At 71.1% G+C, this 115,343-nt stretch carries 76 protein-coding genes and 1 pseudogene (2 of these 77 only partly in view); 44 read left to right on the top strand and 33 right to left on the bottom strand.

What is annotated here, in order from left to right; translation table 11 throughout:
- On the top strand, positions 1 to 927 hold the 3' portion of the coding sequence (locus tag WMF24_RS44625; protein WP_437733583.1) for an ABC transporter substrate-binding protein. 339 nt of this gene lie to the left of the window's left edge; 927 of the gene's 1,266 nt are visible here — the last part of the coding sequence; its start codon lies beyond the left edge, outside the window; the stop codon is at positions 925 to 927.
- A 71-nt stretch (positions 928 to 998) separates the two neighbouring features.
- A complete protein-coding gene (locus tag WMF24_RS44620; RefSeq protein WP_437733582.1) occupies positions 999 to 2,129 on the top strand; it encodes a substrate-binding domain-containing protein in 1,131 nt (376 codons plus the stop codon).
- A gap of 195 nt (positions 2,130 to 2,324) precedes the next feature.
- Here the strand turns inward: WMF24_RS44620 and WMF24_RS44615 are convergent, their stop codons facing one another.
- The 3 genes from WMF24_RS44615 to WMF24_RS44605 form a co-directional block, all read right to left on the bottom strand.
- The gene (locus WMF24_RS44615) at positions 2,325 to 4,862 is read right to left on the bottom strand and encodes a catalase (protein WP_437733581.1); all 2,538 of its coding nucleotides are present in this window, start codon (positions 4,860 to 4,862) and stop codon (positions 2,325 to 2,327) included.
- Positions 4,863 to 5,120: 258 nt separating this feature from the next.
- Entirely contained in the window at positions 5,121 to 6,791 is a 1,671-nt protein-coding gene (locus WMF24_RS44610) for a hypothetical protein (protein ID WP_437733580.1), read from the bottom strand.
- 18 nt (positions 6,792 to 6,809) lie between these two features.
- Positions 6,810 to 7,841 carry a DUF2169 family type VI secretion system accessory protein gene (locus WMF24_RS44605; protein WP_437733579.1) on the bottom strand — a complete coding sequence of 344 codons (1,032 nt, stop codon included), beginning with the start codon at positions 7,839 to 7,841 and terminating at the stop codon, positions 6,810 to 6,812.
- Positions 7,842 to 8,037: 196 nt separating this feature from the next.
- Here WMF24_RS44605 and WMF24_RS44600 point away from each other — a divergent pair, with 196 nt between their 5' ends.
- Genes WMF24_RS44600 through WMF24_RS44565 form a run of 8 tightly spaced genes read left to right on the top strand, consistent with a single transcriptional unit; the run spans position 8,038 to position 23,628 of the window.
- Entirely contained in the window at positions 8,038 to 10,224 is a 2,187-nt protein-coding gene (locus tag WMF24_RS44600) for a type VI secretion system Vgr family protein (protein WP_437733578.1), read from the top strand.
- Positions 10,221 to 12,395: a type VI secretion system Vgr family protein gene (locus tag WMF24_RS44595; protein WP_437733577.1), complete on the top strand. Its 2,175-nt coding sequence runs from the start codon at positions 10,221 to 10,223 to the stop codon at positions 12,393 to 12,395. The genes WMF24_RS44600 and WMF24_RS44595 overlap by 4 nt, the downstream gene beginning before the upstream one ends.
- Before the next feature lie 8 nt (positions 12,396 to 12,403).
- Entirely contained in the window at positions 12,404 to 12,877 is a 474-nt protein-coding gene (locus WMF24_RS44590; RefSeq protein WP_437733576.1) for a hypothetical protein, read from the top strand.
- A 31-nt stretch (positions 12,878 to 12,908) separates the two neighbouring features.
- Positions 12,909 to 15,461 (top strand): type VI secretion system Vgr family protein, encoded by a 2,553-nt coding sequence (locus WMF24_RS44585; RefSeq protein ID WP_437733575.1) that lies wholly within the window; start codon positions 12,909 to 12,911, stop codon positions 15,459 to 15,461.
- The gene (locus tag WMF24_RS44580; protein ID WP_437733574.1) at positions 15,458 to 16,477 is read left to right on the top strand and encodes a hypothetical protein; all 1,020 of its coding nucleotides are present in this window, start codon (positions 15,458 to 15,460) and stop codon (positions 16,475 to 16,477) included. The genes WMF24_RS44585 and WMF24_RS44580 overlap by 4 nt, the downstream gene beginning before the upstream one ends.
- Positions 16,474 to 18,000 carry a hypothetical protein gene (locus tag WMF24_RS44575; RefSeq protein WP_437733573.1) on the top strand — a complete coding sequence of 509 codons (1,527 nt, stop codon included), beginning with the start codon at positions 16,474 to 16,476 and terminating at the stop codon, positions 17,998 to 18,000. The genes WMF24_RS44580 and WMF24_RS44575 overlap by 4 nt, the downstream gene beginning before the upstream one ends.
- Positions 17,997 to 19,178, top strand: a complete 1,182-nt coding sequence (locus tag WMF24_RS44570; RefSeq protein ID WP_437733572.1) for a hypothetical protein — start codon at positions 17,997 to 17,999, stop codon at positions 19,176 to 19,178. The genes WMF24_RS44575 and WMF24_RS44570 overlap by 4 nt, the downstream gene beginning before the upstream one ends.
- Positions 19,179 to 19,194: 16 nt before the next feature.
- Complete coding sequence (locus WMF24_RS44565) at positions 19,195 to 23,628, top strand: DUF6531 domain-containing protein (RefSeq protein ID WP_437733571.1); 4,434 nt, start codon at positions 19,195 to 19,197, stop codon at positions 23,626 to 23,628.
- A gap of 102 nt (positions 23,629 to 23,730) precedes the next feature.
- Here WMF24_RS44565 and WMF24_RS44560 read toward each other — a convergent pair whose 3' ends face one another.
- Positions 23,731 to 24,156: an STAS/SEC14 domain-containing protein gene (locus WMF24_RS44560; protein WP_437733570.1), complete on the bottom strand. Its 426-nt coding sequence runs from the start codon at positions 24,154 to 24,156 to the stop codon at positions 23,731 to 23,733.
- Between the two features lie 333 nt (positions 24,157 to 24,489).
- Between WMF24_RS44560 and WMF24_RS44555 the strand changes: the two genes are divergently transcribed.
- The 5 genes from WMF24_RS44555 to WMF24_RS44535 all read left to right on the top strand — a co-directional run bounded on the left by WMF24_RS44555 (position 24,490) and on the right by WMF24_RS44535 (position 32,676).
- On the top strand, positions 24,490 to 25,326 hold the full coding sequence (locus tag WMF24_RS44555) for a DUF1206 domain-containing protein (RefSeq protein WP_437733569.1): 837 nt from the start codon (positions 24,490 to 24,492) through the stop codon (positions 25,324 to 25,326).
- An 84-nt stretch (positions 25,327 to 25,410) separates the two neighbouring features.
- Positions 25,411 to 26,847: a hypothetical protein gene (locus WMF24_RS44550; RefSeq protein WP_437733568.1), complete on the top strand. Its 1,437-nt coding sequence runs from the start codon at positions 25,411 to 25,413 to the stop codon at positions 26,845 to 26,847.
- A gap of 184 nt (positions 26,848 to 27,031) precedes the next feature.
- Positions 27,032 to 28,480 carry a Vps62-related protein gene (locus WMF24_RS44545; RefSeq protein ID WP_437733567.1) on the top strand — a complete coding sequence of 483 codons (1,449 nt, stop codon included), beginning with the start codon at positions 27,032 to 27,034 and terminating at the stop codon, positions 28,478 to 28,480.
- A 138-nt stretch (positions 28,481 to 28,618) separates the two neighbouring features.
- The gene (locus WMF24_RS44540) at positions 28,619 to 29,452 is read left to right on the top strand and encodes an alpha/beta fold hydrolase (RefSeq protein ID WP_437733566.1); all 834 of its coding nucleotides are present in this window, start codon (positions 28,619 to 28,621) and stop codon (positions 29,450 to 29,452) included.
- Between the two features lie 149 nt (positions 29,453 to 29,601).
- Complete coding sequence (locus WMF24_RS44535; RefSeq protein WP_437733565.1) at positions 29,602 to 32,676, top strand: PEP/pyruvate-binding domain-containing protein; 3,075 nt, start codon at positions 29,602 to 29,604, stop codon at positions 32,674 to 32,676.
- A 26-nt stretch (positions 32,677 to 32,702) separates the two neighbouring features.
- On the opposite strand, the gene WMF24_RS44530 is transcribed toward WMF24_RS44535, so the two are convergent.
- Entirely contained in the window at positions 32,703 to 33,551 is an 849-nt protein-coding gene (locus tag WMF24_RS44530) for an SDR family NAD(P)-dependent oxidoreductase (RefSeq protein WP_437733564.1), read from the bottom strand.
- A 403-nt stretch (positions 33,552 to 33,954) separates the two neighbouring features.
- On the opposite strand from WMF24_RS44530, the gene WMF24_RS44525 reads away from it, so the two are divergent.
- Positions 33,955 to 34,566: an acyl-CoA-like ligand-binding transcription factor gene (locus WMF24_RS44525; protein ID WP_437733563.1), complete on the top strand. Its 612-nt coding sequence runs from the start codon at positions 33,955 to 33,957 to the stop codon at positions 34,564 to 34,566.
- A 21-nt stretch (positions 34,567 to 34,587) separates the two neighbouring features.
- Here the strand turns inward: WMF24_RS44525 and WMF24_RS44520 are convergent, their stop codons facing one another.
- Positions 34,588 to 35,490 carry a LysR family transcriptional regulator gene (locus WMF24_RS44520; RefSeq protein ID WP_437733562.1) on the bottom strand — a complete coding sequence of 301 codons (903 nt, stop codon included), beginning with the start codon at positions 35,488 to 35,490 and terminating at the stop codon, positions 34,588 to 34,590.
- Positions 35,491 to 35,657: 167 nt separating this feature from the next.
- Between WMF24_RS44520 and WMF24_RS44515 the strand changes: the two genes are divergently transcribed.
- Complete coding sequence (locus WMF24_RS44515; protein WP_437733561.1) at positions 35,658 to 36,434, top strand: NAD(P)H-dependent oxidoreductase; 777 nt, start codon at positions 35,658 to 35,660, stop codon at positions 36,432 to 36,434.
- 117 nt (positions 36,435 to 36,551) lie between these two features.
- On the opposite strand, the gene WMF24_RS44510 is transcribed toward WMF24_RS44515, so the two are convergent.
- Positions 36,552 to 37,505: a cupin domain-containing protein gene (locus WMF24_RS44510; RefSeq protein WP_437733560.1), complete on the bottom strand. Its 954-nt coding sequence runs from the start codon at positions 37,503 to 37,505 to the stop codon at positions 36,552 to 36,554.
- Between the two features lie 16 nt (positions 37,506 to 37,521).
- On the opposite strand from WMF24_RS44510, the gene WMF24_RS44505 reads away from it, so the two are divergent.
- Complete coding sequence (locus WMF24_RS44505) at positions 37,522 to 38,112, top strand: DUF4267 domain-containing protein (protein ID WP_437733559.1); 591 nt, start codon at positions 37,522 to 37,524, stop codon at positions 38,110 to 38,112.
- A 551-nt stretch (positions 38,113 to 38,663) separates the two neighbouring features.
- Complete coding sequence (locus WMF24_RS44500; RefSeq protein WP_437733558.1) at positions 38,664 to 39,893, top strand: DNRLRE domain-containing protein; 1,230 nt, start codon at positions 38,664 to 38,666, stop codon at positions 39,891 to 39,893.
- 84 nt (positions 39,894 to 39,977) lie between these two features.
- Here WMF24_RS44500 and WMF24_RS44495 read toward each other — a convergent pair whose 3' ends face one another.
- The 4 genes from WMF24_RS44495 to WMF24_RS44480 all read right to left on the bottom strand — a co-directional run bounded on the left by WMF24_RS44495 (position 39,978) and on the right by WMF24_RS44480 (position 44,234).
- Positions 39,978 to 40,505, bottom strand: coding sequence for a hypothetical protein (locus WMF24_RS44495; protein WP_437733557.1), 528 nt, complete (start codon positions 40,503 to 40,505; stop codon positions 39,978 to 39,980).
- A gap of 77 nt (positions 40,506 to 40,582) precedes the next feature.
- Positions 40,583 to 41,233 (bottom strand): TlpA family protein disulfide reductase, encoded by a 651-nt coding sequence (locus tag WMF24_RS44490; RefSeq protein WP_437733556.1) that lies wholly within the window; start codon positions 41,231 to 41,233, stop codon positions 40,583 to 40,585.
- Between the two features lie 85 nt (positions 41,234 to 41,318).
- Entirely contained in the window at positions 41,319 to 42,950 is a 1,632-nt protein-coding gene (locus WMF24_RS44485) for a glycoside hydrolase family 30 protein (protein ID WP_437733555.1), read from the bottom strand.
- A 261-nt stretch (positions 42,951 to 43,211) separates the two neighbouring features.
- Complete coding sequence (locus WMF24_RS44480) at positions 43,212 to 44,234, bottom strand: Kelch repeat-containing protein (RefSeq protein ID WP_437733554.1); 1,023 nt, start codon at positions 44,232 to 44,234, stop codon at positions 43,212 to 43,214.
- 287 nt (positions 44,235 to 44,521) lie between these two features.
- On the opposite strand from WMF24_RS44480, the gene WMF24_RS44475 reads away from it, so the two are divergent.
- Both WMF24_RS44475 and WMF24_RS44470 read left to right on the top strand, forming a co-directional pair.
- Positions 44,522 to 45,502 (top strand): cupin domain-containing protein, encoded by a 981-nt coding sequence (locus WMF24_RS44475; protein ID WP_437733553.1) that lies wholly within the window; start codon positions 44,522 to 44,524, stop codon positions 45,500 to 45,502.
- A gap of 380 nt (positions 45,503 to 45,882) precedes the next feature.
- Positions 45,883 to 51,585 carry a sensor histidine kinase gene (locus WMF24_RS44470; protein ID WP_437733552.1) on the top strand — a complete coding sequence of 1,901 codons (5,703 nt, stop codon included), beginning with the start codon at positions 45,883 to 45,885 and terminating at the stop codon, positions 51,583 to 51,585.
- Between the two features lie 63 nt (positions 51,586 to 51,648).
- Here WMF24_RS44470 and WMF24_RS44465 read toward each other — a convergent pair whose 3' ends face one another.
- Positions 51,649 to 52,419: an SDR family NAD(P)-dependent oxidoreductase gene (locus tag WMF24_RS44465; RefSeq protein ID WP_437733551.1), complete on the bottom strand. Its 771-nt coding sequence runs from the start codon at positions 52,417 to 52,419 to the stop codon at positions 51,649 to 51,651.
- A gap of 118 nt (positions 52,420 to 52,537) precedes the next feature.
- Between WMF24_RS44465 and WMF24_RS44460 the strand changes: the two genes are divergently transcribed.
- Positions 52,538 to 53,215, top strand: a complete 678-nt coding sequence (locus WMF24_RS44460) for a TetR/AcrR family transcriptional regulator (RefSeq protein ID WP_437733550.1) — start codon at positions 52,538 to 52,540, stop codon at positions 53,213 to 53,215.
- On the opposite strand, the gene WMF24_RS44455 is transcribed toward WMF24_RS44460, so the two are convergent.
- The gene (locus WMF24_RS44455) at positions 53,212 to 53,787 is read right to left on the bottom strand and encodes a hypothetical protein (RefSeq protein ID WP_437733549.1); all 576 of its coding nucleotides are present in this window, start codon (positions 53,785 to 53,787) and stop codon (positions 53,212 to 53,214) included. The two genes, WMF24_RS44460 and WMF24_RS44455, sit on opposite strands and share 4 nt — an antisense overlap.
- 35 nt (positions 53,788 to 53,822) lie before the next feature.
- Positions 53,823 to 54,671, bottom strand: a complete 849-nt coding sequence (locus WMF24_RS44450) for an SDR family oxidoreductase (protein WP_437733548.1) — start codon at positions 54,669 to 54,671, stop codon at positions 53,823 to 53,825.
- Between the two features lie 249 nt (positions 54,672 to 54,920).
- Between WMF24_RS44450 and WMF24_RS44445 the strand changes: the two genes are divergently transcribed.
- Together WMF24_RS44445 and WMF24_RS44440 are read left to right on the top strand one after the other, a co-directional pair.
- Positions 54,921 to 55,523: a TetR/AcrR family transcriptional regulator gene (locus WMF24_RS44445; RefSeq protein WP_437733547.1), complete on the top strand. Its 603-nt coding sequence runs from the start codon at positions 54,921 to 54,923 to the stop codon at positions 55,521 to 55,523.
- A 175-nt stretch (positions 55,524 to 55,698) separates the two neighbouring features.
- Complete coding sequence (locus tag WMF24_RS44440; protein ID WP_437733546.1) at positions 55,699 to 56,733, top strand: NADP-dependent oxidoreductase; 1,035 nt, start codon at positions 55,699 to 55,701, stop codon at positions 56,731 to 56,733.
- 131 nt (positions 56,734 to 56,864) lie between these two features.
- Here the strand turns inward: WMF24_RS44440 and WMF24_RS44435 are convergent, their stop codons facing one another.
- The gene (locus tag WMF24_RS44435) at positions 56,865 to 59,135 is read right to left on the bottom strand and encodes a substrate-binding domain-containing protein (RefSeq protein WP_437733545.1); all 2,271 of its coding nucleotides are present in this window, start codon (positions 59,133 to 59,135) and stop codon (positions 56,865 to 56,867) included.
- Between the two features lie 706 nt (positions 59,136 to 59,841).
- Between WMF24_RS44435 and WMF24_RS44430 the strand changes: the two genes are divergently transcribed.
- Positions 59,842 to 60,795: a trypsin-like serine protease gene (locus WMF24_RS44430; protein WP_437733544.1), complete on the top strand. Its 954-nt coding sequence runs from the start codon at positions 59,842 to 59,844 to the stop codon at positions 60,793 to 60,795.
- A gap of 459 nt (positions 60,796 to 61,254) precedes the next feature.
- On the opposite strand, the gene WMF24_RS44425 is transcribed toward WMF24_RS44430, so the two are convergent.
- The gene (locus WMF24_RS44425; RefSeq protein WP_437733543.1) at positions 61,255 to 61,968 is read right to left on the bottom strand and encodes a glutathione S-transferase family protein; all 714 of its coding nucleotides are present in this window, start codon (positions 61,966 to 61,968) and stop codon (positions 61,255 to 61,257) included.
- 606 nt (positions 61,969 to 62,574) lie between these two features.
- On the opposite strand from WMF24_RS44425, the gene WMF24_RS44420 reads away from it, so the two are divergent.
- Entirely contained in the window at positions 62,575 to 64,476 is a 1,902-nt protein-coding gene (locus WMF24_RS44420) for a S8 family serine peptidase (RefSeq protein ID WP_437733542.1), read from the top strand.
- A gap of 92 nt (positions 64,477 to 64,568) precedes the next feature.
- Here WMF24_RS44420 and WMF24_RS44415 read toward each other — a convergent pair whose 3' ends face one another.
- Positions 64,569 to 65,435, bottom strand: coding sequence for a hypothetical protein (locus tag WMF24_RS44415; protein ID WP_437733541.1), 867 nt, complete (start codon positions 65,433 to 65,435; stop codon positions 64,569 to 64,571).
- A gap of 758 nt (positions 65,436 to 66,193) precedes the next feature.
- On the opposite strand from WMF24_RS44415, the gene WMF24_RS44410 reads away from it, so the two are divergent.
- Entirely contained in the window at positions 66,194 to 71,104 is a 4,911-nt protein-coding gene (locus WMF24_RS44410; protein WP_437733540.1) for an AAA family ATPase, read from the top strand.
- A gap of 28 nt (positions 71,105 to 71,132) precedes the next feature.
- On the opposite strand, the gene WMF24_RS44405 is transcribed toward WMF24_RS44410, so the two are convergent.
- Complete coding sequence (locus WMF24_RS44405) at positions 71,133 to 72,500, bottom strand: DUF1552 domain-containing protein (RefSeq protein ID WP_437733539.1); 1,368 nt, start codon at positions 72,498 to 72,500, stop codon at positions 71,133 to 71,135.
- On the bottom strand, positions 72,497 to 74,257 hold the full coding sequence (locus WMF24_RS44400; RefSeq protein ID WP_437733538.1) for a DUF1592 domain-containing protein: 1,761 nt from the start codon (positions 74,255 to 74,257) through the stop codon (positions 72,497 to 72,499). Before WMF24_RS44400 ends, WMF24_RS44405 begins: the two co-directional genes overlap by 4 nt.
- Before the next feature lie 595 nt (positions 74,258 to 74,852).
- Here WMF24_RS44400 and WMF24_RS44395 point away from each other — a divergent pair.
- Positions 74,853 to 76,139, top strand: a pseudogene (locus WMF24_RS44395) (RICIN domain-containing protein); the annotation flags it as partial.
- Positions 76,140 to 76,262: 123 nt separating this feature from the next.
- Here the strand turns inward: WMF24_RS44395 and WMF24_RS44390 are convergent.
- Both WMF24_RS44390 and WMF24_RS44385 read right to left on the bottom strand, forming a co-directional pair.
- Positions 76,263 to 77,732 (bottom strand): hypothetical protein, encoded by a 1,470-nt coding sequence (locus tag WMF24_RS44390; RefSeq protein WP_437733537.1) that lies wholly within the window; start codon positions 77,730 to 77,732, stop codon positions 76,263 to 76,265.
- Between the two features lie 281 nt (positions 77,733 to 78,013).
- Positions 78,014 to 79,066 carry a LysR family transcriptional regulator gene (locus tag WMF24_RS44385; protein ID WP_437733536.1) on the bottom strand — a complete coding sequence of 351 codons (1,053 nt, stop codon included), beginning with the start codon at positions 79,064 to 79,066 and terminating at the stop codon, positions 78,014 to 78,016.
- Between WMF24_RS44385 and WMF24_RS44380 the strand changes: the two genes are divergently transcribed.
- Positions 79,039 to 80,286, top strand: a complete 1,248-nt coding sequence (locus WMF24_RS44380) for an MFS transporter (protein ID WP_437733535.1) — start codon at positions 79,039 to 79,041, stop codon at positions 80,284 to 80,286. The two genes, WMF24_RS44385 and WMF24_RS44380, sit on opposite strands and share 28 nt — an antisense overlap.
- A 763-nt stretch (positions 80,287 to 81,049) precedes the next feature.
- On the top strand, positions 81,050 to 82,510 hold the full coding sequence (locus tag WMF24_RS44375) for a hypothetical protein (RefSeq protein ID WP_437733534.1): 1,461 nt from the start codon (positions 81,050 to 81,052) through the stop codon (positions 82,508 to 82,510).
- A 71-nt stretch (positions 82,511 to 82,581) separates the two neighbouring features.
- On the opposite strand, the gene WMF24_RS44370 is transcribed toward WMF24_RS44375, so the two are convergent.
- Together WMF24_RS44370 and WMF24_RS44365 are read right to left on the bottom strand one after the other, a co-directional pair.
- Positions 82,582 to 83,937: a sigma 54-interacting transcriptional regulator gene (locus tag WMF24_RS44370; protein ID WP_437733533.1), complete on the bottom strand. Its 1,356-nt coding sequence runs from the start codon at positions 83,935 to 83,937 to the stop codon at positions 82,582 to 82,584.
- A gap of 58 nt (positions 83,938 to 83,995) precedes the next feature.
- On the bottom strand, positions 83,996 to 84,754 hold the full coding sequence (locus WMF24_RS44365) for a hypothetical protein (RefSeq protein ID WP_437733532.1): 759 nt from the start codon (positions 84,752 to 84,754) through the stop codon (positions 83,996 to 83,998).
- 715 nt (positions 84,755 to 85,469) lie between these two features.
- On the opposite strand from WMF24_RS44365, the gene WMF24_RS44360 reads away from it, so the two are divergent.
- On the top strand, positions 85,470 to 87,011 hold the full coding sequence (locus WMF24_RS44360; protein WP_437733531.1) for a serine/threonine-protein kinase: 1,542 nt from the start codon (positions 85,470 to 85,472) through the stop codon (positions 87,009 to 87,011).
- Positions 87,012 to 87,741: 730 nt separating this feature from the next.
- Here the strand turns inward: WMF24_RS44360 and WMF24_RS44355 are convergent.
- Together WMF24_RS44355 and WMF24_RS44350 are read right to left on the bottom strand one after the other, a co-directional pair.
- Positions 87,742 to 89,424, bottom strand: coding sequence for a DEAD/DEAH box helicase (locus WMF24_RS44355; RefSeq protein ID WP_437733530.1), 1,683 nt, complete (start codon positions 89,422 to 89,424; stop codon positions 87,742 to 87,744).
- 72 nt (positions 89,425 to 89,496) lie between these two features.
- The gene (locus WMF24_RS44350) at positions 89,497 to 90,702 is read right to left on the bottom strand and encodes an FAD-dependent monooxygenase (RefSeq protein ID WP_437733529.1); all 1,206 of its coding nucleotides are present in this window, start codon (positions 90,700 to 90,702) and stop codon (positions 89,497 to 89,499) included.
- 574 nt (positions 90,703 to 91,276) lie between these two features.
- On the opposite strand from WMF24_RS44350, the gene WMF24_RS44345 reads away from it, so the two are divergent.
- A complete protein-coding gene (locus WMF24_RS44345) occupies positions 91,277 to 93,688 on the top strand; it encodes a cellulose binding domain-containing protein (RefSeq protein ID WP_437733528.1) in 2,412 nt (803 codons plus the stop codon).
- A gap of 232 nt (positions 93,689 to 93,920) precedes the next feature.
- Here the strand turns inward: WMF24_RS44345 and WMF24_RS44340 are convergent, their stop codons facing one another.
- Complete coding sequence (locus WMF24_RS44340; RefSeq protein WP_437733527.1) at positions 93,921 to 94,643, bottom strand: hypothetical protein; 723 nt, start codon at positions 94,641 to 94,643, stop codon at positions 93,921 to 93,923.
- A gap of 1,401 nt (positions 94,644 to 96,044) precedes the next feature.
- Here WMF24_RS44340 and WMF24_RS44335 point away from each other — a divergent pair.
- The 5 genes from WMF24_RS44335 (at position 96,045) to WMF24_RS44315 (ending at position 101,313) form a co-directional block, all read left to right on the top strand.
- Positions 96,045 to 97,163: a hypothetical protein gene (locus tag WMF24_RS44335; RefSeq protein WP_437733526.1), complete on the top strand. Its 1,119-nt coding sequence runs from the start codon at positions 96,045 to 96,047 to the stop codon at positions 97,161 to 97,163.
- A gap of 234 nt (positions 97,164 to 97,397) precedes the next feature.
- Positions 97,398 to 97,814, top strand: a complete 417-nt coding sequence (locus WMF24_RS44330; RefSeq protein ID WP_437733525.1) for a peptidase inhibitor family I36 protein — start codon at positions 97,398 to 97,400, stop codon at positions 97,812 to 97,814.
- A 322-nt stretch (positions 97,815 to 98,136) separates the two neighbouring features.
- Positions 98,137 to 98,847, top strand: coding sequence for a hypothetical protein (locus WMF24_RS44325; RefSeq protein ID WP_437733524.1), 711 nt, complete (start codon positions 98,137 to 98,139; stop codon positions 98,845 to 98,847).
- A gap of 263 nt (positions 98,848 to 99,110) precedes the next feature.
- Positions 99,111 to 99,944: a class I SAM-dependent methyltransferase gene (locus WMF24_RS44320; protein ID WP_437733523.1), complete on the top strand. Its 834-nt coding sequence runs from the start codon at positions 99,111 to 99,113 to the stop codon at positions 99,942 to 99,944.
- A 169-nt stretch (positions 99,945 to 100,113) separates the two neighbouring features.
- Positions 100,114 to 101,313 carry a glycosyltransferase gene (locus WMF24_RS44315; protein ID WP_437733522.1) on the top strand — a complete coding sequence of 400 codons (1,200 nt, stop codon included), beginning with the start codon at positions 100,114 to 100,116 and terminating at the stop codon, positions 101,311 to 101,313.
- 66 nt (positions 101,314 to 101,379) lie between these two features.
- Here WMF24_RS44315 and WMF24_RS44310 read toward each other — a convergent pair whose 3' ends face one another.
- The gene (locus WMF24_RS44310; protein ID WP_437733521.1) at positions 101,380 to 101,775 is read right to left on the bottom strand and encodes a winged helix-turn-helix transcriptional regulator; all 396 of its coding nucleotides are present in this window, start codon (positions 101,773 to 101,775) and stop codon (positions 101,380 to 101,382) included.
- A 91-nt stretch (positions 101,776 to 101,866) separates the two neighbouring features.
- Between WMF24_RS44310 and WMF24_RS44305 the strand changes: the two genes are divergently transcribed.
- Positions 101,867 to 102,670 (top strand): SDR family oxidoreductase, encoded by an 804-nt coding sequence (locus tag WMF24_RS44305; protein WP_437738929.1) that lies wholly within the window; start codon positions 101,867 to 101,869, stop codon positions 102,668 to 102,670.
- Positions 102,671 to 102,847: 177 nt separating this feature from the next.
- Here the strand turns inward: WMF24_RS44305 and WMF24_RS44300 are convergent, their stop codons facing one another.
- The 3 genes from WMF24_RS44300 to WMF24_RS44290 all read right to left on the bottom strand — a co-directional run bounded on the left by WMF24_RS44300 (position 102,848) and on the right by WMF24_RS44290 (position 107,494).
- Positions 102,848 to 103,978, bottom strand: a complete 1,131-nt coding sequence (locus WMF24_RS44300; RefSeq protein ID WP_437733520.1) for a sugar ABC transporter substrate-binding protein — start codon at positions 103,976 to 103,978, stop codon at positions 102,848 to 102,850.
- A gap of 274 nt (positions 103,979 to 104,252) precedes the next feature.
- Positions 104,253 to 106,880, bottom strand: a complete 2,628-nt coding sequence (locus WMF24_RS44295) for a transglutaminase-like domain-containing protein (protein ID WP_437733519.1) — start codon at positions 106,878 to 106,880, stop codon at positions 104,253 to 104,255.
- Positions 106,881 to 107,335: 455 nt separating this feature from the next.
- Positions 107,336 to 107,494, bottom strand: coding sequence for a hypothetical protein (locus WMF24_RS44290; protein WP_437733518.1), 159 nt, complete (start codon positions 107,492 to 107,494; stop codon positions 107,336 to 107,338).
- A 254-nt stretch (positions 107,495 to 107,748) separates the two neighbouring features.
- Here WMF24_RS44290 and WMF24_RS44285 point away from each other — a divergent pair, with 254 nt between their 5' ends.
- The 6 genes from WMF24_RS44285 to WMF24_RS44260 all read left to right on the top strand — a co-directional run bounded on the left by WMF24_RS44285 (position 107,749) and on the right by WMF24_RS44260 (position 113,738).
- Positions 107,749 to 107,904 carry a hypothetical protein gene (locus tag WMF24_RS44285; RefSeq protein WP_437733517.1) on the top strand — a complete coding sequence of 52 codons (156 nt, stop codon included), beginning with the start codon at positions 107,749 to 107,751 and terminating at the stop codon, positions 107,902 to 107,904.
- A gap of 50 nt (positions 107,905 to 107,954) precedes the next feature.
- Complete coding sequence (locus WMF24_RS44280; protein ID WP_437733516.1) at positions 107,955 to 109,262, top strand: sensor histidine kinase; 1,308 nt, start codon at positions 107,955 to 107,957, stop codon at positions 109,260 to 109,262.
- A 401-nt stretch (positions 109,263 to 109,663) separates the two neighbouring features.
- Positions 109,664 to 110,845 carry a cellulase family glycosylhydrolase gene (locus WMF24_RS44275; protein ID WP_437733515.1) on the top strand — a complete coding sequence of 394 codons (1,182 nt, stop codon included), beginning with the start codon at positions 109,664 to 109,666 and terminating at the stop codon, positions 110,843 to 110,845.
- A 320-nt stretch (positions 110,846 to 111,165) separates the two neighbouring features.
- Positions 111,166 to 112,305, top strand: a complete 1,140-nt coding sequence (locus tag WMF24_RS44270) for a PAS domain-containing protein (protein WP_437733514.1) — start codon at positions 111,166 to 111,168, stop codon at positions 112,303 to 112,305.
- 43 nt (positions 112,306 to 112,348) lie between these two features.
- Positions 112,349 to 112,861 (top strand): VOC family protein, encoded by a 513-nt coding sequence (locus WMF24_RS44265; protein WP_437733513.1) that lies wholly within the window; start codon positions 112,349 to 112,351, stop codon positions 112,859 to 112,861.
- 67 nt (positions 112,862 to 112,928) lie between these two features.
- On the top strand, positions 112,929 to 113,738 hold the full coding sequence (locus WMF24_RS44260; protein WP_437733512.1) for an AAC(3) family N-acetyltransferase: 810 nt from the start codon (positions 112,929 to 112,931) through the stop codon (positions 113,736 to 113,738).
- Between the two features lie 68 nt (positions 113,739 to 113,806).
- Here WMF24_RS44260 and WMF24_RS44255 read toward each other — a convergent pair whose 3' ends face one another.
- The 3 genes from WMF24_RS44255 to WMF24_RS44245 all read right to left on the bottom strand — a co-directional run.
- On the bottom strand, positions 113,807 to 114,205 hold the full coding sequence (locus WMF24_RS44255) for a hypothetical protein (RefSeq protein ID WP_437733511.1): 399 nt from the start codon (positions 114,203 to 114,205) through the stop codon (positions 113,807 to 113,809).
- A gap of 63 nt (positions 114,206 to 114,268) precedes the next feature.
- The gene (locus tag WMF24_RS44250; protein ID WP_437733510.1) at positions 114,269 to 115,015 is read right to left on the bottom strand and encodes a class I SAM-dependent methyltransferase; all 747 of its coding nucleotides are present in this window, start codon (positions 115,013 to 115,015) and stop codon (positions 114,269 to 114,271) included.
- Between the two features lie 67 nt (positions 115,016 to 115,082).
- Positions 115,083 to 115,343: the 3' portion of a GNAT family N-acetyltransferase gene (locus tag WMF24_RS44245; protein ID WP_437733509.1), read on the bottom strand. It continues 216 nt past the right edge of the window; 261 of the gene's 477 nt are visible here — the last part of the coding sequence; its start codon lies off the right edge, out of view — the gene reads right to left on this strand; its stop codon occupies positions 115,083 to 115,085.

The raw sequence follows: 115,343 nt of genomic DNA, 5'->3' as shown, positions 1-115,343 counted from the left end.
TTGCCGGGATATGCCGCTCCCACCGTCGCGCGGAGCGAGGCGAGGGGGGGCTGGATGCGGCTCGCCCCCTCGCCGTTCGAGGTCGGCTGCGCGCTGGCGCACATCGCCGCTCGCGAGCGCATCGACAGCGTGAACAGCCTCGCCGCGCGGGACGACTACAACGCCAGCGTCAGCAACGAGCTCGCGACCCACTTCGCGGCGCTCGGGGGCAGGATCCTCCCCTCGGTCATGTTCACGCCGGGCCAGCAGACCTACACGGCCAAGATCGACGATGCCTTCGAGGCGGGCGCCGGCCGCACGCTCCTGGCCGCCTACCCCGCCGCCGGCTCGACCATCGTGACCGAATGGACCGTCTCCGGGCGCCCGGGCACCTGGCTCCTCGGGCCGGCGCTGCGCACCGAGGTGCTCCTCGCCAACATCCCCACAGGCACCCTCGACGGATACGTCGGCGTCTCGCCCTCGCTCAGCCTGCCGAGCGAGTGCCCTGCCATGACCGAATCCGGAGAGGCGGGCGGCTGCACGGCCGGAAACGGCGCTGCCTTCATCGATCGCTTCTCCCGCCGCTGGGGCGGCGAGGCGCCGCTCCCCGCGGCGCACTTCTACTACGACGGCGTCGTCCTCATCGCGATGGGCCTCGTGTACGCTCAGGCCACGACCGGGGAGATCCCGTCGTCCGGGCGCGCGCTGCTGAGCGTCCTTCGCGACCTCAACAGCCCCGACCGCGAGGCGACCTCGTGGCGGGACCTGAAAACGATGATGAGCAGGCTCCGCGAGGGGATCCCTCTCCGGTACGTCGGGGCGGCCGCCGAGTACGAGTTCGATGAGTACGGGGCGAGCAAGCATCAACTCATGCAGGCGTGGACGATCGACGGTGACGCCTTCGTCGATCTCGCCCCCGTACCCGTCGCGTGCAAGGCGTCCAGGTGATCTCGCTGCGAGCTCGGTTCTGATTCGATGGCTCCGCGCGCGAAGACGCAGCGCGGACGAGGAGGGGAATCATGAAGAGGATGAGACGATGCTGGGTGGCGGCCTTGGGGCTCACGCTGATGACGGCGGCATGCGGGACGAGCGACGACCCGACGGAGGGTGAGGACGCCACGCCTATCAAGCGAGCGCCGGCTCCAGTGAGCGAGTTCACCCCGATGGAGCTCGAGGCGACGGTCGATCACCTCGTCGCCGAGATCAACGAGGGCTCTATCGAGCCGATGCCGATGGCGATCCTGCTGAAGACCCTTTACAGGTTCTTTGCGCCGATCGCCACGGGGGCCAACCGCGCCATGGGTGAGCTCGGCGTCACGGGGAACGTGGTCGGGCCGCTCGAGCAGGCGGACGATCAGCAGAGGAAGATGGAGCTCCAGAACCAGCAGATCGAGCAAACGGTGGCGGAGGGCGCCGAGGGGATCGGCATCTCGCCGTTCGGCGACGCCAACGTGGCCGCCATCGACGAGGCCGTCGCGAAGGGGGTCCACGTGGTGACGATCGACACCGACCTCGCGACGTCGAAGCGCTCGATCTACGTCGGGACCATCAACACGTCGGCCGGAGAGACGGCAGGAAAGACCACGCTCGCGATGCTGCCCCCGGGGCCGGGCACGGTGGTGATCCACGGCAGCCTCGACCCGACGTGGATCGACGGAAAGGCCAGAACGGAGGCGGCCCAGCGCGTGCTCGAGGACGCCGGTTACACGACCCTGGTGAGCCCAGTCATCTGGGGAAACGACGGCGAGGCCGATGACGTCGCATCGATGGCAGACAAGATCGCGACCGCGGACCCGCCCGTCGTGGGGTTGCTCGGGCTGTTCGCCGCCGCGTACCGGTGCGCGATGGCCGCGGAGGCCGCGGACAGGACGGATCTCCCCGTCGTCGCCTTCGATTTCGATCCGAAGACCGTCGACTACATGCGCCAGGGGCGCGTGAAGGCCACCCACGTCCAGCGGCAGTACTACGAGGGTTACCTCGTGCCCTACATCCTCTATGGCATCAAGACCATCGGCCTCGACGCGACCAGGAAGATCCTCGCCCCGCAGATGGTCGACGAGCACCGGTTCAACCTCGGCCTCGACGTCGTCCCGGGGGACAAGGCCGACGACTACATCGACTTCCTCGACTCGATCGGCGCGAATCAGTAGCGGTGGCGCGGCTCGTCGAGGAGCCCGCGCGGCGAGCGCGGGCTCTGGGCGAAGCAGCGCCCCGCGGCCACGGCGCGTCGCGCGCAGCACGCGCCGCACGCGACGCGCGCGCCGGGGGCGGCCATCGCAGGGGCGTGCCCGGCGACAGGCGCGGGGCGGGCGCCCCCGGCGCGCCGCCCCGCCGGCGGGGCGGGCTCAGACGGCCGGCGGCTCGGTCTGGCGCTGCCACGCGCGGTGCATGGCGATCGCCTTGATGAACGCCGGGGCCGCCGCGGCCACCTCGTCGTCCGGCAGGACGAGGAGGCCCGGGTCGTCGCCCCCGCCGGCCGCGGCGGCCGCGGCGGCCGTCACGCCCGCGGCCACCGCGAGCGAGGCGGCCGACGCCGGCACGAGCAGGGGCTTGCAGTGGCGGTACTGGAGCTGGACGAACTCGACCGCGAGCCCGTCGCGCGCCAGCGCCGCCGCGCCGGCGCCGGGCGGCAGCACCGCCGCGTCGAACAGGACGCTCGGGGCGGCCTCGACCGTCACCTCGACCGGCAGCTCGTCGCCCTCGGCGGTGCGCACGACGCCGAGGCGCTGGCCGACGTAGCGGGGCACCGCGCCCGCCAGCAGCAGCGCGTCGTAGAGGGCGCTCGCCCCCGCGCCGGCCACCCCGTCGGCGACGAGGATCGCGACGCGGCGGCCGAGGATGCGGCCGTCGCCGGGCCGGGCGAGCAGCGACAGGGCCGGGGACACGGCGACCTCGGGGGCCTTGACGGGCGGCACCACCATCGAGAGCGGCTCGGGGAGCGGCGTGCCGAGGTCGGCCGCGACGCGCGCGGCGAGCCCCTCGTCGACGTTCCGCAGCATCGCGACCATGCGCTCGCGGATGGCCTGCGTCTGCACGCGCGTCAGCTCGAAGCGGAAGGCGCGCGCGATGTGCTCGCGCTCGATGGGCGTCTGGCTCGCCCAGAAGAGGCGCGCCTGCGTGTAGTGGTCGGCGAACTTCTCGGGCTTCGCGCGCAGCTTCGTCGGCTCGGTCGAGGCCTGCTGCGCCAGGAGCCGCTCGGCGACCGAGGCGAAGCCGCGCGCGCCGGCCTGGAAGGGGCAGCCGCCGGCGAGCGAGTTGGGCTCGTAGTTCACCCGGCCGCGGTTGATCGTCTGGCGGTGGAACCCGTCGCGCTGGTTGTTGTGCACCTGGACGACCGGCGCGTTGATCGGGATCTCGTGGAAGTTCGGCCCGCCGAGGCGCAAGAGCTGCGTGTCGAGGTAAGAGAAGTTGCGCCCCTGCAGCAGCGGGTCGTTCGTGAAGTCGATGCCGGGGACGATATGCTGCGTGCAGAACGCGACCTGCTCGGTCTCGGCGAAGAAGTTGTCGGGGTTGCGGTTCAGGACGAGCCGGCCGACGGTGCGCAGGGGCGCGAGCTCCTCCGGCACGATCTTCGTCGCGTCGAGGACATCGAAGCTCCACGCCTCGGCCTCGGCCTCGGTGAACGTCTGGATCTGCAACAGGTACTCGGGGAACGCGCCGCCCTCGATGGCCTCCCAGAGGTCGCGGCGGTGGAAGTCGGGGTCGGCGCCCGCGATCTTCACCGCCTCGTCCCAGTCGAGCGAGTGCGTGCCGAGCACGGGCGTCCAGTGGAACTTCACGAGCGTCGCCTCGCCGGCCGAGTTGACGAGCCGGAAGGTGTGCACGCCGAAGCCCTGCATCGTGCGGTAGCTGCGGGGGATCGCCCTGTCGCTCATCTGCCACATGACCATGTGAATCGACTCGGGCATGAGCGAGATGAAGTCCCAGAAGGTGTCGTGCGCGCTCGAGGCCTGCGGCATCTGGTGGTGCGGCTCGGGCTTCACGGCGTGAACGACGTCGGGGAACTTCATCGGATCCTGGATGAAGAAGACAGGAATGTTGTTGCCGACGAGGTCCCAGTTGCCCTCGTCGGTGTAGAACTTCACGGCGAAGCCGCGGACGTCGCGCACCGTGTCGGCGCTGCCGCGCTCGCCGGCGACGGTCGAGAAGCGCACGAACACCGGCGTCCGCTTGCCGACCTTCGCGAAGGGCGCGGCCTTGGTGAGCGAGGTGATGTCCTCGGTGCACTCGAAGTAGCCGTGCGCGCCCGAGCCGCGCGCGTGCACGACGCGCTCGGGGATGCGCTCGTGGTCGAAGTGCGTGATCTTCTCGCGAAGGATGAAGTCCTCGAGCAGCGTCGGGCCGCGCAGCCCCGCGCGCAGCGAGTTCTGGTTGTCGCCGACGGGCACGCCCTGGTTCGTCGTCAGCGCCCGGCCGAGCGAGTCAGCCCGGTGCTTTTGCAGCGGCCCCTGATTCAGGTTCTCGCCCGGAGCCGCCTTGTCGCCGTTCTTCTCGGACTCGTTGCTCTCCGTGATCGTGCTCGCGGTTGCGTCCAGGTTCTCTGGCTTCGCTGTGGCACCTTGCGGCGGCTGTGGCACTTTGCCGCGCAGCGCGTACTCGGCGGGTTTGTTCACGTTCTCGGGGATGGCGGCGACGAGCGCCTCGGTGGCGTCGAACTTCGCGTCGAGGCGGTCGGCGGCCGCGAGGTTGCGCACCCCGGCGTCGTCGCTGCTCGTCCCGCTGCCGAGCGCGGTCGCCGCGCGCTCGATGAGGCTGCGCTTCGGCCGCGCGGCCCGCGGCTTCGCCGACGGGCCGCCCATCGATTGCTTCGCGCTGCCCGCGCCCTTTTCGTTCGGCGCCGGGTCCTTGGACGATGACTTCGCGGGGTCTTTGCGATCGGTCATGAGATGGCCTCCGGGGGAGAGCCGGGCCATTCAGCAAGGAGCGCACCAACACCAGAGATTCAGGCAGCTCCCCGGGGACGTGCGCGCGTCCGGACACCCTGTCACGGCGCCTCGGTCGGCCCGCCGCGGCCGCGCATGCCGCCGGCCGCGGCGACGGCCGGGCGGACGCCTCGCGTGACGAGCAGGGCGGACAGTCGAACGACATGGCCGCTCATCGCGGCTGACCCGCTGCGCGGCAGCTGCCCGAGACACGGGATGTCAGCGCGGCCCTGCGTACCGGGCCGCGTACGCCTCGCATGCCCGCTCCCACGCGAGCCGCACGGTCGGCTCCTCGGCCATTCGCTCCTGCCAGTGCGCGTCCAGATTCGCCCGTTGCTCGGGGGTGATCCCATGACGGCGGAGGATCTCGCTCCCCTGCTCCGGGAACCAGCGGAGCTCCACGCAGAGCTGGGCATACCGCTCGAGCGAAAGCGACGGCGTGCCGCTCCCGAGCGCGGCTTTCGCTGCGAGCGGAGCGAATGGCAACGCCGGTCCAGACGGGCCGGAGGACCCGAGCTCCGTCTCATGGAGGCTCTGGAAATGCCTCATGCCCTTCGGGATCACGAGGCCGGACGGGACCTCCGGGGCCGGGGCCGCGCCCGCCGCAGGCTCGCGCGCGAACGGCAGGGGCGTCCCGCCGGGCTCGCCGCGCAGCGGTGCGGTCATCCCGAGCGGCTTCTCAACCGGCTCCGCGCGCGGCCCCTGCGTCGCCTCCGCGTGCTGCTTCGCGCTCTCGAACGCCACCTCCGGCGGCACAGACGGCGCCGACTCGAACGGCAACGCCGGGCCCGACGGCCCGGGGGGCCCGAGCTCCGTCTCGCGGACGCTCTGGAAATGCCTCATGCCCTTCGGGATCACGAAGCCGGACGGGACCTCCGGGGCCGGGGCCGCGCCCGCCGCGGGCTCGCGCGCGGGGGCCGCGCCCGCCACGGGCTCGCGCGCGAACGGCAGGGGCGTCCCGCCGGGCTCGCCGCGCAGCGGCGCCGTGGTCTCGAGCGGCTTCGCCACTGGCTCCGCGCGCGGTCCCTGCGTCGCCTCCGCATGCCGCTTCGCGCTCTCGAACGTCACCTCCGGCGTCACCGACGGCGCCGACTCGAACGGCAATGCCGGCCCCGACGGCCCGGGAGACCCGAGCTCCGTCTCGCGGACGCTCTGGAAATGCCTCATGCCGTCCGGAATCTCGAACATCTCGAGCGCCGCGGGCGCCGTAGACGCCGCAGGGGCCATCGCGGCGCGCGGCGCCAGCGGAGGCGCCGGCCCGTCCAGCGTTCCCGCCGGCGGTGCATCGCTGTCCGGCGTGGGCAGGGGCGTCCAGAGCGAGGGGCGGGGCGCCGGGCTGTCCCCCCTCCCGCTCGCCGGCCTGCCGGACGGTCGCGCCTCGGCGGGCGGCACCATGCCGGGATCCACCGCGATCTCCGGACAGGAGCCCAGCGGCTCTCTTGCGATGACGAGCGCCTGCTCCCGCAATCCGGCGTCCGAGGCGATGCGCTCCGCCCAGCGGATCTGCAAGCGCGCGATGTCGCTGAAGCGCACGCCGCGCGCGTCGAGGAAGGCGAGGTGGTCGTCGGAGGACGACCAGGCGCGCAGGAAACCCAGCCAGGCCCGGAGATCCTCGTCGATGGGCCGGATTCGCCGGGAGAATCGAGCGCGCGCTTCGGAGAGCAACGCGTCGTACCGGCCGAGGAGAGCCTGATCCCCTGCGGCGCTCTCCGCCAGCCGTGCGGCCCACGCAGGCTCCGCATCGCTCCAGGACGCCGGGGGGACGCGCTCGCGGAGGAGCGCTGCGTCCAGCGAAGACCCCTCCGAGAGGGCCGCGTGCACCGCGGCGTAGCGCGCCAGGCTCACCCCCCCTTGAACCTCTCCGTCTCCAGCCCTCTCGTCGACAAGCATCGTCGTCCTGCCCTCGCGTCACCCGCCGTCGAGGTCCACCCTGAGCTCGCGTAGCACCTCGATGCCGCGGCCGATCGGGAACGCATGCCGGCCCGCGATCTCGAACCGACGCTCGGCCGGCTCGAGGACGAGCGTGTCGATCTCCGGGCGGACACTCACCTTGCGCCCGCTATCAAAGCGAGCATGGATGACGACCGGGAGCGCGGGCAGCTCGAAGCGGAAGAGCCCATCGGGCGACATCCCGAGCACCGCGACCGGATCCGAGGCCCGCAGCGGCTCGTCCAGGATCAGCGCCGGGTGCGCGACATTGTGGTGCCTCACGTCGAAATCCGGCGGCATGAGCGGCATTCGCTCTGCCTTCCAGCGCTCATCGAAGGTGCCCGCGCGCTCGCGCCTCGGCGACCAGTGGGCGGCAATCGGCCCGTATCCGGCGGGCGCCCGGCGATCGGGCGGCCCGTCGACGGGGTAAGCCGGATGCTCAATCTGCGGCGCGAGTCGATCGACGAGATCGTGAGGGTGGTGCGCGACGCCCGTGCCGCTCGGGTTCCGCGGGTCGATGAGCTTCAGGTCGTCGGTCCTCCCGCCATAGGCCCTCTCGTAGACGAGCGGAGCGCGCTCGAACGGCGCCGCCGGACCGATCGCGACCTGACCGAGCCACGCATAGTAGAACCGCGGGCCGTGGACGCGCAGCGGCGCCGAGGTCCCGCGGACCTTGATCGCCACGTCCATCGCCACGACGGGCCGAGGGGAGATCGCCTCGCCCACGGCCACGACATCGGCTCCATGCTTGCGCGGGCACAGGTCCGACGCATACCGGAGGCTGCTCCACGGATCCCCCTCGTCGCGCGGGACATCGCTCATCCGGACAGGCCGTGGCTCCACCGGCACAACCCTGCGGCGCTCCACCCCGAACGTGCCCTTGACGATCACGGCGACCACGGGCCGCCCGGAGGCCTCGACCAGCGGACACGCGACGACCGCAAACGGTGTCGCGTTGGCCACGGCCCCGCTGGCTGCCGCCGCCGTGATGGCGGCCGCATCAACTCCCATGTCGCCCAGCCTGGGCCGAGCTCGCGCCGAGATCCTGCGCAAAACGACGAAAACGTGCGTTCGCGCCACGCCAGGAACCGTGCGGCGAGCCATACGAGCCGACACAAGGAGACACAGGGCAAAGAGCTGTTGCCTGCACGATGAGCATCATGGTACCAGGCATGGCTTATGTCCCGCAACTGCCGAGAGTAGGAACATGTTCGAGATCGAGCTCGAGATCGCGAACAAGGTCGTTGAGTCGTGCCATGTACTCCGCGTCACCGGCACGGAAGCAATGAACGAGCTCCCTCGCTGGGAGGTGGAGATCCTCACAGCCGAGGGGCTCGACCTCGGAGCCGCGGCCGGATCTCGGGCGCGGCTCTCGCTCCGGGACGAGCTCGAGGGGGCGACGCGCCATATCGAGCTGCTCGTCTCCGAGATCAGCGATGAGGGGCGCGAGCGGGCCTTCCGTCGGTACACGCTCGTGCTCGCTCCGGCCCTGTGGCAGCTCACCCTCCAGGGCGGTTACCGCCTCTTCCTCGACAAGGCCGCTCACGAGATCGTCGCCGAGGTGCTGCGCGACGCGGGCGTATCCGCCGAGCGGCTCGACCTGCGGCTCGCGGGCGATTACGCGCGGCGGCGGCAGTGCGTCCAGTACGGCGAGCGAGCGTGGTCGTTCATCGAGCGGCTCCTCGCGGACGAGGGGATTACGTACTGGTTCGACACGGCGGGCGACCACGAGGTCCTCGTCCTCGGGGACACGCCGGAGGCGCACGACGGGATCGCAGCGCCAGTGACCGTTCCCTACCAGGACGCGAGCGGCATGGTCCGGCGGCGCTCGATCGACGAGCTCGCGCTGATCGCGGAGATCACCCCATCTTCGGTGCTGGTCCGCGACTTCGACGTCCAGAACCCCGACGTCTACATCGAAGGCGCCGCCGGCGGGGGCGCGCTCTCCTATTTCGAGTATCCCGCCTTCGTGCCCACCCGCGCCGCGGCGAAGCGCCGGGCAGAGGTGCGCCTCGAGCAGCTCCGGCGCTTCGCCGTGCGCGCGCTCGCGGCGAGCGACTGCACGCGCACGCGGCCGGGGCGCCGGCTGCGCGTCGAGGGGTGCATGGATGACGAGATGAACCGCGAGTACCTCGTCGTCCGGGTGGAGCACGTATACCAGCGGCCCGCGCCGCACGGCGCGCCAGCAGCGCCTTATCGCAACCGGCTGCTCCTCGTCCCCGCCGGCGAGATGCCCTTCCGGCCGGCCATCCCCACCCAGGCGCCGAGGGTCGAGGGCATCGAGAGCGCGGTGACCACCGGGCCAACCGGTGAGGAGATCCACGTGGACGAGCTCGGCCGCGTCAAGCTCCGGTTCCTCTGGGATCCATCCGGCGTCGTGGACGACCGGTCGTCGGCCTGGGTGCGGTGCCTGCAATGGCCGCTCGGCGGCGCCATGCTCCTGCCGCGCGTCGGATGGGAGGTCCCGGTCGGCTACCTGGATGGCAATCCGGACGTCCCCTTCGTCCTCGGCCGTCATTACAATGCGACGGCCGTCGTGCCGTATCCGCTCCCCGGGCGCGCGGCGACCACATCCCTCCAGTCCGCGGCGTCGCCCGGTGGCGGCAGCACGAACGAGATCCGCATGAGCGACGACGCTGGCCAGGAGGAGCTGTTCCTCCACGCCGCGAGGGATCAGAGCGTCTCCGTGGGAGGCCCGTCGAGGACCGAAGTCGGCGCGGATCTCACGCAGGACGTCGGCGCCTCGCTCGCCCACGTCGTCCTCGGCGCGCAGGCGCACGCGGTCGGAGGCTCGCAGTCGGTGAACGTGGGCACGACCTTCGCCACGGCCGCGAAGGGCGCGGTGTCGCTCTCCGTCGGCGGGGCCGAGCTCCTGAGCGCCGGCGGGAATCGCACCGTCGCGGCGAGCGGGGAGTACACGGAGGTCGTCGGGGCCGCGTACGCGCTCCAGTGCAATCAGGCGAACATGCAGGTCGATGGCGCGTTCGTCCAGGCGAGCGGCGGCTCATCGACGCTCGCGGCGACGCTCGGCGTGACGGAGAGCGTCGCCGGCGCGCGCGTCGAGTCCGTGGGCGGCGCCTATACCGTCGTGGCAGGCGGCAGGTTCGCGGACACGGCGTACGGGGCCAAGCGGATCCAGGCGGGCGGCGCCGCGGTGGAGTCGGCCGGCGGCGCGGCCGCGCTCTCCGCGGCGGTCGGGAAGATCGCTGCGGGGAGCGCGACGCTCCGCGCCGGCGGCGAGTTCGCCATCACCGGGGCGGACATCACCATCGAGGCGGCCTCGCTGAGCGCGGGGACGCTCGAGATCCGCGGCGGAGCGCTCCGCGCGACGCGCGGTACGACCAGGGTGGACGGACTCGTGGTCAAGCACCTCAACGGGACGAAGATCACATGAAGGAAGCCGCGGAGATGGCGCTCGCGCAGGTCTTCCAGGTGTCGGTCGAGGGCCTTACCGAGGCGCTCCGCGTCGCGCGGCTCCTCGGGCGGGAGCGCCTCAATGCCCCTTTCTCCTTCGAGATCACCTGCGCTCTCTCGGATCCATCGAGCGAGACCGACCCGCTCTCGCTCATCACCGCCCCTGCCCGCCTCACGTGGCACGGGCATTCCGGGCGCGAGCGCTCGGTCGACGCGGTGGTCGACGCGGCGGAGGTCCAGCCTGGCCTGTGGGTGCTCACGCTCGTGCCCCGCGCGGCGGCGTGCATGGACGCCGTGGATCATCGCGTCTTCGTGGACCTCGACGCGACCGCGATCGCCCGGGCGCTGCTCGAGGAGCACGGGATCGCGCTCGACCTCCGCGTCGGCCGCGCGCCCCCAAAACGCGGCCAGTGCATCCAGCAGTTCGAGGGAGATCTCGAGTTCATGACGCGCCTCCTCGCCGAGGAGGGGATCACGTGGTTCCTGGATCCGGCAGGGGACACCTGCATCCTGACGGACGGCATCGCCGGCCACCCCGAGGTCGAGGGCGGCCCGCTGCCGGTCCGGGAAGAGGCAGGCATGGAAGCGGGGGAGTCGGTGTACCGCGTGCGGCTGGTCGAGCGGGTCGCGATCGAGGAGGTCGCCCTGCGCGATTACAACTTCGAGAAGCCGATGCTCGATCAGGGCGTCTCGGCGGGCGCAGGCGCGCGGCGGGTCTACGACTACCCCGGAGGCTACCTCGACCCGGCGACGGGGCAGCGCGCCGCGGAGCTGCGGCTGGAAGAGGCGCGCGCTTGCCGGCGGGTCCTCCACGGCGAGACGAACGCCCGCGGCCTCTTCGCAGGCGCGGTGCTCACCTTGAAGGGGGGCGAGCGGGAGGACCTCGACGGGCGCTGGCTGCTCGTCGAGGTGGTTCACGAGGGGCACGAGCGCGAGGCCAACGAGCGGCCATATGCCGCCCGGTTCACCGCCATCCCCGCCGACATCGCCTATCGCCCCGAGCGCTCTCGCGCGCCGCGGCTCGGCGGCGTGCAGACGGCGGTCGTCGCCGGGCCCCGCGGGGCCGAGCTCCACACGGAAGAGCACGGCCGTGTCCGCGTGAAGCACAGGTGGGACCGGCGGGCGCCCGACGACGGCACGAGCTCGGCGTGGACGCGCGTTGGCCAGCCGGCCACCTCCGGCGCCCTCTTCCTCCCCCGCGTTGGCTGGGAGGTCCTCGTGGGGTTCTCCGGCAAGGACGGCGACGCCCCCGTCGTGCTCGGGCGGCTCTACAACCGCGCGGCCCCTCCGCCCGCGGCGCTGCCGAGGGAGAAGGTCGTGAGCGCGCTCGGGACGCTGACGACGCCGGGCGGCGGCGGCCGGAACCGCATCGCCACCGACGACACCGCCGGCAACGAGGGGATGATGTTCGAGGCCTCGAGCGACTTCAACGAGCGTACCGAGAACGACAAGGTCACCGCCGTGAAGGCCGATGACACCTGGGCTGTCGGCGGCGCTCGCAAGCTCATCGTCGGGCACGTCTTCGAGCAGAGCGTGACCGGCGCGCAGCGCTACAGCGTCGGCGGGTCGCGCACGGTCGAGGCCGGCGCGCAGATCAGCCTCAGCGCCGCCTCCGAGTCCATCGCGATCGCCGCCTTGCGCGGCGTCCGGACGGGCGGCGATCACACGACCGCGTGCGCCACGTTCACACGCATCGTGGGCGGCGGCGAGGCGCAGGCGGCGATCGAGCACCAGCAGCGGGTCGTGAAGGGCGGATCCCTCGTCGTGAACGGGGGCGGCTGGTCGAGCGCGTCGGCGTCGAACGCCTCCGTCGACGTGGGCGGCGTGTCCACGCTCCAGATCGCCGGCGCGAAGAGCGTCGCGTGCGCCGAGTACACGCTCACGGCCAAGGGCCTCCTCTCGGAGACGTACCCGTCGCGCAAGGTGACCGCGGGCGGCGCGATCACCGAGACGTTCACCGCCGCGGGCTCCTACACCGTCGGGGGTGACGCGACGATCGAGGGGGCGGACGTCTCGATCGAGAGCTCGGGCACGCTCACCCTGAAGGCGGGCGGCGTGGTCGTGAAGATGAGCCCGGGGAAGATCGTGATCTCCGGGCGATTCAAGGGCGATGTCGGCAGCGTCGAGAGCGGGACGCAGAAGCACCAGTGAGGTTCGGCATGGCGAAGAAGAAGGTCTCGTCACTCCCCCGCTCGCGCGTGGCCGATCGGGAGCCGGCGCTCGGGCCCGGGATTCATGGAGCGTCCATCGAGCTCGCGCTTGCGGGCTCGTACCGGATCCGGACCACCTCCGGCGCGCGCTGCGCCGCCGTCCTCGGCGACGGCGTCGACCCGGCGCTCGCGGACGATTGCCTGCGGACCGGTCGGCTCGTCATCGTGGCGGACGGTCCGCGCGGCCCGGCGATCATGGGCGCGCTGCAGACCTCGTTGCCCATCGCGCGAGACGCCGATGGCGTCGTGTCCGTGAACGCGAAAGAGCTGCGCGTGCGGCTCGATCGCGCGGCCTCGATCGAGGTCGGCGCCGCGTCGATCACCGCCGACGCGGCCGGCGTGGTGCGGATCGAGGGCGACCGGATGGTGCTCGACATGGGCGCGCTGGTCCGCGTCCTGTCCGCCAGGGTGGAGCTGCCGTGATGCAGGGGCAGCGCGCATCCGGGGGCCCGCCGTGGCCGTAGCCGTCCGGCTCGCCGAAGGGGTCCCCGCGGTGGAGTGCCGCGCCTTCTCGGGCGAGGAGCGCCTCGGCGAGCCCTCGCGCTTCGAGGTCGTCGTCGCCTCGTCCGAGCCGATCGCCGCCGCGGCAGTGCTCGGTCGCCCGTGCTCGGTGACCCTCGACACGCACCACGGCGCGCGCACGCTCCTCGGCGTCGTCACGCGGTGGACGGCGGTCGCCACCTCGCGACAGGACGCGCCGCGCGAGTACCGCTTCGCGATCGGTTCGCGCCTCGCCTTGCTGGAGCACCGCCGCCGCTCCCGGATCTTCCAGCGCCTCTCGGTGCCCGCCATCGTGCAGAAGGTGCTGGGGGAAGGGGGGTACGGTTCGAGCGGCGTCGTCCTGGTGCTCTCGGAAGAGCACGCGCCGCGCGACCATGTTGTCCAGTATGACGAGACGGACGCCACGTTCGTGCGGCGGATGTGCGAGGAAGAGGGCCTTTATTTCCGCTTTCCCTGCGAGGCGGGCGACGCGGACGAGACCATCGAGATCGCCGATCGCTCGCCCGGCGCGCCGCCGGCGCTCCCGGAGGCGCTCCCCCTCATCGACGAGGCCTCGCTGCTGGGTCACGGACCGGCCCTGACGAGGTACCGCGCCCTCCGCCGCCGCCGCCCCGGCAAGATCACCTTGCGCGGTTACGACCCCGAGCGCCCGGGCGCCTTGCTCGAGGTCTCGCGCAGCGAGGGCACGGATCTCGAGCAGCGCAGCGAGGTCTACGAGATCGCCGCGCGCCCTGCCGAGGCGGGCGATCCCTCGAAGGCGCGCCTGCGCCTGGAGACCCTGCGCGCCGAGGCGCTCCGGTGCTCCTTCCAGTCGACGGCCCTCGCGCTCGCGCCGGGGCTCCTGTTCTCCATCGACGTGTCCGCCGGCCACGTCGGCGCGCCCCCGCCTGGCCGCGAGCACCTCGTCGTCGCCGTCACGCACGACTGGAGCGCATCGATGGATGTGCACCGCGTCGAGGTGGAGTCGATCCCGCGCGAGGTCCCTTTCCGGCTCGCGCAGCGCACCGCGCGCCCCCGGATCCACGGCGCCCAGTCCGCCATCGTCACGGGCGCCCCAGGGGCCGAGATCCACCCCGACGATCTCGGCAGGATCTTCGCCCGTTTCCACTGGGATCTCGAGGGCTCCGGCGACGCCGCGAGCAGCCTGCCGATCCGCACGCTGCAGCCGAACACGCCGGGCTCGATGATCCTGCCGCGCGTCGGGTGGGAGGTCTTCGTCCTCTTCGAGGACGGCGATCCGGCGCGGCCTTACGTGATCGGGCGGTCCTACAACGCCAAGAGCCCACCTCCCTTTCCGCTGCCGGCCAACAAGACCATGACCGTCCTCGCGAGCGACAGCTCGCCCGGCGCCGGAGGCCGCAACCTCATCTCGTTCGATGACGCGGCGGGGCGGGAGCACCTCGCTCTCCAGGCGACGTTCGGAAAGACGACCACCGCACGCGCCAGCATGGTCGTGCAGACGGTCAACGACGAGCGATACAGCGTCGCGGGGAGCCAGTCGCGCGAGGTCGCAGCGGACGAGGTGGTCTCGGTCAAGCAGGCGCTCTTCGACGCGGTGGGCTCCCAGTCCGGGTCGGTCGGAGGCCAGCACAAGGTGACCGCCGCGGGGGATCTCGGCGTGGCGGTGGGGAGCGAGTCGGTGCTGGTCGGAGGCGCCCTGATGGAGCAGGTGGGCGATCCGGTGAAGGGCGCGCTCCAGCTGGCCGCGGCGGCCGCGCTGCACGGGGTCGGCTCGAAGGGGACGGCGGGGATGATCGCGGCCTCGGCGCTGGGGATCGCGAAGGCCGCGGCGGAGGGCGCCATGCAGCGTGACGGGGGCGGATGGGAGGGCGCGGCGCAGGCCGGGAAGATGGCCGCTGCCGGCGCGCTCCTCGGGCTCCTCCCTGGGGGCGACGCGATCATGGCCAGCGTTGCTGGGGCCAAGGCGCCTCCTCCGTGGGATCCGGACGCGCCGGATCCGGGCGCCGCTCAGGGCGGCGGGGGCGCTGGCGGCGGGAGCAGCGACGCGAGCGCCCCCGCCGGGCCCGGCCCTGGGCACCGCAACGTGGTGGTGAGCGGCACTGCGTTCGTCGGGATCGGGGGCTCGTCGCTGATCGCGAGCGCGGGCTCGATCGGGTGGAAGACGCTCGGCGCGAGCGCCCACGCGACGGGCGGGAGCCGGACGATCAAGGCGGCCGCCGTGACGCAGACCGCCGCGGGCGCCTCCGTCGAGTCGATCGGCGGCGGCGCGCGCATCGTGGCCTCCGGGGGGATCGGGCGCGGCGCCGCCGCCGCCGCGAGCCTGGAGGTCTCGGGCGCGCTCGTCGCCGAGGGCGCCTCCTACGCCATCAAGGCGCCGAAGATATCGATCCGGGTCGGCGGCGCGCTGTCGATGTCGGGCGCGCACGTCACCCTCAGCGTACCTGGCGCCACCCTCGCGGCGTCTCCGGCTGGGCTCCTGATCAAGGCATCGACGATCGAGATCGACGGGCTCGTCACGCAGTCGGGGAGCCTGTCGCACCGATGAAGCTCGCCGTCGTCGGTCTGGGGCTGGTCTCGCCGGCGGGGATCACGTCCTCGGAGCACGTCTTCTACCTGCGCGCGCGCGTGCCGCCGCCTCAGGCATCTCCGTTCCTGCTCGCCGGCGGCCAGCGGCTCAGCGTCGGCTTCTGTCCGTGGATCGGCGCCCGCGAGCGAGCCGCCGCGCGCGTCGCGCGGCTGGCGCTCGCCGCGATGCACGAGGCGACCCGACCTCTCCACGGCGCGCCGGGGCTCGATCGGATCGCGCTCGTCCTTGTCGCGGCGATCCCGCGGCCCGGGCTGTCCAGGGACGATGTCCGCGAGGTCGAGGCGGCGCTCGCCGCGCGGCTGGGCGGCCCCGATCCGTTGCGGTTCCCCGGCGAGGCCGGTTGCTTCGCCGGCCTGCGCGCTGCCGAGGAGCTCCTCGCCGGAGGTCGGGCGCGCGCGGTCGTGATCGTGGCCGCGGACTCGCTGATCTCGATCGAGCGCTTGCGTCACTGGGTTTCCCACCCGCCGAGCCCGTGGGACGCGGAGGTCCCGCGGCCCTCGGAGGGCGCCGCGGCCCTGGTCGTCACGGCCCCGGACGCCGCGCGCTCCGCCCGGCTGCCGCTCCTCGGGACCGTGCACGGCGCCGCGACCGTCCAGGGGAGCTCGACGGACGCGGACGACGCGATCGTCGATGGTGTCGCGATGACGCAGGCGCTCCGCGGCCTGCCGCGCATCGGCCGGGTGGGCGCGGTCTTTGGCCAGCTCCAGGTGGGCTCGCTCCGCCAGACGGAATGGCTCCTTGCCCTCGCGCGGAGCAGCGAGCGCTTCGAGCCCGAGCACGACGTGAGCTGTCCCGAGATGGACGTCGGCGTGGTCGGCGCGGCGGCCGGCGCGTTCAATCTGGCCTATGGGCTGGCGACGCTCCGGCACGGAGCGACCGAGTCGCCCGCCGCGGCCGGCGCGCCGCTGCTCGCCTGGGCGATCTCCCCCGACGGCACGCGCGGGGTCGCCATGGCGACGGGAGGCTGCGCATGACACCGGTGCTCAAGGCGGCGCGGGGCCGGCCGCTCGCGCACGCGCTGCCCGGGGTCGAGCTCTCGCCCCCTCCCGCCGTCCGCGGAGGAGGCGCGCTCCTGCCGGGAGAGCTCGGCGGCGATCCGCCGCCCGCAGCCGGGGCGGCCGCGGTCGCGGAGGTCGGCCCTGGGCTCGCGGTGCCCGAGGAGCACATCGCGCTGGGCGCGCCCGAGGACGATCCGCGAGCGAGGTTCGACGCGACGGGCGAGCTGCCGGTGCGGCTCGCCGACACGGGAGGCGAGCCCTTGCCGATGGCGCGCTTCCACGCCGCGATCGTCGACTCGTGTGCCGAGATGATCGCGATGCTGGCCCGCCATCGCTGCCAGCGGCCCGCGCTCCACCGTCCCTCGATCGAGGCGCGGATCCTGATCCAGACCGAGGCGATCCTCGCGACCGGCGCAGGCTGCGTCACCGAGGTGGAGCGCTGGTGGACGCGCGCGCTGGAGGGGTCTGATCCGTGGAAGAGCTGGGTGCCGGCCTTCGTGCTGGGCTCGATCGAGGGCCCGGCGCCGCTCCGGGCGCTGGCGCATGGGATCGAGCGGCTCCCGGGCGACGCGCTCTGGGATGCCCTCGCGATCGCCGAGGCGCTCGCGGTGGCGCCTCACCCGGATCTGGCGCAGCTCGGATCCTCGCTGCTCGCCTCGCGCCACCCGGTCGCCCGCGCTGTCGGCGTCGACGTCTGCTCCCGCCGCGGCGGGCTCTCCCGGGAGGATCTGGCGCGCTGGCTGCAGCACGGTGAGGCCCCCGTCGCCCTGGCGGCGATCCGGGCCATCGATCGATGTGAGCCGCGCGAGGCGCGCGAGGTCGTCCCGCCCTCGCTGGTGCCGCTCTTGCGCGCGCGGCTGCGCGACCCGAGCCCTGCCGTGGCGTGGGGCGCGGCGCGGGCGCTCGCGGTCGCGGGGTACCGCGATCCTCACGAAGAGGTCTGCGCTCGCGACGACCTCGTCGCGATCCTCGGCGCCCGTGCGCTCGAGCTCTTCGTCCTCGCGGGCCGCGCCGAGGATCTCCGGAGGATGGAGGGCATCCTCTCGCGCGCTCCGGTCACGCCGGAGGCGCTCTCCGCCATCGGTCGATTCGGCCACGCGGGGGCGTGGGCGTTCTTGACGCACTTCCTCGCGGACGAGGATCTCGCGGACGCCGCGGCCAGCGCGCTCGCGACGCTCTTCGGCCCCGCGGTCCCCGCGCCGGATCGGAAGCGGGCCCTCGCCTGGAAGAGCGCCATCGGGGCGGCGCGCCTGGACCCGACGCTTCGCTATCGGCTCGGCGAGCCGTGGCGGCTGGAGGCGGTCGCGGCGGAGCTCTCGAGCGGCCTCCTCGACCGGGACGAGGCGCAGCGGCGGGCGGATGAGATCGCCGCGCGCGCCGGGCTCGGGCGGTCGATCGAGCTGGCGCTGTGGACGCCGGAACCGGAGGACCAGATCGCGGCGCTCACGGCCGCCTGCTCGCAGGCGTCACGGGGGTGTCCGGCAGGAGGGTGGACATGAGCGAGGAGAGCGCGCCGCAGCAGGTCGCAGACGAGAAGTGGGCCTGGTCGGTCCTCGTGTGGCTGGGCTACGCGGCCCCGCGCGCGAGCACGGCCGAGGACAAGGAGCAGATCGCCCGGTACGACGAGGCGCTCGCCGGCTGGATCCGGGGTTATCCCGGCCGCCTGGAGCGGCACATCCGGTCGCTCGCCGAGGATCTGGAGCGGGCGGCGGGGAGCGGAGCGCGCTTCCCTGCGGAGACGGCCGCGGTGCTCGATCTCCAGGACGAGCACATCCCGCGGACGTTCGAGGTGATCCGGCCGGACGCGATCTTCAAGCTCAGCTCCGTGTACCACTGGCGGTACCACCCGGACCGATTCCCCTGGCTCCCGGTCACGCTCGGAAGGCGGCTTTGCACCGAGATCGCCACGACGACCGGGGAGCTCCCGCCCGACCTGGATATCACGCCCGAGGTGCGCAACTGGATGACCGCGCGCATTCAACGCCGGAGGACGTCGCGCGATGTCGACGGAGAGCCGGATATCCTCCCGCGCGATCTGGAGGGGATGACACCGGAGCACATCGAGGCCGCGCTCGCGGCGTACTTCCAGGTCCCTGTCGAGCTGCTCGTCGGCAAGCTGCGGCCGGAGCGGTACTCCGCCAGCGGGTTCCTGAGCGCGGAAGATCGGCTCGGGCAGGTCATCTGGGAGGACGCGAGGAAGCTGCGCGAGCTCGGCGTCGACCGGCATGCGCTGGCCGATCGGGTCGACGAGGCGCTTCGACAGTGCCAGGAGGCGGACGAGCGCGCGGATGACGAGTTCCGGGCGTGGCAAAGGACCTATCTCGAGGGCAAGAGCTTCGAGGAGGCCGAAGCCGCAAAGCGAACGGACGAGTACAGGGCAGAAGCCAGACGGCGCGCGCTCACGCCCAGGCTGGTCACGCTGGACGACCCCGCGACCCGGCTGGAGGCAACGCTGAAATTGTATCTCGGTGAGCAGGAGGATCCGTTCTTCTCGATTGGGCGGCGCGGGTTCAACGGGGATCTCGTCCTCCGTAACCCCGACCTCGAGAAGGAACCCACGATCACGGTGAGCCTGCTCACGATCCGCCTGATCCGGTACGTGTGCTTCTTCGAGGGCAACGTCCGTTACCGGGTCGATCCCGAGCGGCTCGCTCGCGTCCTCGGGATGATCCGCTGAAAGCCGGAGGCGAGCCATGGCGACGACAAGCAGCGACAAGGAGATCGCGACGACGGGCAGCGGCCACGTGATGCCGGGGCCCACGCCGGCGGTGAGCCATGGCCCTGCGCTCACGCCCGCGGGCGCCCCCGTCCCCACGCCGTACGTTTACATGGCGCGCTCGGCGACGGCCGAGGGGACGGAGTCCTGCACCACGATCAGCGACAAGCCGTTGCTCACGCTCCGCAGCCACATGAAGATCGATGAGCCCGGCAACATGCCGAGCAAGTCGACGGGCGGCGACGTGGTCACGTTCGCCACCTGCGGCCGGGCGACCATGTTCACGGCGTCGAGCGCTTTCTTCGCCGGCGAGTTGAACGTATGTCGCACGCTCGACAAGGGGTACATGAACACGGCGACAGCCGACGGGAAGGTCGCCCAGTGCCTCGGCACCTTGTTCCATGGCGTCGACGTGAGCGCCTCGGGGGCGGATCCCGAGACGTTCAGCGCCAAGAACCGCTATGTCATCGACCCGGTCTCGGTCGCCTCGGGCGAGGTATGCGATGACGACGTGGATGCCGTCCTGGAGGGGCGGATCCGGGTCGTGTGGCGGAGGCTCTACGCTTCCGGCAGGAACCGGGAGAGGACCCCGCTCGGCCGAGGCGGGTGGACGCACAGCTTTCACCAGTGGATCGAGCTGGCCGACGACCACCTGCTCCTGCGCGACGCGGGCGGGCGGAGCGTCCGCTTGCCCCCCGTGCCCGAGAAGGGCTCATCGTTCCACCGCGGGAAGCGGCTCACCGTCACGAGAAAGGCCAGGACGATCGAGGTCTTCGAGATCGACGCGCGGCTGACGCGGGTCTTCCGGTCCGACGGGGATTCCGGAAGGGCGATGCTCCAGGCCCTGCGCGATCCCTCTGGCAACGTGGTCGAGCTTGTCTACGAGGGCGGTCGGCTCGTGAAGATCGTGGGCACCTCGGGCCGGGAGCTCCGCCTCGCGCACGACGGCGAGGGCAGGATCGTCCGGCTCGATGTCTGGGCCGCCGGGGCGCCGCGGCGGACCGTGAGCTACGCCTACTCGGAGCACGGCGACCTCGAGCGCTACACGGACGCGCTGGGGCACACGACCCGCTACGACTACGACGGCCACCACCGGCTCGTCGCAAAGACGCTCCCCACCGGGCTCGGCTTTCATTACGAGTACGACGCGTCGGGCCGGTGCGTCCGCGGTCACGGCGACGGCGGCATCCACGCCGCCGATCTCGCCTATGACACGAGCAAGGGCGAGACGACGGTGACCGGCAACCCCGCGCCTCGAGTGTTCCAGTGGGACGCGCGGGGGGCGGTGACCTTGCAGCGGACCAGCGATGGCGCCGTGGTCCAGAGGACCGAGTACGACGACGATCTCCTGGTCGTGGCCGAGGAGAACGCCGCGGGCGAGCGCCATCGGTATGAGCACGACGCGCGCGGCAACCTGGTCGCCCACACCGACGCCGGGGGCCGGATCACCCGGCGCGAGTTCCGCGACGACCGCATGGTGAAGCGCATCCTGCCCGACGGCCGCGTCACCGAGTTTGCCTACGACGACCGCGGAGCGCTCATCGAGGTCACGTATCCTTCGGGGCTCACCCTCTCGCTCGATCACGACGGCCGCGGGCGGATCTCGGCGCTCCGCGATCCCGACGGACTGCACGTCTCCTTCGAGTATGACGAGCAGGACAACCTCGTTGTCGAATCGGGCGCCACGGGCGATCGGACGCGGTACACGTACGACGCGCTCGGGAGCCTCACGTCGATCACCGACGCGCTCGGGCGGACGACGCGCATCTCCTACGACGCCGGGGGGCGCGTGACCGCCATCCAGCGGCCCGACGGCTCGACGGTGCGCCGGGAATACGACCCGCTGGGCCGGCTGGTCCGCGAGACCGATCCTGCCGGCGCGGTCTTCACCAGCGAGCACGGCGGGACGCACTCCCTGCGCAGGACGGTCGGCCCCGACGGGCAGGTCTGGGAAGCCGAGTACGACACGCTGGAGCGGGTCCGCGCGATCCGCAATCCCCGCCGCGAGGTCTGGGAGTACCGCTACGATCGCGCCGGGCGCGTCATCGAGCAGAGGACGTTCGACGGGCGCATCCTGCGCTACCGCTGGTCGAGGTCCGATCACCTCGCGCGGATCGAGCACATGGATGGCACGTACCGCGCGTTCGAGACCGACGCGCACGGCGCGCTCCGGATCGAGCGCTCGCCGCACGGCGCGCTGACGTTCGAGACCTCCGGCAGCAAGCTCGTGGGCACCGTCGACGAGGCGACGGGAAAGACGGTCGTCGAGTCCGAGTTCGACGCGCTGGGCAGGCTGGTCGCCGAGACCCAGGACGGGCTCACGATCCACTATGGTTACGACGAGCGGAACCGGCGCGCCGTGCGCGTGCTGCCCACCGGAGAGACGACGCGGTACCGCTACGACGGCGCGGGGGCGCTGATCGCGGTGGAGCACGAAGGCCGGATCGTCAGCATCGTGCGCGATGTGCTCGGCAACGAGGTGCGCCGGCATCTCCACACGAGCGGGGTCGACATCCTGACGTCGACCGACGTGATGGACCGGATCGCGCGGCAGCGGGTGCTCGCGCCCGCGAGGGCGCCCGGGGCGCCGCGGGCCACGCTCCTCGATCGCGCCTTCCGCTATGACGTGCGCGGTTATCTCCAGACGGTCGACGACTCCCTGCGCGGGACGACACGGTACGAGCATGACGTCTCCGGCCGGCTGGTGGAGGCGAGGCGGGGCGAGCGGCGGGAGATCATCGATTACGACGCCGCCGGCTCGGTGGTGGGGATGCGCGCAGAGCCCGAGCAGGGGATCCCCTGGGCGATGAGGCCGGGGAATGTCCTGATCCGCGCCGGCGATGTGGAGTACGAGCACGACGAGGGCCGGCGGCGGGTGCGGCAGCGCCGGGGAGGGGCGGTGACCGAGCTGCTCTGGGACTGCCGTGATCGGCTCCGCGAGGTCCGGCTCCCGGGCGGGACGAGGGTACTTTACACCTACGATGCTCACGGGCGACGGGTGCGCAAGGAGATCCTCCCGCCGCCCGCGGATCCGCCCGCCGCGCCGCGCGTCGTGCGCTATCTCTGGGACGGGCTCGCGCTGGCCGCCGAGATCGACTCGGAGCGAGGAACGAGGGTGTTCGTGCACGTGCCGGGCTCGCTCGCGCCCCTGCTGCATCAGGAGCAGGGCGAGGTGTTCGCGTACATCAACGATCACCTGGGCGCGCCGCGGGAGCTCGTCGACGAGCGGGGCGAGATCGCCTGGGCGGGCGTGTGCTCGGCCTGGGGCGCGGAGGTCGCCCGCGTCACGCCTTCCGGGCGGGCGCGCCCGCCGGAGACGCCTTTCCGGCTCCTCGGCCATTACCACGACGAGGAGACGGGCTTCTCTCATACCTTGTATCGTTACTTCGATCCCACCACGGCGCGCTGGCTCAGCCCGGATCCCCTCGGCCTGCCTGGCGGCGCGAACCCCGCCGCGTTCAATGGAAGCCCCGTCGTCCACGTCGATGCGCTGGGGCTCCAGTGCGTGCTCGGCAACCCTGCGTGGGATGTGGCCCTCTCGCGGGCCATGGCCGAGAGGGTTCCCGAGCCGGGTTATTACGACGTCATCGTCCACGGCACGCCCCACTTTGTCGCGTCGCCCTTGGTCCGCGTGGACTTCGAGCGTGCGAAGGGCGGCGAGGTAATCATCCTGGGCGCAGAGAGGTTGGCGGCGGTGATCAAGCGGCTGCCGGACTACAAGGGGCAGAAGATCCGGCTCATCTCGTGCTCGACCGGAGCAGCGGACGACGGCGTCGCCGCGGACCTCGCGAAGCTGCTGAACACCGAGGTGCAGGCGCCCCGCCGCGACATCGATGCGGTGGAGGTGAACGACGGATCGTGGCTCTTCCGCACGTTCGATCCCACCGGTCCCCGCGATCCCTGGCCTCCCAAGCCAGCCATGGTGGTGACTCCTCCGGCCACGGTGACGCCGGGGGCGGTGGATGGGGGACCGCCGGTGGTGACGCCGCGTGGGACCGAGCCCGTGCCCCCTGCGATGGTCACGCCTCGCCCCGCGGAGGGGTTCCCTGTGACGCCGCCGGGGACCGAGCCGGTGCCCCCTGCGATGGTCACGCCTCGCCCCGCGGAGGGGCTCCCTGTGACGCCGCCGGGGACCGAGCCCGTGCCCCCTGCGATGGTCACGCCTCGCCCCGCAGAGGGGTTCCCTGTGACGCCGCCGGGGACCGAGCCGGTGCCCCCTGCGATGGTCACGCCTCGCCCCGCAGAGGGGCTCCCTGTGACGCCGCCGGGGACCGAGCCCCAGCGGCCGGCGATGGTCACGCCTCGCCCCGCAGAGGGGTTCCCTGTGACGCCGCCCGGGACCGAGCCCCAGCGGCCGGCGATGGTCACGTCGCCTCCGCGCGGCTGGCCCGACATACCGCCGGTGCGTTGATCCGATTCCCCTGTCCCCCTTCCCGCTCTCGTGCGCCCCGTCGAGCCCGCCCCGCCGCAGCAGACCGGCGCCGGGGAGGGCGCGCGCGCCCCGGGAGCCGCGTCACGCGACCGGCGGCTGCCTGGCCCGGATCACCTCTCGCTGAGCGAGGAGCCACGCGTGCGCCTCCGCTTCCGTGGCGAAGAACTCGAAAGGATAGGATCGTGACGTGAGCAGACTCAGGCTCCTCGCGCTGAGCATCGCGACGACGCGCAGGGTAAAGCTCGCTCCGACGATCGCGACAGCGTCGTGGCGCGCCGCGAGCGTTCCGCTCGCCATCAGCTTGCGCACGTCGTGCGGAATGGCCTTGATGCGGCTCACGTCGGTGAGCACCAGGACCTCGCGGCCGCTCTCCGCGATGCGCCGGGACGCTGCGGCGATGGAGCGCGCGATCTCCTCCGAGAGCTCTCCGTCCACCGTCACATGAAGGATTCCATCTGGCTCCTCGCGGAGCTCGAGGACACCGTGCCTGCGATCCGGGTCGTGCATTGCGGGCAGCATAGCCGCCCTGCACCGCACAGCGACAGGAGCGCCCCGGACCGCGGCAGCGCGGCGCGCCCTCACGACGGAGCCCGCAGCCGGCAGTCCGTCCCTGTCCTCTCGACACGCCCCTCTGGATCGCGATGAACACGCCCCGCCCTCCGCGACGCCCGGCGGTGAGGCAGCCTGGCGCCGAGGCGTGGCGGCGCGCCCCACGCCGCAGCGCGCGCGCAGCGTCGCGCCCCCGCGCGCCGCACCGCCCGCGCCGCACCGCGCGCCCGTGCGCCGCGCTCGCTCGGTGGCACGCCCGCTGCAGCACGCGCCGCTCAGGAGACTGAAACCATGGCAATTCCGGCACAGAGAGAAATGTTCACCCAGCCTGAAAACAACGGCTGGGTGCGCACCCTGGCCAGGTTTGGTTTTGCGGCCAAAGGCCTCGTGTACGTGCTGATCGGCGCCCTGTCGCTCCAGGCTGCCTTCAGCGGCGGCGGAGATACGGCCGGCGGGCGCGAGGCGGTCGGGGTGCTCGGCGACCAGCCGTTCGGGCAGGCGCTGCTGATCTTCGTGGGGATCGGGCTGCTCGGGTATGCGCTGTGGCGAGAGGTCCTCGCCATCAAGGACCCGGGCCACGTCGGGCGCGACGCCAAGGGCACGGCCGAGCGCGTGGGCTGGGCCGTGAGCGGCGTCATCTCGGCGGGCCTCGCGCTCACGGCCTTCCAGATGGCGCTCGGCCAGGGCAGCGGCGCGGGCGACGGATCGCGCACGTGGGTCGGCAAGGTGCTGGAGCAGCCGTTCGGGGGCGTGCTCGTCGGCGCCGCGGGCCTCGCGGTGATCGCCGTCGCCGTCCATCAGTTCCGCAAGGCGATGAGATCCCGCTTCGCGCGGGACCTCAGCACGCAGGACATGAGCCCTCCCGAGCGCACCTGGGTGTTCCGCATGGCCCGCGTCGGGCTCGTCTCCCGCGGCGTCGTCTTCAGCATCATCGGCGCGGCGCTGGTCCAGGCCGCGCTCGCCCACGATCCGGGCCAGTCCAAGGGCGTCCGCGAGGCGCTCTCGACGGTCGCCACATCGCCCTTCGGGACGGCGCTGCTCGTGCTCGTCGCCGCCGGCCTGTGCGCGTACGGCGTCTACATGTTCTTCTGCACGAAGTACTCGAAGCTGGCGCACCCCGCGGCGTAGCGCCGCCGGGGCGCGCCCCGAAGCGGCTCCGCGGCGCTCCCCGTGGCTTGTGGCGCCGCCGCGGCGCGGGCATGGACGCCGCGCATGCCCCTCCGAGAGCTCCTCCCCACCCTCCTCCTCGGCGCCGGCATCGCGCTCGGCGCCGGGGCCGCGGCGTGCGCCGCGCGCCCCGGCTCGACGGGCGCGAGCGCGCCGGGCGCCGCCGCGGCGCCGGCGCAGGCGACCGCCTCCGCGGCAGCGCCGGCGCGCGCGGCGGCGGGCGATCCGGCTGCGCCCGGGGCCGCCGCCCCCGACGCGCCGCCCGCGTCGGCCGGGCAGCTCGCGCACCTCCCGCCGGGCGCCGCGCTCTACGTCTCGCTGCGCCCCGGCGATCTCGACGGGGTCGTCCGGTCTGTGCCCGAGCTCGCCGAGGTCCTCGCCGATATCAACCGCGCGCTCGGCAACCAGGGTCCGCCGGACGTGTCGCTCGCGAAGCTCGGCGTCGATCCGCGCAGGCCGCTCCTCGGCGCCATGGTGCCCGCGCCCGAGAAGAGCGCGCGCGCTGTCGTCGAGGCCATCGTCAACGGGGCCTCGGGCGACGCGCTCGAGAAGGTCGCTCGCGGGCACGCGCAGGACGCGGCGCGGCTGCGGCTCCTCGTCCCGCTCGCGCGCGGGGCGGACCCGCGGCGCGCCTTCGGGCCCGTGATCGGCGCGCTCACGGGCGGCGCCCCGCTGGACGTGTGCCCCGGCGCCGCGCGCTGCGCCGGCTTCGGCGCCCGCGCGCCGCTCGGCGTGGCGCAGGGCGGGCTCGCCGCCGTCGCGGTCCACGCGCACGGCGCGGACCTCCGGCTCGACATCGTGCTGCCGCTCTTCGTGTCCGGCGACGATCCGGCCGCCCTGAAGGAGCTCGTCGCGTTCAGCGGAGCGCTCGGGGGCCCCGAGGGCCGGTGCTCCAGGTTCGACGCGAGCGCCGCTGTGTCGGTGTGCATCGATCCCGACCGGATGGGCGAGCTCGGCGCGACGGACGGCTACGGCAAGATCACAAGAGCGCTCTCTCGCCACGTCGCCCCGGAGGTGATGCCGGCGCTCGCTGCCCAGGGCCTCGCCGAGGTCCGGCAGAACCTCTGGCTCGCGGCGCCGGCGCGCAGGCTCGCCGGCGACGGCACCCTCGGGGTCGTCGTGGAGGGCAAGCGGAGCCGCCTCGTCGGGTCGTGGGCCCTGACGGACGCCTCGCGCGCCGGCGTCGAGAGGGCGTTCGCCGCGGAGCGGTGCGCCGTCGGCGACGCGACGACAAGGGAGCTCTTGCCCGCGCTGCGCGCGGCGTTCGGCGACCCGGGGAAGGGCTTCGACGACCCGAAGAAGGCCGTCACCGCGTTCAGGGAGGCCGGCTGGTCTGCCTACGTGATCGCCGCCGCCGGCACCTGGCCGAACCTGCTCGGCGCGATCGCGAGCGCGCAGGGCCCCGGGGCCGACCCCGCTTACCAGGTGTGCGCCCGCCACGACGACGGGCGGCTCGTCCTCGAGGCCGAGATCCGCAGATAAACGCGCGCGGGCGGCCGCGCGGCAGGTCGCGGCGACGCGCGCCCCCGCCGGCCCCGGACCTCCGGTGGCCACGAACGTACCATACCCTGTCCGACGTCGGTCATTCCCTCACCGGATCGCCAGGCTACTTTGATCGCGGTTCCACTCGCCGCGTCGCGCGAGCCAATCCGCAGGAGGAGCGTTCATGAGCGATCCGCAGGTCACCCTGTTCTCCGACTCCGACTATCGAGGCCGCCAGAGCACGCTGAGCATCGGCCGGTACGCGACCGGCTTCGGGATCAGCAACGACGCCCTCAGCTCCATCAAGATCCCGGCCGGGCTCAAGGTCACGCTCTGCGAGCACGGCAACTTCGAGGGCCGCCGGTGTACCCTTGTCCGCGACACACCCAACCTCAAGGGCGTCAACGACAAGACATCGTCGATCCTCGTCGAGCGCCTCACGACCCCGACCGTCATCGTCTACAGCGACTCCGACTTCGCGGGCTGGAGCGCCGAGATCCCTGTCGGCGCCCACCCCTCCGTTCCCGCGGGCAACGATCTCGTCTCGTCGGTCATCGTCCCCGCGGGCCACCGCGTCACGCTGTACAAGGACGGCCCCTTCAAGGGCGACACGCTCGAGCTCACCGGGGACGCCGCGAACCTCGGCGGCTTCAACGACAGGGCCAGCTCCATCATCGTCGATCGCCTCGCGGATCGCGCCCCGACGCTGGACGAGCTCGACGCGATCATCCAGAAGGTCGGGCCGCGCATCTACTTCCACCCCGACGACGAGTACGGACCGAGCTCCGTCGAGTGGTTCCTGAAGCGCGCGACGCTGCACCAGAACGACGGCTCGGTCCGCGATGCCGGCGACAGGCCGCTCCCCGCCGGCGGCGGCGACGACGGCGTCTACTGGCTCGAGTGCAGCCGCAGCGCCCGCAGCGGCGATCTCGGCAGCGCGGTCGCCTACGTCAACGCCAGGTACCAGAGCTCCTGGCTCGACCTTCAGTTCTGGATCTTCTACCCCTACAACGGCGCCGGCAGCGCCAGGGTCAGCGTCACCGAGTTCAGCGGCACGATCGCCCTCGATCCCATGGGCCAGCACGGCGGCGACTGGGAGCACGTCACCTGCCGCGTCGATCCCGTCACCGGCGAGCTGCGCGCCATGTACCTGGCCCAGCACAGCGGCGGCGAGTGGGTGCCCCTCGGCGAGATCCCGATGGAGAACGGCCGGCCCGTGGCCTTCTCGTCGAGGCACGGCCACGCCTCCTACCGGGGCGAGGGAGACAACCTGTCGAGCAGCGCCAGCTATCGAGAGTTCGGCTACACCGTGTACGAGCTCGGGCTCGTCAACAGCACGAGGAAGGGCGGGAGGTTCCTCGACTGCAACGCCAGGTACGAGCTCCTGCGCGCGGACTTCCTGGCCAACCCGGTCGCCGCTCCCGACTGGACGCAGTACTGCCGCCGCTGGGGTCCGCGCATCACGTACCGATCGAGCGATCTCAAGGGATCCATCAGGTCGTCCCTGGGCGGCATCCCCTACGCGGACAGGGCCGTCGACTGGATCTACGGGGCGATCCCGGACGAGGCAAAGGAAGAGAACGGCCCCACCGGACCGTGGATGAAGGGGGCCTGGACGAACAACGAAGGTTGACCCCGCCTGAAACGAGCAGAATTTCGAACCGCCAAGGCGCCAAAGGACGCCAGGACATCATCTTCTTCTTGGCGTCCTCGGCGCCTTGGCGGTTGATTCCTCGCTCGCTCAGCGTGATCGGTGTTCTAGAGTGCGCCCATGCGATGCAAGGTGAAAGACCTCGAGATCGAGGTCGAGGTGATCGGCTCCGGGACGCCCATCCTGATGCTCCACGGCTGGGGGCCCGATCACCGGCTGATGAAGGGGTGCATGGAGCCGGTGTTCCGGTCGGCGCCGGGGCGCTGGCGGCGCGTCTACTTCGACCTGCCGGGGATGGGGCGGACCCCGGGGCGACCGTGGATCGACGGGTCGGACGGCATGCTGGAGGTGGTGCTCGGGCTCGTCGATCAGGTGCTCCCCGGCGAGCGGTTCCTTGTCGCCGGCGAGTCGTACGGCGGCTACCTGGCCCGCGGCGTGGTCCACGAGCGGCCGCAGAGCGTCGCTGGCCTGCTGCTCGTGTGCCCGGTGGCCGTGGAGGAGACGCGGGAGGCCAACGCGCCCCCGCTGCGGGTGCTGGAGCGCGACGAGGCGTTCCTCGCGACCCTGTCCGACGACGACCGGCGCGCGTTCGCGTCGATCCACGTGCGCCAGGTGCCCGCCGTCTGGGAGCGGTTCCGGGACGAGATCCTCCCCGGCCTCCGCGCGGCGGACACGGCCTTCCTGGAGCGGAACCTCGGCCCGAAGGTCACCTTCAGCTTCGCTGTCGACGCGCTGGAGCCGCCGTTCCCCGGCCCGACCCTGATGCTGGCGGGGCGCCAGGACAGCGTCGTCGGTTACCGCGATCTCTGGGGCATCCTCGAGGCGTACCCGCGGGCGTCGTTCGTGCTGCTCGACCGGGCCGGCCACAACCTGCAGACCGAGCAGCCGGCCCTGTTCGAGGCCGCCGTGACAGAGTGGCTGGAGCGGGTGGCCGGGACCAGGGCGCACCCCTGAGCGACGGCCCCTGACGGCGACAGCGCGGGCGCTGGCACAGCCCGGCGCACGCGCGGCACACCGCCGAGATAATTCGTTGAATTTGCTGCCATTTATGCGCCAGACAAGGCGCCCGCTCGCGTGGCATGCGGCATGCTGACCGAGCCGGCATGAAGGCAATTCCATCCCGCGCGCTCCGATCGCAGCGCTCGCTCCAGGCGCGCGTGGGAGCGGGCCTGTTGTCGCTCGCCCTCGGCGCCGGCTGCTCGGACGCGCCGCTCGACCCGCCGCCGCAGCCTCCGCCGCCGCAGCCCGAGTGCGCCTTCGCGGTCCCGGCGGCCGGCGTGCCCGCGCCGGGCGGCGATCTCCGCATCAACGAGGTGATGACCGGCAACGACGGCGCCTGGGTCGACGAGGTCGGCGAGACCGACGATTTCGTCGAGCTGATCAACATGGGCCAGCGCCCGATCCACCTCGGGCAATACTACGTTGGCGAGAAGGTCGGCGAGGCGACGCGGCTTCCCGATCTGACGCTCGGGCCGGGTCGGACCGCGCTCCTCTGGGCAGACGACACACCCGAGCAAGGCCCGCTGCACCTGCCGTTCAAGCTCTCGAGCTCGGGCGCACGGGTCCTTCTCTGGTCGTCGTCGTGCGAGCTCGTCGACAGGGTCGATGTGCCGGAGCTGCCGCGCTCCGAGAGCTACGCGCGCCTGCCCGACGGCACGGGGGCGCCGTCGATCTGCCGCTACGCGACGCCCGAGCGGCTGAACGGCGAGACCTGCGATCCGCCGGAGCCGCCGACCATCGACGACAGCATCCAGTTCGCGCCGTTCGCGTGGCCCGAGCCCTTCCCGCCCATCGCCGGGCCGCTCGTCATCTCCGAGCTCGGGCTGCGTCCGGCGGGGTTCGTCGAGGTGCTGAACGCGAGCGACGAGCCCGTTGCGCTCGACGCCTTCGCGCTGCGCCTCTCGGCGCTCTCGCCCGGGCAGGCGATGCCCGACGCCGAGGCGGGCACGCTGCTCGCGTGGCCGGAGCCGTCCGCCACGCTCGGGCCCGGAGAGCGCGTGAGCGTCCCGGTGAGCGAGAGCGACACGACAGCGCTCGAGGCCTCGCCCGAATTCGAGGGCGTCGTGACGCTGTGGCAGGCGGACCGGCCGGCGCCGAGCGATCGGGTCGACTTCATGGCGTGGCCGGAGGGCGCGTCGCTCGCGCGCGTGCCCGACGCCTCCGGGGCGCCGCGCTTCTGCGAGGCGCCGAGCCCCGGCGCAACCAACGACGGCTGCGTCGAGCTCCCGGGGCGCGCGCTCCCGAGCGGACGCGCGCGCCGGCTGGAGACGGACGGCGACTTCGTGGAGCTGGCCAGAGGGGGCACCGAGGTCGGCGAGGCCGGCGTCAAGTTCGTCGTCGACATGGCCGCGAACGACACAGTGCACCTCCTGAGCACGCGCGCGTGGGCGCTCCACTACACCTTCATCCGCGAGAAGATAGAGGGGCTGCCGCACCTCGATCGCTGCGACCCCGAGCAGGACGCGGAGTTCAACGTCGGATGGCAGCTGTTCAGCCAGGCCGAGTACTTCCGCGTCGAGGGCCGCCGCTACCTCCTGGGCACGCTGGTGGAGCACGCCAACGGGACGAAGACGGTCGAGTTCTCCCCCGGCGACCTGGCCATCGGCGACCAGATGCGGCGCGCGTTCTTCGCCGCGATGAAGGTGGTGCCCGACCCGCAGGCGTGGGCGATCCGCCCCACCGCGGCGCGCCAGGTCGTCGAGCTGCGCAACGTCGAGGGGACCGTGCCCATCGTCGGGCCGAACGCACCCTTCAGGGGGCTCACCTACCAGCCGCTCAACCCGGCAGAGGGCTTCGGCACCCTGACGTTCGTCCCGGCGCGCGAGCTGGAGACGGCCGAGCTCGGACCGAACGTGATCGTGGTGACCGACGACGTGCCGAACGAGACGGCGTTCGTCGGCGGCCTCATCACCGAGGCCTTCCAGACGCCGCTGGCGCACGTGAACGTGCTCGCGCGCGGCCGGGGGACGCCGAACATGGCCCTGCGCGGGGCGCGGGATCACGAGCGCCTGAAGGGCCTGTTCGGCAAGCTCGTGCGGCTCGAGGTGCGCGCCTCGGATTTCGAACTCCGCGAGGCCACCGCGGCGGAAGCCGACGCGTACTGGGAGGCGCGCAAGCCGACCGGCGAGCGGCTGGCGCCGGCGCTCGACCTCTCCGTGCGCGGGATCGTCCCGCTCGACGCCGCGAGCTACGCGCAGAGCGACAGCATCGGCTCGAAGGCGGCGGGCATGGCCGAGCTGTACCGCGTGACCGGCGTGGGGCCGTATTGCCCGCCCGACGCGGTGCCGCTGTTCGTGCCGCCCGCGGCGTTCGCCATCCCGTTCTCGCACTACATGGATCACTTCCAGGGGAGCGGCGCGGCGGAGCTCCTGGCCGAGCTCGAGCGAGACCCCGAGTTCCGCGCCGACCCGCGCGCGCACGCCGAGGGGCTCGCGCAGGTGCGCGATCTCATGATGAAACACCCTGTGGATCCCGAGATCCTCGGCGCGGTCACCGGCGCCATCGGGGGGCGCTTCGGCGGCGAGCGCGTGCGCCTGCGCAGCAGCAGCAACACGGAGGATCTGGCCACCTTCAACGGCGCCGGGCTCCACACGTCGACGAGCGGCGACCTCGACGCCACGTCGAGCTCCATCGAGGACGCGCTGCGCACGGTGTGGTCGAGCCTCTGGAACACGCGCGCTTACGACGAGCGGGAGTTCGGCCACGTCGACCAGGCGCGCGCGGCCATGGCCGTGCTCGTGCACCAGGCGTGGCAGTCGGAGCGCGCGCAGGGCGTGGCCATCAGCCGCAACGCGCTCGACGCGGTCCGCGACAGCCAGTATTACATCAACGCGCAGATCGGGGAGGCGTCGGTCACCAACCCGGCGCCCGGCGTGACGAGCGACGAGATCGTGTACACGCCGGCGCCGCGCACGATCAAGGCGGACTACCACGGCCGATCGAGCCTGTCGCGCGGGCGCGACGTGCTGTCGTTCCCGGAGGTCCAGCGGATCGGCTGCGTGCTCGAGGCCGTCCACCGGCACTACCGGCCGCTCGTCGACCCGAAGGGCGAGAACCGGCTGTACGCGATGCAGATCGAGTGGAAGCTGATCGGCCCGGAGCGCCGGCTGCTCGTGAAGCAGGCGCGGCCCTACAGCTTCGGCGCGCTCGAGGCGCCGGGCGATTGCCGCGAGTTCTGATCGACAGACACCCGCCGGCGAGGGCGTCAGCGGGCGGCGAACTCCGCCTCGTGGATGGCTCGCACCTTCTCCAGCACCCTGGGGCCGTGCTCCCGGAACGGGAGATCCCTCGCGCGGTCTTTTCGCAGGTAGACGCCCGAGAGATCCCGGCTCGCGCCGAACGCCGCCTCGTATAGCCGCGAGGCGCCCTGGCTCGGGGGTGGGAAGAAGAAACGCATCAGCGGCTCCACGTAGAACGGCAGCCCCGACCGCTTCCCCTTCCTCAGCGTGTTGTTGGGCCCGGGATCCACGCTCCGGATCTTGATCCCGTCCCGCTCGAGCAGCGGCGCCACCTCGCGCGTCCAGAGGGAGAGCGCGAGCTTGGACGTCGCGTACGGGCCGAAGAGCTGCTTGAACGACGCCGGGCGCTCCAGGGCGTCGGGGTCGAAGCGCCTGGTCATGTCGAACGCGTTGGAGGAGGTGTTCACGACCGTCTTCAAGGTCCCCTTCCGCAGCAGCTCGCGGAGCTCCATCGCGATGACGTACGGCACAACCGCCTGGAGCTCGAAGTGCAGCTCGCGGCCTTGCTTCGAGAAGGTCAGCTCCGGGACGCTGCCGCCGGCGTTGTTGAACAGCACGTCGATCTTCTGCTCGCTCGCCTTGATCGCGTCGAGCGCGCGCCAAAGGCTCTCGAAATCGGACAGGTCCGCCCTGTGGACACGGAGCCTCCGGCGCTCGAGGCTCCCCCGGATCAGCGGATCGTCCTCGGGGAACGTCGAGCGGTTCAGCGCGACGACCTGAAAGCCCTCCGACAGCAGACGACGCGTGAGCTCGAGGCCGATACCGTGGCTCGAGCCCGTGATGAGTGCGACCTTGTCGTGTTCCGTTGTGTTCATCGTGACTCCTGTGAGGGCCGCCTCCACACGCGTCCTGCGGGGGGAGAACGACAGTGGGCGCGCCGATCGCACGAGCCGATCGGCGCGCGTGCCGAGACGTCAGCGTCCGTCGCCGAGCGGCCGAGAAGCGGCCTTCCGGCGATGCGCCCGCGCGCGAGACCCCCTGTGCGCAAAGGCCCGTGTGCGCAAGGGCCCGTGTGCGCAGAGGCCCAGTGACGCGAGGACCGCACGCGACGGCCGCGCCGAGGACGACGCCGAGGGATGGATTCGTACCGTGACGGCGCCGTCCCTCGCCCGAGATCGCTCGGAACCGGCGTGGCGCCGCGACAGGAGGAAGAATGTGCTACTGAGTAGCATTTGTCAAGGAGGGGCACCCGGATCCCGCGCGTGGTAGCCTCGCCGCATGACGGAAGGTCAGGCTCCGGGGCTGCGAGAGCGCAAGAAGGAGCGGACGCGCGCGCAGATCATCGAGACCGCGATCGATCTCTTCCTGAAGAACGGCTACGACCAGACGACGCTCGACGAGGTGCTCGGGGCGGTCGAGATCTCGCGGAGGACGTTCTTCCGCTACTTCGAGTCGAAGGAAGACCTCCTCATCGCCTGGATGGACCAGCTCATCGAGGTGGCGCGCGAGGCGGTCCGCGCGCGCCCGCCCGGCGAGCCGCCGCTCGTGGCGCTGCGCAACGCGGTCCGGGATACGCTCGGCCGCCTCTTCGAGGGGGACCTGCCGCGGTTCGTCGCGGTCCAGCAGTTCGTCGCGAAGACACCGGCGGTCCGCGCGCGGCAGGGCGAGCGGCTCGGCCACTGCGCCGAGGCCATCTGCGAGCCGCTGGCCGCGCGGATGGGCCTGGATCCGCAGCGCGAGCTGGCGCCGCGGGTGCTGGCCAGCTGCTCTGTCGCCATCATGCAGTGCGCGATCGAGGCGTGGATCGCCCGCGGCGCGACGGACGATCTGCTCGAGCTCGTGGACGAGGGCTTCCGGGCGCTCGCGCGCGAGCAAGAGCGCCTGCGGTAGGGCGAGCCTTCCGCCTTCGCCTCAGACGTCCTTCGCCATCGAGCGCACCCGGTCGCGGAGCCAGGTGAGCGCCGGGTGCCTGGCTGTCCTGTGGTGCCACACCATCGCGATGGCGAAGCCCGGCACGGGGACGGGCGGCGCAAGGAGCTGGAGCCGGCCCTCGCGACCGCGCGCCACGCGCTCGGGGACGAGCGCGGCCAGGTCCGAGCGCGCCACGATCTCCGGCACCATCAGGAACGAGGGGACGGACAGGACAACGCGCCGCTCGCGCCCGAGCGCGGCGAGCGCCGCGTCGGTCGCGCCCGTGAAGCCGCCGCCGCGCGGGCTCACCACCACGTGGTCGAGCGCGCAGAGCTGGTCGAGGCTGAGGGAGCGCGAGACCCGCGGGTGCTTGCGCCGGACGATGACGACGTAGCGCTCCTCGAGCAGCTTCCTGCTGTGCAGGTGCTCGGGCGCGATGTCCGGCGTCATGAAGGCGAGGTCCACCTCGCCGCGCTCCGCCTGGGCCGCGAGCTGGGCGCTGTCGAGGGCCCGCCACGCGAGCCGCACGCCCGGCGCCTCGCGCCGGAGCTGAAAGGCGAGCGGCATCAGCAGCGCGTACTGCACATAGTCGGACGCGGCGACAGCGACCGTCAGCTCGGCGGTCGCGGGGTCGAACGCGGCGCCCGTGGCAATCGCGGCGCGCACGCCCTCCAGCGCCTCGTGCAGCGGCGCTTGCAGCTCCAGCGCGCGCCGCGTCGGCGTCATGCCGCGCTGCGCGGGGAGCAGCAGCGGGTCGCCGAGGAGCTCGCGAAGCCGCTGGAGCTGGGCCGACAGCGCCGGCTGGCTGAGGTTCAGGCGCCTGGCCGCCCTCGTCACGTTGCGCTCCGCGAGCAGCACGTCGAGCGCGACGAGGAGGTTCAGGTCGAGGCGGCTGGTATCCACCCAGGTGATAGCAGCACAGAAGAACTGCGACTTCAACGATGCCAGGGAGAGACGTAGCTTTCGACGCATCCACACCGCACGCGCCCCGGTCATCCCCGGTCCTCCGCGGGCACGTCCGGCGGTCCACAGAACGAGGAGACGGACTCGTCTCCTGGAAAGGACATGCCATGAACATCCTCATCGTCTTTGCGCACCCCGAGCCGCGCTCGTTGAACGGCGCGCTCCGCGACCGGATGGTCGCGACGCTCACCGCCGCCGGGCACGACGTGCTCGTCTCCGACCTGTACGCGCAGGGGTGGAAGGCGACGCTCGACGGCGCCGACTTCCCGGCCGAGCCCGAAGGCGCGCGCCTCCAGCTCACCGACGCCTCGCACCGCGCGTTCGCGAGCGGCGCGCAGACACCGGACGTGGCCGAGGAGCAGCGGCGCCTCCTCTGGGCTCATGCCGTCATCCTCCAGTTCCCGCTCTGGTGGTTCTCCATGCCGGCGATCCTGAAGGGATGGGTCGAGCGCGTCTTCGCGCACGGCTTCGCCTACGGCGTCGGCGAGCACTCGGACCGGCGCTGGGGCGACCGCTACGGCGAGGGCGTCTTCGCCGGCAAGCGCGCCATGCTCGTGCTCACCGCCGGCGGCTGGGTCGAGCACTACGCGGAGCGCGGCATCAACGGGCCGATGGATGATCTCTTGTTCCCGATCCAGCACGGCATCCTCTTCTATCCCGGCTTCTCCGTGCTGGAGCCGTTCGTCGTCTACAGGGCCGAGCGGATGAACGAGGAGCGCTTCCGGGCCATCACGACCGACCTCGACCGGCGCCTCGAGCGGCTGTTCGTCGAAGAGCCGATCCCCTACCGGCGGCAGAACCACGGCGACTACGAGATCCCGTCGATGCGGCTGAAGGAAGGGCTCGGGGCAGGAAAGCAGGGCCTCAGGCTGCACCGGGCCTGAGCCGCGGTGGACGGGCCGGGTGGACACCCGAGCCGCCTTCCGGACGCCCGTCGCCATCGAGCGCAGGTCGTCGGGAGCCAGCCGGAGGTGGCCGACGGCGTCGCGCCGGAGCCGCCCTCAGGAGCGGGCCTGTCGCCGGTACTGCCCGGGAGGCACGCCCATGGCCCGGCGGAACGCCCGGTTGAAGGCAAACTCGGAGTCGTACCCCACGCGCGCCGCGATCGACGCGAGCCCGTCGTCGCTCTCGCGGAGCCGCGCGGCCGCCTCCTGCATCCGCAGGCGTGTGAGGTACGCGTGCGGCGCCATGCCCACCTCGGCCGCGAACCGACGCGCGAGCGTCGCCCGCGACGTCCCGGAGCGGCGCGCCAGCTCGCTCACGCTCCAGTCCCGCTCGGGCTCGGCGTGCATCCACGCGAGCGCGCTGGCGAGCGTCCTGTCCCCGAGCGCGCCCAGCCACCCCGCCCCACCGGGAGGTTGCGCGTCCGCCCAGGCGCGGAGCACCTGCACCAGCAGGACGTCGAGCAGCCGCGAGACGACCACGGAGGCCCCCCGTTCGCCGCGCTCGTACTCCCGCTCGAGCAGGGACACCGTGGGCGACAGGGCGCGCGCGGCCTGGGAGTCCCCGCGGAGGTGCACCCGTGCTGGCAGCAGGCGCAGCACCGGGTGAGCGCCGGGCTCGTCGAACGCGAAGCAGCCACAGAGCACCCGCGTCTCGGCGCCCCTGCCGCCCAGCTCGGGCGCGGGCCCGTCACCGCGCTCCGCGAGCCATTGCTCGAGCGGCACCTTCGGGCTGCGCGGCGAGTCCGCCATCGCGTGCCCATCCCCGCGAGGCAGCAGCACGACGTCTCCGGGCCCCAGGGCGAGCACCTCGCGCCCGTGCACCAGGTGACAGGCGCCCGAGGTGACGAGGTGCAGGCTCGCCACCGTTGTCGCCGGGAAGCGGAGGCCCCAGGGAGCGCGCGCCACCGTGCGGCAGTAGAGCTGCCCGCGCAGCCCGGTGCGTTCGAGGATCTGCCCGAGGAGATCGGAAGCGCCGTAGACGTCCACGCCCACAGGATAGCAGCGATCCATCCGGCTACCCCGGACGGTGAGCGTTTCGGGCAAAGCATTGAGCCGCCCGCGAATGGCCCTCGGCGGCGGCCGTCGCCATGATCCTCGTCGTGAAGCGCGGTCGATCGCGCACGGAGGCACCATGGAATCGCACCGAGACGACTTGCCCTGGAAGCTCACCTCGCCCACGGCCCTGCTGACGCTGCTGCTGGGGTCCTTCATGCTCTTCCTCAGCGTCAGCGCCGCGATGGACCCGCTGGGCGCCGCGCAGGGCTTCGGCCTGCCCATCTCCAGCGCCGACGCCGTCCCCTGGCTGCGCGTCAAGTCCGGGCGGGATCTCGGCATTGCGCTGGCCCTCTTCGGCCTTGTCGCGACGCGGCAGCGGCGCGCGGCGGGCGTCTTCGTCCTCGCCTGCACCGTGGCGCCCGTTATCGACGCGCTGACCACGTGGAGCCACGGCGCATCCCTCGCCCTGGCCCTCTCGGTCCACGGCAGCGCCGCGGTCTACTGTCTTGCGCTCGGCTCGGCGCTGCTGCTGCGGTCCGGGCTGCGACGCCGTCGCCACGCCTCGCCGCGGTCCGGCAGCCTTGTCGCGCCAGAACATGGCGATGGGCTGCACCGGGCCTGAGCCGCGGCGCGCGGTGGAATCTGGACGAGGAGAGAGGAGAGAGGAGATTTTTCAGCTCCCCTCTTCCCTCGGCGCCATCGATCCCCTCTATGGCTCCTTTTCTCCGTGAGCTCACGGGGCGACCCTTGTCGACGCGGCGCTGAACGACGCGAAAGACGATGATCCGTGCGCCCATTTCATGATACAACGACACAGCGCTACGGCTGGCAGCTTCGAGAATCGCTCGTGACCGCGATCGACCGACTCCGTCCATCGATCGCCCGGCCGACGACGACCCTCACCGCCTCAGGGGGCGAGATCCTCCCGGGGCCAGGAGGCTCGGGATCGGCCACGATCCGGGGCGCGAGCGCCTCGTGACGGCCGTCCCGGCGTGACGTCATGCGGCGCGCGCCGCTCGACCAGCAAAGCCATTCGCGAGCCGCCGTCGGGCAAAGCAGCCTGTTCTCGATCATCGTCCACGCATTGCCAAGGTATTTTTTAATCCACAGCGTGCGGCAGCTCGCCGCATTGCACGGCGCGGCCATGCCGGCGCCCCAACGAGGAGCTCTCCCATGAGGACCACCGCTCGGTCGATCTCTGTGTTCGCGCTCGCCTGGATGATCTCCGGCTGCATGGCGGCAGCCGGGCCGTATGCCGACGAAGGCGAGGCCCTCGGCGAGGCCGCATCGCAGCTCGTCGCCTGCGAGGTGCTGCCCTCCGGCAACATCGTCACCAACGGCAGCTTCGAATCGCCGGACGTGTTCCGCAACTTCTGGCGGCGGGAGACATCGATCACCGGCTGGCGGGCTGCCCACGGCCAGATCGAGATCCTGGACCACGCGTTCGGCACGAGCCCCGCGCACGGTCAGCAGCACGTCGAGCTGGACGCCCAGAGCTCGAGCGGCATCTACCAGGATCTCGCGACGATCCCGGGGGCGACCTACGTGCTCCGGTTCTCCTTCGCGGCGCGCCCCGGCACCGGCGCGAGCCAGAACGTGCTCGGCGTCTCCTGGGGCGGCCAGTCGGTGGCCACGCTCTCGACGAGCAGCTCCGCGTGGGTCGAGCACACCTATACGGTCGTGGCCTCGGGCACGACGACGCGCCTCCAGTTCAACGATCTGGGCATCTCGAATGGCCAGGGGACATTCCTCGATCACGTCACCGTGGTCGCCGCCGACACGGATCAGGACGGGGTGTTCGACGCGTGCGACAACTGCCCGGCGCTGGCCAACCCCTCTCAGGCCGACGCGGACGAGGATGGCATCGGCGACGCGTGCGAGCCCGAGCCCCAGTGCGTCGTCGTGCAGCGCGGCACCTACGGGGACGTGCAGGACGCGCAGATCCAGCCCGGGGTCTCGTGGAACTACGGCGATTACCCGTACGTCGTCCTGAACACGTTCCCGGAGGGCGCGCAGATTGGCGTGCTGGCGTTCGACCTGTCGTTCATCCCGGCGGGCTCCGACGTCCAGTCCGCGACCCTCTCGCTGTCCCACTCGTGGAAGGCGAGCGCCAGCGTCATCGAGGTGCACCGCGTGCTCGGCCCCTGGGAAGAGTCGACGGTCCACGCCGGCAACTTCTCCGGGTACGACGCGGCCGTCGAGGCCTCGATCCCCACGCTGGCCCAGGCCGCGGTCGCGACCGCCGACGTGGCGGGCCTCGTCCAGACCTGGGTCGATGGCGCCCAGCCAAACCACGGCTTCGCGCTCCACGACGTGAACGCCCGGACCGACATCCGGTCGAGCGAGCAGGTGAACGTCGCCCAGCGGCCGAAGCTCGAGGTTTGCTACACGCCCGCCCAGTAGCGGGGAATCCGGCCGAGGAGCGGAGGGCGGGCCGGGGGCCGGGGTTGTGCCGAGCGCAGGAGATGCGGCCGCGGCGTCCGGCGGTCACCGGGCGACAGGAGGCCCCCCGGCCCGGGGACGGTGGGCCTCGGCCTGCTGGCCATCCAGGAAGACGCCGACGAGGACGCCGAGGTACGCGCCGGCGTGGAGCCCCCAGCAGACGAGGTACCGCATGGCCGCGCCGGGGGGCCACGCGCCGAGGCTCGCCTCGCGCACACCGAGCGGGTCGAGCGCCGCCATGACGGCGGGGCAGAGCGCGAGCGCCGCAGCGACAGCCGTCATGATCCTCGCCAGCCAGGCGCGCCACGAGAACCGGTCGCTGCGCGCCGCGCGGACGAGCCCCACGCCGGTGACGAGGGCGCCGAGCGGCAGGCCGCCGCGGAACCCCGTCCACGCGACCGCGAGCCGGAACGGCAAGCTCGACGCGGCGAGGCCCTTTCCGTCGAGGAAATACTCCGGGGAGATCGTCGCGGTGACCTGATCGAAGAGCGCCCCGCAGGCGCCCGCGGCCAGGGCGCCAGCGAGGATGGCAAGGTACTCGCGAGGACGGGAGGTGGGTGGGCGAGGCCGCACGGTCCCCACGATACGACAAGGCGGAGGCGATCGCGGCGGCGTTGCCGGCGCGCCGCTGCCTCGGCCAGGAGGTGGTGTCAGCCCGCGGGCTCGTCGAGCAGCGCGCGGACGCGCTCCTCGACGACGGCGAACTCGGGGGTACCGGGCTCGAGCGTGCCCCCGAGGTGCAGGTGCCGCACGAGGCCCGCGCGATCGAGGAGGAAGCTGACGCTCGTGTATTGCCGCTTCGGATGGCCATCGATCCACCAGCGCTTGAGCGTGCGCCAGTCCGGGTCGATCGCGACCGGGAAGCTGTACCCGAAGTGCTTCAGATAGCCTTTGACCGCCTCGGGATCGAGGGGCTCGGGATCCTTGTGGTGATACATCCCGACGACGACGAGCCCTCGTTCCCGATAGCGCTCGTCCAGCGCCTTGAGCGCCGGAGCGGTGGCGCTGCAAAACGGGCAGCTCGGCGACATGAACCAGCGGACGAGGACGACCTTGCCGCGCAGATCCGCCGGCGTGAGCGGCGGTGAGTTGTACCAGGGCCCCACGTCCCACGCAGGCGGGGGCGCCCCGACGACGCCAGATACGTCGTGGTCGAAGCCCGGGGTACCGCCCGACGTGAGAGGAGCGCTCCCCGGAGGCGGCGCAGGTGCGGTAGGCGCCGCGGGCGCGGCCGCGGGCTCCGGGGAGGCGCACGCGAGGGCGAGCGCCGCGAGCGAGAGCGAAAGCAAGCGAGCCATCATGACGACTTTCCCTCGCGGGACGATGGCAGTCCGGCGCGCGCGCGTCAATCCGAGCCGGCCAGCAGGCCGCCTGGGGGGCGAGGCGTCACTTCCAGTTGACGGTCGCCCAGCCGTGGGCAGGAATGCTGAACTGGAGCTTCTTGCCGGCCACGCCGAGGGTGGTCGTCTTCTCCGAGTTGCCAGAATTGTAAAGGATCGTGACGAAGGTCCCGTCGGGGTTCTTGAACGCCAGCGCGTCGCCGCCGGTCGTGCCGACGCGCGTCGCGCCGGGATCGACGTAGGCGGAGACATGGCGGAAGACGTGGTAGGCCGGGGTCACGTTCAGCGTCTTTGCCCCCGTGTCCACGGTGAGGAGCGCGTTCTGGGGCCACGGCCGCTGCGAGTCCAGGTTCTTCCCCGCCGTGTCCAGCACCATGTTCCAGGCGCTGTACGACGTCACCCCCGCCTTGATCCAGTCGCGGAGCAGCCCCCAGCTCTCCTCGGCGTAGGCGTGGTCGTTCGGCGCTTTGTTCGCGTTGAAGGTCGGCGAGCCCGCAGGGTTCCAGGGGTAGTTGCCGCACTTGTGCTCCGTCTGGAGGATCGGCAGGTTGCGCGATCTCAGGCCGGATACGCTGCCCAGCATGTTCCACTGCAGCCCGAAGCCCTTGACGTACCCCATCGCGGTGGCATCGCCGGTCACGGCGCTGAGGATCGCCCCGTCTTTGCCGCTCTCCGCGTTGGACATCGTGCCGAGATAGATCTGCGTCGTGAGCCCCCGCTCGGCGAACGTCGGCCCGAGGTGCGCGCCGATGAACTTCGCCATGAGCGGCCCCGTCCAGATGCAGCTCGGGTACCTCGTCTCGTAGTTCGGCTCGTTCTGGGGGTGAACCGCCTCGATGGTGATGCCCTCCTCGGCGTACGCCTCGACGAACTTCGCGAAGTACAGGGCATAGGCCTCGAGGACGTTCGCGTCGTCCTTCATCCGGCCGCCATCCATGGCGCCGTTGCTCTTCATCCAGGTGGGCGGCGTCCAGGGGCTCGCCCAGAGGTGGAGATCGGGCCTCACGGCGAGCGCCGCCTTGATGTACGGGATCAGCCTCTCCCTGTCCCGAGCGATGGAGAAGCTCTCCATCGCGTGATCGTTCGGCGTCTCGTTGAGCGTGTAGCGATCCATCGCATAGTCGCTCGCCCCGATGGGGACGCGCCCGTAGACGAACGCCGCCCCCTCGTGCCTGTCGAAGAGGAGCTCGATGGCGCGCGCCCTGTCAGCGTCGCTGAGCATCGAGAGCACGTTCCATCCGGCCTCGTTGAAGGTGCCGCCGAAGCCGTCCCATCGCTGGTGCGTCGTCGCCTCGTCGACGGTCACGTCGGCATTGCCGCTCGTCACCTCGGTCGGCTCCCCTGTCACCCAGTAATTGTTCTGACCGGACGTGACGAGCGTCGGCTCGACCACGGGGGGGTCGGGGTCGGCGCCGGTGGGCGAGCCGCCGGCGCCGCCCTCTCCGGCCGGCTGGCCGCCGGCGCCGTCCGAACCCGTCGAGCCGCTCGCGCCAGCTCCGACCGAGCCCGTCGAGCTCCCCGCGCCTGACCCCGAGCCGCTCGCGCCTGGCCCCGCGCCGCTCGCGCCTGGCCCCGAGCCGCCCGCGCCCTCGGGTTCTGTCGCGCTGGTCGAAGGATCGCAAGCCGCGAAGAACAACGCGAGCAACACGCCGGTGCTCGAACCTCGTGCCCTGTTCATTGAAGAAATCCTCGGTCCCGGGTATCCCAGGGTGAAGCTCCGCGGCGGCGCCTGAGGCACGCGTCCGGGAGCAGCCGCCCTACTATGCCCACGGGCTCGCGCGGTGATCGCGCGGGCGGGACAAATCTCGCCGCCTGGACGCGCCCCAGGGCAACCGGGCCACATCCGTTCTTCCATGCGGCGAGCGCTGCCCACGGCCGGGCGCGACGCGCTACGCCCGCCGTGCGGCCGCGTCCCGCCCGCGGGTGACGGGCCGCCCGATCAGGGCGTGAACGATTCCGTGACGGAGCTCAGCCCGAAGCCTTGCTGCGTCCCGCCGCCGGGCACGTAGATCGTCGAGCCGACCGCGACCGCGCCGGTGCCGTGGCGCGGCGTCCGCATCGGCGCGAGCACCTCCCACGCGTCGGTGGCGGCATCGTAGACCTCGGTGTCGTCGAAGATGCCCAGCGTGTCCGGCGCCTGGTTGCCCTCACCGCCGATGACGTAGACCTTCGTGTCCATCACCGCCGCCGCGACGCCGCCGCGCGCCGTCGGCATCGGCGCGCGCGTCGACCAGGTGCCCGCCGAGAGATCGTACGCGAACACCGTATCCTTGACGTTCACCTGGCCGTTCGCGCGCCCGCCGAGCACGTAGAACGTCGACCGCACGACCGCGCCGCCGACGTGATCGCGCGGCTCGGGCAGGTCCGGCAGCGTCTCCCATTCGCCCGTCTCGACGTCGTACGACGAGAACGCGGGCACCGTGTCCTGGAAATCCGGCGTGAGCGAGCGCAGCCCGCCTGCGAGGTAGATCTTCGTGCCGTGGGCGCCGACGGCCGCGCTCCCGCGCTCGGTGCCGGAAGGCATGGGCGCGAGCTCGGCCCACGCGTCCAACCCCGGATCGTACTCGAACACGTCGCCGACTGCCGTCCAGGGGAAATCACCGGTCATGCCCCCGAGCAGGTAGATCTTGCCGTGGAGCGCGGCGACGTTCGGGTGATTCAGCGCGACCGGCAGCGACGCGGCCTCGGACCACGTGTCGTCGCGCGGATCGTAGACCTCGACGCGCCCCGTGTTGAGCCCGTCGCCGCCGGCGCCGGCGATGACGTAGACCTTTCCGTCGAGCGCCACGACGCCGTGCTCCTGGCGCGGGCCGCCCGCGATCGGCGCGAGCTCGCTCCAGCCAGGAGGGTCGTCGGCGCCGGCGCTCGATCCGGAGCCGGGGACATCGGAGGCGTCGTCGACGCAGGCGAGCGTGGACAGGGAGAGGCCGAGAGAGAAGCAGAGGGCAGTGATGGGTCGCATGGTGCTCTTTCCTCGTGGTGTGTGGTGGTGACGAACCTGGGCATCGTGCGCGACATCGTACGTCCGTCGCTCCATGGACGATCGCGAGGCGTCTCGTCGCGCGCGCCTCATGGCCGCCTGCCCCGTCCAGTCCTGAGCGCTCTTCACGAGTCCTCGCCTTCCGGACGGCGAGCGGGGCGGCTTGTGCGTCCCTCCGTCGTGGTGCACCTTGAGGGTGCGCCTGCGGGCGCGGACGCACCATGTGAGGTCGTCCGTCGTTCTTGATGGATCGTCTGCCGGGAGGTGTCGTGGACGCGCTCAGTGACGTACTTCAGGCCATCCGCCTCGCGAGCAACCTGTTCTGCCGAGCCGAGCTGGCGGCGCCCTGGGGCGTTCGCCTGCGCGGCGGGCGGGCGTGCTTCCACTACGTCGCCCGCGGGCGCTGCTGGCTCGCGGTGGAGGGGACCTCGGCGCCCACCACGGCGCTGTCGGCAGGTGATCTCGCTCTCTTGCCGCTCGGCCAGGCGCACGCGATGCGCGACCAGGCGCAGAGCCCCGTTCGGAGCATCGAGGCGCTGGTCTCGGAAGGCGCCGGCGACGACGGCATTCTCCGGTCCGGCGGCGGTGGCCCGACCACGACCCTGATCTCGGGCTGTTTCACGATCGAGGACCGGTCGAGCAACCCGCTCCTCGCCGCGTTGCCCCCGATCATCCGCATCACATCCGACGAGGGGCGCGCGGTGCCGTGGCTCGAGCAGAACCTCCAGTTCATCGCGGCCGAGGCCGCGTCGCCTCGGCCCGGCTCCCGCCTCGTCCTCACGCGCATCGCCGACGTGGTGTTCGTGCAGGCGCTCCGGGCCTATATCGAGCGGCTCCCCGATGACTCCGAGGGCTTCCTCCGGGCGCTGCGGGAGCCGCACATCGGCAAGGCCCTCGGGCTGATGCACCGGGAGCTGGAGCATCCCTGGACGGTGGAGACCCTCGCCTCCAGGTGCGGCCTCTCGCGCTCCGTGTTCGCGGAGCGGTTCAAGCAGCTCGTCGGCGAGCCGCCCCTCGGCTACCTGACGCGGCTGCGCATGGAGCGCTCGACAGAGCTGCTCCAGGCGGGCTCGACCCTCGCTGACGTGGCGCGACGGACGGGGTACTCGTCGGAGGCAGCCTTCAGCCACGCCTTCCGCCAGTGGGCGGGCACCCCCCCGGGCGCGTACCGCAAGGCACAGCGGGAGAGGCGAGCCCGCCCGGGCAGCCGCGGTGCGTCCGAGGTGGCGAGCGGCTCAGGGGAGGTTTGAGCTCCACACCGGCGGGACCGCCGACCCCGGAGGATGAAACGCGCGGCCCGGCTCGACCCGAGCCGTGAGCTCCTTTCGGGCCACCGGCAGACGCACCGCGGCGCTCGTGGCCGCTCGTGCGCCGCGCCCGGAGGCGAGCGCCGCGGGGTCGATATGGTATCGGTACCGGAGGGATCTGGCATGCTGCGATCGCAGGAGCATGGGGCGGGGGGCGTGACGTCCGGCCGGAGCCGTGCGCTCGCCCCGGTCGTGTGGCGGCGTCGCCTCCGGGCGGCACACGGGCTCGGCCGCGCCGGCGCCGCCCTCGGCCTCGATGTCCCACCAGACCGCCGGGCTCCAGCGCTTCGCGGCGTATCGTCCCCGTGATCTCTCTCATGGAGATGCCCGCCCCCCCCACATACACGATCACCGGCACGCTCCACGAGGGCGGAAGAACCCGCCTGCTCCGCGCCGTCCGGAGCGCCGATGGCCGCCCGGTGATCTTGAAGGTCATCGACCCGCGGAGCGGCCGCTCGCAGGACATCGAGCGCCTGCAGCACGAGCACGCGATGGGCAAGGCGCTGCGCCACGACGCCTTCGTGAGGCCGCTCGCCATCGAGACGTTCGAGGGAATGCCGGCGCTCGTCATGGAGGACTTCGGCGGCGAGTCGCTCGATCGCATCATCGACGGGCCGATGAGCGCCGGGCGGTTCCTGGAGCTCGCGGTCCGCATCGCGGCGTGCGTCGCGGAGCTCCACCAGGAGGACGTCCTTCACAGGGATCTCAAGCCCCACAACATCCTCGTCAACGCGACGACAGGCGAGGTGAAGCTCATCGACTTCGGCCTTGCCTGCCGCCTCTCGCGCGAGCAGCCGCCGGCGGGGCCTCCCCGGCTCATCGAGGGCTCCTTGCCGTACCTGTCTCCGGAGCAGACAGGGCGAATGAACCGGTCGATCGACAGCCGCGCTGACCTCTATGCGCTCGGCGTCACGTTCTACCAGATGCTCACGGGGCGCCTGCCCTTCGAGGCGCGGGATCCGCTCGAGTGGGTGCACTGCCACGTCGCCCTCGCCCCTCCGCCGCCGTCCGCGGTCGTCCCGGAGCTCCCCGAGATCCTCTCGGCGATCGTCCTGAAGCTCCTCGCCAAGATGCCTGAGGATCGTTACCAGACCGCCCGCGGCCTCCAGCGCGACCTCGGGCGGTGCCTCTCGCAGCAGCGAGACCACGGCAGGATCGAGCCGTTCTCCCTGGGCGAGCGCGACGTCTCCGGGCGCGCCCAGCTCCCACCGCAGCGGCTCTACGGCCGCGAGCGCGAGGTGGCCGCGCTGCTGCGCACCTTCGAGCGCATGGCGGACACCGGGGTCCCCGAGCTCGTGCTCGTCTCCGGCTATGCGGGCAGCGGAAAGTCGGCGCTCGTTCACGAGCTCTGCAAGGCGGTCGTCCGGAAACGAGCCCTGTTCCTGTCGGGGAAGTTCGATCAATTCAAGCGCGAGATCCCCTATTTCACGCTGGTCCAGGCCTTCCGGGAGGCCGTGCGCGACATCCTCGCCGAGACGGAGGACCGGATCGCGGCCTGGAGACAGCGGCTGCTCGACGCGCTCGGGATCAACGCGCAGCTCATCGTCGACGTCATCCCGCAGATCGAGCTCGTCATCGGCCGGCAGCCGCCCGTCCCGGAGCTCCCGCTGACCGAGGCCCAGCACCGGTTCCGCGTCGCGTTCCGGAGCTTCGTCGGGGTGTTCGCCCGGAAGGAGCACCCCCTCGCGCTCTTCCTCGACGATCTCCAGTGGACCGACCCGGCGAGCCTCGGGCTCCTGGATGATCTGTTGACCCACCCGGAGACGCGCCACCTCCTCATCGTCGGCGCGTACCGCGACAACGAGGTACCCCCCTCGCACCCGCTCATGACGGCGCTCGACCGGGTGCGGAGGGACGGCGCGCGCGTCTCGGACATCGTGCTCGGCCCGCTCTCCCGGGAGCACCTCGTCGCGCTCGTCAGCGACGCATTCCACTGCCGCCGCGAGGACGCCGCGCAGCTCTCCGCGCTCGTCCACGAGAAGACGGCCGGCAACCCCTTCTTCGCCATCCAGTTCCTCACCGCGCTCCACGAGGAGCGGCTCATCGAGTTCGACGAGCGCGCCGAGGTCTTCCGGTGGGACGTGGCGAAGATCCGCGAGAAGGGCTTCACGGACAACGTGATCGACCTGATGGTCGGCAAGCTCGTGCGGCTCCCTCCGGGCACCCAGGAGGCGCTGAAGCACCTCGCCTGTCTCGGGATCACCGCCGACGTCGCCCTCCTGTCGATGGTCCGCGGCAGCTCGGTGGAGGAGGCGCACGCGGACCTCCGGGAGGCCGTCCGCGCGGGGCTGGTCCAGCGCAAGGACGCCTCGTACAGGTTCCTCCACGACCGGGTCCAGGAGGCCGCGTATTCGCTCATCCCCGAGGGCGAGCGGGCGGCGGTGCACCTCGGTATCGGCCGGCTGCTCGCGGCGCGCACGGCGCCGGAGGAGATCGAGGAGAAGGTCTTCGAGATCGTCAATCAGCTCGACCGCGGCGCGCCGCTGATCACGTCGCGGGAGGAGCGGGAGCGGGTGGCCGAGCTCAACCTCGTCGCGGGCAAGCGCGCCAAGGGGTCGACGGCCTGCGCCTCGGCGCTGAGGTACCTCGCCGCCGGCAGGGCCCTGCTCCCGGAGGACTGCTGGGAGCGGCGGTACGAGCTCACCTTCCAGATCGAGCTCCACCGGGCCGAGTGCGAGTACCTCACCGGCGCCCTCTCTGCGGCCGAGGAGCGGCTCTCGGCGCTCTCGCGCCGCGCCGGGAGCCTCGTCGATCTGGCCGCCGTCACGTGCGTGCGACTCGGCCTCTACACGACGATGGACCGCAGCGACCGCGGCGTCGACGTCGGCCTCGAGTACCTCGGCCGCGTCGGCATCGCGTGGTCGCCGCACCCCGCGGACGAGGAGGTACGGAAGGAATACGAGCGGGTCTGGGAGCTGCTCGGGGCCCGCGCGGTCGAGGAGCTCATCGACGCGCCCCCGATGACCAACGCGGAGTGCCGCGCGACCCTCGAGGTCCTCACCCATGTCCAGTCGCCGGCCCTGTTCACCGACGCGAACCTGAATTGCCTCGTCGTGACGCGCATGACGAACCTCAGCCTCGAGCACGGCAACAGCGACGCGTCGTGCCTCGCCTACACCTGGTTCGGCATGGTCCTCGGGCCGCGCTTCGGCGATTACCGCATGGCGTACCGGTTCGCCAGGCTCGGCCTCGATCTCCTGGAGCGCCGCAGGACGCTCCGGTTCAGAGCCCGTGTCTATCTCGGCTTCGGGCACCGCGTGAACCCGTGGGTGAGGCACCTCTGCACCGGCATCGAGCTCCTGCGGCGCGGCTTCGAGGCCGGGCAGCAGACCGGCGACCTCACGTATGCGTCGTACAGCAAGAACTGCCTGATCACGGTCCTCCTCGCCGCGGGAGAGCCCCTGGGCGACGTGCAGCGGGAGGCCGAGGGCGCGCTCGACTTCGTGCGGCGGGCGCGGTTCGGCCTCGAGGTCGACATCATCACCGCGCAGCTCGGGCTCATCCGGACGCTCCGGGGCCTCTTGCCCGATTTCGGCTCGTTCGACGGCGCGGACTTCGACGAGCGCCGGTTCGAGCGGCACCTGGAGGGCGATCCGCGCCTCGCGATCGCCGCCTGCTGGTACTGGATACGCAAGCTGCAGGCGCGCTTCCACGCGGGCGACGTCGACGCCGCGCTCGAGGCCGCGGAGAGGGCGCGGCCGCTCCTCTGGACGTCGGGCTCGTTCTTCGAGGTGGCCGAGTACCATTTCTACGCGGCGCTCGTCCGGGCGGCGCGCTGCCGCGCGGCGGACGCCGGCGAGCGGCGCCTGCACCTCGAGGCGCTCGCCGCCCACCAGCGGCAGATCGACACGTGGGCGGAGAGCTGCCCCGACAACTTCGGCGACCGGTCGGCGCTCGTCGGCGCCGAGATCGCGCGCCTCCGCGGCGAACGGGACAGCGCGGCGCAGCTTTACGAGCAGGCCATTCGCGCCGCGCGCGAGAGCGGCTTCGTGCACAACGAGGCGCTTGCCTACGAGCTCGCGTCGGGGTTCTACCGGGAGCGAGGGTTCGCGCTGATCGCCGACACCTACCTCCGCGAGGCCCGCGCCGGCTACGTCCGCTGGGGGGCGGACGGCAAGGTCCAGCACATCGATCAACGGCGCCCGCGCCTCTGGGACACGAGGCCGCTCGCCATGACCGCCTCGTTCGAGGCGCGGACAGACCAGCTCGATCAGCTCTCGGTGATCAAGGCGTCGCAGACCATCTCCAGCGAGATCGTCCTCGACAAGCTGCTGCGGACGCTGCTCACGGTGGTCCTCGAGCAGGGCGGCGCGCAGAGGGCTTGCCTCGTGCTTCAACAGGACGATCGCCTCTCCATCGGAGCCGAGGCCATCCTCGAGGAGAGCGGCGAGGTGACGACCCTCCTCCCCCGCTCGACGGAGGGCTCCTCGCGGCGCGTCCCCATGTCGCTCGTCCGCTACGTCCACCGGACGAAGGAGTGCGTCACCCTGGTCCACGCCGCGGCCGACGCGGGCAAGTTCTCCGGCGACGCGTACTTCGCGCGGCACAAGCCAAGATCGCTCCTCTGCATGCCCATCCTCAGGCAGGCGGAGGTGGCGGGCCTGCTCTATCTCGAGAACAACCTCGTCGCCGGCGCGTTCCCGCCCGAGCGGCTCACCGCCCTGTCGCTCCTCGCCGCGCAGGCGGCCATCTCCCTGGAGAACGCGCGGCTCCTCGCCGACGAGCAGGCCGCGCGGACCGCGGCCGAGGCGGCGGAGCGGCGCGCGGCCTTCCTGGCCGAGGCCGGGGAGATCCTCTCCGGATCGCTCGATTACAGCGAGACGCTGCCCCGCGTCGCGCGGCTCTCCGTGCGATCGCTCTGCGACTGGTGCATCATCGACATCGTCGAAGACCAGCAGTTCCGGCGAGGCATCTGGGCGCACAGGGATCCCGCGAAGGAGCCTTTGCTCGAGGAGCTCCAGCGCAGGTATCCTCCTGACCGGAGCCCGTCCCACCCGGCGGCCAGGCCGCTGCGATGTGGTGAGCCGCTCCTGATGCCCGAGCGCTCCGAGGAAGACCTCCGGAAATACTCCGAGGACGAGGCGCACGCGAGGCTCCTCCGCGATCTCGAGACACGCAGCGTCATCGCCGTGCCGCTCGTCGCGCGGGGGCGGCCGATAGGGGCGCTGAGCGTCGCCTCGTCCGCGCCGGGGCGCCGCTACACGGAGGCCGACCTGGAGCTCGTCCAGCAGGTGGCGCACCGGGCCGCGCTCGCGATCGACAATGCGCGGCTGTACCGCGCTGCCCAGGAGGCGATCCGCATGCGGGACGAGTTCCTCACCGTGGCGACGCACGAGCTCAACACGCCGATGACGTCGCTCACGCTCTCGCTCGAGGCCATGGATCGGAACCTCCGCTCCGGCCGCCCCTCCGATACCGTGGCGATGGGCAGGCAAATCGACCGCGCGCTGCGGCAGGCCACGCGCCTGGCCCGCCTGAACAACGAGCTCCTCGAGGTCTCGCGGATCGACACGGATCGGGTCTCGCTCGACATCGCCGAGGTCGACCTCGTCGCGGTCGTCCGCGACGTGATCGCCCGGTTCGAGCTGGATCTGGCGCGCGCCGGGTGCACGGCCTCGCTGCGGACGAGCGGCCGCGTCGTGGGGCGCTGGGATCGGTCGCGCATCGACCAGATCGTCACGAACCTCCTCGCCAACGCGATGAAGTTCGGCGCGGGCAAGCCCATCGAGATCGTCCTCGGCGAGGAGGCCGGGACGGCGCGGCTGTCGGTGAGGGATCACGGCATCGGCATCGACCCGGCGCGCCAGGAGCGGATCTTCGACCGGTTCGAGCGCGGCGTGTCCGACAGGCACTACGGCGGGCTGGGGCTCGGCCTCTACATAAGCCGCCAGATAGCGCAGGCGCACGGCGGTTCGATCCGGGTCCAGAGCGCGCCCGGCGCCGGCGCCACGTTCACTGTCGAGCTCCCCGGCGCCGGGCCGCCCGCGTCGCCGCGCGCGCCGGTCTGCTCGAGCGACTCGCTGTGAGGGTCGAGCGCCCCACGCCTGGAGCAGGCGACGAGGACGACACGGAGGCTCCCTGTGTCCTCGTCACATCGGCCGGCCGCCGCTCGCGCGGAGGATCTCCCCGGTAACGGCGGTGTTCGCGGCCGAGCACAGGAAGACGATGGTTGTCGCCACCTCCTCGGGCCGCAAGAGCCGCCCCACGGGGTACGCCTTCCCGCGCTGCGCCAGGAGCTCCGGTGACGCCCGCGCGCTCATCCTCTCGGTCACGGTGAAGCCCGGAACGACGACGTTGGCCAGGATCCCGTGCGGCCCGAGCTCGCGCGCGAGCACCGCGGTGAGCCCGTGGAGCGCCGCCTTGGCGGCGCCGTACGGACCGGCGCCCACCACCCCGTCGAGGGCCACGCCCGAGGAGACGTTGACGATCCGGCCCCAGCCGCGGGCGCGCATGGCGGGCACCGCGGCCTGGATGGCGGCGAAGGTGCCGTCGATGTTGTCGTGGAGGACGCCCTGCCACTCGGCGAGCGGGATGTCCTCGAAGCGCGGCGCTTCCCAGGGCAGGCGCTCGCTCCAGCGGACCGCGTTGTTGACGAGGATGTCGAGTTGCCCGAAGCGCGCCAGGGCGGCCGCGACGGCCGCCTTGACCGACTCGAGCGACCCGAGGTCGAGCTCCAGCGCGAGCGCCTCGCCGCCTCGCCGCTCGATCTCCCGGGCGACCTCCGCGGCCTTCTCCCGCTCGCGCCGGTAGGTGAGCGCCACGCGGGCGCCCTCTGCCGCGAGCTGCAGCGCGACCTCCTTGCCTATCCCCTGCGACCCCCCGGTCACCAGCGCGGCCCTCTTCTCGAGTCCCAGCTTCATGCGACACCTCGCTTTCGAGGGGAAGGTAGCCCAACTGGAAGAACCTTCCACAACAAACTGGAAGAATCCTCCAATCCGGCCGGCTGGTCAGCGGCGCGGGGCTGCGGTAGGAGGGGCCATGGCCGTGGCGCGACAGAGCGGCGTGGCGCGCCGGGAGGCGCTGCTGGACGCGGCGCTCCGCTGCTTCGAGCAGCGGGGCCTGTTGCGCACGGGCATCGAGGACGTCCGCAAGGAGGCGGGCGCGAGCCCTTCGAGCGTGTACCACCTCTTCGAGGACTTCCCGGCGCTCGTGGCGGCGCTGCTCGAGCGGACCTTCGCGCGGCTTTCGGGGTACATGACCGCGCGCGTGCTCGCCGCCAGGACGGCGCGCTCGGCGGTGCGGGCGCTGGTGGAGGCGCACCTGACCTGGGTGTTCGATCACGAGGCCGAGGCGCGCTTCATGTACCAGGCGCTCGCGCTGGAGCTCGACGGCCACCACCGCGCCGCGCTCCGGGAGGCCAAGGCGCGGCTCAAGGCGGAGATGGTGGCGCGCCTCTCGGAGCTCGGCGTCTTCGCCGGGGCGCTCTCGTCCGAGGTGACGCTCGACGTCGTGCTGCTCGGCCCGGCGCATCAGGCCTGTCGCGCCTACTTCTCCGCGCCCGGCGCCGTGGACCCGGCGTGGATGAAGGCGACCCTGCCCGACCTCGCGTGCCGAGCGCTGGCCAGCGTGGCGCCTGCCGGCCGGGGGGCGCGGGCGGGGAAGGGCGCCGATGGCGTGGAGCCGGCTCGGAAGCCCCGCGGCAGAAGGGAACGCTAACCCGCAGGGTCCAGCCGGTGCAGGTGATGCTCCTCGCCGTTCAGGGTGAGCACCGCCATGAACCCGTTCCGCGCGAGCTCCTTCGCGACCTTGAACTCGTGTGTTCCCGGGGTGACGGAGGTGTCGACGACGCGCGCGATCTCCGGCTCCAGGACGCTGCCCGGGTAGCTGTAGATGTCGAGGCGCAGCGCGCAGGCGCGCTCGATCGTCGCGCGCGCGACGAACGCGTCCTCGCCCTCCGTCACCGAGAAGGCGCTCCCGAGCTCTCCCTCGACGGAGTTTCTCCTGAGCGCCCAGGTGATCTGCTGGAAGGCGATCGGCGCGTACACGTCGAGCACCATCACGTCCTTGTTCTGCTCCTTGAAGCGCGCGTGCAGGCGCGCCCGGGTGGCGGGGTCCACGCCGCCGCCGAGGGTGATGAGGTCGAAGTCGCCGGCGTGAAACTCCGTGTCCGGCGACGCGCCCACCGTGCCGACGGCCGCGTGCCCCTGCTGCTTCAGCGCGGCGACGCCCCGCTCGAGGATATCGGCCCTCTTGCCGATGACGAGGATTCTCTTCGCTCTCGATGCCATGGTCTCTCTCCTCCCTCGCGGCCTGCCGCCGCGCTCTATCGAAACGCTTCCACGTGGCGCTCCAGCCACGCGTCGAACGTGTGCGCCCTTCGCCCGAGGAGCTGCTCGACCGCGGGCGAGGGCTCCTCTTCCTCCCCCGCCCTGACGAGCGCGAACGCCTCGAGCACGGCGCCGATGAACACCTCGGGCAGCCCCGCCTTCGCCATCTGCTCGCGGGCGGCGTCCTCGCTCACGTCGACGTACCTGAGCGGTCTCCCGATCGCGGCGCTGATCTTCGCCACCTGCTCCGCCACGCTCAGCGCCTCCGGCCCGGCGAGCAGGTACTCCTTGCCTTCGTGCCCAGGCGAGGTCAGCGCCTTCACCGCGACAGCCGCGATGTCGCGCTCGTCGATGGGCCTTGTCCTCGCGTCGCCGAGGGGCTGGAACACCGCGCCCTGCGCCTTGATGGAACCGGCCCACTGGAGCGTGTTCGAGGCGAACCCTCCCGGCCGGAGCATCGTCCAGGCGACGCCCGACGCCTTGACCCTCGCCTCGGCCTCGCGGTGCCAGCGGCCGATCTGGATGTCGGGCGCGCTGACGACGCTGGACGACGAGAGCATCACGATGTGCTTCACGCCCGCCCTCTTCGCCGCGCTGGCCGCATTGCCGGCGAGCGCCGGCAGGTCGCCGCCCGCGCAGACGAGGAACCCCCTGTCCGCGCCGGAAAACGCCCCGTCGAGCGTCTCTGGCTTCGAGAGATCGCCCTTCACGACGGCGACCTCGCCGCCGCGCTCTCCCAGCCTCGCCGGGTCGCGCACGAGCGCGCGGACCGGGTGGCCCGCCTCGACGAGCTGCTCGAGCACCGCACCGCCGACGTTCCCTGTCGCTCCGGTCACGAGGATCATCTGCCGCTCCCTTTCGTTGTCGGTGGTTCACCACCCTCGCCTCGCCGGCGGGGCCCGTCCGGAGACCAGTGTGCAGCGGCGCCTCCGGCGGCTTGGACTCCGCGCCAACACATTGGAAAGATTCTGCTCGTTTGCTGCGCGCGCCGCGCGCTTCGCTCCCTGCCCCTTGCGGCAGGACCACGGCGACGCGCTCGATCGGCGGCAGCGGCCCACTAGACGACCGGTCTACTAGGTGCTACCGTACAGGTCATGAGCGCGAGCGCCGCCGTCATCGACGTCCGCCAGCACATCCTCGAGGTGGCCCATCCGCTGCTGCTTCGGAAGGGCTTCACCGCGGTGGGCCTGGCCGAGGTGCTGGCGGCCGCGCAGGTGCCGAAGGGCTCGTTCTATCACTACTTCGGCTCCAAGGAGGCCTTCGGCGAGGCGGTGCTCGAGGCCTATTTCGCCGGCTACCTGGGGCGCATGGACGCGCTCCTGGCGCAGCCGGGCACGGCCGCGCAGCGGCTGTTCGGCTATTTTCGCGACTGGCTCGACTCGCAGACAGGCGACGAGGCGCAGAGCCGCTGTCTCGTCGTGAAGCTCGGCGCGGAGGTCAGCGACCTGTCCGAGACCATGCGCGCGGCGCTGGAGCGCGGCGCGCGCCGCGTGATCGAGCGCCTGGCGCGCTGCATCGAGGCGGGCAGGGCCGACGGCTCGCTGCCCGCCGTGCTCGACCCGCAGGCGGTCGCTGTCGCGCTCTACCAGAGCTGGCTCGGCGCCAGCCTGCTGGCCAAGATCACCCGCGACCGCGCGCCGCTGGACACGGCCATGACCGGCACGCGGCTGCTGCTGGGCCTGGCGCAAGCAGCCTGAGGCGGGATGAGCTGCATGCGCTCCCGTCTTTCTTGCGGTCGCCTTCTAGACGACCGGTCTACTCGACGGTCCACGCCGTGACGCCGTCGGACCCGCTCGCTCGGCCAGGGTGCGCCGGAGCCAGCCGGGGCGAGTTCGCGGAACGTTCCAAACCCCACACCACAGGAGCAAACCGATGCCGCAAAGCAAATCCGTCAATCGCCGTGTCCTCCTCGCCGCGCGTCCGCGCGGCCTGCCGACGCCGCAGGACTTCCGCCTCGACGAGGCCGCCGTACCGACGCCGGACGAAGGACAGGTGCTGCTGCGCACGCTGTACCTCTCGCTCGATCCGTACATGCGCCAGGTGATGGATGAGCGCCGGCCGGTCTACGCGCCGTCGGTGGGGCTTGGCGAGCCCATGGTGGGCGGCACGGTCAATCGCGTCGTCGCGTCCAGGCACCCGCACTTCCGCGCCGGCGACCTGGTGCTCGGCAACGCCGGCTGGCAGGACTATGCGCTGTCGGACGGTCGGGATCTTGTCCAGCTCGGCGAGATGGCGCGGCCGTCGCTGGCGCTGGGCGTGCTCGGCATGCCCGGGTTCACCGCCCACGTCGGCCTGCTCGATATCGGCCAGCCCGCGCCGGGCGAGACCGTCGTCGTGGCCGCGGCGACCGGCGCTGTCGGCGCGGTGGTCGGGCAGATCGCCAGGCTCAAGGGCGCGCGCGTCGTCGGCATCGCCGGCGGCGCCGACAAGCGCCGCCACGCGGTCGAGGAGCTCGGCTTCGACGTCTGCCTCGACAGGCGCGATCCGGAGCTGGCCGAGCGGCTCGCTGCCGCCTGTCCGGACGGCATCGACGTCTATTTCGAGAACGTTGGCGGCGCGGTCTTCGACGCGGTGCTGCCGCTCCTCAACGTCGGCGCGCGCGTGCCGGTGGTCGGGCTGATCGCGCATTACAACGACGAGACGCCGCCGTCAGGCCCGAACCGCCTGCCGCAGGTGATGACGACCGTGCTGCAGAAGCGCATCCGCATGCAGGGGCTGGTCATCCTCGACCACTACGGCGACCGCTTCGACGCCTTCCGCCGCGACATGGGCGCGTGGGTCGCCGACGGCCGGGTGAAGCTGCGCGAGGACGTCGTCGACGGACTGGAGAGCGCGCCGGCGGCGTTCATCGGCCTGCTCGAGGGGCGCAATTTCGGCAAGCTCGTGGTGCGCGTGGCCGAGGGTTGAGGCGGGGCCGTCGTCGGGGGCATCGGGATGCGGGGAGTGGAATGCCGGCACGGCGCTCCGCTCGCCGGCGAGCGCTCTGCTGTTCCTGACGCCGGCGCCCGATGGCGCTGCCTGCATCCGGCGATGCGCGCTCAACCGCGCTTCCCGCCCGCAGGGCGGAGGCGCCCTGTCGTCAGCGCGTGAAGGACGCCCGCCAGCGACGAGTACGTGGACAGATCGCCGAGGTCCACGTCCGCGAGGCTCCTGGCGATCTCGGGCCGCACGCCGACGAGGAGGACGCGCGCGCCGAGGAGGGAGACCGCGCGGCTGATCTGGCCCAGCGCGTGGGCGACCTGGGCGTCCACCGCCGGCACGCCGGTGATGTCGAGCAGCACGAAGCGCGCCGCGTGCCGGCCCACCCCCTCGGTCACGGCCGTCAGCACCTGGAGGGCGCGGCCCCTGTCGAACGCGCCGATCAGCGGCACGAGCAGCACGCCGGGGAGGAGCGGAATGAGCGGACAGCCGAGCTCGCGCACCGTGTCGGAGAGCGCGCGCTCGACGGCGTAGGCCTCCTGCAGCTCCTCGTTCTTCGCCGAGAGCGACTGGACGAGGTCGTTGCGCTCGAGGGCCGCGGCGAGGAGCGACGCCCAGACCCCGACCGTGCCCTCGTCGCCGGTCAGCTCGCGGAGGGTCGGCCCGAGGAGCGCCAGGAACCCCCACTCCCGCCGGGCGGTGCGGATCGGCAGGAGGAGCATCATGTGCTCACCGCTCGCGGCCGAGGGCGGCAGCAGCTCCGCAGGCGGAAACGCCTCCAGCCGATGGCGGCTGCCGATCGGGGGCGTCGCGCCGCCATCGCGGCTGTAGGCGCCGGCGACGACGAGCGTCGTCGCGTCCTCCCGGAGCGCGAAGCAGCCCCAGTCCGCGGCTGTCCTTGCGAGCCATGACAGCGAGAGCGACTCCTGCTGCGAGCCGCTGAGCAGCGCGAGGCCCACCTCGTAGTTGGATCTCACGAGCATTCCGAGCTGCGCCAGGGCGCCTGTCTCGACGTTGAGCCGCGCCCGGGCGATCGCGAGGCGCGCGCTGTCAAGGAACGCCTCGACCCGCCGCGCGGACGCCGCATCGCCGCCGAGCCGCTCGTGCGACCGGCGGAGCAGGCGGACCATCGCCATCAAGGTGCCCATGTCGGGCGCGATGTCGATGGCCTGCTGATACGCCCGCTCCAGCTCCTTCGCCGGAGGGGGCGCGGTGCCCTCGATCGCCGCGGCGTACCCCTCTAGCACCCGAGCGACCCCTGGCCATACGGCGGCTGGCGACGCCTCGGGCGCGAGGGGCTGCGGCGCGAGGAGCAGCTCGACGAGCCGCCGGTCCAGGTCGCCGCCGGCGTCGCCTCCGGACGCCGCGTCCTGATCGAGGAGGCTCTGGATCACGTCGCACCCGCACGAGGTCCGCTGGATCAAGGTGTTCTGCGTGAGCACGAGCTCGGGCGGGGCGGTCTCGCCGGCGAGCATCGAGAGGACGAGCTCGCACGCGGCGCTCCCCATCATCTCGAACCGCTGGCGCACGGTGGTCAGCGGCGGGTCGGCTGCTTGCGCGTCCGGCACATCGTCGAAGCCGACGATCGCCAGATCCTCGGGGATACGGAGGCCCGCCGCCGTCAGCAAGGGCATCATCCCGAGCGCGTTCTTGTCCGTCCCGAAGATCGCCGCCGTGCACGCGTGCCGCAGCGCGAGGAGCCGCGGGGCGGCGTCCTCGCCTCCGATATACCAGGTGTCGCTGGTCCGGATGACAAGCTCTGGATCGAACGGTATCCCCGCCTCGGCGAGCGCCTCTCTGTAGGCCTCGAAGCGCACGCGCAGATCGGACTCGACGAAGCAGCCGACGAACGCGATGCGCCGGTGCCCGTGCTCGACCAGGTGGCGCACGGCGCTCCGGATCCCGGCGTGGTTGTCGGGGATCACGGACGGGCACTTGCCCTCGTGGACATGGGTGCCGACGACGACGCGCGGGACCCGCTCGCGAACGAACCGCTCGATGCCGTCCACCGCCAGCACCAGGATCCACCCATCCACCAGCTCGCTGGCGAGCGAGGGGGCCTGGAGCGCGGCGGGGGTGCCGCGGATCACGACCGTCCGACAACCGTGCTGCCGCGCGGTGTCGTGAATCCCCTTCAGGACCGGGTTCCAGAACGAGCCGTCGAGATAGGGCGTGATGACGCCGACGGTGTACGCGCGCGGCGTTCCCGGGTCGCCCGCTCCGCGGTGAGATGGCTTCGCGAGGCGGCTCGCATCGCGCGCCGAGCCGCTGGCGGCTCCTCCCGTGGCCTGTTGTCCGGCCGCGCCATCTCGCCGAACCGAGCCGCCGTCCTCACCTTCCCGGTGGTCCGACGGCTCGACGTCACTGCTCCGGCTACCCCCGACGTTCATCCGGCTCTCCCTGCGCCCCCGTCCCTCGGCTGCGCGACCTTGTCCGGTTGTACCATGATCCGGACGTGTCCTCGCCCGGCGATGGGGCGCGCAGCCCCCCGGAGATCTGGCCCACCGCGCAAGGTGCATGGCCTGGCGTCGCTTGCGGGAGCCCCGACTTCCTGGCCTCGGGCGATCCGCCTCCCTCCTGAGAACGCTCAGCGCGAGTCCGAAACAGCATGAGCTGCTCCCGCGTCACCCAGGCCGCTGGCGCCGCACGGGTCTATCCGATCGGCTCCCTCCAGTTCGCCGAGACACACGTGAGGCGCTGGCACTGGCACTGGCGCTGGCACTGCCACCGTCGGGTGTGCCATGTGCACCTCGTTATTTCGTCGCACACGACAAAATTTCAACAACGCTCCTCGATTCGTGGCGCTCCCGAGCTGGCGTGCGCGTTGCATTGCCCCTCGAGCGTAGCGCTTTATCAGATCCGCTCCATGGCGCTCGTGATCCAGCAGGACACAACGGCTCCTTGTTCATCGTACCCATGATGGTCCCGATGCCGCAGTCGTAGCCCCCGTCCGGTCAAGCATGCCGAGGGCATCGGCGTGATCGCGATCGAGCGTGGGAATCAGACAGCGGGCTTCAGCAACGAGCTCGGTGAGTCGCTCTGCCCGACACGAGCATCGGAGTGAAACGCAAACCATACATTAGAATCGAGATGACCATGACGAACAACGAGAACACGAAAGGCTGCCGCGGGCTGGGAGGACTTGGACTCGCATGGATTCGCACGGGCGCTGCCAGCGCGATGCTCGCTCTGGCGACCGCGGCGTGCGGCGCCGCAGATCCGAGCGATGACGTTTCCGACGAGCCGCTCGGGACTGGCACGGAGGAGATCCGCTCCGGTACGCCAGGCGGAGGGATCGGCGCCGTGGAGGTCGTCTCGACGACGGGGCCCCTACAGTGGAGCTGCACGGGAACGCTGGTCGGCGACCACATGATCCTGACCGCGGCTCACTGCTTTGACGATGTCCTCGGCTCGGCTCTGTCGGGGACCGTGAGCGCCAAGCTCTCCTACGCGGTCACCGGAACCACCTGGAAATGCCTGACGGGCTCTCCCTCGACTGGCAAGTGCACGACGTTTCGCAACGTCTACGTGCGTCGCTTGCAACAGGGAGGGGAGGTGGGCGCCGACATGGCCGTCGTCTTCACCAGTGTTTCCGGCGGCTCGTTCAGCAACGTGGAGGATGGCGACCCCGCCGACGGAATCTATACGGGGCACCTGAGCGAATCGGAGCCCTATGCATTCTACGGGCGAGGCCCCTCCAACTTCGAGGGCACAGATGATGGAACCATGCGCTTCATGCACAACGCGCTGGACTACGTCGACGCATCGCACTTCGTCACGGACGCGGACGCCGTCCGAACCTGCCGTGGTGACTCGGGCGGCCCGTATTTCTTCAGAGACGGCGCAGTACACTCCAGGTGGATGTTCGGCATCCATTCCAATTCCGAATATGCAATCGGGGGCGCGTGCGCCGAGGTCGGCGGAAAATCGCGGGGGATGCGGCTGACCGTGAACCGCATCAACAACATCAACAACTTCCGCAGCCTCCGAGGGCTCGCGCCCTGCACACAGTTCTCGTCCTCGTTCCCTGATTGGTGGGTTTGCTCGTGAGCGATCGCTGATCGGGCACCGCGGCTCGCGGCCAGGTGTGCACGCTCAGGCTGTTTGATGGATCCCTCCTGGCGGGTCCACGGTCGATGGTGGGCATGGGCACGCCCCGGATCGTGGCCGAGCTGCCCGCGCCCTGGTGACTGGCGCGCCCGGCCGCAGCGCCCGCTCCACCCGGCGATGCGCAATTGCCAGCTCGGGGCGCAACGCGCGCTCCGATAGCTCATCGCGCGCGGCGAGAAACTCGCAACGGCGACGCGGGCGGCCCGTATCTCCTCAAGGACGGAGGGACGGACACCAGGTGGATGTTCGGCGTACCATGTTTGCCCGCGATCGCTCGCCGGCCGAACGCGCCGGCAGCCTCCGCCGGCGGCGCCGCCCCTCGTCCAGTCGCGCGCGTGAGCACGAGATCGAGCGCGCCGGCGGCCCTCCGCCGGCGACGCCACCCCCTCGTCCCTCGTGTCAGGCGGGGGGCTTCCAGTCGGCGTAGTAGCGCTGCCGCATGCGCTCGCAGTACGCGACGAGGTTCGCCTGGGCCTCGGCGTGGCGCTTCACCGGCGAGTCGGCGGGGAAGCGCAGTATGCTGACGAGGAACGCGTACACGGCGGCGTCCACGGAGCTCGGCTCGGCCCCGAGCATGAAGGGCTGGTCGCCGAGCAGGGTGGCGAGCGCGGTGAGGTCCGCCTTGCCCATCTCGTGGACCTCCTCGCGGCTGTGGCGCCCGGTGCCCTGCGCGCGGAGCTTGCGCTTCATCCCCCGGCGAATCAGCTCGGCGATCGGACCGCCGACGACCGGGGGCAAGAGCGACACGAAGACGGGGCGGTAGACGGCCCACGCGTCGTCCTCGGCCCAGCGCGTGTAGACCAGCACCCAGTAGAACGCCTCGTCGAGCATGCGCCGGATCACGTGGCCGCGCGCGCGCGCCTCGGGGGTGAGGTGGCCGTCGAGCCCGTCGCCGTGGACGCGCTGCAGGTGCTCGATGATGAGCTGCGAGTCGCCCATCCTGCGGCCGTCGATCTCGACGTACGGGATCTTGCCCTTGGGCGCCCCGCGCGCATCCAGGGCGCCCACCTCGTACGGGAGGCCGGCCATGCGCAGCCATGTCTCGAGCTTGACGCAGAACGGGCTGATGTTCGGGATGCCCCACGCGGGCGGGCCCTGGTAAAGGGTGATCATGGCGGTCCTCCGTGGCCCGCGGGCCGCGCGGCCCACGGGGCGCGGCAGCGTACACGGGCGCTCGCCGGGAAACGAGCGCGCTGCGCGCCGCGCACGACGACGCGAGCAAGCCCGCCAGGTTCAGGGCTCCTGAGACACCGTGCGTCGCCTCCGGAGGGTCATGCCTTCATGAGGTCTTGCCCCACGCGCGCAGACGGCAGCAGCGGCGCGTCTGCCACGCGCCACGCATGAATGACCGAAATCGGGCATCCGATGCTGGGTTCTGCCGAATGTCAAGAATCCTTAAGCGGGGACCGGGCTCGCTTGACAGCGCTCGGTCGCGATGACAAGTCTGCCCGGAACGCTGCGAGCCCCTCGGCGGCACCCAGCGGCGCCTTGCGCGGGTCTCCTTGATGCCAGGGGTGCGAACGCGCGCGCCCGATCCTGCGACTTCCGTGCTCGAAGGTCCCTCGAGCCCGAAGCGCAACGCTGCCGAGGACAGCAGCGGTGGTCCTCTGCTCGTTCTTGAGCAGGACACCGTCCACCCTTGCTTCTGATATATCCATGCCAGTCAACCAGACCAGTCTCACCAGCATCACGTCCCGCCTTGTGCCTTTGCGTCGATCCTTGCAGGCCTTGCTGCTCGGGATCTCGGCCACCGCCCTCGGCTGCGGCGACGCCGAGCCCGTGGCCCGGACCTCGGAGCCCCTCGCCGTGGGCAGCCAGGCCAGCTCGCCCGACCGAGGCCTGCGGAGGGTCCTGGACAAGTCGCAGGCGTCCTCGTGGATCCCGGGCGACGTCTCCGACGTCCGCGTCGTCATCAAGTTCCACGAGGGAACGGGCGTCCGGCTGCGCGGCGCGCAGCTGAGCAGCGAGGGAGTCGGCGATCTCTCGAGCGCTGCAAACGGCCTCGATGCCGAGCAGGTGCCGCGCGATGTGCGCAGCATCGCCGCGCTGCTCTCGGCCCGGTCGCTCGACCTCAGGTCCTTGTTTCCGCTCCCCGAGGCGCGGCTCTCGTCGCTCAAGAGCAACGGCGAGCGGCGGGGCGCGCGCCGGCTCGCGGATCTGTCGCTCTACTTCGAGGCCCCCTGGTCGGGGGGCTCGCGGAGCGCGCTCGTCGAGCTGGTGGAGGCGCTGAACGCCCACCCCAGCGTGGAGATCGCCTACGTGCAGCCGAAGCCCGAGCTCGCGACAGCGGCCCCGGAGGCGAGCGCCGAGCTCGTGACCCTCGACGCGAACACGCCGGATTTCACGTCCCTGCAAGGCTATGTGAACAGCGATGCGAACGGCATGGGCGTGGCCGAGGCGCGCGCGCTCCCGGGCGGTCGCGGAGAGAACGTCCGGATCATCGACGTCGAGCAGCGCTGGGTCGCCGATCACGAGGATCTCCCGGCGCCGTTCTTCTACGCGCCCGCGGCGAGCCCCGGCAACGCGGATCACGGCACCGCCGTGGCGGGCGTCCTCGTCGGCCAGGAGAACGGCTTCGGCGTGACCGGCGTCGCGCCGCTCTCGGACGTCGGCTACTCCAGCTGGGTGGATATCGGCGTCGCGCCCGCGATCGCGCTCGCTGCCGCGCAGCTCGACGCCGGAGACGTCGTGCTCATCGAGGTGCACGCCCCCGGCCCGACCACGGTCGCGTGCAGCTGCAACACAGGCCAGTGCAACTACGTCCCGATGGAGTTCTTTGCGGCGGAGTTCGACGCGATCCAGACGGCCACGGCCAACGGGATCACCGTTGTCGAGGCGGCCGGCAACGGCTCGGTCGATCTGGATCACCCGACGTACGGAGGCGCCTTTGACCGGGCCGTCCGGGACTCCGGCGCCCTGGTGGTGGGCGCGAGCCTGTCGAGCGCGCGCAGCCCGACGTGTTACAGCAACTCCGGCGACCGCGTGGACGTCCATGCCTGGGGGCAGGACGTGGCCACGACGGGAGGTGGCGGTGAGCTCTACAGTGGAACGCTGGGCGAGCGGGACCGCTACACGGCGAGCTTCTCGGGCACATCGAGCGCCTCGGCGGTCGTCGCCGGCGCGGTGGCCGTGGTGCAGAGCGTCGCGCAGCAGGCGTCAGGGCCGCTCACGTCGCACGAGGTGCGCGATCTGCTCGTGAACACCGGCAAGCCGCAGCAAGGCGAGCCGAGCCGCAAGATCGGCCCGCTCCCGGATCTCGCCACGGCGGCGCCGCTGGCGGCCGACCCCGGGAGCTGCGGCGACAGCGTGTGCTCCGCGCTGGAGAGCTGCCAGTCCTGCGCCGTGGACTGCGGCCCCTGCTCGACCTGCGTGCCCTCGGGCTGCGAGGCGGCGACGCACGTGACGATCCCTCACGTGAGCAACGGTCCCGTGAACACGTGCGTGTTCTTCGACGCAGCGAGCGCCAACCTGCAATCCTGGAACATGGCGACCGTCGAGCTCAATGGAGTCAACGTCACCAACACGTGGGTATCGTCGTCGAGCTACCCCCCTGCCTGCGACGGCGGGTACTATCTGCGCATGGTCGGCAACTTCGCCTGGTCTCACGTCGAGGTGAACTGAGCGAGTCGGGCGCGTGCCCTCGAGGGCGCGCTCGTACCTCTACGCGGGGGCGACGCAGGGGACCGGAGGGGTGGCGCGGTCTCCCCGCTTGCTCATCCCGAGTCCCGTGGGTCGTCGCCGACGTCCCTGAGGAGCTCGAGGGCCTCCGGCACTTCGCTGAAATAGATGCCCTCTGACGCCGCGTCGCGGAGCACGGGATCGGGATCTCGCAGCGCGGCGCGGATGACCGGGTACGCCGCAGGGTCTTCCGCGAGCCGAGCGACGACCATCGCTCGGATCCAGAGTTCGGGCACACGGCTGGCGTCCAGGATGGCGGCCCGCACCGCCGGCTCCTCCATGTCCGGGCGCCAGCACATGATCGCAGCCGCGGCCCGCACGTGCCCGTCCGGGTGGTGCAGGAGCTCGCGGAGAAGGCGGCCGGCCTCCTGCCGCAATGGGTCGCTCCAGCTTGCGCAGCGCAAGAACGAGACGGCGACCGGGAGGTCGTCCGGCGCCATCGCCCCGAGGAACGCGCGGAGGTCCTCCGCCGTCGTGAGCGCTTCCAGTCCGATCTCTGTCGACTTGTACCTGCCGTACCGCGCCTCCGCGCGCAGGAACACGAGCGCGTCGTGCACTCGAATCCTGTGTCGCAACGGCAGGACAGCCACGTAGCGGACCACATGGCACGGATCACCAAGGGCCGGAAGGATCTCCGGCGGCACGTCGCCGTCGCACACGAGCCCGTACACGGCGGAGGCGATCGCCAGCCCGGCGTCGTCGGCGTGGCTCCTGCACCAGAGCCAGGGCAGGCGCGGCGCCGCCGCGAGCGACGCCTCGGCCGCTGCGATGCGCTCGGCGGAGCCGGCGTCACGCGCGATCTCGAGGAGCACAGCGCGGCCTTCCGGATCCTGCGCGATCCTCTTGCCAGCGTCGAGACCTCGCGCGCGCAGGGCGGCGAGGATCCCTTCTCTCGGCGTCAAGGGATCCTCCAGGCAAACGTCCGCGCGACGGCGCGGCCGAGGCGGTCGGGAGGCGCAGCGGCATGGCCCCCGAACGAGAAGAGGGCGCGGGGGACGCGAGGCATGATTCGAGGGGATCGATGCTATCCAGGCACCGAGCCCCGGGCAACCGCGGAGAACCCCTCCGGGGTGTCGCGAGCGCCGCCCGCCATCCGGCGATTCCGGCACGCCAGTTCGGCTCCATTGAGCCCTCCTGACTCGTCCAAGGTCGATGGTGGCATCGTCACCATGGGATGATGGGTTCGCCATCATCCCATGCTGGAACGGCCATCATCTCAGGAGGGCGCACCGCGCGCCGCGAGCCTTCCGTCGCCTGCGGCACGCGCGGCGAGTTGCCCTTGACATCCCCGGGTCGTTTTGTTCTTCCTGTCTCACTGGCGGGGGCACGTGAGCCAAGGCTCCGACCAGCACCATGCCGTGATCCGTGACGCTCGCCTGCAGGGGTAAGCCCCATCGCCCCCATGGCGCGACGCTCGAGGGGACGCTGTCCAGCAGCACGGCCTCGAGGTAGGTGGTCCCGAGATCGATGCCCACAATATCGCTCTTCCTCGCTCTCCAGAGGGCTTGTGGTCTCCCGCGCCGGGCGCGCTCCGGCCGCGCGGCCGCTCGCCTCTGCGCCGAGGACAGCTGCTCGCTCGTACCGCTCGCCGGTGAGCGCCTGGCGTCTGTGATCGAGGCACCTGCACGTAAGACCACGTAAGTGGAGCTACGGAGTCCTCATGTTGACTGTTCCGGGTTACACCGTCATCGAGCCCACGACCATGACGCCTGGCTCCTCGGCGTACCGCGCGCGTCGTGACGCCGACAACCTGCCCGTCACGCTGAAGGTGCTGCGCGCCGCGGGGGGTCGCGGCGCCGATGTTGCGCGCTTCAGGCACCAGATGGATCGCATCGCCCGGCTCTCCTCCCCACGCCTGCTCGCCGTGCACGGCGTCGAGGAGCGCAGCGAGGGCGTCGTCGTCGTCCTGGAGCACGTCGAGGGTCCGGATCTCGCGTCGGCGCTCCGCGAGCGCGGCAAGCTGCCCCTGGGCGAGGCGCTCGACCTCGCTTGCGCCCTCGCCGAGGCGCTCCAGGTCATCCACGCAGGCGGCCTCATCCATGGAGACGTGCGGCCCCACAATGTGTGGCTCGGAAAGGACGGCGCCATCAAGCTCGGCGGCTTCGGCGCCGACGCCGAGCTCACGCGCGCGCACAAGGGGATCTACGACCCGGTCGTGATCGCGGACGTGCTGCCTTATGTCTCTCCCGAGCGGACCGGGCGCATGAACCGCGGCGTCGACCACCGGACCGACCTCTACTCGCTCGCGGTCGTGCTCTATCAGGCCCTGCTCGGCAGGCGCCCGTTCGAGGCGTCGGACCCGATGGAGATCATCCACGCCCACCTCGCGCTCCCGCCGGTCTCCCCTACCCGGCTCGACCGGGCCGTCCCCGAGGCGGTGAGCGACGTCGCGCTGAAGCTGCTCGCGAAGGACGCGGAGGAGCGATACCAGAGCGCAGAGGGGCTCCTCGTCGATCTGGAGCAGTGCCGCACATCGCTGCGTGCGACCGGTCGAATCGAGCGGTTCGTCGCGGGTCAACGCGACCGGAACGACCTCTTCCAGATTCACCAGAAGCTCTACGGCCGCGAGCGCGACGGCGAGGCGCTCGTCGCCGCCTTCGAGCGCCGGCTCTCGGGCGCGCGCGAGATCCTGCTCGTGTCGGGGTACTCGGGGATCGGCAAGTCAACGCTGGTGCAGGAGATCTTGAAGCCGCTCGCGCGCGAGAAGGGCTATTACACGAGCGGCAAGCACGATCAGTACAATCGCGAGCTGCCCTACGGCGCGATCATCCAGGCGTTCGACGGCCTCGTGCGCCAGCTCCTCAGCGAGAGCGACGCGCGGATCGCGAGCTGGCGAAATGCGCTCCTCGAGGCGCTCGGGAGCAACGCTCGGGTCGTCTGCGACGTCATCCCCGCGCTCGCGCACGTGCTCGGCGAGGTGCCGCCGGTCGAGGCGCTCGGCCCGATCGAGGCGCAGGCCCGGCTCAGCCTGTGCTTCTCCCGGCTCGTCTCGGTCTTCGCCCGGCGGGCGCACCCGCTCGTCCTGTTCCTCGACGACCTGCAGTGGATCGACCCCGCGAGCCTGGCCCTCCTGCGCGCGCTCCTCGCCGACGACACGCTGGAGGGGTTCTTCTTCTGCGGCGCGTACCGGAACAACGAGGTAGGGCCCGGCCACCCGCTCCTTCTCCTGCGCGAGGAGCTCGCGAGCGGAGGGCTCGCCATCGAGGAGATCGTCCTGGCGCCGCTCGAGCGGGGACACCTGCTCGAGATGCTCCGTGACTGCCTGAAGCGCGATGATTGCGGTCCCCTCGCGGACGCCACCCTCCGAAAGACCGGCGGAAACCCGTTCTTCGTGAAGGCGTTCCTGCGCTCGCTCCACGACCACGGCGTGCTCGCGTTCGAGGCCGGCGCCGGCTGGCGCTGGGATCTCGCCCAGATCGAGGCGCTTCACTACACGGACAACGTCGTGGACCTCATGGTCCGGACCATCCGGCGTCTCCCGCCGCCGACGCAGGAGACCCTCACCCTCGCCGCCACCATCGGCAACCGGTTCGACCTCGACGTGCTCTGCGCCGTGAGCGAAGGCTCGCCGCTGGACGTGTACAGCCGCCTGGATCCCGCGCTGTCCGAGGGGCTCATCCTGGCCACCGGCGAGAAGCTCCGCTTCGCCCACGACAAGGTCCAGGAGGGCGCGACCTCGATGCTCCCGGCCTCGGAGCGGCCCGGCCTGCATCTCCGCATCGGGCGGCTGCTCGCGAGCAAGCTGGATCCCGCGGACGCGCGCGGCCTGTTCGACGCCGTGGGTCACCTGAACGGCGCCGGCGACCTCATCGCCGGCGCCGAGGAGCGCCTCGCGCTCGCGCGCATGAACCTCGACGCCGCTGCCCGCGCCGAGGAGTCCGCCGCCTTCGGGGCCGCGCTGCACTACCTCGAGCAAGGCCTTACCCGGCTGCCGGCGGACGCGTGGACGTCGCAGTACCGCATGCGCTTCCTCTTCGCGACAAGGAAGGGCCTGATGGAGGCGATCAACGGCCAGCACGACCGCGCCCTCGCGACCCTCTCCGAGTGCCTCGACCACGCCGACAGCCGGCTGGATCGCACAGAGGTCCTGCGCCTCAAGATGAAGGTGCACGTGCTCAAGGCCGATCTGCCCGCCGCGATCTCCGAGGGCCTCGTCGCGGTGCGCGCGTTCGGGATCGACCTGCCCCCCTTTCCCGACGACGCGACGAGCGACGCGCACATCCGTGCGACCATGCAGCTCGTCGGGGACAGGCCGCTCGACTTCCTGCTGGATCTGCCGCCGCTCCAGGACCCGGAGATCCGGATCCTGCACGACGTGCTCGAGGAGTTCGACGTGCCGAGCAACTTCCTCGGATCGAACCTCTACGAGATCGTCGCCGCGAAGAAGCTGGAGTACACGATCCGCCACGGGCTGTCGTTGAACGCCGCCATTGCGTGCATGCACTTCGGCAGCGTGCTCTGCACGCGGTGGGACATCGAGCCCGGCTACCAGCTCGGTCGCGTGGCCTATCGACTCGCGGCGCTCTACCCCGATCGCCGGACCGCGCCGCTCTTGCACAACGGGTGGGCGTGCCTCGTCCAGCACTGGAAAGAGGGGTACTCGGCGTGCAAGGAGTCGCTCCGCGCGGGCTTCCACGCCGCCGTGGAGACGGGCCACCACTTCTGGTCCTTCGCCTGCGCGAGCAACGGGGTCACGATGAGCGTCCTGCAGGGGGTGCCGCTCGGCGAGCTCGTGAAGGAGGCCGGCAGCTACAGCGCGATCCGCAAGCTCGACAAGTTCAATATCGTCACGTGGATCCTCGGCGCGGCGGAGCAGCTCGCCCACAACCTGTCGGTCGAGACCGAGCGCCCCGCCGAGCTCGTCGGCGACTTCGTCGACATCAACGCGGTGCTCGAGGCGGCTCGCCGCATCGACAACAAGACGGCCCTCGACTATGCGGCCTTTTACGAGCTCTTGCTCTGCGTGTTCCAGGGCGCGTTCGAGGACGCTGCGCGGCGCGCCCTCCGGATAGACCTCGAGTTCACGGCCCACCAGAACTGGTTCGGCAATCCCCCCCTCTACGGCTACGGCGGCGTCGCGCTCACCCAGGCGGCCACCGCGGCCTCTCCCGACGATCGGGCGCTCTTCCTGGCGAGGGCGGGCGCGTTCGCCGAGAGGCTCTCCCGCTGCGCCCCCTTGTGCCCGGAGAACCACGAGCACAGGCGGCTCCTGCTCGAGGCCGAGCTCACGCGGCTGCGCGGCGATCCGCGCGACGCGTGGGATCTCTACGACGCGGCGATCGGCCTCGCGCGGCGCGGCCGTTACCTGCACGACGAGGCGCTCGCCAACGAGCTCTGCGCCCGTCACTGGCTCTCCCTCGGCAAGACGACGGTCGCGCGCGCCTACCTGGCGGAGGCGCACCGGCTCTACGGGAGCTGGGGAGCGACCCAGTGCACGCGGCGCCTCGAACAGGCGTTTCCGGACCTGGTCCCGCGCGGGCGCCCGAGCCGCGCGCCCGCCCCGGGGGCCGGCGTCTCGGCGGGGGTCGAGTTCGACTTCGCCTCGGTCCTGAAGGCCTCCCAGGCGATCTCGGGTGAGATCGTGCTCGACCGGCTGATCGACGCGCTGATGCGCATCCTGATCGAGAACGCCGGCGCGCGCCGAGGTCTCCTCGTCCTCGATCGCGAGGGCCAGCTCTGCGTCGAGGCGGAGCACCGCGTCGAGGAAGACGAGGTGCGGAAGCTCGGGGCGGTGCCTGTCGCGTCGCGCGCCGACCTGGCGGTCAGCGTCGTCAACTTCGTGGCGCGCACGCGTGAGAGCGTGCTGCTCGAGGATCGCGCGGCGTATGGCGCCTTCGGCCACGATCCCTACCTCGCCGCGAGCGCGCCGCGGTCCACGCTCGTCGTCCCCATCGTCGCCCAGGGCCACGTGACCGGCGTCATCTACCTCGAGAACGACCTGACGAGCTTCGCCTTCACGAAGGACCACGCCGAGGTCCTCCGGCTCCTCTCCGCCCAGGTGGCCGTCTCGATCGAGAACGCCAAGCTCTACGCCGAGCTGGAACGGAAGGTCGAGGCGCGCACGCAGGAGCTGCGGACGGCTCATGACGAGATCATGGCGTATCACCAGATCGAGCAGGAGCGGAGGGCGCAGGAGGCCACGATGCAACGCCTGCTCATCGAGCGGCAGCAGGAGGTCATCTACACGCTGTCCACGCCGATCATCGAGGTCTGGGACGGCGTGATCGTCCTGCCCCTGATGGGCGCCGTGGACGACGCGCGCTCCTCCGAGATCATGAGCCGGCTGCTGGCGCGGATCGCGGACAACCCCTGCCAGCACGTGATCCTCGATCTCACCGGCGTCGAGCAGGTCGACGCGAACTCCGCCGAGCGGCTCGTGCGCATCGCGCAGGCCGCGCGCCTGCTCGGCACGCGGGTGGTGATCTCCGGCATCCGCGCCGCCGTCGCGCAGGCGCTCGTCCAGCATGGCGCGGATGCCGCCGGGCTCCTCACCCGGGCGACGGTGAAGGACGCGCTCCGCACGGGCCTGAGCCGCTCCGCGCTCGGTCCACCTCACCAGGGAAGGATCTGAACGTCGAGCGTCGGCCCATCCCCCTGGCTCAGGTGAGCGGCAGGGCGCCCTCCATGTTCAGGACGTCCTCGCCGAAGCGCGTGATGTCCTCGAAGCCCATGTAGTGGAAGCAGCTCACGAGCATGTCGGCGAAGGAGCGCTTTCCCCTGAAGTCGACCAGCCGACCGCGCCGGAAGTAGTCGTGCGCCTTCCCCGCGAGGACGACCAGCGTGTCGTGGATGCTGTGCGTGTCGCCCTGCCCGAGCTCGTTCCAGTGCACGACGAGCGTATGATCCCAGAGCGTGCCGTCGCCGTCGCTCGTGCTCTTCAGGATGTCGTAGAGCTTCGTGTTCTGCTGCCAGAGGTGCTTGTGGATCTTGCGGATATCGGCGAACGCGGAGGCGTCGCTGTTGTGCGAGATGTCGTGGTGCCCCTCGCTGAGGCCCAGGTTCGAGTAGACGCGGTTGCTCGTGTTGCCGCTCCAGTTGAAGTTCACGACGCGCGTCAGGTCGCAGGCGAACGCCAGCGCGCTGATCTTGAAGAACAGCTCTCCGATGATCGCGTGGTTCGCGTCGTCGTAGGGGTTCAGCTTCTCGCCGAGCGGGGTCTGCACGCACGCGGCCGCGCCGTTGCCGGTCTGGAGCGCGCGCTCGACGTCGCGGATCGACTCGAGGTGCTGCTGGATCTTGGCGCGGTCCTCGGCGCCGAGCCTGGTGAGGAGGCTGTTGCCCTCCTGGCGCACCAGATCGAGGGCCGACTGCTTCTTCGCCAGGCGCCTCAGCACCTCCTTCTGCGCGGCCTCGTCGTCGGGCGTGAAGGCGAAGAGGCGCGCGTAGGCCGCGTACGGGTCGGTCTCCGGCGGGATCGGGTTCTGCTGGCCCAGGGGCCCCGCGTGCGCGTGCGTGTTCCAGATGTCGTTCCACTTGCTCCCGACGCGGAACACGAGGTGCCGGTGCGCGACCCGCTCCTCGGCCTCCAGCACGAGACCGCCGATCGCGTGGTCGGCGCTCGGCCCCTCGACGTAGCCGATGGTGCTCTCGGTGCCGCCGATCGGGAACGACCCGGTGCCGGACTTCCACGGCGCGAGCGAGCTGCCGCCCTGCTGGTGGTTGTCGGCCCGCGCGTCCTCGGGCAGATCGTAGAAGCGCTTGTGCAGGTTGTTGAGGAAGATGAGGTCCTCGCGGTAGGGATCGAGCGGGGAGAGGAACTCGCCGAGCTCGAAGCTCGTCTCGCCGTCGGCACTGAATCGCCTCGCCGTCTCGTCGCCGTTCGCCTGGAAGACGAACATGATGCGGCGTGGGGAGGACTGCGCCGTGTCGGCGCGCGCGCGGCTCGGCCGCATGGCGTCGAGGAACGGGAGCGCCAGCGCAACACCGGATGCGCCACGCAGGAACGTACGTCGGCTCAGCGGTTTCATTGTCTCTCCGGGTTGGTCACGGGGCGGTAGCGGAAGGCGTCTGTCTGCGTGAGCGCGACGACGAGCTCGGACAGGCTGTAGCCGCTGTCCTTGAACGCGGTCGAGAGGGCCGCCATCGAGCAGCGATCGGCGTCGGTCTTGTCGCGGCCGTAGAAGAAGCGGAAGTTCTGCAGCACGTAGCAGGCGCGCGCCTCCTCGCTCTGCGCGAGGCGCTGGCCCAGCTCGGCGGCGTTCGCCACCGGGCCGTTCATGTCGCGCGTATAGGCGATGGTGCTCGTGGTGTCGACCGGCTTGCCGTCCTCGTCCGCGGTGCGGAAGCGGCCCACGGCGTCGAACGACTCGAACACGACGCCGAGCGGATCCATCATCTCGTGGCACCCCGCGCAGCTCGGCTCGGTGCGGTGGCGCTCGAGCCGCTCGCGCTGCGACAGCCCCTCTCCGAAGCCCTCGAGATCGAGCTGCACGTCGTTGGGGGGCGCGGGGACGATCCCGCACAGGAGATCGGTGCGCACCTTGAGGCCGCGCCGGACGATCGAGGTGCGCGTCGGCTTGTCGCGCGTGAGCATCATGCCCTGGGTCAGCACGCCGGCGCGGCCGGGCATGTCGACCCTGACGAACGCGTCGCCGCTCACCCCGCTCACCCCGTAGTGCCGCGCGAGCGCGCCGTTCACGAAGCTGTGCTCGGCGCCGAGGAGCTCGCCGAACGAGCCGCTCGGGTCCGCGAAGAGGCTCTTCACGAACGTGCGCGTCTCCTGTTGCAGCAGGGTGGGCAGGCCGGACACCACGTCCGGATACACCGCCGGATCGCGGGTCATGCCGCCCAGGAGGTCGATGTCGAGCCACTGGTCGAAGTACTCGAACAGGCGATCGGCCTTCGGATCGGCCAGCATGCGCCGCACCTGGGCCTCGATCTGCTCCGGCGTGCCGAGCTCGTCGGCGGCCGCCGCGCGCGTGAGCTCCTCGTCCGGCTGCGACTGCCAGATCAGGTACGAGAGCCGCGAGGCCATCTCGTACGGCGTGGGCTCGGTGACGTCCCCCGTGCTCTCCTCGCCGAGCTCGACGCGATAGAGCACGTTCGGCGACTGGAGCATGCTGAAGACGACCCACTCGATGCCGTCCTGGAAGGTGTGCCCCTCCGCGCCTCGGGTGAAGCGCTCCTCGTAGCTCTGGACCTCGGCCGCGGTGAGCGGCCGCCTATACGCCCTCGCGCCGAAGGTGCGGATGAAGTCGCGCGCGCACTCGATCTCGCCGAGCGCCGCCGGATCGCAGGAGACGAGGCCCGGAGCGCGGGCCGCGACGGCGGCGATCTCCTCCGCGGCGTCGAGGTACTTCTGCGCCACGAGCGGACCGACGGTCAGGAAGCTCGCGTTGTTGCGGAAGCCGAGCGACTCCGGCTCGTTCGGGAACGTGGCGACCACGGTGTCGACGGTGGAGGCCACGCCCGCGACGCCGGAGAAGAGATCCTTCAGCGTGTTGGTGTACTCATGGTTGCTGAGGCGGCGGAGCGACGCCGGGCCGGGCTGCGGCGTCTGGCAGAAGTCCGAGGCCAGCACGTCCTCCGGGGGCTCGGCGCTCTCTGGCGCGTCCACGCCGCCGGTCTCGGGACCCGCGCCGGGCCCCGCGGCCTGGCCCTCGCCGGGGCCGCCGATCTGGCCGTTGCAAGCCGCGACGAGCGCGAGCAAGAGCGGAGCCGCGAACCTGAGCGTCGAGCCGGTGATCTCGAGAGGCCAGCGATGCGTGTGTTGCTCGGGGTTCACCGTCTCCTCCACGCCGCGCCCGACGAAAGGCACGAGCAGGTGCGAGCGCCGGCCACACGGGTCGGCACCTGCACGGGTTCACGGCGCTGCGACTCGACAGCGCCGGCAGGAGATAACGTAACAGAAGCTGTCCAGTTCGGCACACGTCACGGGTCGTTCGCAAACACTTTTGTGCTCCAACGACGCACCCGTTCATCCAATTTATCTGCCATCGCTGCGCCTTTTGAACCTCCACCGCAACCGCGCGCGGCGCCGGACACCGCTGCATTAGTAAACATCTTTAACTAACAGCGATGTACCAGGGTGCGACGCCCGCGATCGCCCGGGGGTGATCTCCGTGATCGCCCCTGTCGTCGTCGCTCGACGCGCGGGCGATCTGTCGGATCGCCCTTCCCCCGCGGCGGCGCTGCGAGGCAGGCGGGCTCGCGGAGGATCCCGCCTCCTCTCGCGCCGTCCGGCGGCGGCACGGGGCGTGCTCCAGCGATGGACCGAGTGGACCACGCGGGCCAGGCGAGCCAACCGCGGGCGAGCCTCGTCGGGCAATGGGGCCCGGCCTCGCTCCGCTCCCACACTTACCTTTCGAGGAGAATCGACGATGAATGCCAAGAACACCTGCGCTGCCGCCCTGTTTCTCCTTCTCCCCGGTTGCGGTGGCGTCGGCGAGGGGGCCCTTTCGGACGACGAGGCGATGGACGCGCTCGAGCAAGGCGTCACCGCCGTCTCCGATGGTGTCTACGTCATCAAGGCCGTACACAGCGGCAAGTGCCTGGACGTGCGGTCCTCCGGCACCGCCGACGGCGTGGCCGTGCAGCAGTGGGACTGCAACGGGACGAACGCCCAGAAGTTCCGCGTCAGCTCCGTGGGCGACGGCTTCGTCAAGATCGAGAACGTGAACAGCAACAGGGCCATCGACGTCACCGACGTGAGCACGGCCGACGGCGCCCTGATCCAGCAGTGGGGGTACGGGGGCGGCGCAAACCAGCAGTTCGAGATCTTCGACGCCGGCGGCGGCGATCACGGCATCCGGGCGCGGCACAGCGGCAAGGTCCTCGACGTCAAGGACGTCAGGACCGACAGGGGCGCGCCGATCCAGCAATGGACCTGGTTCGCCACGGGCAACCAGCGCTGGAGGTTCGAGAAGGCCGACGGCTGGCGCCTCGTCTTCCAGGACGAGTTCGACGGGCCGAGCGGGTCGGCGTTCGACGGCTCGAAGTGGTCGGCCGAGATCGGCGGCCAGGGCTGGGGCAACAACGAGCTGCAGTACTACACGAACCGGCTCGAGAACGTGCGCCAGGAGAACGGGTCGCTGGTGATCACCGCGACGCCGCAGGGCGCGAATCAATACGGCTGCTGGTACGGCGCCTGCCAGTACACCTCGGCGCGCCTCGTGAGCCGGGGCAAGTTCGAGTTCACGTATGGCCGGGTGGAGGCGCGGATCAAGGTCCCGCGCGGGCAGGGGCTGTGGCCGGCGTTCTGGATGCTCGGGAACGACATCGGCTCGGTGGGCTGGCCTGGCTGCGGCGAGATCGACATCATGGAGAACATCGGCCGCGAGCCGTCGACGCTCCACGGCAGCCTGCACGGTCCGGGCTACTCCGGCGGCAATCCGCTCACGGGCCGGACGAACCTCCCGGGCGGGGCGGCGCTGGCCGACGCCTTCCACACGTACGCGGTGGAGTGGGAGCCGAGCGCGATCCGCTTCTACCTGGACGGCAACCTCTATCAGACGCGGACGCCCGCCGACGTGCCCGCCGGCGCAGCGTGGGTGTACAATCACCCCTTCTTCATGTTGCTCAACGTGGCGGTCGGCGGCAACTGGCCGGGATCGCCGGACGGGTCCACGTCCTTCCCGCAGCAGATGCTCGTCGACTACGTGCGCGTCTACCAGCGCTGAGCGGCGGCCAGCATGGCTGCGCGATGAACAGGAGATGACTCACGGACCGCGAGGGCGGTGACGGGCAGGCGACGCCCTCGCGGTCCGTCACCGCGCACAGAGGGTCAGCCGCTAAGCTACAAGCTCTCGAAGGATGTCCATCCGGCGTTCATCATCCGGGATGAACCCGCGATTTTTCAAGTGGTACGTGGTCGCATACGGACCTGTGTTGAACCGTTGCATCACACGCCGGACGTCGGACGCATCGATCGCCTGGCGTCCGGCAAGAACGTCTCGCACGCCGTCGTCCGGCATGAGCAGCATCGCGGCGAACGCTCTCGCGCGGGCGGCGGTGGGCCAGTGCTCCCATGCGCCATCGACCGCCACCGGAGCATCGTCGAACAAGATGTGTCCGAGCACGGTGGCATACCCTATCTCTCGACGAATATTTGAGCTGGTCTGCGGGTTGACCACGGCAGAGGCACGGTCCGCGGTCTTCCTCGTGACGAGGTCGACGGTCGTCGAGAGCTCCTTCTCCTTGACAGAGACATGGTTCGACGACATCCACACACGCAGGTCAGGTGCCGGCTCATTGCCCCAGCCCAGCGCCTCCCTGAGGTCGAGCGCCTTCTCGTACCCCTCGACCCAGGGCCTGCTGGCCGAAGGGTGAGCAGGCTGGATCAGACGACAAAGGTGCTCACTCATGGGGCGAGGTGAATACATCTTGGACGCTTCGAGCAACGACGTGACCTCGCGAGTGGACACGAGACGCGCATGTCGAAGGACAAGCGTTTCAGGCGCGTGCGGCACATACAGACCATCGCGTTGAGTTCTCGTATGATGGATCAGGCGCTCATACAGCTCGCGGAGCTCCGCGCAGATGACGCGAGCGGTTGGTGCGTGGACCAGCCATCGCCAGTCCTCATCGTCGGCCCTGAGCTCGGTCGCCGCCGAAGCGAGCTGGACGAACTCAGGTACATCAGGATGCCGATCTGCGAGGGCTCGTGTCACATCTACCAAGGCGGAACTGAGCTGGAGCGCCACGGTCGAGGACGGCACGATTTCTGTGCCGCGCTGTTCGACGAATGACAGGCCCGACTTCGGCGCGGCCCACGTCTCGTTGTCCCAGGAAACCTCCACAAAATCGCCCAGCCGACGGACGAAGACGTTGGGCAGCGCCACGTCGACCGCGGCGCGACGCAATGAGTGGTGCTGGCGCCAATCAGAGCGACGCAAGAACCACTCGTCTTCTTCAGCAGCCGACAGAGTCACAAGCGGCGTTTCGGTCGTATTGATCCAATCGCACGCGTCACGCACGCTGTCCGATGTAGCGGCCTCAGGGAACGGCTCCTCGTTGACGAGCCTGACACCGACATCGAGGAACCATCGGATGATGCTGACGAGATTCCATCGAACCTCGTCGCACACACCGCCTTCGGTAGAGACGCTACGGGTCAGACAGCGCCCGCGGATCCATAGCGAAATGCCTCCCCAACTGCTGTCCACGGCAGCATCGCCGATGGGATGTGGGTCCCGGCCAAGCGAGACCGAAATCGCGAAGCGTTCGCGGTCACCAAACTGCCTTGCGTACCAGTCACTCACGGCCAATCCTCGGGGAGCTTTCGCTGCGCGCGCAACCCTTTCAATTCACGACGCGTGATGTGCCCTTGCTGATGAAGTGCGTTGAGGACTCGCTCGTCGACATCTCCGCCGATCACAGGAAACCCGTGCCAGGCATCCGGGCCACCGTGAGGTGACGGATGCGCACAGAAGCACCAGCGCCCGGCTTGTCAACCCCGTCTGGTCCGACCGGGGCCTCTCCGCGGCTGGATCAGCGCCAGGCTTTGATACCGCGATCGGATCTGGCCCACGCGCCGGCCCGATCAGCCGCGCCGCGCCGCCGCGCCGCCGACCGCCGCCGGCACCGACGCCCGCATCGCCTCGATGAAGCGGCGCAGCCGGGCCGGATAGAAGCGAGCGTGGGGATAGACCAGGTGGACCGGCAGCGGATCCGCCTGCCACGACGGCGCGAGGTGCAGCAGCCGCCCCTGCGCCAGGTCGTCGGCGACAAGCCAGGACGAGGCCACGCAGACGCCGAGGCCCATCAGCGCGGCGCTGCGCAGGGCATACAGGCTGTCGGTGCTCATGCGCGGGCGAATCGCGAGCTCGATCCGTTCACCGCCCGACGCATGGGTCAGCGCGATCGTATCCCGGTAGTAGGTGCGGAGCGCCAGCCAGGGCATGTCGGCCAGGTCCGAAGGACGCGCCGGCGGCGCGGACCGGCCCAGCACCGAGGGCGCGGCGGCCACGATGCGCGGCACCTCGGCCAGGCGGATCGCCACCACGGCCGAATCGGCCACCGCGCCGACAAGGATCGCGCAGTCGATGCCGTCGGCGATGAAGTTCGGCTGCCCGTCGCGCAGCAGCCACTCGACCGAGACACGCGGGTAGCGACGCAGGTAGTCGGAGAGCGGCTCGACCAGCTGGTGCTGGCCGAAGGCGTGCGGCACGACCACGCGCAGCGTCCCGTCGGGCTGGTCGCGGTCGCCTCGGAGGTCCGACGCGAACGCCTCCAGGCCGGCCAGCAGCGCCCTGGCCCGCTCGAAGCAGCGTTCGCCGTCCTCGGTCAGCTTCATCGTGTGCGTGGAGCGCTGCAGCAGCGGCAGGCCCAGCGAGCGCTCCAGCGCCTGCAATCGGCGGCTCACGGTGGGCTGCGTCGTCCCCAGCAGGGTGGCCGCGGCCGACAGGCTGCCGGCCTCGACGATCCTCACGAAGGTCTGCAGCAACGCGATGCGGTCCAGCGACGAGGCGGAGGGCGGTGCCGGCGTGGTCATACGCACAGCGTATATCCGTCGTACATGCCGCGCTACTACAGCGCCGAAACGACGCTTCCCATACTGGCTGCACCATGCACGCCATTCACCTGACGCATACATCCTCTGCCGCCCAGCCGCCGCCCGCCGCGTCCGCGCCGCCCCTGCCCGCCGCCCTGGTGCTTCTTCTGGCCACCGGAGCGGGCGTGGCCGTGGCCTCGCTCTACATCAGCCAGCCCATGCTCGGCGTGCTGGGGGCCGACCTCGGCGCCGCTGACCGCGCGCTCGGCCTCGTGCCCACGCTGACCCAGCTCGGCTATGCGCTGGGCATCCTGCTGCTCGCGCCGCTGGGTGACCGCCACGACCGGCGGCGCATCATCCTGGCCAAGGCTGCCGTGCTGGCGGCCGCGCTGCTGCTCGGCGGCGCCGCGCGCGGGATCGGCGCGCTGCTCGTCGCCAGCCTGATCACCGGCCTGGCCGCGACGCTGGCGCAGGACATCGTGCCCGCCGCCGCGACGCTGGCCCCCGGGGCGCATCGCGGCAAGGTGGTCGGCACCGTGATGACGGGCCTGCTGCTGGGCATCCTGCTGTCCCGCGTGGTCAGCGGCTTCGTGGCGGAGCGCTTCGGCTGGCGCGCGGTGTTCGTCGCCGCCGCGGCCAGCGTCGCCCTGCTCGGCGCGGCGATGTGGCGCAGCCTGCCGCGCTTCGAGCCGACAACGCAGCTCAGCTATGCCGCGCTGCTCGGCTCGCTGACCAGGCTGTGGAGGCGCCACGGCGCCTTGCGCCGCGCGACGCTGGCCCAGGGGCTGCTCTCGGTCGGGTTCAGCGCGTTCTGGTCCACGCTCGCCGTGCTGCTGCACGGCGCGCCGTTCCACCTCGGCAGCTCGGCGGCAGGCGCCTTCGGCCTGGCCGGGGCGGCCGGCGCGGTGGCGGCGCCGCTGGCCGGCCGCATCGCCGACCGTCACGGACCCGAACGGGTGACGCGCATGGGCGCCGCCCTCTCGGTCGTGGCCTTCGGCGCCATGGCGCTGTCGCCCTGGCTGTCGGTCCATGGGCGGCTGTGGCTGCTCGGCGCCAGCGCCGTCACCTTCGACCTCGGCATCCAGGCCGCGCTGGTGGCGCATCAGACCATCGTTTATGGCATCGAGCCCGGCGCGCGCAGCCGCCTCAACGCCGTGCTCTTCGTCGGCATGTTCGTCGGCATGGCGTCCGGTGCCGCGCTCGGCAGCGTGCTCTTCGCCCGGTGGGGCTGGCTCGGGGTGACGGCGCTCGCTTCAACGGCGGCGGCCGGCGCGCTCCTCGTCCGACGCTGGCCGGCGGCGCGCCCGTCTCCGCGCGCGTAACCGCTCACGTCGGCCGTGAGCCAACGGCCGTCGGATCGATCACGGACCGACGAGATAGCCTGAAGAATCGATCCCCGTGACGACATCAAGAGCACCGTGGAGGTGGCGGAGACACACAGCCACCGGTGTACGTGACGGGCGATGTCTCGCGTCCCGGCGAGCTCACGCCGCGGTATCCTTCGCTCCACTCTTGGCGTCCTTGGCGACTTTTTGGTTCGCTGCTGTGGCGCGACCTCCCACCGTGGTGCTAGACCCCACTTGAGGGAGCCTTGTGGGCCAGCGGGAGGAGCGTTCCTGCACGAAGCAGCGCGGGCCCGAAGCGCTCTGCATGCGATAATCAGCAGCACCGCTGGCAGTCGCCAGCAGTCGCCTTGTTGGCTGGATCGCGGCGTGAACTCGCCTCCACCTTCGAAGCCGCTGAATCGCCGCAGGAGACACGTAGCCGCGCGCGCCCCCAGGCGTCGCGCCCGTGGGCACGAGACCTGCTATTACGCTTCGTCGACGGATGCGCGCAGGGGGGAAGGGCCATCATGACCTCATCGCCCTGAGCCGTCGGAGCGGCGCGTGGCGGCAAAGCCATGCTCCGCGCGACGGCCGATCCACGACACCGCCGCATCGCGAACGCGTGTGAGTCTGTGAGTTCACGTCGTTGTCGGCGCCGGCCGGCGAGGCCTCTGCGAAACGGGTCGCAGGCTCGTCGCTCGGTAACCCCGACAACATCACCACGCGGGGAGAAGCGATCTCCGCGAGGACAGGAATGAGCATGAGAACGATCCTTTCGAAGTGCAGCATCTTGGCGATGATGGCCGGTGTGTCGATGGCTCTCGGGTGCTCCTCCGGATCCGAGGGGCCGCCCGCGGGCGATGACCCCGTCGATACCGGGTCCCTCGCCATCGTCAGCGGACACGTGACCGACGAGGGCACGGGGTCTCCCGATGTCGGCCTCGCCGGCCGAGGCACCATCGAGAAGACCGCGAAGGTGCGCATCTCCCAGCTCCTCGAGAGCGGGACGCTGGAATCGCTGGCCGAGGCGACGATCGACGCCAGGGGAGCGTTCACGGTCGAGGTCGAGGCCGACGCCAAGCTGCTCGTCGTCGAGGCGCTCGACGCCTCGGGCGAGGTGATCGGCTCCGCGATCCTCGAGGCGTCGGGGAGCGCCGACGGCGACGCCGTCATCGCGGCGCCCATCAGCACCGAGAGCTCGGTCGAGGCGCAAGCGCTCCGCCATGTCGCCGGGAGCGCCGTCGCGGACGCTTCGCTCGCGACGGACCTGCGCGCGCTCATCGACGCGGAGCTCTCCAAGGCGGTCGCCGCCGCGGCGTCCGCCGGCGTCGAGGCCCAGGCCGTGATCGAGGCGATCGCCAAGGCCGCGACGGCCGCGCACCACGCCGAGCTGCGCGCGCTTGCGAACGCGGGCGTGGACCTCGACGTGGACGCGCTGATCAAAGCGGAGCTCGAGGCCGCCAGGGCCCTGAACGCGGCGCTCGATAGCAAGGTCTCCGCCGGCGAGGCGGCCGCGCAGTTCCTCGCCGACGCCGACGCCGCGCTCGAGGCCCAGGGCGCCTCCGCCGACGTGCGCGCCCGGGCGCAGGCCGCGGCCAGCGTGACCTTCCGCGCCGCGCTGGCCGTTTCCCTCGCGTCGACCGCGGACGTCGAGGTCGTCGTCTTCGCCTCGATCCACGCCGCGGCGGGGCTGGAGGCGCGCGCGACCGCGGCCGCCGTGACGGAGATCGTCGAGCAGAGCGGCGCGGCGCAGGCGGCCCTCGACGCCGTCGCCGAGGCCAGCGCGGAGCTCGTCGCCGGCATGGACGCCGCGGCCGACGTGGGCGCGATCGCGGCGGCGCGCGCGAAGTTCATCGCGACCCTCACCGGCGAGGGGCAGGCCGACGCGGGGGGTGTGCTTGGGCGCATCGGCGGCGCCACGGCCGACGTCGAGGAGCGGCTGCGAGCCGTCTTCGACGCCATGGCCGCCCTGAACGCGCAGCTCGACGCGGATCTGAAGGCGGCGCTCTCGGCGTATGTGGACGCGCACGCGCGCGCCGACGGCGCGGGGTCGGCCAGCCTGGACGCCTCGATGGATGCGGTCATCAAAGCTTATGCGCGCTTCGAGGCGGAGATCGCGGCGCACGCGCCGGATCTCGCCGGCGCGATGGGCATGGAGACGGCGAGCGCCGTGACCCAGACCCTCTGCACCGCGGAGGCGATGTTCCGCACGCCGATGTGAGCCCCGTGCGCGGTCGAGGGGCCTCGGGCGGCGAGCGCCCGGCGCCCCTCGGCGCGCCGAGCGCCCGGCGCTCAGGCGTCGTCCGCCGCGACGCGATGCCTGCGGAGCAGCTCGCGCAGGTAGTTGCGGTCCATCCGCGCCGCGCGCGCCGCGCGCGAGAGGTTGCCGTTGTTCTCGCGGATCAGCGCCTGCACGTAGGCGCGCTCCCACAGCGAGATCACCCGTTCCTTCGCCTCCCGGAACGACAGCGACAGATCGTCGGCCCGCAGCACGTCCGCGGGCGCGTCCCCCTGCGCGCCGTCCGCCGCGCCCTCGCGGTGGAGCGCCGGATCCCCGAGGAGCACGGCACGCTCGATCGCGCCGCGCAGCTCCCGGACGTTACCCGGCCACTCGTAGCGCGAGAGCGTCTCCACGAGGTCCAGCGGCGGATTGGCCCCGTCGGCGAACTGCCGGTAGAAGTGCGCGACGAGGAGCGGGATGTCCTCCGGGCGCTCGCGCAGCGACGGCACCCGGATCCGGACCACGTTCAGCCGATAGAAGAGATCCGAGCGGAAGTTCCCCCGGTTCACCTCCTGCCGCAGATCCCGGTTTGTCGCGGCGATCACCCGCACGTCCAGGCGGACGGGCTCGAGGCTGCCGACGCGCCGGATCATCCGCTCTTCGAGCGCGCGGAGCAGCTTGGGCTGCAGAACGGGCCGGAGCTCGCCGATCTCGTCGAGCAGCACCGTCCCCCCGCGCGCGGCCTCGAAGGCGCCCGCCCGCGCCTGCTGCGCGCCCGTGAACGCCCCCTTCGCGTGCCCGAACAGCTCGGCCTCGATCAGCGTGGGAGGGATCGCGCCGCAGTCGATCACGACGAACGGCCCTGATGCGCGCCGGCTCTGCTGATGGATGAGCTCGGCGAGCAGCCCCTTGCCCGTGCCCGTCTCGCCCTCCAGGAGCACCGTCGAGTCGGAGGCCGCGACCCGCGGCAGCATGGCGAAGATACGGCGCATCGCGCTGCTCTGCCCCAGGGCCCGCCCCGACAGCGCCTCGTCGCCGAGCGGCTCGCGGATCTCGTCCGGGAGAACGTCGAAGCGGAGCGTGGACTGGCCCACGCCGATCACCATCCCTGGATCGAGGTAAGCGGACTCGACGCGGACCCCGGCCACCCTCGTGCCGTTGGTGCTCCCGAGATCGCGCAGCAGAAAGCCTTGCGGGGTGACGCTGATCACGCAGTGATGCCGCGATACCGCCTGATCGGTCAGGACGAGCTGGTTGCCGCGGGCGGTGCCGATCACGAGCTCCGGCGCGTCGGCCACATGGGAAGCCCCCTGATCCGGGCCGAGCTGCACCTGGACACGAAACCGGCTGAAAGCCACCTCACCGGGGCGCGCTTCCACGATCGTCGTCGCGCCGGCGTCATGGCAGGAAGGTTGATTCGAGGCCATCGACCTCACGCTAACACATCGGGAGAGGGCTCGGCGGCCCGCCACGCGGCCCAGCACGTCACGGGCTGCATTCCATCGGGAGGCCGAGCGAGAGGGTGCTGTGCACGTACGTCGAGATCGCCTCCGCGTAGCGATCGCCCTCTGGGGAGCGGCACGACGGATGACCGTCGACGTCCGTGCAGGAGCGATCACAAGGGCCTAGCGGGGTGACCCCGCACGTTGGAGATTGATCACAGAGCCGCTGCGCCATGTGCTGGCTCAGGTCGATGTCGCACGTGGTGCTTACCTCAGTGTCGGTGCAGGAGAACGCGACCGCGCCGTCCGCATGGAAGAGGTTACCGAACATCGTGGCGTCCGGGGTGGTGTAATCCGATGCGCTCGCGTCCGGGCGCTCGCCGAGCGACCGGTGACGGCCCGTCATCAGCACCTCCACCTCCATGCCGAGCTTGTTGAGGGTCTGCAGCAGGCACGCCGTCACCCACCGCTGCGACGCGACGTCGCGGAGGGCGCCGGAGCTCCACTCCGACGCGAGGCCGACCGCGCCATGGAATGAGACCGTCCCGGCTGCGTCCTTCAGCACGTCGCCCTCCGGGAGCGCGCAAGTTACCACGTAGGAGAGGAACCGGCGCCCCTCGGCGTGCGCGAGCAGCGGCGTATCGCTCAGCTCGCCGTCCGCGCCGCGGAGCGGCGCCTCGGACAGGGCCCTCAGGGCCTGCTGGGTCGAAGGTTGCCAGAAGAACACGGGATCATTCCCGTTCATCACGATGATCTGGTTCTCCTCACCCCCGCCCGGCTGGTCTCGGACATCATCGCTCATCACGATGTCAGAACCCTCACCCTCGCTGGGTTGGTCTCGCTCGCGCGACACGGGTCCACACCCGACCGCAAGCGCGCCCAAGGTAGTTGCAAAAGCGATGATTGCTAGTTCAATCGACATGGTGGTCCTCGAGTCGCGTCGTGCGTCCTATGCCTGACACGCACTCTGTCCGGTGCGTGCCTTCCCGCATGCGTTCGCGCAAGCGCCGCGCCAGCCACCTCTTCTCGCCTCGATGCGCCGCGTGGCCCTCCAGGTCGCCGCACCGCTGCGTCCGCCTCGCGGGTCGCACGGCCCTTGGCGGATCGACCGCCGGCGCGACTGCCTGCTCTACCCATCAGGTGTGGTGCATGCTCCAGCCAGCGCCCGATCGAGCTCACGCGTGAGCCCTTCGAAGCGGACCCGCCACGCCGGGTGATCCGCGAGCTCGTCCTGCGCCGGGCGCTGGTGCGGCAGATCCCCCACCGTGGCGCAGAGGTCGATCGCTTGCCTCGCGGGCCCGCCGCTCCGCCTCGCTGAACGAGGCGACGAGCGCCTCGCAGCCCAGGCGCTCGTCGAGCGCGCGGGCGCCGGACCGAGCGGGGATCCTCCGTGCCAGGGGCACGGAGTCGTCTCCGCGATCCTCCGGTGGCATGGGGGCAGCGGTACAAACAGAGTTCCGTTCGCCCAGGCCCGGGCGGGCCGTGCAAGACACCATGGTATCGTCGTTCGCCAGCGCATGACAACCGCCGCGGACCACGACACGCTTCCTCCTGGAGATACGCCTCCCTCCGCGGAGCCGATCTTCACGGAGCTGACCGCCGTCCCGCACTGGCCGAGCGGCGACGACGATACCACCCTTGACCCACCCGAGGCGCGCCGCGAGCGAGAGGAGCCGCCCTCGCCGCCGCACCGCCCCTTGCCGCGCGGGGCTCGCGCCGGCGACTACGTCGTCGACCGCCTCCTCGCCCAGGGTGGTTTCAGCTTCGTCTACCGCGCCACGCACGCCGAGCGCGGCACGCCTGTGGCCCTCAAGGTCCTGCACGCCGATCTCGCCTCGCACCTCGACGCGGTCCTCCGCTTCGAGCGCGAGATCGAGGTGATCCGGCGGCTCGATCACCCGAACGTCGTCCGGATCCTCGAGCACGGCCGGCTCGACGGCGGCCACCCCTTCTACGCCATGGAGCTGCTCGAGGGCAGCAGCCTCGACGAGCACCTGCGGGCCCGGGGCAGCGTGTCCCCCGCCGATGCGCTCGCGCTCCTGGAGCCGCTCTGCAGCGCGCTCGAGGCCGTGCATCGCTGTGGCGTCGTCCACCGGGACATCAAGGCGTCGAACGTGTTCGTCTCCGAGGAGCACGGGCGGCGGCGGGTCGTGCTGCTCGACTTCGGCGTCGCCAAGCTGCTCGGCGCGCCGGGCCCAGCGCTCACCTCGTCGCGGCACATCCTCGGCACGCCCGCGTACATCAGCCCGGAGCAGCTCGTCGGGGGCCCCATCGATCTGCGGGCGGACGTCTACGCGCTCGGCATCCTGACCTACCGCATGCTCGTCGGCGCGCCGCCCTTCGCCGAGGGCTCCTACGAGATGCTGCGCCAGATGCACCTGTACGTCCATCCCCCCCGCCCCAGCGCCCAGGCGCGCATCAAGCCCGCCTTCGACGCGGTGGTCCTGCGCGCGCTGGACAAGGATCGCGAGGGGCGCCACCCGACCATCGCGGCTTTCCTGAGCGACTTCCGCGCCGCGGTGGAGGCGAGCCACGGGGCGCGCGCTTCGCCGTCCGGTGGGCTCGTCCGCCGGGCGCTCGCGGCGTACGCCGAGGTCCACGTCGACGCGAGCCATCTCGAGGAGCCCGACGACGCGCTGCTCGCGGATCTCGAGGTCGTGCTCCCGTTCATCGCCGCCGAGCTCACGAACGCGGGGCTTATGAGCGCGGCGGAGACGGGCACCAGCGTGCTGTTCACGGCGCGGCGCCCAGACGAGCCCGCGAGCGACGTCGCGTCGCGCCGCCGCCTCGTGGACGCCGCCCTCTCGATCGATCAGCGGCTGAGGGCCCGCGCCGGGCGCGATCCGAGGATCCACGTGCGCCTGTGCCTCCACGCCGGGGAGCTGCTGGACGCCGGCGAGGCCGCGCCCATGGCCGGCAAGCTCCTGGAGGTCGCGGCGTGGGTGCCGGATGAGGTCGAGGACGGCGTCTTCGCCTCGCCCGAGGTGCTGGCCGAGCTGGCGCTGTCCACCATGGATGTCGTGGGTCCCCTCGTCCGCGTCTCGACGCCGCCGGCGTGAGGGCGCCCACGCGGGGCGTCTGGCGCTGCCGCGGCACGGCCGGAGCGCCGGCGAGGAGCTGGGACTCACCCCGGCGTCGAGCGGCCCCTCCACCGCGGAGAGCGCCCCATCGACCTCGTTCCGTCGGACGGGCTGTGCTGCAAGGACGACGGCCTCCGCCGCGCTCGGGCGGGAAGATTGAGCTCGTCGGAAGCCGTCCCGGCGCCCCCGTTCGAGGCGAGCGGGACGCCGGGGACCCATCCGGGTGAAGTGGCTCGTCCAAGCGGGAGATGGGTGGCACCCGTCTCCCGGTGGACGTGCCTCCAGGAAAAGATGGGTGGCACCCGTCTCCGCAATGGACGTGCCTCCAAAAAAAGATGGGTGGCACCCATCTCCCGGTGGACGTTCCTCCAGGAAAAGATGGGTGGCACCCATCTCCGCGATGGAGACGCCTCCGTCAGACCCCGCGATCCCCTGGCCAGCCCGCCTCGCCGGGCGCCATGGTGTGAGAGATGGAAGGTGCAGTCGGCCGAGCGACAGGCACTCGCGATGCAGCGTGCGGCAGACAAGGCACGCAAGCGCGCGAAATGCATCGACAAGGGTCTGAGGACCGCGCGTACGTCGCCGACGCCAGCGCGGAGCACCGCGGCAAGGAGGGCGGCGATGAGCTGATTTCCCCTCACGAGGGGGCAGGCGCCACGAGCGCGGTATCCCGGCGGACTGCGCGCCGCAAGCCGCCGGGGCGCTCGGCTCACCTCGCCTCGCGCGGCGCGGTGACCCTCGCCCACACCGCGAGGATCATGGCCTGTTCCATGGTGCGCGGCGGGGGATAGCCGGTCGGCGGCTCGGCCGGCAGGGGCACGGGGGGCTTCGCCCTGCGCCACGGCGCGTCGTGGCGCGCCGAGTCCCCGGCCGCGGGGCCGCGGCGCGCGACCTCGTAATCGACGGCGGCCACCGCCTCCTCGACGGTGGAGAAGCGCTCGACGAGCTTGCCATCCAGCATCACGTGCCACCGCTTCCCGCGACCCCCGCGGGCGAGGACGACGACCTCACTGATCGCGCCGGGCTTCCTCTCGAAATGCAGCGCGAGGCCGAAGCGGCCGAGAGAGGCCCACGCGTTGCGCGAGATGGCCAGCACCTCGGGGTCGACGCGCTGGCTCAAAGGATCGAAGCGCGCGGCCCGCTCCTGGATCTCGCGCAGCGTGATGCGCCCCGCCTCGACCTCGAACCCGGGATAGTCGAACGTCACCTGCCGGTAGAAGCGGCTCGCCTCCGCGGCGTCCCTGCCCTCGAGGTCGAGGTCGCGGGGCATGCCGAAGAGCGAGGGGAGCGTGCAGAGCTGGAGCGAGGAGAGATCGACGAAATCGAGGACGAGGCAGTCCTTCTTGCCTGGATGGAGGCGCGTGCCGCGCCCGACGCACTGGGCATAGAGCCCCTCCGAGCGGGTGGGGCGGGCCATCGCGACGCACGAGACGCCAGGGTCGTCGAAGCCCTCGGTGAGGACAGCGACGTTGGTGAGGACCTGGACGCGCTCTTCCCGGAAATCGGCGAGGATCCGGCCGCGGAGGTCGGAAGGCATCTCGCCGTGGACGGTTGCGGCCCGGACGCCGAGGTGGTTGAGCGCCTTCGAGAGGTTCCTCGCGTGCGCGACCGTGACGCAGAAGGCGATGGTGCGCCGGTCGCGGGCGAGCTCTTGAATGGAGCGGGCGACGAGCGCGTTGCGCTCCTCCAGGTCGACGGCCTCCTCCAGCTCTTCCGTGGCGAAGTCGAGGCCTCCGCCCTCGAGGCGCGAGAGGTCGGTGGCCGTGGCCACGCGGTAGCCGGTGAGGGGGGCGAGGTAGCCGTCCGCGATCATCTCGGGGAGGGTGCGGCTGTAGACGATCGCCTCGAAGACGTCGTCGAGGCCCTTGCCGTCGCCGCGGGCCGTCGTGGCGGTGAACCCGAGGAGGGTGCCTGTCCACGCGGGGTCGAAGGCGCCGAGCTGGCGGAGGACGCGGCGGTTGTCCTCGGCGGGGGCGTGGTGGCACTCGTCGTAGATCACGAGGCCGATATCGCGGCCGCCGGTGACCTGCTCCAGCCGCTTCTCGTGGAGGGACCGTATCGAACAGACGACGACGCGCGCGTCCGCCGGGGCGCGGAGCTCGCCCTGCTCGACGGCGACCTTGGCCTGCCCGCCGAGGGCGCGCTCGATCTTGTCCTTGGCCTGGAAGAGGAGCTCTTCGCGGTGGGCGAGGACGAGGACCTGGCGCCTGGCGAGGCGGGCGAGATGGGAGAAGATGACCGTCTTGCCAGCGCCGGTGGGCAGGCACACGACCATGCGCCGGACGCCGCGCCTGCGCGCCGCGAGGACGGCCTCGACGGCGGCGCGCTGGTAAGGGCGCAGGGCGGGCGCGCCGGGGCCCATCGGTGCTGAGGCGGTCGTGGGGCTTGTCATGAGCGCTCGTGCTGGCGGCGCGCCAGCATAGCCCGGATCGCGCCGTCGACGAGGCTCCCGTACGATGCGGCTCTATCCTCCGTTCGGGTAATCGGGGAGCTCGATCCTGTCGGCCGGCGAGGAGCCGATCCAGCCCTGGAGGCGCCGCGCCAGGGGGCTTGACGCGAGCCGAGCGACCCCGTGGAGGAGCGAGATGCCACGCCTCGACCTCGGGTACGCGATCCACGGGACGCCTGGTGGGAGCTTCTGGGCAGCGTCGACATGGGGGCGCATGAGCTTTTCATAGGCCGCGAAGGCGTCTCGATGGTCGGCGTGCCGCGACAGCTCTCCCGCGAGCACGTAAGCGCCGACGAGCGAGAGGCTCGCGCCCATTCCGCTGACCGGCGACGGACAGTACGCAGCGTCCCCCACGAGCGCGACGCGACCGCGCGACCAGCGCGGCGCCACGACCTGACTGACCGCGTCGAAATAGACGTCCTCGGCGTCCGCCAGCCCGGCGAGCACCCGTGGCGCCTCCCAGCCAGCGTCGGCGAAGACGCTCGCGATGAGCGCCTTTTGCTCGGCGGCGCTCAGCCTCTCATGGCCGCGCGGGGGCGACAGGAACCACAGAGACGCCCGGGTGGTACCCACGTTGTCCGGGCGCAGGAGCATCGCTCGCCTTCCGGGCGCGTTGTACCAGCGAGCCCAGCCGCTGTCGGACGCTCCGCGGGGAATGGTGAAGTAGCTGCCATAGAGGCCCAGCGATCGAATCCTGGGCTCATCGCCAAACAGGAGCGCACGGGTTCGTGAGCGGATGCCATCGGCGGCGACCACGAGGTCGAAATCGCGCTCGGCCCCCTTCTCGAAGGAGACCGTCACCCGGTCGCCGTGGTCCCGGACGCCCGTGATCTGGTCACCGAAGATGTACTCCGTCGTGCCCCGGGTGCGGTCGTGGAGGATCTTCGCGAGGTCGCCGCGGAGGATCTCGAGCTCCTTGGTGAACGCGCCGGTGTCCGCGCTCTCTGCGGGGAACTCGGCCATGGTCACGCCGTGCTCGTCGACGAAGCGGAGCCCCTGCTCCCCCGTCGTGGCGGCCCGGATGTCGCCTTCGATATCCATGCGGCGCGCGACCTCCCGCGCCGCGCCTCGGACGTCGATGTTCTGCCCGCCGAGCCGGAGCGCGCCGGCGCGCTCCACGACGACGGTTCGTAGCCCGTGGCGCGCAAGCCAGAAGGCGAGGGCGGGGCCGGCGATGCTCGCGCCCGAGATCAAGACCGTTCGCCCGTCAGCGTCGCGCATCGTGACCAGGTTAGCACGACGGCGGCGCCGCCGGCCGTGATGCCGGCCAGGCTGCGGAGCGCCGCGCCCGGCGGCCTCCGTCAGCAGCGCAACCCGTTCACGTCACCGCCCCGGACCAGCGCTGTCCGGATGAGCCCGCCAGCGCCGCCCGGTGCCCGGAGACCCTCGTTGGATGGGGTGGTCGACCACGAGCGTGGACGCCAGCACGCACAAGGGGGCTGCCTCGATCCGCGCCGCAAGGCAAAGGGAGCTCGCTTGCGAACGTCATGAATGAACTTCATGCTTTTTAACTTTACTTCACACGATAGTTTTCGAAATTCAACCAGCGAAATCGCGCATCAGGAAGGTGAAATTCCGAGCTCTCGAACTTGACAAGGCCCCTTTGTTCTCCAATAGCGTTCGGCATACCGAGAGCGGCTGCCCGCCGCGCCTCCGGAAGCCAGATTGGCTCGAGTGCCGACAGCTCTGCGTGACGCAGGGATCGTCTCGTCGTCCTGCCGAGCGAGGCGCGACGTTCGGACGCTTCTCACCAACTTGGGGTCTATTCATGCACGACTTACAGAGCAGATGGGACATGAGGGTGGCCGCTGCGGCGCTGGCGCTGCTGCCGGCGTGCGGCTCCGGCTCGACGGAGCCGATCAGCACATCGCAGGCCGCGCTCCAGGGCGCGAACGGGATCAGCGCCGATCTCGCGATCGACTCGCAGTGGGGTCAGGGGTACTGCACGAGCATCACCGTGAGCAACCAGCACCCGAGCGCCACGACGGGGACGTGGAGCGTCGAGCTCAACGTCGGCCCAGGCACCATCTTCTCGTCCTGGAACGGCACATTCAGCGGGCTCACCGGTCAGATCACGGTCACGCCCGAGGGCAGCAACGGGGCGATCCCGCCGTCGGGCAACGCCCAGTTCGGCTTCTGCGCCAGCATCCCGAGCCCGGGGATCCAGCCCGTCCTGCTGTCGGTGAGCAGCGACCTGCCGCCGATGGGCGGCGGCGTGGCGATCGCGGAGTACAAGTTCCCGGCTGCGGTCGACGCGATGGTCAGCCCTGATTACGCGACCGAGCTCTGGGCGTCCTTCTACCGCCCGGCGAGCCTCGAGGCCGGCCGGCAGTATCCGCTGCTCGTGTTCTTGCACGGGAACCACCCGACGTGCGGCACGGGCGAGAACCCGCGCAGGGACAACAACAACCAGTATGCCTCGACGGGGACGTGCCCGGAGAACTACGTCGTCGTCCCCAACCACCGCGGCTACGACTACATGGCCGCGGACCTCGCCACGCGCGGCTACTTCGTCGTGTCCATCAACGCGAACAGGGGCATCCATGCCGCCCCGAGCACGCCCGACGACGAGTACGTCATCGGGCCGCGCGGGCGCCTCTTGCTCCGTCACCTCGAGCGGCTGAGCCGCTGGGACAGCGGGACCGAGCCGACGCCCCCGGAGCTCGGCGTCGATCTGCTCGATCGCATCGACTTCGATCAGGTGGGCTTGATGGGCCACTCCCGCGGCGGCGAGGCCGTGCGGTTCGCCTACAACGAGTACCGCCGGAGCGGCAGCCCGTGGCCCGCGCTGATCGAGAGCCCGGTGAGCATCCGCGGGATCTTCGAGATCGGCCCGACGGATCAGGGCCAGAACGGCCAGCGCCTGAACGCCGACCAGACGGCCTGGAACGTTATCCTGCCCGCCTGCGACTGGGACCTGAGCGATCTGCCCGGGCTGCGCCCGTTCGATCGCATGATGAGCGTCCCCGAGCCGGCGCCCTTCTCCAAGTCCTTCTATCATGTGTGGGGCGCCAACCACAATTACTACAACAGCGAGTGGCAGATCGCGGACGCAAACAGCGGCGGGATCACGGGCTGCATCGATCACGAGGCGCTCTTCGATCCGCTGGAGTACGGCTCTCCGGCGCAGCGCGAGACGGGTCGCTTCGCCGCCGTTCAGTTCTTCACCGCCAACGTGGGCGTGGACCGCGACGAGGCAGCGAGCGCCCTGTTCGACCCCGCCTTCCCCTTCCCGAACGTGCCGTACCGCGTCCGCCGCGGCTATCATCCGGGCGGCGACTCCACCACCAGCCTGCTGCTCGAGGATTTCATCAATCCGACCGGCACGAGCTCCTACGGCCTGCCCAACACCACGGGCGGCACCATCGCGGTCGACCACACGACCCTGAACGGAGACGACCCTCCGCACCGGGGCGCCTGGATCCACGACGTGGTCGCGGGCAGCTCGACGTTCTTCCAGTCGAACTGGTCTCCCGTCGGCACCGGCTTCGATCTCACGGGCTACGACTACCTCGATCTTCGCGCCGACCGCAGCTGGGGCGAGGACCCGACCGAGGTCTCGTTCCAGGTGGAGCTCGTGAACGCCGACGATAGCAGGTCGAGCGCCGTCGCCATCGACGATTACCTGGAGCTCGGTCCCCCGCCGCGCGCCGGCACCACGCTGCCGACCGCGCGCATCCCGCTGTCCTTGTTCACCGGCGCCACGCTCGAGTCGGTGCGCGGGGTTCGTCTGACCTTCCCCACCCCGCTCGACGGAAACAGCCTGTACCTGGCGAACATCCGCGCCACCCGCGCCACGACCGAGGCCCCGGCAGCTCAGGCCCGGCTCGCCCCCGCCCCGTCGAGCGCGGCGGCGCCGAGGTCCATCCCGCGCGCGGCCGGCGCCGCCCTCCCCGCGCCGCGGCGGATCACGGCCGGCAATGCCATCGAGAGCGTGAAGAGCGTCGGCCCCGACGCTGTCGAGATCACGCTCACCACCGGCGAGTTCTTCGATCTCCGCGCCACGAACCTCGTGCTCACCGTCGGCGGCGAGCGGAGCACCCGGGCTCACCACCCGGACGGCGATCTGCACACCGTTCAGTTCGTGCTCCCGCGCGCCGCCTTCGACCGCCTCGCCGCGCAGGCGCCGGTGACGGTCGACTACGGTCCGGGCTCCTCCGTGGTCTGGGACTTCGGTCAGCTCGACAAGAAGACGCTCGCTCGGTGAGCCCACGCCGGCGCGCCCCGGCCCGCATCGAGGCCGAGCCGGGGCGACGCCGCCCGCCTCGCGGGAGAAGGGCTCGCCAAGACGGCCGCGGCGGCGGTCTCGCTCGGCGCCGAGGAGATGGCGGCGCTCGACGCGGCGCTCCCACCCGGCATGTCGCCTGGGCCGCGCTGCGGCGGCGGCGCGTAGCGCTGCAATACCTGGTCAGGCCCCCAGGGTAGCGGGCGCGCAAATTCTATGCATCATCGCCATCCGCCTCTTCATCGCTCCCTACCTGCATGCGCGTCACCTCGCCAGCGGCGACGGCGAGAACGGTTTGCGGCACCCCCTCTGCGCTGGATTCCGCAGTTCCTTTTACATACGCGGCGATCGCAGCGAGCGCCTGATCCTCCGTCACACGAGTATGCTCGACGATCTCGGCGACCTCGGCGTAGTCAGCATCGGCCTCACTGGGGGAGAATTGCACAATCGACTGCGCGTCAGCTGCTTCCCCATTCACCTTGCCGCTCGCCTTCGGCAAGGGTCTTCTCGCCATTCGGTTCGAGATGATATCCAACGCGATCCTCTGAAATTCGGAGGACGAGCGCATGATACCGCTGTCACCCACGACAGTGACTAGGTTCTTACCGTGTCGAACTGTGAGAGAGCCTATCGCAGCCGGCAGCTCCGGAGGCTTATCGGCCAGCGGCTGAGATCGCATCCAGAGGAACAGGCCACCCAAAAGGACCGCGCCGCCGAGGGCCACGACAAACCAGGCCAGAAGGGCAGAATGGGGCGCAAGCGCAGCGAGGCACACGCCAGCAATGACGACGATGAATCCGGCGAAGACAAAGGCGAGCAACACCACCTGACTGCCGCGCGCCCTACCGCTGAGACGCGCGCCCATCGTGGCTCTGGCGAGGACGGGCGCATGATTCGTCGCTTCGCGCGAATCTCGATTCGGTCTCCTCGGCTTCATTGTCAAAGCACCGAGAGGGTTCCATTCGGATGGTACGTAGGTGCGAACGGTACGACGTGCGCTGACATAGGGGCCGCCGGGTGAACCACTCCAGCGCAGTGATTGTACAACTTGATAGCACGCATGGCGGTCACCGGATGAACCACTCGAGTACCTGGAGACAGGAAGCACTGCGTCAGCGCGAAGTTGCCCGTCTGGTAGGTAAGCGTGCAACTATCAAACCTGCACGACTTGAAATGATATCCATCCAGAGGGACGACCACGTTGTTGTACCATCGACCCTCGACCAATGGAAACATATTCTCCTGCAGAAACCGCACGAGAGCCTCGATGTTCATCTTGTCTTTGTCGGTCATTGGCCTGTCCTCGTTCTGAAACAAAGAAGCGGGCACGAGAAACGCCGATCAGCCCGATATCGTCGCGTCAACGGCGAGCCACAACATATGATATTTCTATTCGGGGCGCTCACGTTCATTGAGTCGAGGCCAACGCCAGAGCGGTGGCGGCGAACGCCGCACTCGAGTTCGGCGAGGGCGCCGAGGTCTTCCTCGCCGAGGAGCGGCAGGCCGCGACCCTGGCTCGGCGCGAGGAGCAGATCCGCCACGTCGGCCCGGCGGCGCGGGCAGCCGGTCCGCGCGAGCTTCGCGAGCGTGCGGCGGTCCCAGGCGTGGCGGATCGGCGAGCGCTTGGCCAGCGCGGAGAGAGCCTCGGAGCAGCTATGGACAGCACTCATCGCCAGGTAATTCTCTGGAACGGATCACCCACCACGCTCCAGGTACCCACGTGGATGCCTCCTGGGCGGTCCGGTCGTGTGAGGTGGCTCGGGTTGTTCTGGTGGGACGGGTCCAGTGTCGCCGGGCGGGGGCAGGTGTCAACCCCATCCGGTCCGAGCGGCTCCTCTCCGCGGCTGGATCATCGCCGGGCTTTCGCGTCGCGGTGGGCCCGGGCGCTCGAGCATTCTCAGTGCGTCCTGCGGGCGCAGCCCGTGTCGCTGGACGCGGCGAATGCGGCGGCTACCCCGACCCGGGTCGCCCCGACACGGGTCGGGTTGCGGCGAAGATACGGTCGAGACCTTCGACCCCGGCCGGCTTCGCGCCCGAGATGAGCAGGACGGCGACCAGCACGCTGGACACTCGGGAGGGGGGCGCCACCGTTCTGTACCTCCTGCGCAGAGAGCAAGCGCCCACAGCGCGGGAGCAGTGAACCGTCGCGCGATCGACGGCCGTCGGCCTCTGCGTCGTCACCGCTCCCCCTGCGCCTGTTCGCCCGCCTGCCGCCTCCAATCCCCCCGCGCCCGGCTCGTCGCCCCAGCGTCGTTTTTTTCACTTGCACTGCACGCGCGTGGGTCCAGGTGCGCGCATCTGCGCCCGTCGCGCCGCGCGGAGTGATACTCTCCGGGTCATGAAAAGCCCCCATTTCGCGACTCGTCTTTGCGCCGCGCTCTCGGCCCTCTGGCTGCCCGTCATCGCATGTTCGGCGGGCGGCGGAGACGGCAAGGGCAACACAACGGGAAACGGCGATGGCGGCCAGAGCGCGGGCGGCGTCGGCGACGTCAGCAGCAGCAGCAGCGGGCTTCCCGACGATTTCGGGCTGTCGACCTCGGGTCCGGGCGGCCAGCCGCCCGTCGACGCCGGTCACCAGACGACCTGCGATGAAGAGGGCAACTGCACCTGCATCAACATCGCGTCGATCGGCCACGAGGGCGTCTGGGGTCCGTGCAGCAGCGACAGCACGACGGCGCTCCAGGACTGGCTCAACACGCAGAGCACGGCCCAGGTCGACAACTACAACAGGGAGAAGCCCACGCTCACGCCGGAGTTCCTCGCCAGGTACGACGTGATCATCCTTCAGTGGATGGTGACGAAGGGCGCGCAGAACGACGACGGGGAGCCCTGGCAGTTCACGGCGGACGAGGTGAACGCGCTCAAGGACTGGGTGAACAACGGCGGTGGTCTCATCGCGCTGAGCGGCTATCAGTGCAATGGACAGGGGTGCACCATCCACGACGTCACGGCGACGAACCAGCTCCTCTCGTTCACGGACATCCAGTTCAACGCCGACGGCGTGCTGGATCCGGCGCGGAGCGGCTGCCCGAACTGCAACTGCTGGGGCGGCCCGGTGCCGCTCGGCGGCCCCCTGCCCGGGAGCGTGGGCACCTGGAACCAGGACACGCCGATCGGCAAGGACATCCAGAGCGTGGGCGCCTACATCGGTCGCTCGATCAAGTCGACGACCGCGACCGTCGATTCCACCGACGGCACGAACAACTTCGCGGTGCACGAGGAGCTCGGCAAAGGCCATATCGTCGCGTACGGCGACGAGTGGGTGACCTACTCGGGCCAATGGCGCGGGACGGCGGAGTGCCTCAGCCCCCAGATGTACACGGACCCGAACAGCCCCTGCTTCGAGAAATCAGCGGCGCAGGTCTTCCAGATCCCCCAGTTCTGGTACAACGCCGTGAAATACGCGGCGTCGTCGGTCGAGTGTTTCACGATCGAGGATCCGGCCATCATCAAGTAATGCCGGGTGATTGTACGGCGAGCACGCGCCTCGCGTGCGAGCGCGCAGCTCCGGGAGGTCGTCGTTCGGCGGAGGCCATCCGGGAGGATGGGAGATTTCCAGGGACATGCGAGCCCGCGTGCTTTCGTGTCACATCCTGACAACAACGGCCGAAGGCCGGGAATGCATGGTTCGCCTCCGGTGCTTGGTGCCTCCGCAGTACCTGCCCATGGGTGGGCAGGAGGAGGAAACCACATGCACTCACTCGAGAAACTCCAGAACCTCCGTCGTTTCACCTCGTCTCGCTCGCTGGGCTTGCGTGCCCTGGTGGGCGCCGGCCTCCTCGCGGCGGCAGGCCTGCTGCTTCCCGAGGTGGCCTCGGCGCAGGAGGACTCCGTTCCGTGCCCGTTCGACGGCGTGCTCTGCCTCTTCGAGGAGGAGGGCTACGGCGGGGAGATCTTCAACGTCCGGGCGCTGAACCCGCAGGTGGGCACGTGCGTCAACCTGCCGGAGCACGGCTGGGAGGGACGCGCGCACTCTGCCTACAACACGAACGGCGCCGCCGCCGCGATCTTCACGAACGAGGACTGCATCGGCTACCCGTACCCCGTCTTCGGGGAGAGCGGCCTGAGCCCGCTGCCGTTCGTCCCCAAGAGCGTCTACGTCTTCTGACGCCATGATCGTGCGAAGGGCGATGGGCATCGCGGCCATCGCCTGACGCACCCGGGAGGCGGCGCGCGGGCCGCGAGGTCGCGCGTCGCCTGGGCGTCGAGGACCTCGATCCGGACGTCGACGTCATGGGCCCCTCGGCGAGATCGTCGACGGTGGGGCCTTCGAGCGCTTCGTGCGGGCCGTCTTTCTCGGGCCAGGTCCGGCGCTGCCGCGCCGATGCGCGAGGCGTCAGCAAGCGCTATACCAGGAGCAGGCGCGCTGCCGGGCGCAGGCGCCGGCACCCGGGCCGCCGGGTGGCACCGCTGTTGCTCCTGTGAACCCCATGGAGATGAACGTGCCAGTCCTCGATACCCCGTCCCCCAGGGCCACCGCGCATGCCCCGCAGCGCGGCAGGCTCGCCATGCTGGCTGCGCTCGTCGCGCTCGCGCTCCTCGGCGCGACCGGGTGCGCGGCCGAAGTCCACACAAGGGCCGCCGCGCCGGCGACCGTCACGTACGAGGAGGTCACGGTGTACGAGGAGCCGGTCGTTCACGTCGCCGCGGCGCCGGCCTACATCGAGACCTACCCGCGCGTGTACTACCGCGGGAGCTACGTCTACTACGTGGACGGCCGCTGGTACTACCCGTCGCACCGCGGCTGGGTCTACTACCGCCACGAGCCGCGCGCGCTGGTCCGCTACCGCGTCGACTTCGACGCACGCCGAGCCCATCACCACCACCGTCACCACGAGCCCGTGCGCCGCGGCCACGTCCACCACGAGCCCGTGCGCCGCGGCCATGTCCAGCACGACCACGCGCGCCGCGGCCATGTCCAGCACGACCACGCGCGCCGCGGCCACGTCCACCGCGCCCCCGCGGCCCGGCCGGCGACCCCGGCTCGGCCTGCTGTCAGGGTCAGGGCGGGGGCGACGGTGAAGGCGGACGCCAAGGTCAGGGCGGGGGCGGCGGCGAGGCCGGCGCCGGACAGGCCGACGAAGCAGCGCCGTGAGGAGCGCCGGCGGCACCACGCCGAGGAGCGGCGGCACGAGCGCTGACAGCGGCCACGCCGAGCGCGCGCGGCCGCGCGCCGGGCGCGGACATCGCGTCCGCGCCGACGACGAGGGGGCGCAGCCCCCGGTGCATCGAAAGGCACGCCAGGGCCACCGAAAAGGCCGCACAGGACGGGCTGCTCGGCCCGTAGCACGCTCTCCTCCTATCGGACGGGCGCCCGTCGGGCGCCGGCGCGCCGCGCGCCTGACGGCGATGCTCCGGACGAGGCGCATCCTGCGGCCCGCTCCGATGGAAAAGGGTCTTTCCCATGCCTGATCGAGCTGCCTCCCCCGCCATCCACGACGAAGCGCGCTGGAACGCCATAACGGCCGACTACGAGCGGTGGGCCGAGCCCTTGACGGCCCAGTTCGTGCGCGCAGCGCTGTCGCTGGCGGGCGGGATCGAGCCGGGCGAGCGCGTGCTCGATGTCGCGGCCGGGACGGGCGCCCTGGCGCTGGCCGCGGCCGAGGCGGGCGCGCGTGTGCTCGCGACCGACTTCTCGCCCGGGATGGTGGCGCGCCTGCGAGACCGACTGCGGCCCTTCGCGGGGAGCGAGGCGCGCGTGATGGACGGGCAGGCGCTGGAGGTGGAGGACGCGACCTTCGACGCGAGCTTCTCCGCCTTCGGGGTCATGCTGTTTCCCGACTGGCGGCGCGGCATGGCGGAGCTGGTCCGCGCGACGCGGCCCGGAGGCCGGGTGGTCCTGACGACCTGGGTGAACCCCGAGGGCGCAGGCCCGTCGCCGCTCTTCCTGCAGGCCTATCGCCACACCTTCCCGGAAGCGACCATCCCCCCGCCGCCGCCGGGCATGTCGGTCCTCTGCTCGCCGGAGAGGCTGAACGCGGAGATGGTCCGGGCCGGGTGCGGCGAGGTCGTCGTGCGCGCTGTCGAAGGCGCCTGGGACGGGCCTTCGGTGGACAAGGTCATGGAGAGCCTCGATCTGATCCTTCGCTTGATGCCGCTCCACGCCGCGCTGGACACCGATGCACGCGCCCGGCTGAGCGGCCCGTTGCGAGCCGCCGTCGAGGCCTGTGTCGCACCCGGCGGAGCCGTTCGCGTCCCTGCGATCGCGAATGTCGCGATCGGGCGAAAGCTCGGCTGACGGACGTCTCGGGGCTGAACGGATGATCCGTATTTCAGGCGCCCTCGCCTCGCGTCCCGTGCCAGCATGTATACCGGATCTCGGGCGATGATACGATGAAAAAACGCGCCCTCGGTGCCAACGTCGCCTCCGTCATCACGCGACGCGCGTGGTGGAAGGGAGAGAGACGATGCGAGTATTGCTGACGGGCGTGGGGACTCGCGGGGACGTGCAACCCGTTGTGGGCCTGGCCGCCGAGATGCGGCGTCGCGGGCACGACGTGAGGCTGTGCATTCCGCCGAACTTCATCGACTGGGTGGGCGCCCTGGGGTTCGAGGCGACCCCGATCGGCATCGCCATGCGCCCGCCGAGCGGGGCCGCCGCCGCGCAGGCCTCGCCGCCGACGCCGGAGCAGATCCGCGCGCTCGTCGCGCACCTCGTGAGAGACCAGTTCGACGCGACAGCGTCGGCCGCCGAGGGGTGCGACGCGATCGTGGCCGGCGGAGCGCACCAGTACGCCGCGCGGTCCATCGCGGAGCGGCTGGGCATCCCGTGCGCTGTCGCCGTGTACGCGCCGGTGGCCCTTCCGTCGTCGGATCATGCGCCCGGCGGGGAGCCCGGGGGCGACCCGGAATCGAACCTCCGAGGCTGGCAGGGCGAGTCGCGGAGCTGGAACGAGCGCCTCCTCGAGCGGCTCAACGACAACCGGGAGCGGCTGGGCCTCGCTCCGCTGAGCGATGTCCTCGGCCACGTCCTGGGCGAGGCCCCGTGGCTCGCGGCGGATCCGGTCCTCGGGCCGCTGCCGGCGACGCCCGGCCGAGAGGTCACGCCGACGGGAGCCTGGCTCCTCCCCGACCCGACGCCGCTCGGGCCCGCGCTGGAGGCGTTCCTCGCCGCCGGCGAGCCGCCCGTCTACGTCGGCTTCGGCAGCATGCCTGCGGACCAGCAGACCGGCCGCACCGTCATCGAGGCCGTGCGGGCGACGGGGCGCCGCGTGGTCCTGTCGCAGGGGTGGGCCGAGCTCGCTCGTGTCGACGACGCCTCGGACTGCACCGCGATCGGCGACGTCAACCACCAGGCGCTGTTCCCGAGGGTCGCCGCGGTCGTGCACCACGGCGGGGCCGGAACGACAGCGACCGCGGCGCGCGTGGGCGTCCCGCAGGTGATCGTCCCGATGTTCTCCGATCAGCCCTACTGGGCCTCGCGCGTCCGGGCGCTCGCGCTCGGGACGTCCGTGGCGCGCGGCGCGCTGAGCGCGGAGTCCCTCCTGGCCGCGCTGCGCGGCGCCCTCGATCCATCGGTCGCCGCGCGCGCGGCCGCGATCGCCGGCGCCGTGGCGGTGGATGGCGCGGCCGTGGCCGCGGACCTCATCGAGCGGGCCGCCGCGTGAAGCTCGGGTGATCGCCGCGCCCGGCGCATCGGGCGCGCGGGGCGTCGCGCTCCATCGGGGCAGCCATCACGAGCGCGGATCGACAGGAGCGGGCGCGCCGCGCTTCGCTGCCCATCGCAGCAGCGCGTCCAGCGCCGGGCAGAGCGCCTGTCCCCACGCGGTGAGCCCGTACTCGACCCGGGGCGGCACCTCGGGGTGCGTGACGCGCCAGATCATCCCGTCGCGCTCCAGCTGCCGGAGCTGCTGCACCAGCATCTTCTGCGAGACGCCGGGGATCGCGCGCTCGAGCTCCGAGAAGCGCTGCACCCTCCCTCCGAAGAGGTGAAAGAGGATCACGAGCTTCCAGCGCCCTTTGACGAGCTGGAGGGCCTGTTCGACGCGCTCGGCGGCGATCTCGGGGGTGGCCGGCTCCTCGTACTCACCTTCGGGTGCGTACCCCACTTTTTCGTGCGTTCTTGTCACCCGATGAGCCTAGCCCAACGTTGCGCGCGAGGGGCCGACGAGACGGGCCTCGGGCCATCGTCCCCCAGGAGGAACATCGCCCATGCGACAGATGAACACGCCCCGAAGATTCTCGATCGATCCCGAGGAGTTCGCCGGCAAGCGCGCGCTCGTCACGGGGGGCACCAAGGGGGCGGGCGAGGCCATCGTGCGCCGCCTCGGCGCCGGGGGCGCCGTGACCGTGACGACGGCGCGCTCTGCGCCCCCGGCAGGCCAGTCGTCGAGCGTCTTCGTCCAGGCCGACCTCACCACGGCAGCGGGAGTGGACGCCGTCGTCCGCGCGGTCCTTGGCGAGCTTGGCGGGATCGACATCCTCGTCCACAACCTCGGCGGCTCCTCTGCGCCGGGCGGCGGCTTTGCGTCGCTCATCGACGACATCTGGCACGAGGAGCTATCGCTCAACCTCATGGCCGCCGTGCGCCTCGATCGCGCGCTCCTCCCGCACATGATCGCGCGAGGCTCGGGGGTCGTCCTCCACGTCTCGTCCATCCAGCGCCGGCTCCCGCTCCACGACGCGACGATCGCCTACGCGTCCGCGAAGGCCGCGCTGTCCACGTACAGCAAGGCGCTCTCCAAGGAGCTGGGGCCGAAGGGAGTCCGCGTGAACTCCATTGCCCCGGGATGGATCCGCACGACGGCAGCCGACGCCATGGTGAAGCGCCTCGCCGAGCACGCCGGTACGGATGACGACACGGCCCGGCAGGGCATCATGGACGCGCTCGGCGGCATCCCCATCGGGCGTCCCGTATGGCCCGAAGAGGTTGCGGAGCTCGTCGCGTTCCTCGCCTCCGACAGGGCGGCGTCCATCCACGGGAGCGAGCACGTGATCGACGGGGGCACTGTGCCCACCGTGTGACGGCAGATACCAATGACTTGCGAAGCCCGGCCGCTCTGCCGGAGGCAAGCTCCAGGGGCAAGGAGCGCGGGAAAGAGAGAAACCGCAAGGGACCAGGGCCAAGATCGTTTCTTGTCGTCCCCTTGGGCCCTTGCGGTTGCTCTTCCCTTCTGTTGATTCCCTCGGGACTCCCCGCCGCTACTGGTTCGCGCCGATCGCGTCGAGGAAGGCGTAATACTCGTCCACCTTGTCTCCAGGGACCACGTCGACGCCGATGTTCACCCGGCTCGCGTCGTCCAGCATCAGGGGAGCGAGGATCTGTTTTGTCGCGTCGAGGCCGATGTTCTTGATGCCGTAGAGGATGTAGGGAGCGAGGTAGCCCTCGTAGTACTGCCGCTGGGTGTGGGTGGCCTTGATGCGCCCCTCGCGCATGAACTCGACGGTCTTCGGATCGAAGTCGAACGCGACGACGGGGAGCTCCGGCTGGCCCACGAGCTCCGCGAGCATCGCGCACCTGTACGAGATGTTGAACAGGCCGAGCAGGCCAACGACAGGCGGATCCGCCTCCTCGAACAGGGGCAGCATCCAGTCGAGGTCGACCTGGTCATCGGGGCCGAAGATGGCCTGAGTCGCCACGACCGTGTAACCGGCCTCCTCGAGCACAGCCTGTGCCCCCCGCGTCCGTTCGATCGCGTCGGCCCACCCCTCGACGGTCTGGCCGTGGATCATCACCGTGCCTGGCGGCGGGGGCAGGTGGGGGAGCAGGGTCGTGCCTGCCGTGGCTCCGGCAGCCCCGTTGAGGGTCCCGATGTAGAGCGCGCGCTTCTCGACCGCCACGTCGGTGTCGATGGTCACCACGTGGACCCCGTTCGCGACGGCCTCCTCGATGGCCTCTTGCTGGGCGGTGCTGATGGGCGCGACGCCGAGCCCTTCGGCGCCGCCCGCTGCCATCTCTCTGATCTGCTCGGCCTGGAGGGCCTGCGATTCGTCGGCATCGGTCGACTGCACAGTGGGCCCTATCACGTTCCCCGTGACCCCGAGCTCCCCCATGGCCCGGTTCGCCCCCGTCGCGACCGGCGCGAAGAAGCCTGTGATGTTCTTCAGCAAGATCGCCATGTTCATCGGCTCGATCGGGCTCTTGTTCATCTCCGCGACGAGGTTGTCGATCGTGGCCTCGAGCTCCACCGGAGTGAACTCGCTCTGCAGCGTCGGCGCTCGTATGAGGGGCGTGCCCAGCTCGCCTCCGTCGGCGCCCTCGCTCGATGCGCACGCCGCGGTCATCAGCGTCACTCCGAAGACCGCCACCCGACATCGCGCCATCGTGCTCATGAGCCCCTCCTCGCCCGTAGCTCGCTCGATCGCATCCTACGAAAGCGATTTACCGCTCACGCTACGGCGCCGAGGATCGCGCCGTCAAGGGAGATGTGGAGGTCTCCTGAGGACCGGGTGTGAGAATGCGGACTTCGTGACACCGATGCGATGCGGAGCACCATGGCCGGTGTCCGTGTCCGGAGCTCGCTCGATGTCCGTGGATGGCGGCCCCTGGGCCGCGAGGTGGGCACGGCGGCGAGCGTGGATCCTTCAGCGAAGGTCCCGCACAGGCTCAGTACTGAAGGTCAAGGACGTACTGAACCGAGTCTCCGAGCTTCAGCCTGTCGTCCGGATTGGGGGAGGCGTCATCCGGCTGGCCATGATCGTGGAAGACGACGACGTACGACTCTCCCTCGGGAAGGGGATACGTCGTCGCCCGATCCGCGCAGCGCACCGGCACGGAGGCGGGCCACCTCGGGTCCATCCCGGGCTCGTTCTCGACAGGGGGGCTGTTGGGATCGACGTAGGGCCCCACGCAGAGCACGGGCTGCAGGGTGTTCCCGCCGCCCGGCACCGTCCTGACCGAGACCGCCCTCGCCCCGGTCGTCGCCTTGCTGATGCGATAGACGTCCTTCTCGCCGCGCCCGAGCAGGCCCGTGACGCCGCTCTCCGTCAGCCAGAAGTCCGGTCCGGACCCGTACTCGGCGTCCAGGGACAGGACGTCATCCGCGCCGACGTCGTCCGTGGGGCCGAGCGGATCCCAGGTGACGAGGTTCGTCGTCGTGCCGCGGGGCTTGTACCCCGTGAGCACGAACGTCGCCCTGCCGTACTGCGCCCTCGTCGCGATCGCCTCCGAGTAGCGGGTCCAGAGGAATTCATACGGGGTGCTGCCGGAGGCGTCCGGATTCGTGGCATCGAAGACGTACCAGGGATCGGTATCGCTGTTCGGGCTCGAGCTGCTGTTCTGCGTCTTGCCGCCGTGGTGGGGCACGGTCGGGATGTACGCCTCGGTGAAGAAATGGTTCCCCCAGCCGCCGAGGTTTCCGTCGCTGGAGACGACCCGGGAGAGGACACCCGCGCTGCGGGCGATGGCCGCCAGGACCGGCGCGTAGTCGTAGCACTGGACGCCGCCGATACCGTCCTCCGAGGTGAGCTGCGTGCCGGGCTTCCCGTACTGGAGCGACTCCGCGGGATCGAGCCCATCGCTCAGGAAGATGGACGACACGTCGCCCAGGTTCGTCGCCTGGCTGTACCGGTAGCGCTGCGTGACGAGGCGATACAGCCGGCGCATCGTCTCGAGCTCGCTCGTGGTCCCCTGCGCCGCCGCGACCGCGTGATCCAGGAACGAGAACTCCGACTCGTCCGTCGTCCGGCGGAACGCCGCGGTGAGCTTCGTGTGCACGTAGTACGGCGGCGACCACTCGTACAGCACCGTGAAGTTGTCGCGGATGTTGTCCTTGTCGCTGCCGTACTCGCCGTGCAGATCGACGCCGTCCTCGTCCTCGTCGTAGGCGTACGTCTCGAGCTCCGCCTTCGAGATGGCGCCGCCGGCGACGAGCGGATAGGGGTTGTGGATCACGTAGAACACGACATCCTGGCCGATCCGGGCGCCCCAGGGGGTGGAGGCGCGCACGAGGTAGCGCCCGATGGGCGCGTCGCCCGGCACGGTGATCCGCCAGTGCTCGCGGTTCCGGCTGGAGAACCCGCCGTTCGCGAAGATCCCTCCCCTGTAGTCGAGCTCGGACGGCAGCGACTTCGCCCAGGAGACCTCGGCGCCCGTGGCGTCCGAGATGATCCGCAGCGTGGCGTTCTGGGTCCCGTTGAGGCTCGAGTCCTCGACGGCCACCGAGAAGGTCGTGCCGCGGCGGACGGGCGGAGGACGGACCCCGTTGACGACGGTGGCGCCCTGCGCGAAGGCGACGCCCTCGCTCCAGGCGTCGTAGTCGCCCGTGCGCATCGCGCCCTGGTAGAGGAGCTGGACCCGGTCCCAGCTCGTCTTGGCGGCCGTCGGCGCGAAGCTCTTCTCGCTGACGCCGAACCAGAACTTGGCGGGGTTGTAGCTGCTGGCGCTGAGCGAGAACTCGAGCGTGTGCTCCGCTGCGTTCAGCTGCCCGAGCGGGAAGTTGTAACGGCCCTGATCGAACCCGCGGCGGTAGAGCAGGTTGCCGTTCAGCTTCACGTTGTCGGCGTGGGCGAACTGGCCGGGATCGGTGTTCCGGTAGGCGCCTCCCTTGAGGAACACCGGGGACGCCGAGCCATCCACGGCGACCCTCGCCTTGACCTGCACGGCGGCGCTCGGCGGGTCGACCCACACGATCTTCAAGGAGCTCGCGGTGACGTCGGTGGCCTTGAAGCTCAGCGTGCGGCCCGCGTTCGGGGCGACGTACCTGAACTCGAAGCGATACCAGCCCTGGCGCGAGCTGGAGAGCTCGTAGGTGTGCTGGCCGCTCTGGTTCGCCAGGTCTTGCACGACCTGGTCCGGCTCTCCCGGGCGCGAGGTGACCCTGACGGACTCGAACCTGTGGCTCGTGTCCACCTGCCCCGTCGCTGTCCTCGCGGCGAGCTCGAACCGGATCCGCTCACCGTTCGCGTCGGGTTGATAGACGTGGACGATCTGCGAGAAGGTCCCCGATGCGGAGAACGTCTCCTCGACAGATTTCATGTAGACCCTGCCGGGGACCTCGAGGGCCCGGAGGGGGGCGAGCGTCTTCTGGAGAGCCTCGTCGGGGATGTTGGGAATGCTCGCGAGCTCCTGAGCGGACGTCTCGACAGGGGCCTCGAGCGCGAGCTCGTCGTCGGCGCATCCGACCACCGGGCCGAGGGCGCCGAGGAGCAAGAGGGCCAGCGCGTCGCCGTGGCGGGCGGCGCGCCGGGCGCGACGAGACGTGACGGGCGTCGACGAGATGCTTGTGTCGATCATGATGCCTTCCTCGGAGATGCTGGACCCCGAGCGCGGGGGGCGGGCGTACGGCGTGAGGAGCCCATCGCAGCAAGCCAGCTCGCCCGCGGGCGCGGTGCCCAGCGTGGAGTAGATCCGACGGACATCTGGAATATTGTAAATACATTTTCCAAATCGAATGCTGCATATCCATCATGCATCGTGTGCATCTCGCCGCCATGGCGTCGCGCGGTCGTGTGCTCCGCAGCGCCGTCCGCCGCGCTGGCGCGGGCCACAGCGCGCGGGACCGCCCCGTCGACGCGTCGGTCACGGCGTCGGAGGCGCGCCCATGCCGCCCTCCGGCGCGGCGCCCGCGCGCTCCAGCCTCGGTGTCCTTGACGCCGCGGGCGAGGCGTCGGATACGCTACCTCATCACGAGGAGCGATGGCGCCGCGATGGGGTGCGCAGCGCACCCACCCGCGGATCAGCCCGAGTCGTCAGGCGATGAGCACCTGGACTGTATGGTCGAACCTGGATCGGAGCGAGGTGACGCTCGTCCACGGCGAGCAGCCGCCGCGCGCCGCGGATGGCACCCCCACGCCGGGGGCGGAGACGTTGTTGTGGAAGATCGAAGCGGCCACCCACGAAGAAGCCATGGCCGTTCACCACCTGCGCATGGGATGGGAGCCCTACAGACCTGTGGGCGACCCCGAGCCGTGTCCACGTTGCAGCGCCATGTTCTATCCTGAAGGCAGCGGCGCGTGCTGCTGCGGTCACCGGTCCACATGAGCGACGTCGCGGCGGCCCGGCCACGACGCCGGGCGCGCAGCGCCGCCGATCCCTGCTGACGCCCCCGTCCCCTCGGCGCGACCCACCCGAGCTTCATCGACGGCGACGAGCCCGAAGCCGGGTGAGCGAGAGCTTCGGCGAGGCCAGGATGAAGCGCCTGGTCGCCCTCGAGCGCGCCCGCGATCCGGAGGATTTCTTCCGGATGAACAGGAACGTCAAACCGTGGTGCTCCAACGAGCGCGCGGACAGGAGAGGATCGACCGGGCGACGAAGGTGACCAAGCCAGGCCTTGTCGGGGGCGGGACCGGGCGTTAAACGAGGTCCCAGATGGACTCGAAGAGCCCTGATGACCCGGCCCGCTCGGGCGGTCAGGAGCTGAGCTTCCGGGAGAACCACAGCGCGCAGCGCGTCCTGCGCGCCGTCCAGGAGCTGTGGCGCGCGCACGACCTCCAGAGCATCGCGCGAATCGCGACCCGGGCCGCCCGGGAGCTCACCGGCGCCGACGGCGCGTCCTTCGTCCTCTGTGACGGTGAGCTCTGCCATTATGCCCAGGAAGACGCGATCTCCGCGCTCTGGCAAGGCAGGCGGTTCCCGATGTCGAGCTGCGTCAGCGGGTGGGTGATGCAGAATCGAGCGCCGGCGGTCGTCGACGACATCGCGCTCGATCCCCGGATCCCCATCGACGTCTACCGGCCGACGTTCGTGCGGAGCATGGCGATGGTACCCGTCCACGCCCGCGCTCCCCTCGGGGCGATCGGGAGCTACTGGGGCGCTGCGCACACGACGACGGCGCACGAGCTGGCGCTGCTGGAGGCGCTCGCCGACGGCGCCGCGCTGGCGATGGAGAACGTCGCGCTCCGCGAAGGCGCGGAGAATGCCCAGGCGCGGACGAGCGAGATCGAGGCGACGACCCGCGAGCTCGCGGAGCAACATCGGGCTCTCGCGGACAGCCAGCGGCAGAACGGCGCGCTGAACGAGCTCGTCGCGCACGACCTCCGGAGCCCTGCCGCCGGCATCATGCTGATCGCCAGGAGCCGGCTGCGCGATCCGGATCTCCCGGAGCGGGAACGGCGCCGCTGGAGGACGGTGCTCTGCTCGGCCGAGCTCATCCAGCGCACGGCGATGAACCTGCTCGACGCCTCGAGCAGCCAGCCGGGGGCGCTCGTCCCTCGGCTGGATGAGCTCGATCTCACGGCGCTGCTCGAGGAGGTGGTCGACATCCTGGAGCCGCACGCCGCCTCGCGTGAACAGCGCATCGAGCTCCGCCGCGGCGCGCCCCGGGGCTGCCGCGTCCGGGCCGACGGCGACCTCCTGCGCCGGGTGCTGCAGAACCTCGTCGACAACGCCCTCCGCCACGGCCCGGCGCGCGGCGCCGTGCGCGTCGAGGCGCGGCGGCTCGACGCGCGCTGGGTGGAGCTGGTCGTGCGCGACGAAGGCGCCGGCATCCCTGTCCATCTGCGCGACCGCATCTTCGACAGGTACGCCCGGCTCGATGGGCGGGGCGCCGGCAGCTCCGCCGGCCGAGGCCTGGGGTTGACGTTCTGCAAGCTGGCCGTCGAGGCGCACGGCGGAACGATCGAGGTGCGCGACAACGACGGCGTGGGGAGCTGCTTCCGCGTCCTGCTCCCGGGGTGACGCGTCGAGCGCCCGCGCCCCCCATCAAAGCCCTGGACACTGAACCGATTAAGTGCTCTCCTGTCTGCGCTTTCTTCGCACCTCGGCCCCTCTCGTAGCGGGGTAGCTTGCGCGCGGGTCGCGCAACCGGGCGCGCGGTTTCCTGGTCACTTGTAGACCCGCAGACGGAACAGGTTCTCCCCTCGCCCGGCGTCCCTCCCGGACCTGGCCACAGGGGTGATCCGGGCGCCGTTCGCGGTGCCGCGCGGCATGCGAGACCTCTTGTCGACCTGCAGAAGAGTCGCCGTGAGGTCGCGCACGATGGAGGCCATACGTCGCCAGGTGCAGTCAGCAGAGAGGCAAGGGAGATCACGATGCGCGTACTTCATCGATCGGTAGCTGGCTGGGCCGGAGCAGCCCTCATGGCGCTCGGCCTCGCGGTGGGTTGCGGGGACGACACGGGCGACCCGCAGGGCTCGGGGCAGGACGCGACCGGAGCGGGCGGGGGCACGTCGGGCGCAGGCGCCACCGGCGCCACGTCCGGCGCAGGCGGCGACACCTCGGGCAGCGGCGCCACGACGGGCAGCGGCGCCACGACGGGCAGCGGCGCCACGACGAGCAGCGGCGCCACGACGGGCATGGGCGCCACGACGGGCACCGGCGGCGGGGGCGGCGATGTGACGGAGTCGACGGGGTTCACGGTGCGCGGCCGCTTCCTCCACGACCGCTGCGGCGAGAAGGTGCTGCTCCGCGGCATCAACGAGATGGTCGTGTGGCTGCCGGGGGCCGACGGCTTGCCGGAGTTCGAGGAGATCGCGAAGACAGGCGCCAACGCGGTGCGCATCGTGTGGCTGACCACGGAGCCCGCGGCGGGCCTCGACAAGGCGATCACGAACGCGCTCGCGAACAAGCTGATCCCCATCGTCGAGCTCCACGACGCCACGGGCAAATGGGAGCTCCTGCCCAGCCTCGTCGACTACTGGACGAGCCCGGATGTCGTCGCCGTGATCCGGAAGCACGAGCAGAACCTCCTCGTCAACATCGGCAACGAGGTCGGGGACGTGGTGGACAACGCGGCGTGGGAGGCGGGCTACAAGCAGGCGATCACCCGGATGCGCGAGGCCGGCATCACGGTGCCGCTCGTGATCGACGCGTCCAAGTGGGGGCAGAACATCGACCAGCTCCAGGCCGTCGGCCCCGCGCTCGTGGCCCATGATTCCAACATCCTGCTCAGCGTGCACATGTGGTGGACGGACGGGAGCGCGGGCACGATCACGAGAGAGCTGCAGGAGTCCGTGTCGCTGGAGCTGCCCTTGATCGTCGGCGAGTTCGCGCAGCACGCCGTGTACGAGTGCAGCAAGCACCCGTTCGATTACAAGGCCCTGCTCGAAAAGAGCCTCGAGCTCGAGGTGGGTTGGCTCGCCTGGTCGTGGGGAGCCGCAAAGAACGGCGACTGCGAGGACGACGGGCCGTTCGACATGACGACCGATGGCACCTTCGCGGGCCTCACCGGCTGGGGCCGCGAGGTCGCGGTGACCGACCCGAACAGCATCCAGAACACCTCGGTGCGCCCGCACTCCATCGAGACCGGGGCCTGCCGGTAGCGCGACGCCGGCGGCGCGACGCGACCCGGGCGCCGCCCGGCGCACGCGGATCGAGCCGCCAGGTCGCCCCTCACAGCGTTCGAGCTCAGCGGCGGCGATCGCGACGCCATCGACCGCGCGAGCCGAAAGCGCGGGATCGGGGCGTGGTCCTTCGTCGAGCCGGCGCCCAAGGCGGCAGAAGACCCCTTGCGCGATGCGCCCCCCTCCTGGAAAAGTAACGCCATAAACAGCGACTTATCCATGCAGCGAAGGGACCGCCTTCGCCCCCGCGGCCCGCCTGCGGGGGCCGGCGCCCGGAGCTCCTGAAGATGGCAGAATCCATGCACACTCTCGCCCGATCGCCGCTCGCGGTGGTCCAGTACGGCCTGGATCTCGCGGTCACGGAATGGAACGAAAGCGCCGCGCGGCAGCTCGGCATCCCGAGGCAGGACGCGATCGGCCGCCCCGTCGCCGAGCTGCTCCCCACCCCCGAGGACGAGGGGCTATGGCGGCGGCTGCTCGACGAGGACAGCGGGGAGCGGCGCCTGCGCCACGCCCGCGGCGACGGGGGCGAGGTGGTGTGCGCGTGGGCTCACCACCGCGTGCTGGATGCGCGCGGCGAGGCGGCCGGCGTGCTGTGCATCGGCCGCGACGTGACGGCCGAGATCGAGGTGCTCCGGCGCCAGGCGGAGCAGCAGGAGATCCTCCGCGCCGTCGTCACGAACCTCGACGTCATCGTATGGGCCTCCGACCGCCGCGGCGTGTTCACCTACGTGGACGGCAAGGGCCTCGCGGCGTCGGGCGTGAAGCCGAGCCAGCTCGTCGGGCGGAGCATCTTCGACGTCTACAAGGAGCACGAGACCGTGGGGCTGCGCCGCGCCCTCCAGGGGGAGCAGCTCCACAACGTCTCGGACGTCAACGGAAAGCCGATCGAGAGCTGGTTCGTCCCGATCGAGGACGAGCGCGGCGAGGTGGACGCGGTGGTCGGCATCACCCTCAACCTGACCGAATCGCGGCGCGTCGAGCAGGAGCTCCGGGAGCGGCTGTCGCTCATCGAGCGGCAGCAGCAGGTGATCCGGCAGCTCTCGACGCCCATCCTCCAGGTCTGGCGCGGCGTGCTGGCGCTCCCGATGATCGGCGTCGTCGACAGCGCGAGGACCGCGGACGTGATGGACAGCCTGCTCCAGGCGGTCGTGCGCACCGGCGCCCGCTTCGCGCTCCTCGACCTGACCGGGGTCGACGCTGTCGACACGAAGACGGCGAGCTACCTCGTCGATCTCGTGCGCGCGATAAGGCTCCTCGGCGCCGAGGGGATCATCACCGGGATCCGGCCGAGCGTCGCCCAGACGGTCGTCTCGCTCGGGCTCGACCTCGCCGAGATCACGACGCTCTCCGACCTCCAGGCGGGCCTCAAGCACTGCATCGGGCGCACGCTGAGCGAGGAGCGAGCGCGCGGCGCGGGATCGCCCGGCGCGCGGTGAGCCCGGCCCCTCCATCGGTCGGACCTGGGCTATCGTGATCGCCATGAACCTCGCCGGAATTGCCCACATCCAGCTCTCGGTCACGGACTTCCCGCGCAGCCGCGCCTTCTACCGCGCGCTGTGCGAGCACTTCGAGATGCAGTGCCAGTACGACGATCCGGGCGGCGAGGGCGAGCGGGCCATGCTGTATTACATCGGCGGCAAGACCGGCGTGTTGATTCGCCCCGTGAACCCGGAGTACGCCGGCGCCCGCTTCCACCAGTACAGGCCCGGCCTGCACCACCTGTGCTTCCGCGCCCGCAGCCGCGAGGACATCGACGCATTCCACGCCTTCTTCGAGAGCACGCTGGCCGCGCTCGGCGGCAAGCTCGTGCAGGCGCCGCAGGAGGGCGCGTGGGCGGCCGGATACTACTCGATCGTCTTCGAGGATCCGGACGGCATCCGGCTCGAGATCAATTACGTCCCCGGAAAGGGCAACCTGGCCGAGGGCGTCACGCTCCCGTTGCCCGCGCGCGTCCCGGGGGGTGTGCCCGAGCAAGGACCCGAGGACGATTGAAGAGGCCACGGGCGCGCAGAGGGGGCGTCGCTGGCGCCGGAGCGGCCCGTGATGGTAGGCCTCTCGCATGCGCGAGCCGAGCGTGAGCCAGGTGGTCGCCGAGCTGCGCGCGCTCGGCGTGAGGCCGGGCGGCGTCCTGCTGGTCCACACGTCCTTCAGGGCGGTGCGTCCGGTCGAGGGCGGGCCGCTCGGGCTGCTCCACGCCCTGCGCGCAGCGGTCGGGGACGACGGCACCCTCGTGATGCCGACGATGACCGACGGACAGAGCGTGTTCGATCCCCGGTCCACGCCGACCTCGGGCATGGGGATCACCGCCGAGACGTTCTGGCGTCAGCCCGGCGTGCTCCGCAGCGGCCACCCCGGCGGCTCGTTCGCCGCCGCCGGCCCCCAAGCCGAGCGCATCTGCGCGCCGCAGCCGCTGTCACCCCCGCACGGGCCGGACAGCCCCCCGGGCCGCGTCCACGCGCTCGGAGGCCAGGTGCTGCTGCTCGGCGTCACGCACGCCGAGAACACGACGCTCCACGTGGCCGAGGCCATCGCGCAGGTCCCCTACGCGGTCGCGCACCCGTGCGTGATCGAGGTCGACGGCGTGGCGCGGACCGAGATGGTCCAGGAGACGGACCACTGCTGCCGGCGCTTCGCGCTCGCCGACGGCTGGCTGCGCGCGCGGGGGCTGCAGCGAGAAGGCAGGGTGGGCAACGCCCACGCGCGCCTGTGCGCTTCGCGCGATCTCGTCGCCGTGGCGGTCGAGCACCTCGCGAAGGACCCGCTTTCGTTCCTCTGCCCGCGCGGCGAGGGCTGCGAGGAGTGCGACGCGGCGCGCGCCAGCGTGCCGGCGGGTCGAGCCCGCGGAGATCATGAATCCAGGCTCCGGTAGACGACGTGCGCGACGGCGCTCACGCGCGGCGAGATGCGTGGCTCGTCGTCGGCACCGGTCCGCGTCGGCTACGTCAGCTTCCGGACGCCCACCGCCGCGATCGCCCCGCCGATCGCAAGGGGGAGAAGCAGCTTCCAGGAAAACTCGGCGCGTGTCGCGTGCGTGGCGTTGATGTAAAACACGATGCCGGAGAGCAACGTGATGACGCCGCCGACGATCAGGCAGCAGTAGGCACCGAGCCTCTGCCAGAAGGAGAGCGTTGGCCTGGGCACGGTGGCCGCCGGCGTGAGCTGAGGTAGCGCCACACGCCGCAATGCGACGAACGCGGCCGGGGCTCCGATCCAGAGGAGACCAAAGCCTTCCAGGAGTGGTATCCGAGAGAGCGCGCCAGCCACTGCGAGTCCGAGGATCGCCGCCGGCACATCCCAGAAATGCAACGTCGGATTTCTTCCGCTTTCACTTGCCATGTTCATCTCCCTGCCATGAGCGCGGGCAAGGAAAGGCCCGCGAAATCTGCCCCGACTGATGCCTCATGCGAGCTCGGCAACCAGCAGTCGGTGCCCGAGGTCGAGCTCGGGCAGGGACCGGAGATGCCCGTACTTGCGTTCCCAGGCGCCCGACTCGAGGTCGGCCCGAAGGGACGCAAGGCCCTCCGCGAGGTCATGCTCCCTCGCGAGCGCGAAGTTCGAGATGTTTCGGCGGACCTCGCTGTCGAGGTACATCTCGGGGCGCCCCCAGTATGCGGTGAACAGACCGTCGACGCAGTCGCGAGGCAGCCGGACCGGGAGCGCCCTCACCGGCCGGAGCTCGTCCTGGATAGCCTCGACGATCGCAGAGATCCTTCGCGATGGATCGAGCGAGGGGAGATAGTCCTCGGTCAGCCAGAAGGGAGAACCGCTCTTCGCGTCCCGTAGAAAGATCACGATCCGCTTGCGCGCGACGCGACGAAGCTCCCGTAGCCCAGCCCGCAGGTCGGTCCAGTGCTGGACGGTGTTCACGGCCAAGGCTGCGTCGAAGGCGCCGTCACCGAGCGGCAGGCTCTCGGCGCTGGCCCGGATCACCGGCGCGGAGCGCGGCGGCCGCTGGGCGATCATCGTCTCCGAGGGCTCGACCGCGAGCACCTCTCGATCGGTCGGCTCGTACGCCCCGGTGCCCGCGCCCACGTTGACCACCGACCTCGCGTCGCCGAGCGCCTCGTTGATCAACGCCGCGATCCGCGGATCCTGTCCGCGCGTCGCGCCGTAGCTTCCGCCGATGCGGTCATAGAGCGAGCTCATGTCGTTCGGTCCTCACCACGATCGTGATCGCGGGGCGCACGCAGCGACTCGTTTCCTCGGAGCTCCCTCAGAGCGTGCACGCCATGAACCGTGTGCCGGGAACTGGGTTATGCCGGTAGGGCGGGACCTCTTCGAACCCGAGCGCGCGGTACATCGCAGCTGCCTGGGTCATGGAGGGGAGCGTGTCGAGGTAAATGCGCCGATAACCGATCTTCCGCGCCTCGTCGAGCACCCGCTCGGCGAGCATGCGCCCGAGCCCGGCGCCGCGCTGCCCTGGTTGCACGTAGAGCCGCTTCATCTCGCAGGTCTCCGAGGTGATCGCCCGGAG

It is taken from the genome of Sorangium sp. So ce1335, from assembly GCF_051521615.1.
Classification (GTDB): Bacteria; Myxococcota_A; Polyangia; order Polyangiales; family Polyangiaceae; genus Sorangium.
The sequence above is the reverse complement of the archived record's forward strand: the minus strand, read 5'-3'. Positions and strand labels throughout refer to the sequence as shown.

What these genes read in the sequence shown, in the direction of transcription:
- WMF24_RS44620 (WP_437733582.1), top strand. Translation starts at nt 999, where the DNA reads ATGAAGAGGATGAGACGATGCTGGGTGGCGGCCTTGGGGCTCACGCTG.
- WMF24_RS44615 (WP_437733581.1), bottom strand. Translation starts at nt 4,862, where the DNA reads ATGACCGATCGCAAAGACCCCGCGAAGTCATCGTCCAAGGACCCGGCG.
- WMF24_RS44610 (WP_437733580.1), bottom strand. Translation starts at nt 6,791, where the DNA reads ATGCTTGTCGACGAGAGGGCTGGAGACGGAGAGGTTCAAGGGGGGGTG.
- WMF24_RS44605 (WP_437733579.1), bottom strand. Translation starts at nt 7,841, where the DNA reads ATGGGAGTTGATGCGGCCGCCATCACGGCGGCGGCAGCCAGCGGGGCC.
- WMF24_RS44600 (WP_437733578.1), top strand. Translation starts at nt 8,038, where the DNA reads ATGTTCGAGATCGAGCTCGAGATCGCGAACAAGGTCGTTGAGTCGTGC.
- WMF24_RS44595 (WP_437733577.1), top strand. Translation starts at nt 10,221, where the DNA reads ATGAAGGAAGCCGCGGAGATGGCGCTCGCGCAGGTCTTCCAGGTGTCG.
- WMF24_RS44590 (WP_437733576.1), top strand. Translation starts at nt 12,404, where the DNA reads ATGGCGAAGAAGAAGGTCTCGTCACTCCCCCGCTCGCGCGTGGCCGAT.
- WMF24_RS44580 (WP_437733574.1), top strand. Translation starts at nt 15,458, where the DNA reads ATGAAGCTCGCCGTCGTCGGTCTGGGGCTGGTCTCGCCGGCGGGGATC.
- WMF24_RS44575 (WP_437733573.1), top strand. Translation starts at nt 16,474, where the DNA reads ATGACACCGGTGCTCAAGGCGGCGCGGGGCCGGCCGCTCGCGCACGCG.
- WMF24_RS44570 (WP_437733572.1), top strand. Translation starts at nt 17,997, where the DNA reads ATGAGCGAGGAGAGCGCGCCGCAGCAGGTCGCAGACGAGAAGTGGGCC.
- WMF24_RS44565 (WP_437733571.1), top strand. Translation starts at nt 19,195, where the DNA reads ATGGCGACGACAAGCAGCGACAAGGAGATCGCGACGACGGGCAGCGGC.
- WMF24_RS44560 (WP_437733570.1), bottom strand. Translation starts at nt 24,156, where the DNA reads ATGCACGACCCGGATCGCAGGCACGGTGTCCTCGAGCTCCGCGAGGAG.
- WMF24_RS44555 (WP_437733569.1), top strand. Translation starts at nt 24,490, where the DNA reads ATGGCAATTCCGGCACAGAGAGAAATGTTCACCCAGCCTGAAAACAAC.
- WMF24_RS44550 (WP_437733568.1), top strand. Translation starts at nt 25,411, where the DNA reads ATGCCCCTCCGAGAGCTCCTCCCCACCCTCCTCCTCGGCGCCGGCATC.
- WMF24_RS44545 (WP_437733567.1), top strand. Translation starts at nt 27,032, where the DNA reads ATGAGCGATCCGCAGGTCACCCTGTTCTCCGACTCCGACTATCGAGGC.
- WMF24_RS44540 (WP_437733566.1), top strand. Translation starts at nt 28,619, where the DNA reads ATGCGATGCAAGGTGAAAGACCTCGAGATCGAGGTCGAGGTGATCGGC.
- WMF24_RS44535 (WP_437733565.1), top strand. Translation starts at nt 29,602, where the DNA reads ATGAAGGCAATTCCATCCCGCGCGCTCCGATCGCAGCGCTCGCTCCAG.
- WMF24_RS44530 (WP_437733564.1), bottom strand. Translation starts at nt 33,551, where the DNA reads ATGAACACAACGGAACACGACAAGGTCGCACTCATCACGGGCTCGAGC.
- WMF24_RS44525 (WP_437733563.1), top strand. Translation starts at nt 33,955, where the DNA reads ATGACGGAAGGTCAGGCTCCGGGGCTGCGAGAGCGCAAGAAGGAGCGG.
- WMF24_RS44515 (WP_437733561.1), top strand. Translation starts at nt 35,658, where the DNA reads ATGAACATCCTCATCGTCTTTGCGCACCCCGAGCCGCGCTCGTTGAAC.
- WMF24_RS44510 (WP_437733560.1), bottom strand. Translation starts at nt 37,505, where the DNA reads ATGGATCGCTGCTATCCTGTGGGCGTGGACGTCTACGGCGCTTCCGAT.
- WMF24_RS44500 (WP_437733558.1), top strand. Translation starts at nt 38,664, where the DNA reads ATGAGGACCACCGCTCGGTCGATCTCTGTGTTCGCGCTCGCCTGGATG.
- WMF24_RS44490 (WP_437733556.1), bottom strand. Translation starts at nt 41,233, where the DNA reads ATGATGGCTCGCTTGCTTTCGCTCTCGCTCGCGGCGCTCGCCCTCGCG.
- WMF24_RS44485 (WP_437733555.1), bottom strand. Translation starts at nt 42,950, where the DNA reads ATGAACAGGGCACGAGGTTCGAGCACCGGCGTGTTGCTCGCGTTGTTC.
- WMF24_RS44480 (WP_437733554.1), bottom strand. Translation starts at nt 44,234, where the DNA reads ATGCGACCCATCACTGCCCTCTGCTTCTCTCTCGGCCTCTCCCTGTCC.
- WMF24_RS44470 (WP_437733552.1), top strand. Translation starts at nt 45,883, where the DNA reads ATGCCCGCCCCCCCCACATACACGATCACCGGCACGCTCCACGAGGGC.
- WMF24_RS44465 (WP_437733551.1), bottom strand. Translation starts at nt 52,419, where the DNA reads ATGAAGCTGGGACTCGAGAAGAGGGCCGCGCTGGTGACCGGGGGGTCG.
- WMF24_RS44460 (WP_437733550.1), top strand. Translation starts at nt 52,538, where the DNA reads ATGGCCGTGGCGCGACAGAGCGGCGTGGCGCGCCGGGAGGCGCTGCTG.
- WMF24_RS44455 (WP_437733549.1), bottom strand. Translation starts at nt 53,787, where the DNA reads ATGGCATCGAGAGCGAAGAGAATCCTCGTCATCGGCAAGAGGGCCGAT.
- WMF24_RS44450 (WP_437733548.1), bottom strand. Translation starts at nt 54,671, where the DNA reads ATGATCCTCGTGACCGGAGCGACAGGGAACGTCGGCGGTGCGGTGCTC.
- WMF24_RS44445 (WP_437733547.1), top strand. Translation starts at nt 54,921, where the DNA reads ATGAGCGCGAGCGCCGCCGTCATCGACGTCCGCCAGCACATCCTCGAG.
- WMF24_RS44440 (WP_437733546.1), top strand. Translation starts at nt 55,699, where the DNA reads ATGCCGCAAAGCAAATCCGTCAATCGCCGTGTCCTCCTCGCCGCGCGT.
- WMF24_RS44435 (WP_437733545.1), bottom strand. Translation starts at nt 59,135, where the DNA reads ATGAACGTCGGGGGTAGCCGGAGCAGTGACGTCGAGCCGTCGGACCAC.
- WMF24_RS44430 (WP_437733544.1), top strand. Translation starts at nt 59,842, where the DNA reads ATGACGAACAACGAGAACACGAAAGGCTGCCGCGGGCTGGGAGGACTT.
- WMF24_RS44425 (WP_437733543.1), bottom strand. Translation starts at nt 61,968, where the DNA reads ATGATCACCCTTTACCAGGGCCCGCCCGCGTGGGGCATCCCGAACATC.
- WMF24_RS44410 (WP_437733540.1), top strand. Translation starts at nt 66,194, where the DNA reads ATGTTGACTGTTCCGGGTTACACCGTCATCGAGCCCACGACCATGACG.
- WMF24_RS44405 (WP_437733539.1), bottom strand. Translation starts at nt 72,500, where the DNA reads ATGAAACCGCTGAGCCGACGTACGTTCCTGCGTGGCGCATCCGGTGTT.
- WMF24_RS44380 (WP_437733535.1), top strand. Translation starts at nt 79,039, where the DNA reads ATGCACGCCATTCACCTGACGCATACATCCTCTGCCGCCCAGCCGCCG.
- WMF24_RS44385 (WP_437733536.1), bottom strand. Translation starts at nt 79,066, where the DNA reads ATGTATGCGTCAGGTGAATGGCGTGCATGGTGCAGCCAGTATGGGAAG.
- WMF24_RS44375 (WP_437733534.1), top strand. Translation starts at nt 81,050, where the DNA reads ATGAGAACGATCCTTTCGAAGTGCAGCATCTTGGCGATGATGGCCGGT.
- WMF24_RS44370 (WP_437733533.1), bottom strand. Translation starts at nt 83,937, where the DNA reads ATGGCCTCGAATCAACCTTCCTGCCATGACGCCGGCGCGACGACGATC.
- WMF24_RS44365 (WP_437733532.1), bottom strand. Translation starts at nt 84,754, where the DNA reads ATGAGCGATGATGTCCGAGACCAGCCGGGCGGGGGTGAGGAGAACCAG.
- WMF24_RS44360 (WP_437733531.1), top strand. Translation starts at nt 85,470, where the DNA reads ATGACAACCGCCGCGGACCACGACACGCTTCCTCCTGGAGATACGCCT.
- WMF24_RS44355 (WP_437733530.1), bottom strand. Translation starts at nt 89,424, where the DNA reads ATGACAAGCCCCACGACCGCCTCAGCACCGATGGGCCCCGGCGCGCCC.
- WMF24_RS44350 (WP_437733529.1), bottom strand. Translation starts at nt 90,702, where the DNA reads ATGCGCGACGCTGACGGGCGAACGGTCTTGATCTCGGGCGCGAGCATC.
- WMF24_RS44345 (WP_437733528.1), top strand. Translation starts at nt 91,277, where the DNA reads ATGAGGGTGGCCGCTGCGGCGCTGGCGCTGCTGCCGGCGTGCGGCTCC.
- WMF24_RS44340 (WP_437733527.1), bottom strand. Translation starts at nt 94,643, where the DNA reads ATGAAGCCGAGGAGACCGAATCGAGATTCGCGCGAAGCGACGAATCAT.
- WMF24_RS44335 (WP_437733526.1), top strand. Translation starts at nt 96,045, where the DNA reads ATGAAAAGCCCCCATTTCGCGACTCGTCTTTGCGCCGCGCTCTCGGCC.
- WMF24_RS44330 (WP_437733525.1), top strand. Translation starts at nt 97,398, where the DNA reads ATGCACTCACTCGAGAAACTCCAGAACCTCCGTCGTTTCACCTCGTCT.
- WMF24_RS44325 (WP_437733524.1), top strand. Translation starts at nt 98,137, where the DNA reads ATGGAGATGAACGTGCCAGTCCTCGATACCCCGTCCCCCAGGGCCACC.
- WMF24_RS44320 (WP_437733523.1), top strand. Translation starts at nt 99,111, where the DNA reads ATGCCTGATCGAGCTGCCTCCCCCGCCATCCACGACGAAGCGCGCTGG.
- WMF24_RS44315 (WP_437733522.1), top strand. Translation starts at nt 100,114, where the DNA reads ATGCGAGTATTGCTGACGGGCGTGGGGACTCGCGGGGACGTGCAACCC.
- WMF24_RS44305 (WP_437738929.1), top strand. Translation starts at nt 101,867, where the DNA reads ATGAACACGCCCCGAAGATTCTCGATCGATCCCGAGGAGTTCGCCGGC.
- WMF24_RS44300 (WP_437733520.1), bottom strand. Translation starts at nt 103,978, where the DNA reads ATGAGCACGATGGCGCGATGTCGGGTGGCGGTCTTCGGAGTGACGCTG.
- WMF24_RS44295 (WP_437733519.1), bottom strand. Translation starts at nt 106,880, where the DNA reads ATGATCGACACAAGCATCTCGTCGACGCCCGTCACGTCTCGTCGCGCC.
- WMF24_RS44290 (WP_437733518.1), bottom strand. Translation starts at nt 107,494, where the DNA reads ATGGCTTCTTCGTGGGTGGCCGCTTCGATCTTCCACAACAACGTCTCC.
- WMF24_RS44280 (WP_437733516.1), top strand. Translation starts at nt 107,955, where the DNA reads ATGGACTCGAAGAGCCCTGATGACCCGGCCCGCTCGGGCGGTCAGGAG.
- WMF24_RS44275 (WP_437733515.1), top strand. Translation starts at nt 109,664, where the DNA reads ATGGCGCTCGGCCTCGCGGTGGGTTGCGGGGACGACACGGGCGACCCG.
- WMF24_RS44270 (WP_437733514.1), top strand. Translation starts at nt 111,166, where the DNA reads ATGCACACTCTCGCCCGATCGCCGCTCGCGGTGGTCCAGTACGGCCTG.
- WMF24_RS44265 (WP_437733513.1), top strand. Translation starts at nt 112,349, where the DNA reads ATGAACCTCGCCGGAATTGCCCACATCCAGCTCTCGGTCACGGACTTC.
- WMF24_RS44260 (WP_437733512.1), top strand. Translation starts at nt 112,929, where the DNA reads ATGCGCGAGCCGAGCGTGAGCCAGGTGGTCGCCGAGCTGCGCGCGCTC.
- WMF24_RS44255 (WP_437733511.1), bottom strand. Translation starts at nt 114,205, where the DNA reads ATGGCAAGTGAAAGCGGAAGAAATCCGACGTTGCATTTCTGGGATGTG.
- WMF24_RS44250 (WP_437733510.1), bottom strand. Translation starts at nt 115,015, where the DNA reads ATGAGCTCGCTCTATGACCGCATCGGCGGAAGCTACGGCGCGACGCGC.